Source organism: Pseudomonas sp. URIL14HWK12:I5 (assembly GCF_900176445.1).
In the GTDB taxonomy this organism is placed as follows: Bacteria; Pseudomonadota; Gammaproteobacteria; order Pseudomonadales; family Pseudomonadaceae; genus Aquipseudomonas; species Aquipseudomonas monteilii.
In genome coordinates, this window is sequence record NZ_FWXQ01000002.1 from 614,186 (window position 1) to 726,033 (window position 111,848).

Below are 111,848 nucleotides of genomic sequence, written 5' to 3' on the forward strand. Positions count from 1 at the left end.
ACAGGCCCAGCGTCTGAACCTGGTCAGCGCAGGCAGCCAGTTGCTCGACCAGCGCCGCAGGTAACCGGGTGGCCAGGGCATTGGCCAGTGTCACCTGATCCACGGCCAGGCATTCGGCCAGGTTGCGGGTTGGCAGTTGGCCAAGGTCGATCAGGGACTTGCGATCATCAGTCATTGCTGAGGCTCCATCACAGCAGGTTGGCAGTGGAGGGCTGGCGCCAACGGGCAATAACGCCCTGGCGCGAGCAGGTGCTCTGGGTCCAGCGCATCCTTGATGCGCTGCCCGAGTTGCCAGGCAGGCGCTTGTGTTTCGCTCAGCAAGCCCATGAAGGCCAGGGGAAGCCGATAGGGCAGTACGCCTTGCTGTTTGCCCGTGCGGAACAACTGCCGGTAGCAGTCTTCGGCGCGGCTGCTGGCGGGGGCATCGTTGCGGTCGAACAGTAACGGCACGGTGCAGTCGATTGCGCGGCCCGACAAGGTGGTGAGGGTAACCGGGCAGGGCATGCGATGGGTTTCGCAAGCCTGTTCCATGTGCGAGACGAAGGTGGCTACCTGCTGGCTGCGCAGGGGCAGGATAGGCGCGTACCAGATCAGGCCGCAGTTGTCCCGGGCCGGGTCGAGCAAGGCGCCTTGCTGCGGTTGCGCACCTGCGGCGTAAGCCAGCGGCAGTGCCACCTGGTTCGGCTGGCCTTCCATCAGTTCAACGCCCATGCGCAGTTTGCTCAAGGTCAGTTGCCAATGCCTGGACCAGGCCCCCGGCAGCAGACGCAAGGCACGCTCAGCCAGCGCCAGCTGGCGTTGGCTGCGGAACAGGTAACGGCTGCAGAACCGCCGCAGTTCGCTGCGGATGATGCCCTTGAGCGAAGCCAGCTGCGCCTGTTCGCAGTAGATCGAACCTACCCCCATCCAGGCGGGCAATGCCAGCGATTGCGCGGCGGCGTTGCGTTCGGCCTGATTCAGTTGGGTAAGGGGCCGGGTGTCGTAGGCCATGCTTAGCAGACGCGTGCTGTTCATCAGGTTGATGCCGCCCACCTGGCTGGCGCAACGTTCCAGAATGCGCTTGATGCCATCGAGGGCGGCCGGGAGCTGTGCTGCCGAGTCCACCCAGAAATAGAACGGTTGCACGACCTGTGGGCGCTTGACCAAGGCGATCGACATTTGTGTCACCACCCCCAGCCCGCTCTGGCTGAACAGGCCGTCCAGGTAGGGGCCGATGCCCCACTTGAAGCAGGCGGTGGTGCCCGTTGCCCACATCGGCGAGCGATAGCGTTGGCCATCGGGCAGAATGGCTTCAAGGCCCATGACGGCTTGCCAGTGGTCCGTTAACGGTGTGATGCCAAAGCCGCGCTCCAGCGCGTTGGCCAACACACTGCAGGTGGGCCCTGCGCCGGTGACTGGCGTAAGGAATGGCAGGTTGCGACTGGCCAGGTAATCGGCCAGCGCGGCCTGGGTAACGCCTGGTTCAAGGGTGACCACGCCCAGAGCCTCGTCGAAGGCAAGGATCTTGTCCATGCGCGACAGGTCAAGTTGCACGCAGTGCTCGTGAAGCGTTGCCACGCCGCCATAGCCCCAGTTGTGGCCTGTGCTTACCGGCTGCACCGCGACACCGTGCAGGTGTGCAATGGCCAGGCAGGCGGCTACCTGCTCGCTGTTGGCTGGCCTGAGCCTGGCACTGGCATGGGCGGGCGAGCGCATGGTGTCCTGCTTCAGCTGGCACAGCGTGCTGGCGTCATTCTGGACATGGGCGTCACCCAGCACCGCGCGCCAGGCTGCCAAGGCGGCTTGTAGCCCCTGCGGCTCAGAACGCACTAGCCAGGCCTCCCATGCCAAGGAACAGGCGCAGTTGGTCGACGTCGGCCCTGCGGCTGCGTGGCAAATCGCGGTAGCGTCGCCGAAATTCGCCCTTCATCGCTGCCACACAGCGCCGCTTGGGGGTGCGGATCACCATCATCAGCGGGCTGACCGCTGTGCTGTATACCTTGGCGCATGGGCCGAGGTAACTGGCGGCAAGGGTCTGGAACTCTTCCAGAGAGAAAGCAGCCAGCAGCGAGTTGCGGTAGTCGAGCAGTGTGGCCTGGTCGGCTCCATCACTGGCGCGGCTGACAAAATAGTCCACCGACTCTACCGACTTGAGCCGGCCAAAGTCGTTCAGGTAGATGGCCCGGTCATTGCGGAGCACGCGTGCGATGTTGCGAAACGTAGCTTCCAGTTGAGTGAGGTCGGCCAAGTGATGCAGCGCCATCGAAGAGATCACCACGTCAACGCTGCGGTCGGCGATACCGGCCAGGCGAGTCATGTCTTCCTCGCGCAGTTCGACGTTGTCGATGCCTTGCTGGCGAATCGAGGCCTGCCCCACCTCGAGCATGGTGGCCGAAAGGTCGGTGCCGATGAATTCGGCCCTCGGGTTCAGGCGGGCCAGTTGCAGCAGCAGGCTGGCCGGGCCACAGCCGATGTCCAGCACGACATCGCCCGGTTTGATCAACGCGCACATCTGGGCGCAGTGGTACAGGTACGTACCGGACAGCGCCTGGCCTTGGCCTGCACTGTCGGCGTAAGCCGAGACACAGGCGTCGTCAGCCATTACCAGATCAGGCTCAGGCGTGCGCACCAGGGGGTGCCTGAGGGTAATTTCCCTGTAGATCGCGCGCAGCAATCCCATGTCCATGAACGTATCCTCCATGAAAGTCGTGTGGTGTGGAGCGCGGGGCGGGCTGCTCAATCCAGTTGCAGAACCCGCCGTACCCGCGGCGTCAGATGGCGCGGCGAGGTGCCGCAACGTGCCATGTGGGTGAGCACTTCGTCAGTGCTCCAGTGGGTTTGAGGCGGCGCGACGGGCAACTGGATGTGCGGGAAATGCCGTGCGCAGAAAAAGTCGAAAAGGTCGGTGTGCTGCTGCTCGACGGTAAAGCCCAGCCCAGGGTGCTGGTAGACCTTGGCGAACACCTGGCGTGCCTGGTTCAGGTTCAAGGCCAGGGGTAGCGACAGGGCATTGTTGAGCTTGGTGTAGGTCTGCACGGGGCCAATGGGCGAGAAGAACAGCACGTTGCGGTAGAAGCCGGCGGCGCGAGGGTGCACGGCGATCAGCAGGCTATTTACCCGGCGATGGTCCATGGCCCAACGGAACATGGCGTTGTACAGCATGAGGGGCACGCCTTTGCCTTTGTAGTGGCTACAGACCGCCAGGGTGCCGACTTCGGCCAGGCGGCCACCGCCCAGGCGTTGCAACACCGCTTCGTTGACATGCACGTCTTCGAGCGGCAAACCGAGCGGCGAGTCTTCGATCAGTGACACGGTCCCCACCACCTGGTCGCCTTTCAGTGCCACGAACGTGGTGGTGCCAGGTAGCAGGTGAAAGGGTGAGAAGCGCATGCCGGCGCGGCACACAGTAGCAATGCCGCGACGGGCATAGCTGTCGTTGACCAGGCGCAGGGCCTGCTCGAGTTCATACAGATTCTGCACCGGTCGAAAGCTGAAGCCTTCAATGGCTAGCGGCTGGCTGCAGAGGCGGCGAATGAACAGCCGCCGGTAGAGTGCTGCTGGCAGGCAGGCTTCAAGCCAGGCCTGGCGCCGCCTTACCTGGTCGCGCTCGCTGTGCACGCGCGGCTTCCTGCCGATTCGTGCCAGTACGCTCTGATTCTGCAACATCATCCACCTCCATGTGGTTTGACGGGTGTATTGGCTTCAGTGCTTGTCGGGTGGCAATGCCAAGGCAGGGCTCGCCGAAAGTGCCTGCAGCGCGGTGGAAAGGGCTTCGCGCTGTGTGTTGTCCAGCGTGTGCATGATCGTGCCGATCCAGTCGGTGTGTTCGGCGAATACCGCGTCCAGGACAGCAACACCTGCCGGGGTAAGGCTGATGCTCAGTTTGCGACGGTCGTGGGCATCCTTGCGGCGCTTGATGAAGCCGTCGCCTTGCAGGCCGTCGAGCAGACCGGTGACGGTGCCTGAAGTAATCGCCAGACGCGTCGCCAGTTCCAGTGGCGACAAGCGTCCGCCAGCCGCTTGCAACGTCAGCAAGATGGCGAAACGCCCCTCCGACAAGTTATGGCGAGCCAGGCGAACCGCGCACACGCGGTTGATTGCCGCAGCCGCGGACAGCAGTTCGAAACACAGGCGCACGCTTTGCCTGGCGTCGGCAGGGGCCTCTGCCAGTGCGTCGAGCATGATGTGATGCTTGTTCTCAAGAATATTCATAAGGCGCAGTTTATCTTGGTGCCTTAGTAAGTCAACAGTGCTTGTGTTACAGGGCTGCGACAGCTGTTGAATTAGTGCGTTGCATGTCTGTTTTTCATACATGTTACGAATAGTTCATGTGCATGATTTTGATTTCCATCAGCTTGGTGCATTGCACGATGATGGCGGTCATCAACACGTTGAAAAGGCACGTCCATGTTCAGTAAATCCATGCTTCTGTTGGTTCTGCCGCTTGCCCTGGCGTTGTTTGCCGGTGCCGTACTGCCCTTTCAGGCCACCGCTAACGCTGCCGTAGGTCGGGCATTGGGGCACTGGTTATGGGGGGCGTTCACCTCGTTGACGGTGAGTTCGCTGGTGGTGATTGTTGCCCTGCTGGTTCTGAGGGTGCCTGCACCGGACATGGGCAAGGCGCTGCAGGGGCCCTGGTGGTTGTGGGTAGGGGGTGTTCTGGGGGCACTGTATGTGGCCGGTGCTGCTGCACTTACCCCAAGGTTGGGGGCTGCGGGCTTCCTGGTACTGGTCGTGGCAGGGCAGATCATCACGGCAGTGCTGGCCGACCATTTTGGGGTAATGGGGTTGACTGGCAAGCCACTCAACCTGGCCAGGCTGGCGGGCGTGGTGCTGATTTTATGTGGCGTGCTGCTGGTGCAGGGCACCTGGGCGACGGCGACACCGGCCAGTGCCGCAGCGGTGGTGAAGCAGCCAGAAGGTTGATCAGCACCCCGGTTGGCTGCAGGCCCACACGGTTTCGCGTAGCCAGCGATGCCCGGGGTCGTTGTCCTTGCGGCTGTGCCAGGCTTGCTGGTAGTCGAACGAGGGGATTGCCAGCGGCGGTTCGAACTGGCGTAACGCCGTGTGCGGGTGCAGCGAGCCTACGGCGCGGCTGGCCACGGTAAGGATTAGGTCGGTACCGGCCAATACCTCCACCGCTGCGCTCCAGTGCGGCAAGGCCAGGGCAATTCGACGGCGCAAGCCTTGGGCTGCCAGCGCACGTTCAATCTCATCGAAGGCGTCCGGGCGCATGGCCATCAGTACATGCGGGCGCGCCAGCCAGTCTTCCAGCGCCAAGCCGCCGCTGGCTGGCAGGACCTGGCGGTCGGCGACGCTGATGAAGCTGTCGGCAAACAGCGGCTGGGTAGTGATGCCTTGGGGCCGGTCCGGGAAGATGCCCAAGGCCAGGTCCAGTTCGCCATCGAGCAGTTGGGCCAGCATGGTTTCGCGGCTGGCCTGGCTGATGGCCAGGTCTACCCCGGGTGCGACCTGGCGCAGATGGCGCATCAGGGGTGGCAGGATAATGCGCGACGAGTAGTCGGACAGCGACAGCCTGAAACGGCGCTGGGCCTTGGCCGGGTCGAACTGGGGGGTGGCGAGCAGGCCGTTGAGGCTGCCCAGCGCATCCTGCAGCGGGCTGGCCAGCGACTGGGCGAGTGTGGTGAGCGCCATGCGGCCGTTCTGGCGAACCAGCAAGGGGTCGTCGAAGTGTTTGCGCAACTGCGCCAGGGCGTGGCTTACCGCCGGCTGGCTGCGGTGCAGGCGCAGGGCGGCGCGGGTCACGTGTTTCTCGCTGAGCAGCGCGTGAAGGGCCAGCAGCAGGTTGAGGTCGATCTTGCGCAGTTCATCCATGGGGTGAATGGCTTTATCACTATTCAAATGTCTTTATCAGATTAACAAATGCAAGCACCGCCTGGTGCGGGTGTTGCCGCAGTGGCAGCGGGCATTTACCTGGTGCGGCCGACCGCGCGCCTGAATACAGCGGCACTGGGGGCATTCAAGGCCTGGCTGGAAGACCGCTTCTAGGCCGGAGCCCCTTGGCGGCCTTGAAGTGGCCTGTCGTTATTCAAGACTGACTCTAAAGTTTATTGCATAAATATTTGATAAATAACAAATCATCTTCTTGCTACAGCGTGCTGAACGCACTGCTCGTAGTAAGTCTGCCTGATTGCGGACGGTTTTAGCCGCGAGCGGCTGTTGTAGGTCTGCTCGGTAATACCGAAGGCGGTCATGCGCATCCACGGTTTGGGGAATTTGCGTACCTGCAGCTTCTTTCGCGTGGCATACAGCGTGACCCCGGAAAGCTTGGCCTGTTGGGCTTCGGCGGCTATCTGCGCCCCCCAGGTGCAGGTGTGGCGATCGTTCTGGCTTGGCGCCCGGGCTTGGGCGCCGAAAGCGAGCGTGGCCAGCAGGCAACCGGCCAACGTTGCTAGAAATACTCGCATGTTGCTGTCCTAAGCATATGAAGAGGAAGGAAGTTTGCCTTCGCTTTTCAAGACCGGGGGCCAGCAATTTGCCGTCAGATCACCGCCATGCGCAGCGGGTTGGTGGCAGGCTTGCGCAGGCTGGCCCAGGCCAGGCCGGCGACCCAGATCACCGACACGCCATAGTTCAGCCGTTGGTACAGGCCGAACAACTGGCCGTTTTCTAGCGCCTGGCCCATCAGGGCGACGGTAACGATCGCCAGGACCACACAGGCCAGGGAGAACAATGACAGAGCGGGTGAACCCGCAATGCGATTGCCCAGCCAGGCCCACAAGGCGCTGGCCAAGGTCAGTGAGAGAAACATCAGCAGGCCGGACAGGTTATGCAGTTGCTGAGAGGTAGACGGCTGCGCCGGAGCGCACCCCTGGTCGCAGGGGAACCAGCCGGTGCCCAGGCTGCCGACACCGTGTAGCAGCACCAGGCCCGCACTCAGCAGTGCAAGTCTGGAGTGACGCCAGCGCCGCGCCAGGCCCCAGGCTAACAGTGCGAACAGTACGGCCAAGGGGAAGTTGTTAACCTGTGGCGACCAGCTATGGGTTGGCGAGCCAACGGCGCCGAGTTGGCTCATGGCCTGTTGCAGGTGGTCGTAGCCGGGGTAGGCTTGGGCAGTGAGCCATACACCGGCCAGCAGCCAGAGGGGGATCAGCAGGCCGCTGGCGAGCAGCAGGCGGTCGTGGGGTTTCATGCCGGGTCTTCCTTCCATGGATGAGTGAGCGCAAAGGCGCACAGTACAGGCTTGCGCTGGCTTTGGGCCAGCTTTTCCCGAGGTGGCGCTACAGGGATGTGCAATAAATACCGCACCGGGTGTATGTGATCGTACAACTGCATGCGCTATGATGAGCGCTGTCTTTCAAGGTGAAACACAGGGCAATGACAGAGCAGCAGGTACAGGCAAGGACCCGGCGCAAGCCGCGTAGTCTGGCCCAGGAACTGGTCACGGTGCTGACCGAGCGCATTCGCAGTGGCCAGCTCAAGCGTGGCGACAAGCTTCCGACCGAATCGCAGATCATGGCTGAGGAGGGCGTCAGCCGCACCGTGGTGCGTGAGGCGATCTCGCGGCTGCAGGCCGCCGGGCAGGTCGAGACCCGTCACGGCATCGGCACCTTCGTGCTGGACGCGCCGGCCACCGGGGGCTTTCGCATTGACCCAGCCACCGTGGTTACGTTGCGCGAGGTTTTGGCTGTTCTGGAATTGCGCATTGCCCTGGAGATCGAGTCGGCAGGCCTGGCGGCGCAGCGGCGCAGCGATGAAGAGCTGGCAGGCATGCGTGCGGCGCTGGATGAGCTCAACGAAGGGGCGGCCCATGCCAACGATGCGGTGTCGGCGGACTTCCAGTTTCACCTGCGCATTGCACAGGCCAGTGGCAACCATTACTTCGCCGATATCATCAACCACCTGGGCACCAGCATCATCCCTCGCACCCGGGTGAATTCGGCGCGGCTGGCCCATGATGACCAGGCGCATTACATGAGCCGGTTGATGCATGAGCACGAGGCGATTTATGAAGCAATCGCCCGGCGTGACAGCGAGGGGGCGAAGATGGCCATGCGCATGCACCTGAGCAATAGCCGGGAGCGCTTGCGTCAGGTACATGAAGAGGCTGAGGCGCAAGGGGCCTGAAGTTTCTCTTGCCAGCGGACACTGCCAAAAGAAAAGCCCCGCCATGCGCGGGGCTTTCTTGTTTCAGGCAATCACTCAGATCGCCGCGTCACTCCACTGACCATTGACCAAACGGCGCAGACCCAATGGGTTGCCGTCGCGCAAGGCTTCAGGCAGCAACGCCTGCGGGTAGTTCTGGTAGCACACCGGGCGCAGGAAGCGGTCGATAGCCAAGGTGCCAACCGAGGTGCCACGGGCGTCGGAGGTGGCCGGGTAGGGCCCGCCGTGGACCATCGCATCACACACTTCGACACCGGTCGGGTAACCGTTGACCAGAATGCGCCCGACCTTCTCCTCCAGCAGCGGCACCAGCCAGGCAAAGGCCTCGAAGTCCTCCTGCTCACCGATCAGCGTCGCGGTCAGCTGGCCACGCAGGCCGAGCAGGGCGGCGCGCAGTTGGTCGTTGTCCTGCACTTCGACCGCTACGGTGGTTGGGCCGAACACTTCTTCCTGCAGCAGCGGGTCGGCATTCACCAGCAGGCTGGCGTCGGCCTTGAACAGCTGGGCGCGGGCCTGGCTGCCTTCCTGTGGCTGGCCAGCCAGGTGCTGGATACCCGCGTGGGCGTGCAGGTGCTCCAGACCGCCGACGTAGCTGCGCAGGCCACCCGCGTTGAGCATGGTCTGGCCGGCCTGGGCGTTCAGGTGCAGGCCAAGGTCGGCCAGCAGTTGGCTGAACTGAGGCGATTGCAAGCCGATGACCATGCCAGGGTTGGTGCAGAACTGGCCGGCGCCCATGCACACGGAGCCGGCCAGCTCGCGGGCGATGGCCTCGCCACGTTTGGCCAGGGCGCCCGGAAGGACGATCACCGGGTTGATGCTGGACATCTCGGCGAACACAGGGATGGGTTGCGGGCGCTCGGCAGCCATGCGGCACAGGGCGTCGCCACCTTTGAGCGAACCGGTGAAGCCGACAGCCTGGATGGCCGGGTGCTTGACCAGCCACTCGCCCACGCCGCCACCGAATACCATGTTGAACACACCCTTGGGCATGCCGGTACGTTCGGCGGCGCGCACGATGGCGCAGCCGACCAGGTCGGCGGTGGCCATGTGGCCGCTGTGCGCCTTGAACACCACCGGGCAACCGGCAGCCAGAGCGGCCGCGGTGTCGCCACCGGCGGTGGAGAAGGCCAGCGGGAAGTTGCTGGCGCCGAACACGGCGACCGGGCCAACGCCGATGCGCATCTGGCGCAGGTCTACACGCGGCAGCGGCTGGCGCTCGGGCAGGGCCAGGTCGATACGGGCACCGAGGAAGTCACCCCGGCGCAGCACCTGGGCGAACAGGCGCATCTGGCCGCTGGTGCGGCCACGCTCGCCTTGAATACGGGCGGCGGGCAGGGCGGTTTCGCGGCAGACGATGGCGACGAAGGCGTCGTCCAGTTCGTCCAGCTCGGCGGCGATCGCATCGAGGAAGTCGGCGCGGCGGGCTGGGCTCAATTGGCGGAATTCGGCGAAAGCGGCCTTGGCAGCGGTGGCGGCCTGGTCCACTTCGGCTTCGGTAGCTTGGGCGAAGCTGTAGGGCAGGGCCTCGCCAGTGCTGGCGTCCAGGCTCTGCAGGCGCTGTTGGCCGGCGGCGCTGCGCTGGCCGGCGATGAAGTTGTGGCCGAGGATTTCAGGCATGGGGTGCTCCTGTAGGTTAAGAGAATGTCTGATAGGTTGCTGCCTTGGGCATCAAGTAATCGGTGCCGGGTTGAACAGGGTGATGTCGTTGTGCAACCGGTGCTGTTCGGCCCAGGTCTGCTTGCGGCCGCTGGCCACGTCCAGGTAGTAGTGGAACAGTTCCCAACCCAGCTCTTCGATGGTCGAGCGGCCTGTGGCGATGCGCCCGGCGTCGATGTCGATCAGGTCGGGCCAACGCTGGGCCAGTTCGCTGCGGGTGCACACCTTGACCACTGGTGCCATGGCGAGGCCGTATGGGGTGCCACGGCCGGTAGTGAATACATGCAGGTTCATGCCGGCAGCCAGTTGCAGGGTGCCGCAGACGAAGTCGCTGGCCGGGGTGGCGCAGAAAATCAGGCCCTTGCGCGTAACTCGCTCGCCTGGGCCAAGCACGCCCTGAATGGCGCCGCTGCCGGACTTGACGATCGAACCCAGCGACTTCTCGACGATATTGGACAGGCCGCCTTTCTTGTTGCCCGGCGTGGTGTTGGCGCTGCGGTCGGCCGCACCTTGCTCCAGATAACGGTCGTACCAGTCCATTTCGCGTATCAGGGCACCGGCAACATCCTGGTTTTCGGCGCGAGAGGTCAGCATGTAAATGGCGTCGCGTACTTCGGTCACCTCCGAGAACAGCACGGTGGCGCCGGCGCGTACCAGCAGGTCGGACGCGTAGCCCAGTGCCGGGTTGGCGGTAATGCCCGAGAAGGCGTCGCTGCCGCCGCACTGCATGCCAAGGATCAGCTCGCTGGCAGGTACGGTTTCGCGTCGGCGCTGGTCGAGTTTCTTCAGTCGGGTTTCGGCCAGTGCCATGATCTGTTCGATCATTTCCACAAAGCCCAGGCTGGCGTCCTGCAGGCGGTACAGCCACGGGTCGCTGAGGTCCACCGACGGGTCGTTGTCGTGCATCACCTGGCCGGCCTGCAGTTTTTCGCAGCCCAGGCTGATGACCAGCGCCTCGCCGCCCAGGTTGGGGTTGCGCGCCAGGTTGCGCACGGTGCGGATCGGGATGTAGGCGTCGCGTGCGTTGATCGCCACGCCGCAGCCGTAGCTGTGGGTGATGGCCACCACGTCATCGACGTTGGGGTATTTGGGCAGTAGTTCGCTGCGGATGCGCTTCACTGCGTGTTCGAGCACGCCGGTCACGCATTGCACGGTGGTGGTAATGCCGAGGATGTTGCGGGTACCGACGGTACCGTCTGCGTTGCGGTAGCCTTCGAATGTGAAGCCTTCCAGCGGCGGCAAGGGCTGCGGGACAGCGTCGCAGCGCGGCAGGCTGTCCAGCTCCGGGGCGGACGGCATGGCCAGTTGGCTTTCCTGCACCCAGCTGCCTTGGCGCAGGTCTTCCAGCGCATAGCCGATGATTTGCCCGTAGCGGCGCACGGGTTCGCCCTTGGCGATGGTCACGGTGGCCACCTTGTGGCTTTGTGGCACGCCTTCGACCAAGGTCAGGCCATCGGCGAAACGGGCGCCTTCGCCCAGGCCGCCGTCGTTTACAACCACGACGACGTTATCGTCGTCATGCAGGCGGACGTAGCGGGGCGAGTCGGAATGTTCGATCAACTGCATGTTTGGGCCCTACTTGTCAGGTTCTCAGGCTTTTTGTACATCCGCCCGCACCGGTTAACCGGCGCGGGCGTGTTCACTCAGTGGCGCGAGCTGGCCAGTTCGCTGTTGGCGGCAGGCTCAGCCTGTGGCTTTGGGGCATCGTCGCGCAGCTCGATGCGTTTGATCGGGCCAACGATCACCAGGTAGCTGAACACCGCCACCAAGGCGTTGGCACCTACATACACCAGCGCCCACTTGAACGAGCCGGTGGCGCTGATGATGTAGCCGATCACGATCGGGGTGGTGATCGAGGCGATGTTGCCGAAGGTGTTGAACAGGCCACCTGACAGTCCGGCGATCTGCTTGGGCGAGGTGTCCGCCACCACCGCCCAGCCCAGCGCGCCAATGCCTTTGCCGAAGAACGCCAGGGTCATGAAGCCGACCACCATCCATTCGGCGTCTACATAGTTGCAGAACACCATGGTGGTCGACAGCAACAGGCCGCAGACGATCGGCAGTTTGCGCGAGAAGGTCAGCGAGTTGCCACGGCGCAGCAGCCAGTCCGAGATCACGCCACCCAGCACGCCACCAATGAAGCCGCAGACCGCCGGCAGCGAGGCGATGAAGCCCGCCTTGAGGATGGTCATGCCGCGCTCCTGCACCAGGTACACCGGGAACCAGGTGAGGAAGAAATAGGTGATGGCGTTGATGCAGTATTGGCCCAGGTACACGCCCAGCAGCATGCGGCTGGTCAGTAGCTGCTTGATGTAGCCCCATTTCGGGCCGTCGTTGCCGCGCTTCTGGTCCATGTCCACCAGGCCGCCGTTCTGCTCGATGTGTTCAAGCTCGCTTTGGCTGATGCGGGGGTGTTGGCGCGGGTTGTGGATGGTCTTCAGCCATACCATGGAGAACACGATGCCCAGTGCGCCCATGACCACGAACACATGCTCCCAGCCGAAGCTGAACACGATCCAGCCCATGATCGGCGCGAACAGTGCAGTGGCGAAGTACTGTGCCGAGTTGAAGATGGCCGAGGCCGTGCCACGCTCCTGTGTGGGGAACCAGGCGGCGACGATGCGCGCGTTGCCCGGGAACGACGGGGCTTCGGCGAAACCAACCAGGAAGCGCAGGGTGAAGAGGGTCACTACGGCCCAGGCAACCGGAAGGCCACCGACAAAACCCTGCAACAGGGTGAACAGCGACCAGGTGAAGATGCTGAAGGCGTAGACGTTCTTGGAACCGAAACGATCGAGCAGCCAGCCACCAGGAATCTGGCCAGCTACGTAAGCCCATCCGAAGGCGGAGAAGATATAACCGAGGGTTACGGCGTCAATGCCGAGGTCTTTCTGCAGGCTGGAACCTGCGATTGCAATGGTAGCGCGGTCGGCATAGTTGATCGTGGTCACCAGAAACAGCATGAACAGGATCAGGTAGCGCACATGCGTCTTCTTAGTCGCTTGCATGCTGGTAATACTCCCACTAGTTATTTTTGTGCGGGCTCACGAATTGTAACCGGAGTGGGGCTTCCCACTCCGGGTGCGGCAAGGGCAGGCCGCAGGGGTGCGCTTATTGCGGACCCATCTTGTCCATCAGGGCTGCGAGCATTTCGTACTCTTCGGCAGTCAGGTCGGTCAGCGGCGTGCGCACCGGGCCTGCGTCGTAACCGGCAATTTTGGCGCCGGCCTTGACGATGCTGACGGCGTAGCCGGCTTTGCGGTTACGGATGTCCAGGTACGGCAGGAAGAAATCGTCGATCAGCTTGGCCACGGCGGCGTGGTCGTCACGGGCGATGGCGTTGTAGAAGTCCATGGCGGTCTTCGGCACGAAGTTGAACACGGCGGAGGAGTACACCGGTACGCCCAGGGCCTTGTAGGCAGCAGCATACACTTCGGCGGTCGGCAGCCCACCCAGGTAGCTGAAGCGGTCGCCCAGGCGGCGACGGATCGACACCATCAGCTCGATATCACCCAGGCCGTCTTTGTAACCGATCAGGTTCGGGCAGCGCTCGGCCAGTTTTTCCAGCAGGTCGGCGTTCAGGCGGCAGACGTTGCGGTTGTACACCACCACGCCGATTTTTACCGATTTGCACACCGCTTCTACGTGGGCGGCAACGCCATCCTGGCTGGCTTCGGTGAGGTAGTGCGGCAGCAGCAGCAGGCCTTTGGCACCCAGGCGCTCGGCTTCCTGGGCGTATTCAATGGCCTGGCGGGTGGAGCCACCCACGCCGGCGAGAATCGGTACCGAAGTAGCACAGGTGTCGACGGCGGTCTTGATCACCTGGCTGTATTCGCTGGCAGCCAGGGAGAAGAACTCACCGGTGCCGCCAGCGGCGAACAGGGCACTGGCGCCATACGGGGCCAGCCATTCCAGGCGTTTGATGTAGCCAGCCTGGTTGAAATCGCCCTGGGCGTTGAAGTCGGTGACCGGGAAAGACAGCAGGCCGTGGGAGAGGATGGATTTCAGTTCTTGTGGAGTCATTGTTGTAGGCATCCTGTGGCGCTTGGGTGAAGGGTGTTGTTCTGCGTTGGAGGTAAGTTATCGTACAACTTGTACGATGACTAGTCCCTTTGCGAGATTTTTTTGCGGCGGTGCAGGAGGGAAGGGTTAATTCTGTACTGGCGTCTTCGCGGGTTACAGAAGAAGGAGCCGAAGACACCGATGGCAGACCAATCACAATCAGTCATCGTATCTCTTGAGAGGGGAGGGAAAAACGATCGCGGAGACAGGCACAAGCCCGCCGCCCGCATCCACGGGAAGTGTTCTGGGACCAGCAGAGGGTGACCGGGGAAACGGGGGCGGCCTTGCGCCACCCCGCGATCAAAGCAGAGGAAACGGTAGGTCAGGCAGCGTGCTGGCGCTTGATCTGCGCCTTGCGTACCTGGGCGCGGCAAGCATCGCCGAATGCCTGGAAGATCTTGATCGAATCAGGGTTTTTCGCCGCTTGCCATTCCGGGTGCCACTGCACGGCGAACAGGAACGGCGAAATGCTCGGGGCGTGAATGGCCTCGACCAGGCCGTCTTCGGCGTGGGCGATGGCTTCGATGCCAGCGCCGAGCTTGCGCAGGCCTTGGCCATGCAACGAGTTGACGCGAATCTCGTCGGTACCCAGGGTGTCCTGCAGCCAGCTGCCTGGCTGGATTTTTACGCCATGAACCTGAGCGTATTGCACTTCAACCGGGTCTTCCGGGTTTTCCCGGTGGTCGTTGAAGCCCGGCTCGGCGTACACCTTCTGGTAGATGTCGCCGCCCAGGGCGACGTTGATTTCCTGCATGCCACGGCAGATGCCGAAGATTGGCAGGCCACGCTTGATCGCCGCCTTGACCAGCGGGATGTCGAACAGGTCGCGGTTCTGGTCCTGGCCCTTGCCTGGGGTCTGGTTTTCCTGGCCATACAGGGCCGGGTCGATGTTGCTGCCAGCGCCGGTCAGGTACACGCCGTCGGCCATGTCCAGGTAGGTCTCGAGGTCTTCAGTGCCGCAGCAGGTGGGCACCAGTACCGGAACGCAATCGGAGAACTCGACCAGCGGCGTGATGTATTTGTGGGTCATGACTTGATAGTCATGGCCTTTGCGCTCTTGGCTGCCCATGGTCATCAGGACGACGGGTTTGCGCAGGGAAGGTTGCTTGTTGCCAATGTTGCTGTTGGACATATGTCACCTTGGGACAGGTTCGGCCTGTCGTTGTTGTGCAGGTGCACGGCGCGGAGCCTTGGGTGCAGCCTGTAGCCCCGAGCACTGCCGGCTCGTCAGAGGCGACGATTCCGGTCGGGGCATGTAGATAGCTTGCCAGAGCCGTTCGATATGTCAAACGACTGAAGAGGGCTTTAACGCGGGGAATGCACCGGTTTTTGGGGGCTGAAACCGATGCGGGCCTGTTGTGGCGTGGGTTTGGCGGGGATGCCGGTCAATAATATTTAACGATGCAGTTGGGTCTTTGCAGCGGTGCAATAAAGTGTTGCTTGTGCCGGCCTCTTCGCGGGCAAGCCCGCGAAGAGGCCAGAGCAGGCTTCAGTGCAGTATCTGCGCCAGAAACGCCTTGGCCCGGTCGGTACGCGGCTGGTTGAAGAACACCTGCGGCGGGCTGTCCTCGATGATTTGCCCACCCTCAAGGAACAGCACCCGCTCGGCCACTTGCCGGGCAAAGCCCATTTCGTGGGTCACGCACAGCATGGTCATGCCCGTGCCGGCCAGCTGCACCAGCACATCCAGCACCTCGGCAACCATTTCTGGGTCCAGCGCCGAGGTTGGCTCGTCAAACAGCATGATCCTCGGCTTCATGCATAGCGCCCGGGCGATCGCCACGCGCTGCTGCTGGCCACCGGATAGCTGGCTGGGGTACTTGTGCGCCTGGCTTTCGATACCCACCTTCTTCAGGTACATGCGCGCCCGTTCCTCGGCGTCCTTGCGCGACAGCCCGCGCACGCTGGTAGGGGCGAGCAGGCAGTTGTCCAGTACGCTCATGTGCGGGAACAGGTTGAAATGCTGGAACACCATGCCGATATCGCTGCGCACCTGCGCCGCTTCCCGGGTGGTGGCGGCCAGGTCGATGCCGTCGACCTTTATGCTGCCCTGCTGGGCCACCTCCAGGCGGTTGATGCAGCGGATCAGCGTCGATTTTCCCGAGCCGGACGGCCCGCACAGCACGATGCGTTCGCCTTCGCGCACCTGCAGGTCGATGTCGTGCAGCACGTGGTACGCGCCGTAGTGCTTGTTCAGGCCTTCGATGCGTATCAGCACCTGGCGTGGGTCGGGCTCGGGGGCAAGGCTGGCAAGGCTCAGTGGTGCGGTCATGTTGTTTTTCTCCCGCGTGGGTTCAGTCGAAACGGGTCGCGCTGTAGGGCGCGGGGTCGGTGAAGGGGTGTTCGCCGGTGATCAGCTCGGCCACCAGCCGACCGCTGACCGGGCCCAGGGTGAGGCCGTGGTGGGCGTGGCCGAAGTTGAACCACAGCCCCGGGTGGCGCGGTGCAGGGCCGATCACCGGGCGCATGTCGGGCAGGCACGGGCGACGGCCCAGCCACGGCGTGTCATCCAGGCGTTCGCCCAAGGCCGGGAACAGCTTGCGCGCCAGGGCCTCGCAGCGGCCCAGCTGGATCTGGTTGCCGGGCGCGCTGGCTGCGTCGAACTCGATGCCGGTCGTCAGTCGCACGCCGCGCGCCATCGGTGCCAGCACGTAGCCGCCCTGGGTATCGCAAATGGAGTGCTCCAGTTGCGCACCGTCACGAGTGCTGTAGTGCATGTGGTAGCCGCGCTTGATCGCCAGCGGGATCTGGTAGCCCAGGCCGCTGAACAGTTCGGCCGACTGTGGGCCTAGGCAGGCCACCACCTCGTCGGCGGTAATCGGGCCGCGGCGGCTCTCGACCCGCCATTGGCCGTTGGCTTGGCGCAGGCTGCGCGCATCACCATGCAGGAACTGCCCGCCGCGCTGCTGAAACAGCGCCGCGTAGCCACGGGTGAGGGCGCCGGGGTTGTTCACGGTCTTCGGGTCGAGCCAGTGGATGCCGCCGACCACGGTGGCGTCCAGCTGGTGCTCGCGGGCCTGCAGTTGCCCGCATTCAAGGATTTCAAATTGCAAGCCATAGCGGCTCAGGCCTTTGGCATCGGCCTTGGCCTGCTCGAACAGGGCCGGGTCGCGGAACACTTCGATCCAGCCTTTGGCCTGCACCAGCCCTTCAAGGCCGGCAGCAGCGATCAGCGCGTCGTGTTCTTCGACGCAGCGCTGCACCAGCGGCAGCATGTCAGCGGCGGCGCCGGCCAGCCGGCCAGGGGCTGAATGACGCCAGTAGCGCCACAGCCACGGCGCGGCCTTGGGCAGGTGCGCCAGGCTGTAGCGCACATCGGGCTGGCGGTTCAGGCCGTAGCGCAGTAATGCGCCCAGTTGCCGGGGAAAGGCATAGGGGATGACGCTGGAGCGTTCGATCAACCCGGCGTTGCCGTGGCTGGTACCGCTGCCCGGTTCGTCGCGGTCGATCAGGATCACCTGGCGCCCGCGGGCCTGCAGGTGCAGCGCGGTGCTGACGCCGACGATGCCGGCGCCGAGGACAAGGGTCTGGCAATGCATGGAACGTATCCTTCGGTCAGTTCAGGTGGCGGCCCAGGCGGGCTTCCAGGTGTTTCAGCAGGCGCCGCACCAGTTCCACGATCACCAGGTAGAGCACAGCGGCCCACAGGTAGATCTGGAAGTCGAAACTGCGCGAGAAGGCCAGTTTGGTCACGCCCATGAGGTCGTAGATGGTCACCAGCGAGGCAATCGCGCTGGCCTTGATCATCAGGATCAGTTCGTTGCCCAGTGGGCCTATGGCCACCAGCAGCGACTGCGGCAGGATCACCTTGAAGAAGGTGGTCGAGCGTTTCAGGTTCAGCGCCCGGGCTGCCTCATGCTGGCCGGGTGCCACGGCCATCAGGCTGCCGCGGAAGATCTCGGCCTGGTAGGCGGCGGTGTTCAGGGTGAATGCCAGCAAGGTGCAGTACCACGCCTCGCGGAAGAACCACCACAGGCCGACGTCCTGCCAGAAGCCCTTGAGCGAGCCCAGGCCGTAATACAGCAGAAACAGTTGGGCCAGCAGCGGCGAGCCACGGAAGAAGTACACATAACCGGCGGCCATACGCTGCAGCACCAGGCTGCGCGACATGCGAGCCAGGGCCAGCAACAGGCCGAGCACGGCGCCCAGGCTGAAGGAAATGGCCACCAGCTTGGCGGTTACCAGCAGGCCATCGAGAAAGCGTGGGCCGTAACGTTCCAGCAGGTCGGGGTCGAGCACCAGTGCCAGCAGTTGTTCGAAGCTCATGCGCGTGCTCCTTGCAGGTGGCGGTTGCTGCGCCGTTCGATGTAGGCGAACACGCGCCCGGAAAGTGCCGCGAACAGCAGGTAACCCAGGCAGGCGACGCCGTAGAAAAACATCGGCTCCTTGGTCACGCTGACCGCCAGGTTGGTCTGGCGCATCAGGTCGACCAGCGAAATGGTCGACACCAGCGAGGTGTCCTTGAGCAGCGACAGCCAGTTGTTTGACAAGCCGGGCAGGGCGATGCGGGTCAGTTGCGGCAACAGCACCTTGAAGAAGCCGGTGCGCTTGCTCAGGCCCAGTGCCGAGCAGGCTTCCAGCTGGCCTTTGGGCAGGGTCTTGAAGGCTGCCAGCCAGATCTCGCTGGAAAACGCGGCGAACACCAGGCTGAAGGCAATCATCGCGGCAAGGAAGGTGTTGATCAGGAACTCACCCTCGTAGCCCATGGCAGCCAGAATTTTCTGCGCGGCAATCTGGCAGCCATAATAAATGATGAGCAACGTCAGCAGCTCTGGCAGGCCGCGGAACACGGTAGAGAACGTGGTGGCCCAGGCCCGTGGCAGGCGTTTGCGCGAGCGTGCGGCCAGGGCGACTACCAGGCCCAGCGGCAGGCCGATGGGCAGGCAGGCCAGGGCGAGGGAAACCGTAACCAGCGCGCCGGCCAGCAGCGCCTGGCCCCAGCCTCCGCTGGCGAAGGACAGCAAGGACAATTGATCGAGCATGACAAACCCCTTGGACGGGTAGTGCGGTCTCTGTGGGAGCGACGCAACGCCGTTCCCATAGAGATTTCGCAAGACTTCCTGAAGATCAGTTGTAGATATCGAAGGCGAAGTACTTGCTGGCGATCTTCTGGTAGGTGCCGTTGGCCACGATCTGTTGCAGTGCAACGTTCAGGCGCTGGCGCAGGGCCTCGTCTTCCTTGCGCACGGCAATGGCAGCATCGGCTTTGGTGTTTGCCACGTCGCCGAGGATCTTGCAGCAATCCCCACCGTTCTTGGTCATCCACTCGTGCAGCGGGAATTTGTCGGCAATCACCCCGTCCAGGCGCCCGGCGGCCAGGTCGGCGTTGGCTTCGTCCATGGTCGGGTACAGCTTCACGTCGGCGCCGGCTTTGCCATACACGTCTTCGGCGTAGATGGCCTGGGTGGACGACGACTGGGCGCCAACGGTGTAGCCGACAAAGTCGGTCTGGGCGCTGTCGATCTTGCTGTCCTTGGCGACGGCAACGGTCAGCGGGGTGCGGTAGTAATGGTCGGTGAAGGCGATTTTCTTGCGACGTTCTTCGGTGTCGATCATCGAGGCGACAATAGCGTCGTACTTGCGTGCCATCAGGGCCGGGATGATGCCCTCCCAGTCCTGGGCCACCAGCGTGCACTCGACTTTCATCTGTTCGCACAGGGCGTGGGTGATGTCGATGTCGAAGCCGTGCAGTTTGTTATCGGCATCGACATAGTTGAAGGGCGGGTAGGCGCCCTCGGTGGCAAAACGCAGGGTTTCGGCACTGGCGGCACCCGTCAGCAGCAGGGCACACGCACCCACCAAGGCCATGGTCTTGTTCATCTCGCACCTCATTGCACTCTTGCTATTGTTGTTTGCCCGCCGACCACGAGGTGTAGCCGACGAACTCGTTATGTAGAGCGGCAGTCGCTTCCAAGCGTTTTTCAACATCAGGCCCGAGTTTCTTGCAGACCTCGTTGACCATCAGGTGAACCCACGACAGCATCGTCGAGGTGGATTCCCAGAACAGGTTGAACTCGGTGGGGATGCGGAACACCTCGTCGGCGTTGGCATCGGCCCAGTCACAGAAGGTGTCGGTCACCAGGGTGACCGCGATGCCCGCCTCGCGCGCCTTCTGGCACAGCATCAAGGCATGGCGGGAATAACGGCGCGCTTCGAACACCACCAGGGCGCTGTCTTCGGCGCGGCCAAGCAGCACTTCGCCGAAGTGCCCGGCGCTGATATCGACCAGTTGTACGCCATCGCGCAGGTATTGCAGCAAGTGGCTCATGCACATGGCCACGCCGCGCTCGGTCTGGAAGCCGGCGATGAACACCCGTGGCTTGCTGGCCAGGCGCTGCGCCACGCTGTGCCAGGCCGGGCTCTGGCGGTACTCGTGCACGCGCACCAGGGCGGCGATTTCCAGTTCCAGGCTGCCGGCGTTGTCGCTGGCGTCCTGGTTCTGGCGGTAATCTTGCAGGCGGTCGCCGACCAGCCACGGGCCATCGCCCAAGTCGTTCTGCAGGTCTTGTTTTAATGCCTTGAGGTGGGCATAACCCAATGAACGGCAGAAGCGCCCGACGCTGGATTCACTGACGCCCAGCTTGGCCGCGATGCTGGCTGAAGTCTGGAACGGCAGTTCGTGCAGGTTGGCAAGCATGTAGGTGGCGATCTTGCGGCCCGAGGCAGCGGCTCCTTCGAGGCTGTTTTCCAGGCGTTGCTTGATCGGTTGGCTCATGCTGTGGCTCCAGGGGTAAGGCTTGGGGAAGAAAATGAATGTTTTCTGTCATCAAGTCAACATTTGACAGATTGCTGTCACATGCAGGAAAGTTTTTGTCGTTGCAACGCTGTAGCCATTCCAATACCAACAAGGAGCTTCAGATGTCCGCACCTTCTACCGGCACTGTCGTGCGTGTGCCTTTTACCGAACTGCAGGGCCTGTTGCAGGCCATCTTCCGGCGCCATGGCTGCAGCGAGCGTGTGGCTGGGGTGCTGGCTTACAACTGTGCCAGTGCCCAGCGTGATGGCGCGCACAGCCATGGGGTATTCCGCATGCCCGGGTATGTTTCGACCCTGGCCAGTGGCTGGGTTGACGGCCAGGCCATACCTAAGGTCAGTGATGTAGCTGCCGGCTATGTCAGTGTCGATGCAGCCGGCGGCTTCGCCCAGCCGGCGCTGGCTGCGGCCCGCGAGTTGTTGGTTGCCAAGGCGCGCAATGCCGGCATTGCCGTATTGGCAATCCACAACTCGCACCACTTCGCGGCACTGTGGCCGGATGTAGAGCCGTTTGCCGAAGAGGGCCTGGTGGCCCTGAGCGTGGTCAACAGCATGACCTGTGTGGTGCCGCATGGCGCCCGCAAGCCACTGTTCGGCACCAACCCCATCGCGTTTGCTGCGCCATGCGCCGAACACGACCCGATCGTCTTCGACATGGCCACCAGCGCCATGGCCCACGGTGACGTGCAGATTGCTGCGCGTGCCGGCCAGCAACTACCAGAAGGCATGGGTGTGGATGCCAATGGCGAGCCGACCACCGACCCGCTGGCGATTCTGGAGGGTGGCGCCTTGCTACCGTTTGGCGGGCACAAGGGCTCGGCGCTGTCGATGATGGTCGAGTTGCTGGCGGCGGCGCTGACCGGTGGGCATTTCTCCTGGGAGTTCGACTGGTCGGGGCACCCAGGGGCGAAAACGCCATGGACCGGGCAACTGATCATCGTCATCGACCCGCACAAGGCCGAGGGCGAGCGCTTTGCCCAGCGCAGCCGCGAGTTGGTGGAACAGATGCAGGCGGTGGGGTTGACGCGCATGCCGGGTGAGCGGCGATACCGCGAGCGTGAGGTGGCTGAGGAGGAGGGGGTGGCGGTGACCGAGCAGGAGTTGCAGGGCCTGAAAGACTTGCTTGGCTGACCCGGCCCTTTCGCGGGCACGCGCGCTCCCACAGGTACGCGCTGAACCTGTGGGAGCGGGCGTGCCGCTAAGAATCCAGCACAAATTCCCAGCCATGCAATGTTGCATAGACAACCTTGCACAATAGTGGATGTTCCTGAACCCGCACTCCGGGTATGCTCAACGCTGACTTTTCGTACTGTCCTGATCCAAGGAGCTGCACGCTGTGTTCAAACATGTCGATGCCTATGCCGGCGACCCGATCCTCTCGTTGATGGAAACCTTCAAGGCCGATCCGCGCGCCGACAAGGTCAACCTGAGTATCGGCCTGTACTACGATGAGGCTGGCGTGGTGCCGCAACTGGCGGCTGTGGATGCGGTGGAAAAACGCATCGCCGGCCAGGACCACGAAGCTTCCCTGTACCTGCCGATGGAAGGCCTGGCCAGCTACCGCCAGGCGATCCAGGCACTGCTGTTCGGTGCCGATCACCCGGCTGTGACCGGCGGCCGCGTGGCCACCGTGCAGACCGTGGGTGGCTCCGGCGCCCTGAAAGTCGGTGCCGACTTCCTCAAGCGCTATTTCCCGCAGTCCGAAGTCTGGGTCAGCAACCCAACCTGGGACAACCACCGCGCCATCTTCGAAGGCGCCGGCTTCAAGGTGCACACCTACCCGTACTTCGACCAGGCCACCCGTGGCGTGGACTTCGACGGCATGCTGGACACCCTGCAGACCCTGCCGGCCAACAGCGTGGTACTGCTGCACCCCTGCTGCCACAACCCGACCGGCGCCGACCTGGAACAACACCAGTGGCAACAAGTGGTCGAAGTGGTCAAGGCACGCCAGCTGATCCCGTTCCTCGACATCGCCTACCAAGGCTTCGCCGAAGGCCTGGTGGAAGACGCCTACGCCATCCGCGAAATGGCCCGTGCCGGTGTGCCGTGCCTGGTCAGCAACTCGTTCTCGAAAATCTTCTCGCTGTATGGCGAGCGGGTAGGCGGCCTGTCGGTGGTCTGCGACGATGACGCCACCGCCCAGAGCGTGCTTGGCCAGCTCAAGGCCACCGTACGCCGCAACTACTCCAGCCCGCCCAACTTCGGCGCCCAACTGGTCGCTGGCGTGCTGAGCGATGCCGGCCTCAATGCCCAATGGGCCGAAGAAGTGGAAGTAATGCGCAAGCGTATCCTCGACATGCGCCAGGCGCTGGTCGATGCCCTGGCGGTGCTGTTGCCAGGCCAGGACTTCCAGTTCTTCCTGCGCCAGCGTGGCATGTTCAGCTACACCGGCTTCAGCGTCGAGCAGGTGCGCCGCCTGCGGGACGAATTCGGGGTGTACCTGATCGACAGTGGCCGCGTGTGCATGTCCGGCCTGCGCCCGGCCAACCTGCAACGGGTTGCCGAAGCGTTCGCTGCCGTCCAGAAGTAACACCGCCAAGGGGCCTGCGCGGCCCCTTGCATTTCCTGTCGGCACAACCCGCTTGTAAAGACAAGTGCAACCGCCCCTCGGAAAGGGGCTTCGCAAGTGCAACCTTTCCGTGCACAATCGCGCCCCTCTTTTCCGGTTGAGTTGGGCGAAGGCACTATTTCGCCATTCTCAGCCTGTTGCAGTCTTGCGAGTGGAGCTTCACCCGGAATGAATGAGCAGGCCCCAAGCGTTGAACAACGCTTTGCAGAATCGACCCCCGCCACCCTTGGCAGCTGGGCGCGTCACGACACTACCTGGATGCTGGGCCTGTTCGGCACAGCCATCGGCGCCGGAACCCTGTTCCTGCCGATCAACGCTGGCCTTGGCGGTTTCTGGCCGCTGCTGATCCTGGCCATCCTGGCCTTCCCGATGACGTACTTTGCCCACCGTGGTCTGACCCGGTTCGTCCTGTCGGGGCGCAACGGTGGCGACATCACCGAGGTGGTCAAGGAGCACTTCGGCAGCACCGCCGGTGCCTCGATCACCGTGCTGTATTTCTTCGCAATCTTCCCCATCCTGCTTATCTATAGCGTGGCGCTGACCAACACCGTGTCCAGCTTCATGGAGCACCAGCTGCACATGGCGCCGCCACCGCGGGCCATCCTGTCGTTCGTGCTGATCCTCGGCCTGCTGGCCATCGTGCGTTGCGGCGAGCAGGCCACGGTCAAGGTCATGAGCCTGCTGGTGTACCCGTTCATCGTCGCCCTGGCGCTGCTTGGCCTGTACCTGGTGCCGCACTGGACCGGTGGCATCCTCGACAGCGCCACCCAGGTGCCGCCGGCTTCGGCGTTCCTGCACACCCTGTGGCTGGCCATTCCGGTGATGGTGTTCTCGTTCAACCATTCGCCGATCATCTCGGCCTTCGCGGTGGACCAGAAGCGCCGTTACGGCGAGCACGCCGATGAGCGCAGTGGCCAGATCCTGCGCCGTGCTCACTTGCTGATGGTGGTGATGGTGCTGTTCTTCGTGTTCAGTTGCGTGCTCACCCTCAGCAGCGCCCAGCTGGCCGAAGCCAAGGCACAGAACCTGTCGATCCTGTCGTACCTGGCCAACCACTTCAGCAACCCGACTATCGCGTTCGCTGCACCGCTGATCGCCTTCGTGGCTATCGCCAAGTCGTTCCTGGGCCACTACATCGGTGCCAGCGAAGGCCTGAAGGGCATCATCACCAAGGCTGGCGCGCGCCCGGGTGCCAAAACCCTGGACCGCGTGGTTGCTGCACTGATGCTGGTGGTGTGCTGGATCGTTGCCACCCTCAACCCGAGCATCCTCGGCATGATCGAGTCGCTCGGCGGCCCGATCCTGGCGGTGCTGCTGTTCCTGATGCCGATGTATGCCATTCGCCGCGTACCGTCGATGCGCAAGTACAGCGGTGCGGCCTCCAACGTGTTCGTCGTGGTGGTCGGCCTGGTTGCGTTGACTTCGGTGGTTTACGGCCTGCTGGGCTGATTCGCCCCCTGCAATGAGGAATGCCCGGGTTGCTTGTCGCAACCTGGGCATTTTTTTGTCCACAAAAAGTGTCGGGAAATAGAACAATTTCACCTGACCCATAGGCACCCGGCCGGCTTCATGCTTAACTCAGTGTCCTTTTCAAACCCAGCATAAGGATTTCGTCATGGCTCAAGTGACTCTCAAAGGCGGCCCGGTTCAGGTTAACGGCAACCTGCCACAGGTCGGCGCCCAGGCTCCGGCTTTCTCCCTGGTCGGTGAAGGCCTGGCTGACAAGTCGCTGAAAGACTTCGCCGGCAAGCGCAAAGTGCTGAACATTTTCCCGAGCGTCGACACCCCAACCTGCGCTACCTCCGTGCGCAAGTTCAACGCCCAGGCCAACGATGTCGCCAACACTGTCGTGCTGTGCATCTCCGCCGACCTGCCGTTCGCCCAGGCACGCTTCTGCGGTGCTGAAGGCCTGGAAAACGTGAAGAACCTGTCGACCCTGCGTGGCCGCGAGTTCCTCGAAAACTACGGCGTCGCCATCGCCGACGGCCCGCTGGCCGGCCTGGCTGCCCGCGCTGTGGTAGTGCTGGACGAGAACGACAAGGTGCTGCACAGCGAGCTGGTTGGCGAAATCGCTGACGAACCGAACTACGATGCAGCCCTTGCTGTACTGAAGTAAGGATTGCGTGGGGCAGGGCGGTGGAGTCCTGTGCCGGCCATAGGGCCAGCACAGGCAGCGGACCCCTTGAGCCCGCCACCGCTCCAGGCAACACCCTGTAACGGCCCGGAACGCTCTCCGGGCCGTTTTCATTTAAAATTCCGCGTCTTGGCAACGTCAGCCTAAGGTAAACCTCTGGTAAAGGCCCTTTGCTTAAACGATGCCATTGCTTATCGTCCACCCTCCCCAAGTCGCCATTCCGAACAAGGTTCGTTCAACCCATGCAAGCGTCCAATTCCCGTTCCCCCCGTCGCTGGCTCGTTGGCCTGCTGATCCTGCTGCTGGTGGCTGCACTGGCCTGGTGGCTGTGGCCTGCAGCAACGCCTGCGCATAAAGAAGCCAGTGGCGGCGGCGGGCGCGGCGGCAAGGGCATGGGCATGATGGGCGGTCGCCCGGGCTTTGGCGGCTCCAGCGAAGCGGTACCCGTGCGCGTCGAGCCGGTGCGAGTGGGTGATTTCCCGCTGTACTACAAGGCCCTTGGCACGGTCACCGCGACCAACACCGTCAACGTACGCAGCCGCGTGGCTGGCGAACTGGTGAAAATCCACTTCAAGGAAGGCCAGCAGGTCAAGGCCGGCGACTTGCTCGCCGAAATCGACCCGCGCTCGTACCGCATCGCCTTGCAGCAAGCCGAAGGCACCTTGGCGCAGAACCAGGCGCAGTTGAAGAACGCCCAGGTCGACCTGGCCCGTTACAAAGGCCTGTACGCCGAAGACAGCATCGCCAAGCAAACCCTCGACACCGCCGAAGCACAGGTGGCGCAATTCCAGGGGCTGGTCAAGACCAACCAGGCCCAGGTCAACGATGCCCGCCTGAACCTCGACTTCACCCAGATCCGTGCGCCGATCAGCGGCCGTGTCGGCCTGCGTCAGCTTGACCTGGGCAACCTGGTGGCGGCCAACGACACCACCGCACTGGTGGTCATCACCCAGACCGAGCCGATCAACGTCGCCTTCACCCTGCCGGAAACCCAGCTGAGCACCGTGCTGGAGCGTTATCGCAGTGGCGCCAGCCTGCCGGTCGAGGCCTGGGACCGCAGTGACAGCAAATTGCAATCTACCGGCGTGCTGGGCAGCATCGACAACCAGATCGACACCACCACTGGCACCCTCAAATTCAAAGGCCGCTTCGAGAATAAGGACCTGGCCCTGTTCCCCAACCAGTTCGTCAACGTGCGTTTGCTGGCCGATACCCTCAAGCAGGTGGTCATGGCCCCGGCGGCGGCCATCCAGTTCGGCAATGACGGTAGCTTCGCCTACGTGGTCAATGCCGAGAACACCGTTAACGTGCGCAAGGTCAAGGTGGGCGCCAGTGATGGCGAGAACAGCGTCATTCTCGACGGCCTGAAGGCCGGTGACCGGCTGGTGCTGGAAGGTACCGACCGCCTGCGCGAAGGCACCAAGGTTGAAGTGGTCGAAGACAGCTCGCAAGTGCCGACCACCCCGGGCCAGCACCTGCAAGGGCAAGAGGCCAAAGGTTCGGCGCAAACCGGTGAAGCACAACCTGGCAAAGCAGCAGGCAAGGCGGGCGCATGAACCTCTCGCGTCTGTTCATTCTGCGGCCGGTCGCCACCACGCTGAGCATGCTGGCCATCGTCCTGGCCGGCCTGATCGCCTACAAGCTGCTGCCGGTTTCTGCCTTGCCGCAGGTGGATTACCCGACCATCCGCGTCATGACCCTGTACCCCGGCGCCAGCCCGCAGGTCATGACCAGTGCAGTCACCGCACCGCTAGAGCGCCAGTTCGGCCAGATGCCTGGCCTTGAGCAAATGGCCTCGACCAGCTCCGGCGGCGCGTCGGTGCTGACCTTGCGCTTCAACCTCGACATGAACATGGACGTTGCCGAGCAACAGGTGCAGGCCGCGATCAACGCCGCCAGCAACCTGCTGCCCAGCGACCTGCCAGCGCCACCGGTGTACAACAAGGTCAACCCGGCCGACACCCCGGTGCTGACCTTGGCCATCTCCAGCAAGACCATGCCGCTGCCCAAGCTCAACGACCTGGTCGACACCCGCGTGGCGCAAAAGCTCGCGCAGATCAGTGGCGTGGGCATGGTCAGCATTGCCGGCGGCCAGCGCCAGGCAGTGCGCATCAAGGTCAACGTCGATGCCTTGGCCGCCAACGGCCTGAGCCTGGATGACGTGCGCACGCTGATTGGCGCGTCCAACGTCAACCAGCCCAAGGGCAACTTCGACGGCCCGACCCGGGTGTCGATGCTCGATGCCAACGACCAGCTGCGTTCCCCCGAGGAATACGCCAACCTGATCCTGGCCTACAACAACGGTGCGCCGCTGCGCTTGAAAGACGTGGCCGAAATTGTCGACGGCGCGGAGAACGAGCGCCTGGCCGCCTGGGCCAACGAAAATCATGCAGTGCTGTTGAATATCCAGCGTCAGCCGGGCGCCAACGTGATCGAAGTGGTCGACCGCATCAAGGACTTGTTGCCTTCGATCACCGACAACCTGCCGGCTGGGCTGGATGTGTCGGTGTTGACCGACCGTACCCAGACCATTCGCGCAGCCGTGAAGGACGTACAGCACGAACTGCTGATCGCCATCGCCCTGGTGGTGATGGTCACCTTCCTCTTTCTGCGCCGCTTCAGTGCCACCATTATCCCTTCGATTGCCGTGCCTTTGTCGCTGATCGGCACCTTCGGCGTCATGTACCTGGCCGGTTTTTCGGTCAACAACCTGACGCTGATGGCCCTGACCATCGCCACCGGCTTCGTGGTCGATGATGCCATCGTGATGCTGGAAAACATCTCGCGGCATATCGAAGAGGGTGAGACGCCCATGCAGGCGGCGCTCAAGGGCGCCCGGCAAATCGGCTTCACCTTGATTTCCCTGACCTTCTCGCTGATCGCGGTACTGATCCCGCTGCTGTTCATGGCTGACGTGGTTGGCCGGCTGTTCCGCGAGTTCGCCATTACCCTGGCGGTGGCCATCCTGATTTCCCTGGTGGTGTCGCTGACCCTGACGCCGATGATGTGCGCCCGGCTGCTCAAACGCGAGCCCAAGGAAGAAGAGCAGGGGCGCTTCTACCGTGCCAGTGGTGCCTGGATCGACTGGCTGATCAAGCACTACGGCAGTGCCCTGCAATGGGTGCTGAAGCACCAGCCGCTGACCCTGCTGGTCGCCGTGGCCAGCCTGGCGCTGACGGTGTTCTTGTACATGGTGGTGCCCAAGGGCTTCTTCCCGGTGCAGGACACCGGGGTAATCCAGGGCATTTCCGAAGCGCCGCAGTCCACCTCGTTTGCCGCCATGAGCGAGCGCCAGCAGGCCCTGAGCAAGGTCATCCTGCAGGACCCGGCGGTTCAAAGTCTGTCGTCCTATATCGGTGTAGACGGCGACAACGCCACGCTCAACAGTGGCCGCCTGCTGATCAACCTCAAGCCCCATGGCGAACGGGATGTCACCGCCAGCGAGGTCATCAGCCGCCTGCAGCCGCAACTCGACCGGCTGGTGGGTATCCGCCTGTTCATGCAGCCGGTGCAAGACCTGAGTATCGAAGACCGTGTCAGCCGCACCCAGTACCAGTTCAGCCTGTCGTCGCCCGACGCCGACCTGTTGGCCCAATGGAGCAGCAAGCTGGTACAGGCGCTGCAGCAGCGCCCGGAACTGGCCGACGTGGCCAGCGACCTGCAGGACAAAGGCTTGCAGGTCTACCTGGTGATTGACCGTGACATGGCCAGCCGCCTGGGCATCACGGTGTCGCAGATCACCAACGCCCTGTATGACGCCTTTGGCCAACGGCAGATCTCCACCATCTACACCCAGGCCAGCCAGTACCGTGTGGTACTGCAGTCGCAGGACGCGGCACTTATCGGCCCGCGAGCGCTGGAGTCGATTCACGTCAAGGCCACCGATGGCGGCCAGGTGCGCCTGTCGGCGCTGGCGCGTATTGAGCAGCGCCAGGCCCAGTTGGCCATTTCCCACATCGGCCAGTTCCCGGCAGTCACCCTGTCGTTCAACCTGGCCCACGGTGCATCGCTGGGCGAAGCCGTTCAGGTGATCGAGCAGGTACAGAAGGACATCGGCATGCCGCTGGGCGTGCAAACCCGCTTCCAGGGTGCGGCGCAGGCCTTCCAGGCATCGCTGTCGAGCACCTTGCTGCTGATCCTGGCGGCGGTGGTGACCATGTACATCGTGCTGGGGGTGCTGTACGAAAGCTACATTCACCCGGTGACCATCCTCTCGACCTTGCCGTCGGCAGCAGTGGGCGCTTTGCTGGCGCTGCTCATTAGCGGCAACGACCTGGGCATGATCGCCATCATCGGTATCATCCTGCTGATCGGTATCGTCAAGAAGAATGCCATCATGATGATCGACTTCGCCCTGGAGGCCGAGCGTAACCAAGGCATGAGCCCGCGCGATGCCATCTACCAGGCCGCGCTGCTGCGCTTCCGGCCGATCCTGATGACCACCCTGGCCGCGCTGTTCGGTGCCGTGCCGCTGATGCTCGCCACCGGTTCCGGCGCCGAGCTGCGTCAGCCACTGGGCCTGGTGATGGTGGGCGGTTTGCTGGTCAGCCAGGTGCTGACGCTGTTCACCACCCCGGTCATCTACCTCTACTTCGACCGCCTGGCTCGCCGCTGGCGCCCGGCCACTGATGTGAAGCAGGCCGAGGCATGAACCTGTCCGGTCCTTTCATCCGTCGCCCGGTGGCGACCATGCTGTTGAGCCTGGCGATCATGCTGCTGGGTGGGGTCAGCTTCGGCTTGCTGCCGGTGGCGCCGCTGCCGCAGATGGACTTCCCGGTGATCGTGGTGTCGGCCAACCTGTCCGGCGCCAGCCCGGAAGTGATGGCCTCCACTGTGGCCACGCCGCTGGAGCGCAAGCTGGGCAGCATTGCTGGCGTGACCACCCTGACCAGCAGCTCCAACCAAGGCTCCACACGGGTGATCATCGGCTTCGAGATGGGCCGCGACATCGACGGTGCGGCGCGCGAGGTGCAGGCGGCGATCAACGGCACCCGTAACCTGCTGCCCAGCGGCATGCGCAGCATGCCCACCTACAAAAAGATCAACCCGTCCCAGGCGCCGATCATGGTGCTGTCGCTGACCTCGGATGTGCTGCAGAAAGGCCAGCTGTACGACCTGGCCGACACCATCCTGTCGCAGAGCCTGGCCCAGGTGTCGGGGGTAGGGGAGGTGCAGATCGGCGGCAGCTCGCTGCCGGCGGTGCGCATCGCCGTCGAGCCGCAACTGCTCAACCAGTACAACCTGTCGCTGGACGAAGTGCGCACGGCGGTGTCCAACGCCAACCAGCGTAGGCCCATGGGCTTTGTCGAGGACGCCGAGCGCAACTGGCAGGTGCGCGCCAACGACCAGCTGGAAAGCGCCAAGGACTACGAGCCGGTGGTGATCCGCCAGCAAAACGGTACCATCCTGCGCCTGTCCGACGTGGCGACCATCACCGATGGCGTCGAGAACCGGTACAACAGCGGCTTCTTCAATGACCAGGCGGCCGTGCTGCTGGTGGTCAACCGCCAGACCGGCGCCAACATCATCGAAACGGTTGACCAGATCAAGGCACAGCTGCCGGCCCTGCAGTCGTTGCTGCCAGCCAGCGTGCAGCTGAACGTGGCCATGGACCGCTCGCCCGTGATCAAGGCCACCCTGAAAGAGGCCGAGCACACCCTGCTGATTGCCGTGGTGCTGGTGATCCTGGTGGTGTACCTGTTCCTCGGCAGCCTGCGCGCCTCGCTGATCCCCAGCCTGGCCGTGCCGGTGTCGCTGGTGGGCACCTTCGCGGTCATGTACCTGTGCGGGTTCTCGCTGAACAACCTGTCGCTGATGGCGCTGATTCTGGCTACCGGCCTGGTGGTGGACGACGCCATCGTGGTGCTGGAAAACATCTCGCGGCACATCGAGGACGGCCAGCCGCCGATGAAGGCGGCCTTCCTCGGCGCCAAGGAAGTAGGCTTCACCTTGCTGTCGATGAACGTGTCGCTGGTGGCGGTATTCGTCTCCATCCTGTTCATGGGTGGCATCGTGCGCAACCTGTTCCAGGAGTTCTCCATCACCTTGGCGGCGGCGATCATCGTGTCGCTGGTGGTGTCGCTGACCCTGACGCCCATGCTCTGCGCCCGCTGGCTCAAACCGCATCAGGCCGAGCAGACACGCCTGCAACGCTGGAGCGACAAACTGCACCAGCGCATGGTCAACGCCTACGACCGCAGCCTGGGCTGGGCCCTGCGCCACAATCGCCTGACGCTGCTCAGCCTGTTGGCCACCATCGGCATCAACATCGCGCTGTACGTAGTGGTGCCCAAGACGTTGATCCCGCAGCAGGACACCGGGCAGCTGATGGGCTTTATCCGCGGCGACGACGGGCTGTCGTTCACCGTGATGCAGCCGAAGATGGAAATCTACCGCCGTGCATTGCTCGCCGACCCGGCAGTGCAGAGCGTTGCAGGTTTCATCGGTGGCAACAGCGGTACCAACAACGCCATGGTGCTGGTGCGGCTGAAACCGATCAGCGAGCGCAAGATCGATGCGCAGAAGGTGATCGAGCGCCTGCGCAAGGAAATGCCCAAAGTGCCTGGCGGGCGCCTGTTCCTGATGGCCGACCAGGACCTGCAACTGGGCGGCGGTGGCCGTGACCAGACGTCGTCGCAGTACCTGTATACCCTGCAGAGTGGCGACCTGGCAGCGCTGCGTGAGTGGTTCCCGAAAGTGGTCGCTGCTGTACGTGCACTGCCGGAACTCACTGCTATCGATGCGCGTGACGGTGCCGGCACCCAGCAGGTGACCCTGGTGGTCGACCGCGACCAGGCCAAGCGCCTGGGCATCGACATGGACATGGTTACCACGGTGTTGAACAACGCCTACAGCCAGCGGCAGATTTCTACCATCTACGACAGCCTCAACCAGTACCAGGTGGTGCTGGAGATCAACCCGAAATACGCCTGGGACCCAAGCACCCTGGAGCAAGTGCAGGTGATCACCGCCGAGGGCGCCCGCGTGCCGCTGTCCACCATCGCCCACTACGAAAACAGCCTGGCCAACGACCGCGTCAGCCACGAAGGCCAGTTCGCCTCGGAAGACATTGCCTTCGACGTCGCGGAAGGCTACAGCCCCGACCAGGCCATGGCAGCGCTGGAGCGCGCAGTGGCCAAGTTGGGCTTGCCTGAGGAAGTGATCGCCAAGCTGGGTGGCACTGCCGACGCCTTTGCCAAGACGCAGGAGGGCCAACCGTTCATGATCCTCGGTGCGCTGGTGCTGGTGTACCTGGTGCTGGGCATCTTGTACGAAAGCTACATTCACCCGCTGACCATTCTTTCGACACTGCCTTCAGCCGGTGTCGGGGCCTTGCTCGCGTTGTACGTCACGGGGGGCGAGTTCAGCCTGATCTCGCTGCTGGGGCTGTTCCTGCTGATTGGCGTGGTGAAGAAAAACGCCATCCTGATGATCGACCTGGCCTTGCAACTGGAGCGTCACCAAGGGCTGTCGCCGGAGGAGTCGATTCGCCGGGCGTGCCTGCTGCGCCTGCGGCCGATCCTGATGACCACCCTGGCGGCCATTCTTGGCGCCTTGCCGCTGCTGTTGAGCCATGCAGAAGGTGCAGAAATGCGCCAGCCGCTGGGCCTGACCATCATTGGTGGCCTGGTGTTCAGCCAGATCCTCACCCTTTACACGACGCCGGTGGTCTACCTGTACCTGGACCGCCTGCGCCACCGTTTCAACCGTTGGCGCGGCGTGCGCACCGACGCCGCCCTGGAAAACCCGCTATGACTTTTGCCCAGACCCCACTTCATCGTGCCCTGCAAACGCTGACCCGTGGGCGTGGCTCGCGCCTGCTCGGCGCCGGGTTGTGCGTGGCCCTGCTCAGTGCCTGTACCTTGAGCCCGGACTACCATCGCCCCGAACTTAACAGCTCGGCGGCGCAGTTCAAGCACGCCGAAGGCTGGACCCAGGCCGCCCCATCCGACGCCATCGCCCGCGGCGCCTGGTGGGAAATCTACGGCGATGCCGGGCTCAATGCGCTGGTTGAGGAACTGAACCGTAGCAACCAGACCGTAGCGCAATCAGAAGCCCAGTACCGCCAGGCCCAGGCGCTGGTGCGCAGCAGCCGCGCGGCGTTGTTCCCGAGCCTGGACCTGAGCACCAGCAAGAACCGCTCGGCCCAGGGCACCGGCAGTTCCAGTTCGAGCCTGTCCAACAACAGCAGCGGTATTCGCAACACCTACAACGCGCAGTTGGGTGTGAGCTGGGAAATCGACCTGTGGGGCAAGCTGCGCGAAACCATGAATGCCAACGAGGCCAGTGCCGAAGCCAGCTTCGCCGACCTCGCGTCGATCCGCTTGAGCCAGCAATCCGAGCTGGTGCAGAACTACCTGCAACTGCGGGTAATAGACGAGCAAAAGCGTCTGCTGGAAGCCACTGTGGCGGCCTACGAGCGCTCGTTGCGGATGAACGAAAACCAGTATCGCGCCGGCGTTGCGGGGCCGGATGCGGTGGCCCAGGCGCGCACCCAGCTCAAGAGCACCCAGGCTGACCTGATCGACCTGATCTGGCAGCGTGCGCAGTTCGAAAACGCCATTGCCGTGCTGTTGGGCAAAACCCCGGCCGACTTTGCTCTGGCCGACAGCAAGGACATTCCTGCGCTGCCGCAAATCCCGGTATCCCTGCCTTCGCAGCTGCTGGAGCGGCGCCCGGATATTGCTGCTGCCGAGCGTAACGTGATGGCCGCCAATGCCAACATCGGCGTGTCACGGGCGGCGTATTTCCCCGATCTGAGCCTGAGCATGAGCGGCGGCTATTCCAGCAGCAGCTTCAGCAACTGGATCGAGCTGCCCAACCGCTACTGGTCGGTAGGCCCGCAACTGGCGCTGACCCTGTTCGACGCTGGCAAGCGCAGCGCCGAGGTGGACCGCACGGTGGCCGCGTATGACCAGACCGTGGCGCAATACCGCCAGACCGTGCTCGACGGCTTCAAGGAAGTGGAGAACCTGCTGGTGCAGTTGAAGGTGTACGGCGATGAAGCGGTGGTGCGCCAGGAAGCGCTGGATGCCGCCCGCGAGTCGCTGCGCCTGACCGAGAACCAGTACCGCGCAGGGTTGATCGGCTACCTGGATGTGGTGAACGTGCAGACCACGGCATTGAGCAACGAGCGCAGTGTGTTGAACCTGTTGCAAGGTCGCTTGGTGGCCAGTGTGCAGCTGGTGGCTGCGCTGGGTGGCGGCTGGGATGCAGAACAGGCATTTGCCGAGCAGGATTGACCTGCTCTCTGCGTTCCAAAGGGGCTGGACATTCTCCCGCAGAGAGTGCATTGGATCCATTCCCATTCGCAGAAACCCCGTGCGTTTCGCCTAAGCTTGAGTACAATCGTCAGCTTTTGCCGGGCCCCCTGTCCCGTCGCTGGAACTCCAATGCTGACCGGTAGCTACTCCTCTTCGCTGGTGCTGATTTCGCTGTGCGTGGCGATTCTGGCGTCTTATACCGCCCTTGACCTGACCGGCCGCATCGCCACGGCCAAGGGCCGGGCTGCCTACTTGTGGATGGGGGGCGGCGCGTTGGCCATGGGCATCGGCGTGTGGTCGATGCACTTTATCGGCATGCTCGCGTTCAGCCTGCCTATCGACCTGGGTTATGACCTGGCGCTTACCGCGTTCTCGCTGCTGATCGCCGTGCTGTCCTCGGGCTTTGCCCTGTGGCTGGTTAGCCAGCCGAGCCTGCCGTGCCTGCAACTGGGCTTCGGCGCGCTGATCATGGGCGCCGGCATCGCCTGCATGCACTACACCGGCATGGCCGCGCTGCGCATGCTGCCGGGCATCGACTATGACCCGACGCTGTTTGGCGCTTCGCTGCTGATTGCCGTGGGTGCGTCTGCGGCGGCGTTATGGATCGCCTTCCGTCTGCGCAAACACACCCCCTACGTGCGGCAGATCCGCGGGCTGGCGGCAGTGGTCATGGGGTTTGCCATCGTCGGCATGCATTACACCGGCATGGCGGCGGCGAACTTCCCCGAAGGCAGTTTCTGCGGTGCGCTGGCAGGTGGGTTGCAGGGCGACAGCCTGGTTTACCTGGTGTTGATCACTACCTTGGCGGTGTTGGCCGTGGCCTTGCTCACCTCGGTGCTGGACGCGCGCCTGGAGGCGCGCACCGCCGAACTGGCCCGTTCGCTGACCCTGGCCAACCAGGAGCTCACCCAGCTGGCCCTGCACGATACCCTGACCGATCTGCCCAACCGCACGTTGCTGGCCGACCGCATCGAGCAGGCCATTGCCAGGGTGGCGGAGCAGGGCGGCTGTTTTGCCCTGATGTTCATTGATCTGGACGGTTTCAAACCGGTCAACGATGCCTTCGGTCACCACATTGGCGACCTGCTGCTCAAGGCCGTGGCGGGGCGGCTGCGCGGCCACTTGCACAGCCAGGACACGTTGGCGCGCATCGGCGGTGACGAGTTCGTGCTGCTGGTGGAATTGCAGGAGCCGAACGATGCCATGGACGTGGCGGTCAAGCAGGTCAACCTGGTGTCGCGACCATTCCGCGTGGCCGAACACGACCTGCAACTGTCGGCGAGCCTGGGCATTGTCCTGTATCCGGGCAACGGCCAGGACCAGCACGAGCTGTTGCGCAATGCCGACGCTGCCATGTACCACGCCAAGAGCGCCGGCAAGAACGGCTACAGCTTCTTCGACGTGTCGATGAACAGCAACGCCCGCCAGCAACTGCAACTGCTGCAGGACCTGCGCCAGGCGCTGGAGCAGCGCCAGTTCCGGTTGCACTACCAGCCCAAGTTCGACGCCCAGGCTTGTCAGCCGATCGGTGCCGAGGCCTTGCTGCGCTGGGAACACCCGCAGCAAGGGCTACTGCTGCCTGACCGCTTCATTGGCCTGGCAGAGAAAACCGGCCTGATCATTCCTATCGGTGAATGGGTGCTGGACGAAGCCTGCCGGCAGATGCGCCAGTGGCTGGACCAAGGGCATCAAGGCTGGCGCATGGCCGTGAACCTGTCGGCCATCCAGTTCTGCCATGCCGGGCTGGTCGAGAGCGTGGCCCGGGCCCTGCAACAGAACGGCCTGCCGGCCAACTGCCTGACACTGGAAATTACCGAAACCACCGCCATGCACGATGCCGATGCCAGCCTGACCGTGCTGCAACGCCTGTCCGACATGGGTGTGGACCTGTCCATCGATGATTTTGGCACCGGCTACTCCAGCCTGATGTACCTCAAACGCCTGCCGGCCAACGAGCTGAAGATCGACCGTGGCTTCGTGCGTGACCTGGAACAGGACAGCGACGATGCAGCGATTGTCTCGGCCATCGTCGCACTGGGCCAGGCGCTGGGCCTGCGCATCGTTGCCGAAGGGGTGGAGACCGACAAGCAGCAAGACTTCCTGACCCGACTTGGGTGTGATTCGCTGCAAGGCTACCTGCTGGGCCAGCCCGTGCCCGCCGAACAGTTCATGAGCAAGTTGCAAGCATTGCGGCCGCAAGATACCGCAGCGGGCTAGACGGCATCGCGCAAGGTGAAGCTGGGGATGAACGCGTCCATCTCCGCTTCGACGGCCTCGATGATGCGTTCAACGTCGGCGGCAGCCATGACTGCCGTGCAGGGGATACCGGCTATGGCCAGTAGCGTTTCGCCGGTAGCGCGGTCGAAGAGTCGCGCCACCATGCTGCGTGGCGCATCCATGATGGCCTCGAAGCCCAGCGGGTGAAAATGCCAGCGCATCACCTGGCAGGCGTTGGGGAACGTCATCTTGTTCATGCCTGCCTCCTTGTCCGTGCCTGGACGTGGTGAGCGGATGGCCACATCGATGCGGCTGCCGGGAATGTAAACATAGCAGCTGCCACGCGTGATTCTCGGTTGCAAATACGACAAATGTGCCAATGCATGACAGCGGTCACATACGCGTCACGAAATCCTTGGCGCTGCAGTCGGCAGGGCAAACGTTTTCCAGGCGTGATAGGAACGGTTTTCCGCTCTGTTAAGTCCGGTTTCAGAGCTGTTTGGCACACAGTTTTTCAGACGAGTGGTGCGCTCAGCCCAGCAACCCGGCGGCAATGTTGATGGTGAACCCCAGAATTGCGGTATTGAACACGAAACCTACGATGGAATGCGCCAGCACGATCCGCCGCAGCCGCCTGCCGGCAACCCCCACATCTGACGTTTGCACGGCCACGCTGATGGTGAACGAGAAGTAGTGAAAGTCCCAATAGTCCGGGTTGCGCTCGCCATCGGCGAAGCGCAGCGGTGGCTCGTGATTCTGCCCGGTATAGAACAGCCGGGCGTAATGCAGGCTGAAGATGCAGCCAATCAGCAGCCAGGAACCGGCCACGGTCAGGCCGGTGTAGAGGTAGTGCAGGGCCAGGTCTGCGCCTTGCAGCCCACGGCTGGACACCAGTTGCAGGGTGACTGCGGCGAGGCTGGCGATGGCGGCAATGCACACGGTGAGCAGGACCAGGCCTGCGTTTTCGTCTTCGACGCGGGCAACCTTGCGGACCTTTTCCGGGCCGGCGCCCCAGCTCAGGTACAGCACCAGCAACAGGTAAAGCCAGACGCCCAGGTTCCAGCCAGCGAGGATGTGTTGCACGGCGTCATCGGCAGGGATCAGCCAGGCGCCAATCAGGCCTGCCGCTGCGGCGAAGCTCAGGCGGGGGTGGGTACGGGTCAGGCGGTGGAAAGCCATGGGGCCTCATTCACGGTGGGTGTGGTCTCTACTCTAGCTTGTTCTTTGCCGGCACCCATCGCACACCCTTGCAACTCTCAGTACACTGCACGTTCCAACACCAACATCTGTTGAACTCGAGGTTTTTGCATGACGCTCAGTCCTTTGGCAGGCAAGCCGGCTCCGGCCAGCGTGCTGGTCGATATTCCCCGACTGCTCACCGCCTATTACACCGGCCGCCCAGACGCTGCCGTGGCGGCCCAGCGGGTGGCCTTCGGCACCTCGGGGCACCGGGGCACTTCGCTTGAATTGAGTTTCAACGAATACCACGTGCTGGCCATCACCCAGGCCATCTGCCTGTACCGCCAGGAAAAGGGCATCGATGGCCCGCTGTTCATCGGCGCCGACACTCACGCCCTGTCGGCCCCGGCCACGGCCAGCGCGCTGGAAGTGCTGGCGGCCAACGGCGTGCAAGTCAGGTTGTCGAAGGACGACGAATACACGCCCACGCCGGCTGTGTCCCACGCCATCCTCTGCCACAACCGTGGCCGCCAGCAGGGCCTGGCCGACGGCATCGTCATCACCCCGTCGCACAACCCGCCGCAAAGCGGTGGCTTCAAGTACAACCCGCCCAATGGCGGCCCGGCCGACAGCGATGTGACCAAGTGGGTCGAGGCCAAGGCCAACGAACTGCTGGCGGCGAACCTGGCAGGCGTCAAGCGCATGGACCATGCCCAGGCGCTGCAGGCCCCGACCACCCAGCGCCACGATTACGTGAGCAGCTATGTGGCGGACCTGGAAAACGTCATCGACTTCGATGTCATCCGTGGCGCCAAACTGCGCCTGGGCGTCGACCCGCTGGGCGGGGCAGGGGTGCGCTACTGGTCGGCCATTGCCGAACACTACAAGCTGGACCTGGAAGTGGTGAACACCGAGGTAGACCCCACCTTCCGCTTCATGACCGTCGACTGGGACGGCCAGATCCGCATGGACCCGTCCTCGCCATACGCCATGCAGGGCCTGATCGGCCTTCGCGAGCGCTTCGATGTGGCCTTCGCCTGCGATCCGGACCACGACCGCCACGGCATCGTTACCCCGGAAGGCCTGCTGCAACCGAACAACTACCTGGCTGTGGCCATCGACTACCTGTACCGCCACCGCCCGCAATGGCGTAGCGATGCTGCCGTTGGCAAAACCGTGGTGTCCAGCGGCCTGATCGACCGCGTCACCCAGCGTCTGGGCCGTGAGCTGTACGAAGTGCCGGTGGGCTTCAAGTTCTTTGCCCAAGGGTTGTTCGACGGCTCGCTGGGCTTTGGCGGCGAAGAGAGTGCCGGTGCGTCGTTCCTGCGCCGCGATGGCTCCGTGTGGGCGACCGACAAAGACGGGCTGATCCCGGCCTTGCTGGCTGCCGAGATGACCGCCCGCACCGGTCGTAACCCGAGCCAGGCCTACGCGGACCTGACCGAAGCCTTGGGCAAACCGTACGCTACCCGGGTCGAAGCCAAGGCCGATGCGCGGCAGAAAGCGCTGCTGAGCAAGCTGGCGCCGGAGCAGGTCAAGTCGACCGAACTGGCCGGTGAGCCTATCGTGCAGATCCTCAGCCACGCGCCGGGCAATGGCCAGGCGATTGGCGGGCTGAAGGTGATGACCGCCAACGGATGGTTCGCCGCACGGCCGTCGGGCACCGAGGACATCTACAAGATCTACGCCGAAAGCTTCATCGACGAGGCGCACCTGCAGCGCCTGGTGCAGGAAGCGCAGGTGCTGGTGGATGCAGCGATTGCCTGACCGGTAACAAACCGCTTGGCCCTGCGCCGCAACGTAAATTAGAATTAATCCTATTTACGCCGCCGCAGGGCCATCCTCATGATCGACGCCGCGCCGCCAACGGAACCTAGCCTGCCTGCCCTGTACCGGGAGCACCGCAGCTGGCTCGAAACCTGGCTACGCCGGCGCCTGGGCAATGCCTGGGATGCCGCCGATCTCAGCCAGGATACTTTTCTGCGGGTACTGACCAGTGCCCAACCATTGGCAGACATACGTGAGCCAAGGGCCTACCTGCTGACAGTCGGCAAGCGCCTGCTGAGCAACTTCCACCAGCGACGTAGCCTGGAACAGGCTTATCTCGATGCTTTGGCCACCTTGCCCGAGCAGCATGTGCCCTCGCCAGAAAAACGCTGGATATTGCTGGAAACCCTGCAAGCACTCGACGAATTGCTCGATGGCCTGAAGGCACCAGTGCGCAAGGCCTTTCTCTGGAGCCAGCTCGAAGGTGTGGGTTACGCCGAAATCGGCAAGCGCCTGGGCGTTTGCGAGCGCTCGGTGAAACGCTACATGGCGCAGGCTTACGAACATTGCCTGCTGGCCGAATTGCAATGACCCCCCATTCCCCCGAAATCCGCGAAGCTGTGCGTGCTGCCGCCCGCTGGCTGGCGCTGCTGGATTCTGGCGACGCCAGTGAGGGCGACTTGCTGCGCCTGGCGCAATGGCGGGCCAGCAGCAGCTTGCATGAAGACGCCTGGCAAAAGGCATCATTGTTGCGTCAGCGCTTTACCGCTTTACCCGGCGCTTTGGCCATGGCAACTCTGGACCGCCCGGACGCCGGCCGACGCGCACTGCTCAAGCAAGCCTTGGCTATTGCCGCGCTGTTGCCGACAGCCTGGCTGGTCAGCCGTGAGCTGCCTCTGGATGCCTGGACTGCCGACATGCACACCTCGGTAGGCGAACGTCGGCAGGTGCTGTTGAGCGATGGCACATTCGTGCAGATGAACACCGACAGTGCGGTGGATATCGACATGAATGCACGCCGCCTGACGTTGCTTCGCGGCGAAGTGGCAGTGAAGGTGCCCGCCAACCTGAACCTGACGTTGCAGGTGCCTTATGGCCAGGTGGTGCTCGGCGGTGGTGAAGTTTGCCTGCGGCTGGTCGATGAGGCCTGCCGGGTATTGGTGGCCGATGGCGTAGCCAGCCTGCAGCCACTGCGCGGCCCGGCACACGTACTGCACGCCGGGCAGCAGGCCAGCTTGCAGGTGGCAGGTGTCGGTCCGGTGACAGGCCTGGATGAATGGCGGCTGGGCTGGCGTGAGGGCGTACTGCGGCTGGATGACCGCCCCTTGGGCGACTTGTTGCACGAGCTGCGCAGGTACCGCCCCGGCGTGCTGCGTTGGGCGCCGGAACTGGAGCGCCTGCGGGTAACTGGCACTTTCCGCCTTGATGATACCGACCGGGTTCTTGCCTTGCTCGCCGCCAGCCTGCCGTTGCAGGTACAAGCACGCACGCGCTACTGGGTCAGCCTTGCTGCACGAGAAAATCGTGCTTGAGGCTGTCCCCTTTTTTTCACTCGCCGGTCATTACCGGTAGAAGAAAATAAAGGGGAGCCATTTTCAATGTCAGCAGTAATGTCTTGCCGCCTGCGCCCACTGGTGCGCGCAGTGCGCCCGTTGTTCGCCATGAGCCTGTTGTTGTCCGCACCCGCCTGGGCTGATGAGCCGGCGCGCCGTGCCTATCAGGTGCCGGCCGCCAGCCTGGGCGCCGTGCTCACCCGGTTTGCCGACCAGGCCGGCGTCAGCCTTTCGCTGGACCCGGCACTGGTCCAGGGCCGGCAGAGTAATGGCCTGTCTGGTAGCTACAGTGTCGAAGAAGGTTTCATGCAGCTGCTGCGCGGCAGCGGCTTGCAGTTGCTGCCGGTGGGTGAGGGGGCCTTCACCCTGATGCCGGCACCCGAGGCCGGTGGCGCTTTGGAAATCGCCCCGACCAGCATCGTCGGCGGGCTGGTCGCAAGCAACGAAACGCAGCCCTATGCTGGCGGCCAAGTGGCCCGGCGGGGCGCGCAAGGCCTGCTGGGGTCGCGTGATTTCATGGAAACCCCATTCAGCATCACCAGCTACACCAGCGAACTGGTGAAGAACCAGCAGGCGCGAACCTTGGGCGAACTGATCGCCACCGACCCTTCAGTCCGGGCCACCAATCCGGCAGGCGGGCGTTTCGAGCAGTTCACCATTCGCGGCTTCAGCCTGTTCAACAGCGATGTGGCCTACAACGGCCTGTACGGTATCTTGCCGACTTACTCGATCGACATGGAAATGGCCGACCGGGTCGATATCATCAAAGGCCCCAGCCAGTTGATTAATGGCATTTCGCCGCGTGGTAGCGTGGGCGGCGGTATCAACGTGCAGCCCAAGCGGGCCACAGACAAGCCGATCACCGAGTTTACCGGCAGCTATGCGTCGGCGGGCCAGGCAGGTGGCGCGGTGGATGTTGGCCGGCGTTTTGGCGAAGGCCAGCAGTTCGGCGTGCGTTTGAATGCTGTGAAGCAGGCCGGCGATACCGAATGGGACCACCAGCGTGTCGAGCGTGAAATGGCGGTACTGGGCCTGGATTTTCGCGGCGAGCGCCTGCGCCTGTCGGCAGACCTCGGCCACACCGAGCGTGACACCGATGCACCGCAGGAGCGTGTGCTGATCGGCGCCAACGCCAAGGTGCCGGATGCCAATGATGTTCGCCACAACTATGCCCAGGCCTGGAGCAAGGCGCGCACCAACGACACCTTTGGTGCGTTGCATGCCGAATACGACGTCAGTGAGTCGCTGCTGGCCTATGGCGCGGTCGGTGCGCGTGAAAGCAACCATGATTTCCTGCGGCACAACGTGTCCATCACCAACGATGCCGGCGACTTCACCGTGCAGCCGCGGGACTTCACCCGCGACGAGTCGGTGCGTACCGCCATGGCAGGCCTTCGCAACTGGTTTCACACCGGGCCGGTCAGCCACGAGTTGAACCTGGCCGCCACCTACTTCTACATGGACTTCACCAACGGCGGCGCCCGCTATGCTTCGGCGCCCAGCAACCTCTACAACCCGGTAGCGACCCCGACCCCGGGCACACCCACCCGCATCGATCCCGAGGTCTACACAGAAAACCGCTTCTCCGGTGTGGCCCTGGCCGACACCCTCGGGTTTTTCGACGACCGCCTGCTGCTGACCTTGGGCGCGCGCTGGCAGCGGGTGCAGGTGGATGACTGGAGCGACGGCGTCAAAGGCGAGACCGCCTACGACGAAGAAAAGGTCTCGCCCTCGGGCGGCGTGCTGCTCAAGGTCACTGACCAGCTGTCGTTGTACGCCAACTACATGGAAGGCCTGAGCCAGGGCAAGATCGCGCCGTCGACGTCGATCAACGAAGACCAGATTTTCCCGCCGTTCACCAGCCGCCAGGTTGAGGTAGGGGCCAAGTACGACCTGGGCCAGGTAGCGTTCACGGCCAGCGCATTTCGCATTCGCCAGCCGGCCTACGAGACGAACGCCACCTCGCGGGTGTTCGGGCCCAATGGCAAGCGTGACAACCGTGGTATCGAGTTGAGCGTATTCGGCGAACCCGTGCAAGGCGTGCGGGTGCTGGGTGGGGTCATGTACATCGACAGCGAGCTGACCGACACCGTGGGTGGCGCCTACGATGGCAATCGCGCGCCGGCCACGCCCGAGTACAACGTCAACCTCGGCGCCGAATGGGACGTGCCGGGTGTGAACGGGCTGACTCTGACAGCGCGAGGCATTCATTCCAGCTCGCAGTACCTGGACCAGAACAACAGCAAGCAGATCGATGGCTGGGAGCGTTACGATCTGGGCGCGCGCTATGCCTTCAAGGTAGATGCTACCGAGGTTACCTTGCGGGCCAGTGTCGAGAATGTGCTGGATGATCGTTACTGGAGCTCGGCGGGGGCTTCGGATGACAGTGAGCCGGGGTTGACCCTTTCCACGCCGCGTACTTACTTGTTGTCGGCAACCATAGGCTTCTAACCCGTGCGCTCCTACACGGGATTGCGCCGGCCTGTTGAATCATGCTGGCGCAATCGCCCGGCCCAGTTTCTGCGCCTGCCCCTGCAACACCCGCATCAAATGCATCGCCGCATGCGACGGCGGCTCGAACCGCGAATAGACAAAGCTGATATCAAAGTGAATTTCATCGGCCAGCGGCACCGCCGCCAACCCACTGTCCTGCGCCACGAATTCGTCGATCACACTGATGCCCATGCCTTGCTTCACCAGGGCCACTGCTTCGTTGGCGTTGGTGAACGACAACAGTGATTTCAATTGCAGCCCGCGCCGCTCGATGTGCCCGGCCAGCAGTTTGCCAAACGGCATGTCGGGCCTGAACAGCAACAGCGCATGGCCTTCCAGCTGCTGCAAGGTCAGCGAGCCATGCCCGGCCAAGGCGTGGTCGGGTGGCATCACCACCACCATGCGCCCGCGCATGAAGGCCTGCGAATGCAGGTGATCGTGCACCACGGGCAGGGCGGCAATCGACAGGTCGACCTTTTTCGACAGGATCTGGTTGGGCATTTCGCCCATCAGCGAGGTTTGCCACTCGATGTCCAGCGAAGGCGCCTCGCGCTTGAGCTGCGCCAGGGCAATCGGGATGACCACCGTCGACAGCGAGGCGCTGCAAGAGATACGCAGCTTGCGGTGGCCGCCGGCACCCAATGACAGCGCACATTCATTCACCTCCAGCGCCGCCTGGTACACCCGCTCGACTTCACGGAACAGCACCTGCGCCTCGGCGGTGGGCACCAGGCGGTTGTTGATGCGCTCGAACAAGCGATAGGCCAGGCGCCCCTCGATGTACTGGATCAGCTTGCTCACGGCCGGCTGCGACACGTACAGCAGCTTGGCCGCCGCGCTGATCGAGCCGGTCAGCATCACCGCACGGAACACTTCCATGTGCCGCAGTTTGAACACCATGGGGCTTGCGTCTGCGCCTTCGTTGCCAAGCAGCATGTGTATTACCTTCGGTTATGGTTTTCGCCATCTGGGTATGAGCGTCAAACCCGCCCACGCAGTATCTTGAACACAGCCAAATCGCCCTTGTGGCGCACAATAACAAGATCTGCAGGCAAGCGCAGCGGTGCTTGCCGGGAGTGCTGCGTGAACATCTTTGACGAACCGAAGATCGATTGCCATAACCATTTGTTTGATCCCGCCCGTTTCCCTTACCACCCCGACGCACCCTATGCGCCCTCTGGCCAGGAGGTGGCGACCCAGGAGCAGTTCACCCGGGTGATGGACGCCTACGGCGTACAGCATGCCTTGCTCGTCGGCCCCAACAGCGGCTACCACACCGACAACCGCTGCTTGCTGCACGCCTTGGCCACCGGGCAGGGGCGGTTCAAGGGCGTGGCGGTGGTCGAGGCGAATATCGCGCTCGACCAGTTGGCGGCGCTGCGGGCGCAAGGGGTGGTCGGTATCGCCTTCAACCCCGCGTTGTACGGGGTGGCCAGCCTCAAGGATGTTAACGGGCTGTTCGGCAAGGTTGCCGAGCTTGACCTGTTCGCCCAGGTGCAGGTGTGCGAAGACCAGTTGCTGGACCTGCATGGCCTGCTGCAAGGCTCCCGAGCGCGTCTGTTGATCGATCACTGTGGCCGCCCGGATGTCGCCGCCGGGGTGCAACAAGCTGGCTTCCAGGCCTTGCTGCGGCTGGCCGACAGTGGCCGGACCAGCGTGAAACTGTCGGGCATGCAGAAATTCGCCGCCGCCGATGCCTTGCTGGAGCAGAGCAGTGCCTACGTCCATGCCCTGCTCGAAGCCTTTGGCCCCGAGGCCTGCGTATGGGGTTCGGACTGGCCGTTCATTCGCCAGCGCTCGCGGGTGGACTACGGCCCGTTGCTGAAACTGGCCGAATGCCTGATGCCGGATGCCCGCATGCGCCGTGCTGTGATGTGGGACACACCCCGCCGTCTGTTCGGGTTCGCCTAGAACCCGGGTTTTGCCATTCCAATAACAAGAGAGCAACCGTCATGAACACTGAACAGAACGCCAGCCTCGGGGTGTTCGACACCCCGGCGCGCGCGCAGCAACGCACCCGCACCCGCTTCACGATCCTGGCGCTGATCTCCGGCGGCACCATGATCAACTACCTCGACCGTAGTGTGATGGGCATTGCGGCGCCCAGCATCAGTGCCGACCTGGGCTTGAACGCAGCGATGATGGGGGTGATCTTTTCCGCCTTTTCGTGGACTTACGCCGCCGCGCAGATCCCGGGTGGCATCCTCATCGACCGGTTGGGCACCAAACTCACCTACTGGCTGGCGCTGACGCTGTGGTCGCTGTTCACCGGCCTGCAAGGGCTGGCGCAGGGATTTCTGTCTTTGCTGGGCATGCGCTTTCTGGTGGGAGTAACCGAAGCACCGTGCTTCCCTACCAACAGCCGGGTAGTGGCCACTTGGTTCCCGCAGAGCGAGCGGGCCAGGGCAACGGGTATCTACACCTTTGCCGAGTACACCGGTCTGGCGTTCCTGACGCCGTTGCTGTTCTGGGTGCTGCATGCCTATGGCTGGCGCTTTCTGCTGATGGCCGTGGGCCTGATGGGCATCCTCTATGGCCTGGTGTGGTGGCGCAAATACCATGAGCCGCACCAGTCCACCACGGCCAACCAGGCCGAGCTGGACTACATCGCCGCGGGTGGCGGGGTAGTCGATGGCGGGCAGAAAGCCACAGTGTTCCGCTGGTCGCAGATTCCGGCGCTGCTCAAGCACCGCAACATGCTGGGCATCTGCCTGGGGCAGTTCGCCTGCAACTCCACCAACGTGTTTTTTCTCACCTGGTTCCCCACTTACCTGGTGACCGAGCGGCACATGCCCTGGCTCAAGGTCGGCTGGGTAGCGGTGCTGCCGTTCATTGCCGCCTCGCTGGGCACGCTGGTCGGCGGCTTTCTGTCCGACGCCTTGCTGCGCCGTGGCTATTCGCTGAATGTGGCGCGCAAGCTGCCGGTGATCGCCGGGCTGCTCACCGCGTCGGTGATCGTGTTGGCCAACTACGTCGAGTCGGATGCACTGGTGATCACCATTCTGTGCATCGCCTACTTCGCCCAAGGGATGTCTGCGCTGGCCTGGATGATCGTTTCCGATATCGCCCCGAAAGGCCTGCTGGGCCTCAGTGGTGGCTTGTTCAACTTGTTCGCCAACGCGGCGGGCATCGTTACGCCCCTGACCATCGGCATCATCGTTTCGCTCACCGGCTCGTTCGTCTGGGCTTTGGCGTTCGTGTCGTCGATCACCGTGCTGGGGGCGCTGTGCTACCTGTTCATGGTCAGCGACCTGCGTCGCTTGCCGGATATTCCAACTGTCGAAAATGGAGCAAAACAATGAGCCAGTACCTGCAAGGCCAGACCGCAATCGTCACCGGCGGCATGCGTGGCATCGGCCTGGCGATCGCCCAGCGCTTGCATGCAGCGGGCGCCCAGGTGGTGATCTGGGACCTCGCTGTCGATGGCTGGAACAGCCTTGAAAAGGGCTTTGAGCCGGTGCTGCGCCAGGCGGTGGATGTGTCATCGCTGGCCTCGGTAGAGGCAGCGTTCGCCGAGACGCTGGCACGCTTGGGGCAGGTGCAGATTCTGGTCAACAATGCCGGCATCAACGGCCCGGTGGTGGCGTCATGGGAGTACCCGCCAGAGGCCTGGGACAAAGTCATCGCCATCGACCTGAACGGCGTGTTCTATTGCTGCCGCACCGCTATCGCGCACATGCGTGAAAACCGCTACGGACGCATCGTCAACATTGCCTCCATGGCCGGGAAGGATGGCGTGCAGTACATCTCGGCCTATTCGGCAGCCAAGGCCGGGGTCATCGCCTTCACCAAGGCGGCGGCCAAGGAGCTGGCGCAGGACGGCGTACTGCTCAACTGTGTGGCACCGGCCATGGTCGAGACACCACTGATGGCCGAAATGACAGCGGAGCACATTGCCGCGAGCAAGGCCAAAATCCCCATGGGGCGCTTCCTCAAGGCGGAGGAGATTGCCAACATGGTCAGCTGGATCGCCGGCCCCGAATGCAGCTTTACCACCGGCTTCGTGTTCGACCTCAGTGGTGGGAGGGCGACCTATTGAATGGCCTGGGCGTGGCGCACCTGACGGCGCTGGAGCTGGCGCCAGTGAGTTTGGTGCGCGAGGCGCGGCGCGCTGGCTTCAGTGCCGTGGGCCTGCGCCTGCACCCGGTGATGCCGGGGGCGCAGGCTTATCCGGTTGCGGCCGGTAGCCAGGCCATGCGTGAACTGCGGGCAGTGATGGCAGGGGAAGGCGTGCGTGTGATGGACATCGAGTTCGTCTCGCTGACGGCGCAAACCCGGGTTGCCGATTACCAGGCGCTGTTGGCCGCCGGTGCCGAACTGGGGGCGACGAGCCTGACGGTGTCGGGGGACGACCGGGATGTTGCACGCCTGACCGGCAACTTTGCAGCGCTGTGCCAATTGGCACGTGACCACGGCCTGCGGGTGGACCTGGAGTTCATGCGCTGGCGGCCGGTGGCGACCTTGCAACAGGCGTGCGCGGTGGTGATGGGGGCGGGGCAGGACAACGGAGGCGTGCTGGTCGATGCCTTGCACCTGTTCCGCTCGGGTGGCCAGGTGGCTGACATCATGCGGGTCAACCCACACCTGCTGCGGGCGCTGCAATTGTGCGATGCACCGCTGCTGGCGCCTGCAGACGATCTGATCATTCAGGAAGCGCGTGAGGGCCGCCTGTTGCCGGGGGAGGGGCAACTGCCGCTGGCGCAGTTGCTCGCGGCGTTGCCCGGCGACCTGTGTATCAGCGTGGAGGTGCCGTCCGCCGGCTTGCCCGCAACACAGCGGCTGCAAACGGCGGCACAGGTAACCCACGCCTGGTTGCATGACAGGCGTGGGTTACCTGCCGTGCAGGTTGCCGGTCACGCCTGATCCGGCACCACGGCGATCACATCGATTTCCATCAGCCACTCGGCCTGGGCCAACCCGGCCACCACCAGCCCGGTGGAAATCGGGAACACCCCCTTGAGCCACTTGCCCACTTCCTTGTACACCGGCTCGCGGAAGCGCGGGTCGGTGATGTAAGTGGTGGTCTTGACGATATGCGACAGGTCCGAGCCGGCTTCTTCAAGCAGTTGCTTGACGTTTTTCATCGCCTGCTCGGTCTGCGCCCGAGGGTCGCCCAGGCCCACCAGCTTGCCTTCGAAGTCGGTACCGACCTGGCCGCGCACATAAATGGTGTTACCGGCCCGCACGGCCTGGCACAGGTCGTTGTCCAGGGTCTGGTTGGGGTAGGTTTCCTTGGTGTTGAACATGCGGATGCGGGTATGAGTAGGCATCAGTGGGCTCCGAGGGTGCTGACGTTGCTGACGTTGCTGATGGTGTTGTCTTGCTGCTCATCCGCGTCGCGCTGTTCGCGGTCGCGGTAGGCCAGGTAGGTGCGTTGCGTGGCGATGTGGCCGGCGACGTGCTTGGCGTCGTGCCACACGCCCCAGATGAACGACGAGCCACGGCGCGACAGCCACGGCAGGCCCAGGAAGTACACGCCGGGCTCACGGGCTACGCCGCGCTGGTGCTGGGGTTTTCCGTTGGCGTCGAAGGTGTCTACCTGCAGCCAGCTGAAATCCACACCGTAACCGGTGGCCCAGATGATGCTGCTGACACCGGCCTTGGCCAGGTCCAGCTGCTGCAGCGGGTTGACCATGCATTCCGGGTCGGCCAGGCGCTGGCGGGCTTCGGGCTCTTGCGGCAGGTCGAGGCCGTTGCGTTCGATGTAGGCATCGGCGGCATCCAGCAGGGCCAGGTAGTTTTCGTCGCCACGGTTGATGTTCTCGACCAGGTTGTCCTGGAAGCGTGCCACGCCGTTTTCGAACGACTGGGTCAGGCCGACCAGGGTCATGCCTTGATGGGCGAGGGCGCGGAAGTCTACGGTGTGGCCGCCACGGGCGCCGCTGACGGCAATGGTCACGTGCTCGCGGCCGGGCTTGGCGATTTCTGCGTCCCACTCACCCAGCACGCCCAGCCACCAGCAGAAGTCGCGGTTGCGGTAGGCACGCGGTGGGCGGTCGTGGGCACCGACCGACAGGTACACCTGACGGCCCGCACGCATCAGCTCTTCGGCGATTTGCACGCCAGAGGAGCCGGCCCCTACCACCAGCACTGCGCCTTCTGGCAGTTGCTGAGGGTTGTAGTAGGCGGCGGAATGGATCTGGTGCAGGTTGCTGTCCTTTGGCGCAATGGCGGGGATCACCGGCTTCTGGAACGGGCCGGTTGCAGCAACCACACGGTTGGCGCGAATCACGCCTTCATTGGTTTCGATGGTAAAGCCAGGGCGGTCGCTGTTGCGCACCACGCGCTTCACTTCAATACCGGTGCGCACAGGCAGGTTGTACTTGCGTACGTACTGCTCGAAGTAGTCAGCCACCTGGTCCTTGCCGGCGAAGGCGTCAGCGTCGAGGTTGAATTCAAGGCCCGGGAAGCGGTCGTGCCAGACCGGGCCGTTGGCGACCAGCGAGTCCCAGCGGCCAGTGCGCCACGCTTCGGCGATGCGGTTACGCTCCAGCACCAGGTGCGGCACGCCAAGCTTGTTCAGGTGTTCGCTCATGGCCACGCCGGCCTGGCCGGCGCCGACGACGAGGGTGTCGATTTCGAGGTTGTTCAGTGTCATGTCCGAGCCCTTGTTCAGGCGGTTTTTGTCAGGTCGGTTTGGAGGACCGCCGTTGCCTGGGGCCAGACTAGGGATGCGATGCAAATGGCGAAAATAGTATTTAGCTGGTGCTTGCCGATAAAACGGCGAAGGCCCCGAGTTCTGTGGCCTCGCACAGGAGAAACTGGCCCGAAACAAACGTAGGAGCGAGCGCAGCTCGCGATGCGCCGCGCGGGCGGCGCTCGATCTCTGCCTCAGCCAAGTTTTTTCCTGCCTAACCCCTCGGAAAAAGTTGGTTTCGCCTACCGGAAGGTTCCACCCAGAATGCCCTGCATCGCACAGGACAACAGGAGCATCACCATGACCTTCTCCATCATTGGCCGCTGCCAGGAAACCGGCCAGGTCGGCATCGCCATCAGTTCGTCGAGCATTGCCGTGGGTGCCCGTTGCCCTTGGGTGCGTGCCGGTGTTGGCGCCGTTTCCACCCAGAACATCACCTTGCCGGCACTGGGCCCGCAGATTCTCGATGCCCTTGAACAGGGCCAGTTGCCACCCGCCGCCGCGCTGGACCGGGTGCTCAGCGCCAATGGCTGGAGCGAGTACCGCCAGGTCACCGTGATCGACAGCCAAGGGCAGGTGGCGCTGTTTACCGGGCGAGAGGCATTGGGCACGCACAACGCCGTGGCCGGTGAACAGTGCGCGGCGGCGGGTAACCTGCTGTCCTCGACCCAGGTGATCGAAGCAATGGTCGTGGCGTTCGAGCAGGCTGGCGGCCACCTGGCAGACCGCTTGCTGGCAGCCATGCACGCGGCGATGGCTGCGGGTGGTGAAGCCGGGCCGGTGCACTCGGCGGCGTTGAAAATTGCCGGCGAGTTGACCTGGCCATTGGTGGACCTGCGCGTGGACTGGGCTGATACCGACCCGATCGGCGTGCTCGACGGCCTTTGGCAGGCCTATCGCCCACAGATGCAGGATTACGTCACCCGTGCCCTTAACCCGACCGCTGCACCCAGCTATGGGGTGCCGGGCGATGAGTGAATTTGCCAGCCGCGCGCTACTGGCCCGGCTGATCGGCTTTGCTACGGTCAGCCGGGACTCCAACCTTGAGTTGATCGGCTTCATCCGCGATTACCTGGCCGAGCTGGGGGTGGAGTGCGAGCTGTTTCACAACCCGGAGGGCACCAAGGCCAACCTGTTCGCCACCATCGGCCCCCAAAACGTTGGCGGCGTGGTGTTGTCGGGGCACACCGATGTGGTACCGGTGGATGGGCAGGCCTGGACCGTCGAGCCGTTTGCCCTGAGCGAACGTGACGGGCGCCTGTATGGCCGTGGCACGGCCGACATGAAAGGCTTCATCGCTTCGGTGCTGGCCGCCGTGCCCGCGTTCCTCGCCCAGCCTCTGCGCATGCCGGTGCACCTGGCATTCTCCTATGACGAGGAAGTGGGCTGCCTGGGGGTGCGCTCGATGCTGGCCGCGTTGGCGCAGCGCCCGCACACCCCACGGCTGTGCCTGATTGGCGAACCCACCGAGCTCAAGCCGGTACTGGGGCACAAGGGCAAGTTGGCGATGCGCTGCCAAGTCCATGGCGCGGCCTGCCACTCGGCCTATGCGCCCTATGGCGTGAATGCCATCGAGTATGCGGCGAAGCTGATTGGCAAACTGGCTGACATCGGTGACGCCCTGGCCTTGCCGCAGCATCGCGACGAGCGCTTCGACCCGCCTTTCTCGACGGTGCAGACCGGGGTGATCAAAGGGGGCAGGGCACTGAACATCGTGCCGGCGGAGTGCGAGTTCGACTTCGAAGTGCGGGCCTTGCCGGGGTTCGAGGCGCAGGCAGTGGCCGACCAGTTGCAGTCTTATGCAGAAGCCGAGTTGCTGCCACGTATGCGCAAGGTCAATGCGGCCAGTGATATTCGCCTGGCGCCGCTGAGCGCCTATCCGGGGCTGGCGACACCTGCCGACAGTGAGGCGGCGCAGCTGGTGGCGTTGCTCAGTGGTACCGATGAATTCGGTACGGTGGCGTTTGGTACCGAAGGCGGGTTGTTCAACCAGGCAGGTATCCCGACCGTGGTGTGCGGGCCTGGCAGCATGGACCAGGGGCACAAACCGGATGAGTTTGTCAGTGTCGAGCAGTTGCAGGGCTGTGATGCCATGCTGCTGAGGTTGGTGGATTACCTCAGGCAGCATTGACCGAAAATGGGCCGCAATGCGGCCCTTTTCAAGTTAGAAACTGGCCTTGACCTGCAGGCCAACCACCAACGCGTTGTCGATGTCCTTCCCGGAAAACGCCCCAGGCTCGATGATGTATTGCACATCCGGGCGCAGGTTCAGCCAAGGTGTGGCCTGGTAGCCGTAGCTCAGTTCGATCAGTTGCTCGGCGCTGTCGATGTCGGGGAACTGCTGGCCGGCATTGAAGGCGGCATCCTCCAGCACATCGCGGCTGCGCGGGTTGGGCACGGCACGGCCATAACCCAGCGCCAGGGTGTCTTTCGGGCGGCCTTCGAACGGCTTGTACAGCACCACGCCGGCGCCATACCACTTGGTGAACGGCGAGGCAGCCTTGCTCGACGCCGAGTACTGGCCGAAGGCATGCAGGCTGCGCCCTGGCGAGCCTTGGTCGTTCCACACCGCCTGGTCAACCAGCAGGTAATGGCCGCCACGGCCGGACACTTCATCATCGCTGCCGATGCGTTTCACGTCGGAGCTGTCGTAGTAGTAGCCCAGCTTGTACTCGCCCGGCAGTTCACCCTGCAGCTTGTACACCAGCTCCACCGGCACCACGGTGCCCGTGGTGTGCTTGGGGCCAAGGTGCCAGGCACGGCTGGAGTTGCCATTGCTCTCGGGGTCGACGTTGAACGCTGCCACGCGCAGTTGCCAGCCAGGCGAGAGGTCATACTTCACCCGCACGCCCAGGTGGGCATTGGGGTAGTTGGTCCAGCCACTGCCACCCGACATGTTCAGCGGGTGGCCGCAGAAGCCGGCGTTCATGAAGTTGCACAGGATACCGCTGTCCAGGCCGCCCAGGTCGTTACCCATGGCCATGTAGCCCAGTTTGACGTTGAGTGCCGGGGTGAACAGGGTGCGCTCGTAACTCAGCTCGGTCAGGCGGGTATACAGGCCACCGAAGTTTTCCTGGATTGGCAGGCGGTTGCCGACCAGGTCTTCCGAGGCGCTGTTGCCGCGACGGTCGTTGATGGTCAGCTGGACCTTGCCACCGTTGCCCAGGCCATACAATTTGGACAGGTCAAACTGCACACCCAGCTTCAGGTTCTGCGAGTAACGCGCCGAGCGGTGCAGGCCACCGTGAGCGTTGTAGGCGGTTTCGCCGCTGTAGTCGCCGGTGAACTTGACGCCGTCGTCTTCCAGCTGATGGCGCAGGCCACCCCAGTCACCGGTCAGGGTGCTGCGGGTCATGAGGTCGCCGTCGGCCAGGGCGGTGGTGCTGGCCAGGGCCAGCAGCAGGGTGGGGGTGATGCGGATTGCGGATGGCATTGCTAAATCTCGGTTGTTATTCAGGGCCTCATCGCCGGCAAGCCAGCTCCCACAGGTCCCCACCCTATTTGCAGGTGGCGCGATCCTGTGGGAGCTGGCTTGCCGGCGATGCAGGCGACGCGGTCTTACGGCAGTGCGTAAGAAATCACGTAGTCGCCACGGTCAGTCGACTGGCGCGCACCGCCAGCAGTGATCACCACGTACTGCTTGCCGGTCTTCGGCGAGACGTAGGTCATCGGGCCGCCCTGGCTGCCCACTGGCAGGCGGGCCTTCCAGATTTCGTTACCGTTGCTGCTGTCGTAGGCGCGCAGGTAGAAGTCCTGGGTACCGGCGATGAACACCAGGCCGCCTTGGGTCGACAGGGTGCCGCCCAGGGTTGGCAGGCCGATCTTGATCGGCAGGTGCATGCGGATGCCGAGCGGGCCGGTGTCTTCAACAGTGCCCACCGGAACCTGCCAGGCCACCTGACGGGTCTTCATGTCGATAGCGGTCAGGGTGCCGAACGGCGGGGCCTGGCACGGAATGCCGGCGACCGACAGGAAGCGGTTCTTGTTCACCGCATACGGGGTGCCCTTGAGCGGTACAGCGCCCATGCCAGTGTTCAGTGCTTCGCCACCGGACGCCGCGCCACCCTTGTTCTGCGACGGGATCATCTGGATCCACAGGCCCAGGCGCATGTCGTTGACGAAGATGAAGCCATGCACCGGGTCGGTGGAGATGCTGCCCCAGTTCATGCCACCCAGCGAACCCGGGAAACTCAGCGACAGGTCGGTGCCTGGCGCGGTGTACAGGCCGTCGTAGCGCATTTTCTTGAAGTCGATGCGGCACAGCAGCTGGTCATACGGGGTGGCGCCCCACATGTCCGACTCGGTCAGGGTTTGTGCGCCGATCTGCGGCATACCCACCGATTTTGGCTGGGTCGGGGAGTACGGCTCGTTCGGAATGTTGCTTGGCTTGACCGGTACTTCGTCGACCTGGGTCAGCGGCTTGCCGGTGGCGCGGTCGAGCACGTAGATCTGCCCGGCCTTGGTGCCGATCACCACCGCAGGTACCGACTGGCCGTCGTCCTTGGTGAAGTCGATCAAGCTCGGCTGCATGGGCAGGTCGAAGTCCCACAGGTCGTTGTGAACGGTCTGGAATACCCACTTCTGGTTGCCGGTGGTGGCGTCCAGGGCCAGCACCGAAGCGCCGTAGGTGTGGTCCAGTTTGCTGCGTTCAACGCCATAGATGTCGGTGGACGACGAGCCCATCGGCAGGAACACGGTGTTCATCGCCGGGTCGTAGGACATCGGTGCCCAGCTGTTCGGGGTGCTGCGCACGTAGGTGCTGTCGCCCTGGGGGGCCTGGCGATCTTCCGGGTTGCCCGGGTCGAAGGCCCAGCGCATTTCACCGGTGATTACGTCGAAACCACGGATCACGCCGCCTGGCATGTCCGTCTGGACGTTGTCGGCTACACGGCCGCCGACCACCACGGTAGTGCCGGCCATCAGCGGTGCCGAGGACAGCTGGTAGTAAGAGTCCGGTACGTTGCCCAGGCCCGCTTTCAGGTCCACCTGGCCGTTGTTGCCGAAGCCTTGGCAGAACTCGCCGTTGTCGGCGTCCACAGCAATCAGTCGGCCGTCGATGGTGTTGGTCAGCAGGCGACGCTGGCAGTTGGCACCGGCCGGCACGCTTGCCACCGTGATCGGCGAGCTGTTCGGCTGGGTCGGCTGGGCGATGGCGACCGTGGCATCGAAGTATGCCATGCCACGGCAACGCTGCCAGACCTTGGACTGGGCGTTGATTGCGTTCTTCCACAGCTCTTTGCCGGTGTCGGCATCCAGGGCGATCAGGTTGTTGTGCGGGGTGCAGATGAACACCTTGTTGCCGATCTGCAGCGGGGTCAGCTGGTCTTCGGCACCGTTGCCGTCACTGATGGCCACGTCACCGGTGCGGTAGGTCCAGGCCACTTTCAGCTTGTTGACGTTGTCGCGGTTGATCTGGTCCAGCGCGGCGAAGCGGCTGCCACCTTCGGTGTTGCCGTAGTGGGCCCAGTCTTTCTGCTGCTTGCCATCTTCGACCGGGGTCATGCCCGGGCCGTTGCCAGTGGGGGCAACGCTTGGGTGGGCAACGAACATGTTGCCGGCGGCGATCACCAGCACCACGGCCATCACCCCGGCAACGCCGTAGGCACCACGGCCGGCGCTGGCGCCGTTGGCACGCGCCAGCAGCGGGTAGACCAACGCTACGACCATGCCGATTGCGCCGAACATGAACAGGCGTGAGAACAGCGGCCAGAACACCAGGCCGGCGTCGATCAGCGCCCAGGCGGCGGTACCCACCAGGAATGCCGCGTACAGCCAGGCACCGGCCTGCTTGCGCCGGGCAATCAGCACCCCGGCGATGGCCATGGCCAGGCCGCCGATCAGGAAGTACCAGGAACCGCCCAGGCCGGCCAGCTTGACGCCGCCAGCAGCAAGGAGGAGGCCGAGCAGGGCGATGATCACGCCCAGGCCAACCAGGAGGATGTTTGTGGCGCCAGAGGCGCGCGGTGTTTCTTTCATGCCAGGGATCTCAGCAGGTGGAATGTGCGCAGTCTAAGCCCTTAGCTTGCTAATTAACAAGTTGGTACATAATTTTGTGAGGCTGATTGTCGCAGGGCTGAGTTTGCGAAGATGTGGCTAAAATTCTAGAACATGTGCTTAAAAATGCATTAAACGATATGTTCAGGTTGGCTAATAATTTTGTATTCATACGTTGGTCGAGTTGGCGTTTGGCCATAGTCACACCGGCCAAGGCACGCTGCTGCTGTAAAAAACGGCGAGCCAGACAGTCGCCATTCCGGGTGCAGTCCACTCCACGCGGTGGCGGTAGTGCGGCGGGATGTCCAGGCAATCGCCCGGCTTCAGCAGGCGGGTGTGCTGCTCATGTTCGAAACGCAGGCCGGCAGCACCACTGAGCAGCACGATCCACTCGCCTTCGGCCTGGTCGTACCAGAACCCGGGCGGGCTGGCCTGGCCGCTGGAGACGATACGCTCCACGCGCAGGCCTGGGCGGCTGAGCAGTTCATCGATACATTCGGCGCTGGTAGGGTCGCACGGTGGCAGGGCAGTCAGCAGGTTACCGGGTGTCATGGGAAGCCTCGCTTGAATGGGAGTTGTTCCACTATGGACGCTATCGCCGCGTAGCGCGTTTCTTGACCCGCCCTGCGGTTTGTAAGAACTTTCTGAGTTTTGGAAGACGTGCAGCAGATGGACAAACTCCTGGCGATGAAAATGTTCGTAGCTACCGTCGATGCTCAGGGCTTTTCTGCGGCTGCACGCAGGCTTGGGTTGGCGACGTCGTCGGTAACCCGCCTGGTTGATGCCTTGGAAACGGCCGTGGGTGCTTCGTTGCTCAATCGCTCGACGCGCCAGGTCAGCCTGACCGAGGCCGGAGCCCGGTACTATGAGCGGGCCCGCAGCATTTTCGAGGCGCTGGACGAGGCCGATGCCAGTGTTGCCGACCGTGGCGAGGAGCCTGTCGGTGTCTTGAGGCTGTGCCTGCCGGTGGAGTTCGGCAGGCGGGTCATCGCCCCGCACCTGGGGCCGTTTCTTGCGCGGCACCCGGCGTTGGAGCTGGATATCGACCTCAGCGACCGGCTGGATGACCTGCTGGACGGCCGTTATGACCTGTCGATTCGCCTGGGCGACCCCTCGCCCAATGACGAACTGGTGTGTCGCCAACTTGGCCGCTTCGAGCGGTGGCTGGTGGCCAGCCCGGCATACCTGGCCGGGCGTGACCCACTGCATCACCCCCGGCAACTGTTGGAGCACGCCTGCCTGCGCTTCCGTTATGGGCAAAAGGCACGGCCCTGGCGCCTGGCGCGCGGGCAGGACAGCCTGGAGCTGAACGTAACCGGGCCGTTGCGCAGCGCCAATGCCGACATGTTGCGTGAAACCGCGCTGGCGGGCAGCGGCATCGCACTGCTGGCCGATTGGCTGGTACACGAGGATGTGCAGGCCGGGCGTTTGCAGCGGGTGTTGCCCGACTGGCAGGTCAGCCCAGGCATGGCCAACAACAGCATCAACGCCCTGTACCTGCCCAACCACCGTGGCTCGCGGCGGGTGAATGCGTTCATCGACTTTTGCGCAGCGTTGATGGATCGGTAGGCGCGGCATTGCGCGGTGTGCAAAGCCGCGTTGCGCCAGCAGCGGATTCTCTGCACTGAGACGTCTGGGTAAGGTAGTCGGCATACTCCACTCCTTGCCGAGGAACCTCGCATGAATCCCTCCCTTGCCGCCGCGCAGCCCGCAGCCACCGGCCTGAGCCGGGCCCTGGTCGTGCTGCTGGCGTTCTGCTGTGGCGCAATCGTTGCCAACATCTATTACGCCCAGCCCATTGTCGGCTTGATCGCACCGGACCTTGGGCTGTCCACCGAACATGCCAGCCTGATCGTGTCTCTCACCCAGTTGGGTTACGCCCTGGGCCTGCTGTTGCTGGTGCCGCTGGCCGACCTCTTGGAAAACCGCCGGTTGATGGTCGGCACCGCTGTGCTGGCTTGCGTCAGCCTGCTGTTGGCGGGCACCAGCAGCAGCGGCCAGGGCCAGCTGTTCCTGGGCTATGCGCTGTTGATCGGGTTCAGCTCAGTGGCGGTGCAGATGCTCATTCCACTGGCAGCGCACTTGGCGCCAGAGGCGCAGCGTGGCCGGGTAGTGGGCAACATCATGGGCGGCCTGTTGCTGGGTATCCTGCTGGCGCGGCCGTTGTCCAGCCTGGTGGCCGACCACTTCGGCTGGCGCGCCGTGTTCATTGGCGCCGCCGGGGTGATGCTGGCGATCATCCTGCTGCTGGCGCTGACCCTGCCGCAGCGTCGGCCTGCGCACAAGGCCAGCTATGCCGGGCTGATGCTGTCGCTGCTTACCCTGCTGCGCCGTTATCCGCTGCTGCGCCAACGCTCGTTGTACCAGGCACTGATGTTTGCAGCGTTCAGCCTGTACTGGACAGCCGTGCCGATGGCGTTGGCGGGTGAGCATGGCCTGTCGCAGAGCCAGATTGCCGTGTTTGCCCTGGTGGGGGCGGTGGGGGCCGTTGCCGCGCCCTTGGCTGGCCGCCTGGCCGATGCCGGGCACGCTCGGGCCGGCTCGCTGCTGGCCCTGCTGCTGGCACCGGCGGCCTTGTTGCTGGGGCTGACGGCGCCGGGTTACAGCGTGATTGGCCTGGGGCTTACCGGTGTGCTGCTGGATTTTGCGGTGCAGATGAACATGGTCATTGGCCAGCGCGAAGTGTATGCCCTGGACCCGGCCAGCCGGGGGCGGTTGAACGCGGTGTACATGACCAGCATCTTCCTGGGCGGGGCACTGGGTTCGGCGGTAGCCAGTGCGCTGTTCAGCCAGCTCGGCTGGCAGGGGGTGGCACTGGTGGGCGCAGGCTTGCCCTGCCTCGCATTGCTGGTGTTCCTGTTCAAGGCCCGGGGCAACTGACAAGGGGCGTCATCGGCCAAGCGGCAGCGCCACACCGATCAGGGCAAACAGGCTGCCGCAGCAACGGTTGAAACCCTTCCCCCCCTTGGCCAGCCAAGGCCGAATACGAAATGCCAACCGCGCCAGCAGGTACTCGACCAGGAACTCGACGCTGGCGAAGGTCGTTGCCATCACCACGAACTGCAGCATCAAGCCGCGTTGCGGGTCGATGAACTGCGGCAGAAAGGCCCCATAGAACAGCAGCACCTTGGGGTTGGCCATGGCCGACAACAGGCCTTGGCGGAACAGGCCGGCATTGCCAAGCCGAGCGCTGCGCTCGTTCAGTTCCAGGTGCAGCCCCGGGCTGCGCCACAGCTGGATACCCAACCAGACCAGATAAGCACCCCCCACCCATTTCAACACACTCAGCACCGAGGCCGAGGTTTGCAGCAAGGCACTGAGGCCGAACATCGCCAGGGCGATGAGGGCGCTGAAGCCGAACACCCCGCCAACGATCGTGAACAACGTTCGCCGGGCGCCGTAGAGGGCACCATGGGTCAGGGCCAGCAAGCTGTTGGGGCCTGGGGTCAGTGACAGGCCAATGCTGGCCAGCAGGTAAATGAGCCAGGTGTCGAGTGCCATTTGCGCAAGTGCCTTGTTGGTGTGGAGGGGGCCAGTTTATGGCGCGAACTGCGCCCATGAAGGGTAGTATCTAGACATTGAACAGTCGTTTCTGGACGCAACACCATGCTGCCTGATATCCGTTTGCTGATCCTGCCGTTACCGGATTTTGCCCTGTTGCCGTTCGGCGCCTTTCTCGACAAGTTGCGCTTCAGCGCCGATGACGAAGACTACAGTCAGCAGCGCTACTGCAGCTGGACCGTGGCAGGGCTCAGCCTCGACCCGGTGCCATCGAGCAGTGGCGCGGTGGTGCAGGTCGAGGCCGATGCCGGCCAGGTCGATCTGACCCGTTTCGACTATCTGGTCGTGTTCGGCGGGCGCAATGCCATGGCCACTGCCGCGTTGGCGCCGCGCTACCAGGCCTTGCTCAGGCGGGCCGGCAAAGCCGGGGTCAAGCTGGTAGGGGTCGACAACGGCGCCTTCCTGCTGGCTGCCTGCGGGCTGTTGCAAGGGCACAAGGTGGTGGTGCACTGGCGCCACGAAGCCGAGTTTCGTGCAGCATTCCCGCAGTTGCAGGTGTTGCGTGAGCAGCTGTATTGCATCGACGGCAGCCGTATCACCTGCGCAGGTGGTACGGCGGCTATCGACCTGGCGGTGGCGTTGTTGTCACAGGCCTGCGGGCGAACCCGGGCGCTCAAAGGGCTGGCCGACATGCTGGTGGACGAAACCCGCGACAGCCGCCATGCGCTACGCTCGCTTGAGCTGGCCGCCGGGCAGGGGCGGCAGGTGCAGCGGGCACAAGCGTTGATGCGCCATCACCTGGCTACGCCGCTGGCATTGGAGCAACTGGCGGCTGAACTGGGCATCAGCCGGCGTCAGCTCGACCGCCAGTTTCAGGCCAGCCATGGCATGAGCGCCAAGGCCTGGTGGCTGGAGATGCGCTTGCAGCAGGCGCGCTGGCGCTTGCTCAATTCCAGCCACAGCCTGGCGCAGATTGCCGATGAAGTAGGGCTGGGCGATGCCAGTTACCTGGGTAAATGCGTGCGGCGGCGATTTGGGTGTACGGCCTTGGCGTTGCGAGCAGGCAATCATCCAGGATGAAACTCGGTGCACATCCTTGTGGAAGCGCTTACTGCGGTGTCCCGAACAAACCCGTCCAGTAGATCCCTGCATCACTCTTAGGGTCCACCGCATAAGCCGCACCCAATTCACGGAAGTCCGGGTTCATCAGCGTGGCGCAATGCCCAGGGCTCTGCAGCCAGCCTTCGACTACCTTGTGCGCGGTATCACGCCCGGCCGCAATGTTCTCTCCAATCTGCTGATACAGGTAACCCGCCAGTTCCGCCCGGTCACCCGGGGTACGGCCTTCCTTGTCGATGTGGTCGAAGAAGTTCTGGTTGGCCATGGCCCGTGTGTGGCTGGCGGCGACGCCGGCCAGTGCCGTGCTCCAGCTCAGGGCGGGGGCGGCGGCGAAGGGGTGGCCACCGCATTGGCGCGGCACCTTGCGCGCGGCGTTGATTTCCTGCAGCACCTTCTGCCCTTCGGCCTGCCAGTCACCCAGGCGGCCGCTGAGCAGTGGGCGGGCCAGTACGATGCGCCAGTCGCGGCCCTCCTGGCTGACGCCGATATCGACGAACTGCGGGTCGAGCACCACCTGGCAAAAGCTTTCTTCGATGGCGTGCATGGCAGCGCGCGCATCGCGTGGCCCCGACAGGCTGATGGCCTGAACGTTGACCATGGGGTAGGCGGCGCGGGTCATGGCCTGCTGCAGGTCACGGGTGCCTTCTGGCGACAGCGCCAGGCGGGTGTCGCTGTTGAGCGGCGGCAGCTCCAGCGACGCCTCGCCACCGCAGGGCTGGGCCTGGCTGCGGTAGACATTGATCGAATCGATCAGTTGCGCCTCTTCGCCGGTGACAGCCAGTGCCCCGGTCGATACGACAAGGCCCAGCGACAAGGCGGCAACGGATGACAGGACGCGCATGTGGATCTCCCTATGACTGGCAGCGTCGTGGTATGCGCTGCTCATCCTACACAAGCCCGGGGCTTTTGGCCCCTGGCGGGTGCAAAGCAATGAAACGCCGGCAATCGTTGCGGGCGGCAAAAGAGGGAGTAGACCACTGGTCGGCACAAAAGTGCGATTACTTGGTAATCATTCGTAACATTGGCTAGAAACAATCCTCAAACGCCAACTGTTCCCAACCTCCCAGGTAGCCCAGGGTGACCCACGGCTGGTCAAGTTTTCAGGTAGCATCGGTTTCTGATTGCTCGGTACCGCATCAACGGGCCAACGCCTGATTCGGCTTATAGAACAGGAAATGCGTGGTCTGCGCCGTCTTGCGGTAGGTCTTGGCCCAGTCGGGATGCACGGTGCGGTCGTGGAAGTACAGGGCGCCGCCGGTGGGGTCTTTCAACTGTTGGTTAAGCGCCTTGCGCGCGATTTCCTTGGCCACACCGTAGCGTTGCGCTTCCTCGACCTGGTCCGGGCGCCCGTCGCACCACCAGGAAAACTGGCACGCCTTGGTTTCCACGCCCTGTTTGACCACGCCGCAGATGGTATCGGGGAAGCCATCGTGGCCCAGGCGGTTGAGCACCACACTGGCCACAGCCGACATGTCTTCGGCGTCGGCGCCCTTGGCTTCCCAGTAGATGGTGCGGGCCAGGCAGGTGATGCTGTCGTCCAGCGGTGCCTGGCCGGCGGGATCGACCGCCTGGGCTTCACCTGGGGTCAGTTTTTCTGCTTTCTTGGGAGGAGGGGCGTCTTCCACCACCTTTTCTTCAAGCACTTCGGCCTTGTCTTCAGCCACTGCGGCCATGGCGGTGTCGGCTGCGTGCAAGGGGCCTGCGAGCAGGGCCGAGGTCAAGCCGATCAGGATCCAGGCAAGGCGCATGGGCAAGCTTCCGAAAGAGGGGCTGATACCAGTCTAGCCAAGCGTAAGCATTAGTACCAAAGGCAGGGTGGCTGCGGCGGCCACTGTCTGCAGGGCAATGATGGTGGCCATCAGCGGGGCGTTGCCACCCATTTGCCGGGCCATCACGTAGGACGAAGAGGCGGTAGGCAGGGCCTGGAACAGCACCGCCACGACCGCTGCCTGGCCACTCAGGCCAACCAGGCGGCACAAGCCCCAGGTGGTCAGCGGCATGACCAGGAACTTGAACGCCGAGGCGGCCATCAACGGTCGCACCTGCTGGCCCAGGCTGGCGCCACCCAGTGCCGCGCCAACGCACAGCAGGCCCATCGGCAGGGCGGCCTGGCCCAGCGCCTTGACCGTGGGTTCGATGCCGGGCGGCAGGCCCAGCCCCGTCACCCGCAGCAGTAAGCCGCCCGCGCAACCGACGATCAACGGGTTGGCGAAAATCGCCCTCAGCACCGTGGCCGGTGAACTGTGGCGGGCGCTGAAGCGGGCAAACACCAGCACGCACAGCAGGTTGACCAAGGGCACGATGGCGGCATTGGCCACTGCGGCCAGGGCGATGCCGGCGCTGCCGTAGATGCCGGCGGCCAGTGTGGCGCCAATGTAGTTGTTGAAGCGGATACCGCCCTGGAAGACCGACGTGAAATCGGCGCCATCGTGGCTCACAGCGCCTTGGTACAGCACCAGTAGCAGCGCCCCGGCCAGGGTCGACAGCATCAGCACACCGACCATCCCCAGCACTGGCACGCCGTCGAGGTTGGCCGTGGCCAGGCCGTGCAGGAACAATGAGGGAAGCAATACGTAGTAGCTCAGGCGTTCGGCACCCGGCCAGAAGCTTTCGGCCAAAAAGCCGCGAAGGCGCAGGAAGGTGCCCAGGGCAATCAGCAGGATGATCGGTAGCAGGGTGGTCAGCAGCAACGGGAGCATGTTCGACGTTCCGTGGTCGGGTACGCGCACAGACTACGGGTGAGAAAGGGTTTGTAAAAACGTTGTTTTCTGCACTGACTGTTGAGAAAAAATGCATTGTTGAGGCGACGGCGCCCGTTGGCGCTCACGCTTCCAAGGCCGTCTTCAACACCGCACTTAAATGCCGCCGCTGGCTTTTCTCATGCTCCAGCAACACCACCCGCCGGGTCAGTTGCGGTTCGCCAAACGGCAGGCAGGTGGCGGGTGGCAGGCGTTGCAGGTCGTCATCCGCCATGGGGATGATCGCCACGCCCAGGCCCATCACGGCCATGCGCGCCAGGGCCTCCTGGCTGTCCAGCTCCATTTGCTCGCTCACCTGCAGATGCTGGCGGCGCAGTTCCTGCTCGATCTGCCGCCCGGCCCAGGCGCGTTTGTCGAAGCGCAGGAACGGTTGGCTGGCCAGCAACTCGGCTACACCGTGCCCGGCCAGTTCCGGGCTGGCGATGGCCCAGAAGCGGTCCTCGAACAACGGTGTGAAGTCCAGGCTTTGCGGGTAGGGGCTGACCGGCTCGGTGGTGATCGCTGCATCGAGTTCGCCGTCCTCCACGCGCCGCGCCAGTTCCGCCGACATCCCCGACGCCACGCTGATATGCAATTGCGGATGGTGGGTCTTGATCCAGACCAGCGCCTTGGGCAGGCGCCGCGCCAGCACCGTGTGGATGGCCCCCAGGCGCAGGCGGCCACGCAGGCCAGGGCCACTGGCCAGGGCGTCGGCCAGTTCGTCATAGGCGCCCAGGATGGTTTCGGCACGCGCCACGGCCAACTGGCCGGCCTCGGTCAGTACCACCTGCCGACGGCTGCGGTCGAACAAGGTCACCTGCAATTCGTCTTCAAGGGTTTTGATGTGCAGGCTCACTGCCGAAGGTGTGAGGCTGAGCAGGTCGGCGGCGCGGGCAAAGGTGCCATGGCGGGCGATGGTTACCAGGGTGCGCAGGGCTTTGAGGGACATGCGGATGAGGTCCGGTTTCAAGCTGACAGAGCTGCATTGTCAGGCCCGGCCCTATCGCCGGCAACACTGTTCAGTGCCCGTTGCGCCCGTACGCCTGGCTGATCCGGTCAATCACCATGGCCAACGCGACAATTGCCAGTCCGGCCTCCACACCTTGCCCCACATTCAGCGTCTGGATCCCCATCAGTACATCCTCACCCAACCCGCGGGCGCCGATCATCGAAGCCATCACCACCATTGACAGGGCCATCATTACCGACTGGTTCAGCCCGGCCATGATGCTCGGCAGCGCCAGCGGAAGGGCAATGCGCCGCAAGCGTTGCCAGCGGCTGGCCCCCAGACCGTGCGCGGCCTGTAGCAGCGAGGGGTCGATCTGGCTCAGGCCCAGTTCGGTCAATCGCACCAACGGCGGCAGGGCGTAGATCAGTGTGGCAAACACGGCGGGCACCTTGCCCAGGCCGAACAGCATCAGCACCGGGATCAGGTAAACGAAAGCAGGCAGCGTCTGCATCACATCCAGCACCGGCAACAACAGCCGCTTCGCCAGTGGCCGGGCAGCCAGCAGAATGCCCAGCGGCACGCCCACCAGCACGCACAGGCCGGTACTCACCAGCACCAAGGCCAAGGTTTGCAGCAGTTTGTCCCACAGCCCGAGCATGCCGATCAGGGCCAGCAGCGACACCAGTACCGCACTGCGCAGCAGGCTTCGGCTGGCGTGCCAGGCCAGCACGCCTACCAGCAGCAACAACAGCCACCACGGCAACAGGCGCAGCAGGTTTTCCAGGCCTACCAGCAGTTGCAGCAACTGGTCGGAAACACTACGCAAATGATCGCCGTAGTTCAGCACCAGCCAATCGACCAACCGGTTGACGCTGTCGGCAAAGGAAAACTGCAAGGCTTGCGGGAAGCCGTTGCTCACAGGCTGCCCTCGACCCTGGCGGCGACTTCACTGGGTAGCCAGGCCTTCCAGACGTCACGGTTGTCACGCAGGAAGGCGAGGGCGGCATCGCGCGGCGGCGTGCGTTTTTCGCTCATGTCGGCCAGCGCCTTGTTGAGCCGGTCGATCGGCAAGTCGACCTGTTCGAACACCGTCACCAGGTCCGGGTAGCCTTCACGGAAGGCTTTGGACACACCAATCGACAACTTTGCCGGCAGCGAACGGCTGCCCTGCGGGTTGGGGTTGCTGGCATCGGTGAGGGTGGCCCAGGCCTGGGCATCGAACGGTGGTTCTTCAAGCCGTATGAGCTTGTAGCGCCCCATCAATGGGGTCGGGTTCCAGTAGTAGAACAACACCGGCTGGCCACGGCGGATGGCTGAGCCGATTTCGGCATCCATCGCAGCACCGGAGCCACTGCGGAAGTTGGTGTACAGGTTGTCCAGGCCGTATGCCTTGAGCTTCTGGCTGTTGACCGTTTCCGATGTCCAGCCAGTGGGGCTGTTCAGGAAGCGACCTTTGTCGGGCGACTCGGGGTCACGAAATACCTGCGGGTAACGCTTGAGGTCGTCGACATGGCGCAATTCGGGCGCCATGGGCTTCAGTTTGCGAGCGGCGTCGCCCTCGATCACATACGCAGGCACCCACCAGCCTTCTTCGGCGTTCTTCACCGTATCACCCAGTGCGAATACCTGGCCTGCCTGCTCGGCTTTGACCCACGCCGGGCTGCGTCCGGCCCACTCTTCGGCGATCACTTGCAGGTCGTTGCGGGCCAGGGCCACCTCCATGCTGACCGTGCTGCCGGGCAGGGTGTCTGTAGGGTAGCCATAACCGCGTTCCACGATCAGCCGCAGGATTTCGGTAGTGAGGGCGCCGCTTTCCCAGCCGATGGCACCAAAATGGATGGGTGGGCGTTGTTCTGCCGAAGCGGCACTGTCAGTACTTGCCAGGCCTACGGCCAGCAGCAGGCCGGCCAGCAGTGTTGAAAGCTTCTTCATCCAGACCTCGTCGTTTGCCGCGCCTTGGGTGCAGGCAAGTGTAGACGACGAGGTTTGAGCGGTATTCAGGGCCGCACGAGGCGGCCCTATCTGCCTCAGACGCGGAACTGGTCCATCAGCGCCTGCTGCTGGTTGGCCAGGCTGTTCAGCGACTGGCTGACCCGCGCCGACTCGTTGGCCTGGCCCGACAGCGACTCCGTGACGTCGCGGATCGTCGCCACATTGCTGTTGATTTCTTCAGCCACCGCGCTTTGCTCTTCGGCGGCCGAGGCGATCTGCAGGTTCATGTCGGTAATCACGGTCACCGCCTGGCCGATACGCTGCAATGCCGTCACGGCCTGGCCAACCTGCTCGACGCCGCCCTGGGCCTGGCGATGGCTGTTGTCCATGGCGTCGACCACTTCGCGGGTGCCTGCCTGCAAGGCTTCGATCACCTGGCGGGTTTCTTCCACCGACTCCTGGGTACGCCGGGCCAGGTTGCGCACTTCATCGGCCACCACGGCAAAGCCACGGCCGGCTTCACCGGCGCGGGCAGCCTCGATGGCCGCGTTGAGGGCCAGCAGGTTGGTCTGCTCGGCAATCGAGCGGATCACCTCCAGCACCGAGCCGATCTTCTCGCTGTTTTGCGCCAGGCCCTGGACCTCGGCCATGGCGTCGCTCATGTTGGCGGCCAGGGCATCGATGCTGGTGGTGGTGTGGTCGATCACCGCCAGGCCTTCACGGGTGGCCTGGTCGGCATCACGGGCAGCCTGCGCGGCCTGGGCCGCGCTGCGGGCCACGTCCTGGGCGGTGGCGCTCATTTCGTGCGAGGCGGTGGCCACCTGGTCGACCTGGCGGTACTGCTGTTCCATGCCGGCGCTGGTTTCACTGGCAATGGCCGAGGACTGGTCGGCGGTACCTCGGGCGGCCTGCACCGAGCGTTTGACCTCGGCGATGGTCGGCTGCAGCTTGTCGAGGAAGCGGTTGAACCAGCCGGCCAGTTCGCCCAGTTCGTCCTGTTTCTGGTAGGCCAGGCGCCGGGTCAGGTCGCCCTCACCACTGGCAATGTCCTTGAGCATGGCGGCCACGCCAAGGATGGGCCGGGTAACGCCACGGGCCATCAGCCACACCATCAGCAGGCCGGCAATGGCTGCAGCCAAACCCAGGCCCAGCTCAAGCAAGGTGCCGCTGGTATTCAGCGTGTCCAGTTCCTGCTTCAGTTTTTCGGCTGGCCCTGTCAGGGCGTTTTCCGGTACATCCAGCAGCACGCCCCAAGGTTGGGCGTCGGGGATCGGTCGGAACGCGGCCAGCACTTTCAGGCGCTGTTGGTCGTGCAGGATGGTCATCTTGCCATCGGCCAGCTTGCGCACCAGTTCGGCGCCGTTGGTCGGGTCCACCTGATCGAAGCGCTGGGCCAGCTTGCTGGCATCGGCGCTGTAGCCGGCCAGCAGGCCGACCGGGCTGAGGATGCCGACCGTGGTGCGGCCTTCGTACAGGCTGCGGCTGGCGTCCTGGCTGAGGGCCTGGAGGCTGTTGAGGTTGATGTCGATGGACAGGGTGGCAATGATCTTGCCGTTGACCGCCAGCGGGAAGACGATGCTGGTCATCAGCACCTGCTGGCCATTGATGTCGTAAAAGTAAGGCTCCACGACGCACACCTTGCCGGTGGTGCGCGGGCACACCCACCAGGTGTTGGCCGGCTGGCCGCTGGGGCCGATCTCGGTGTTGGCCATGTCATGCTCGGGCAGCGCCATGGCGGTCAGCTGGCCGGCGCGCGGTTGCGACCAGTACAGGGCAAAACGCCCGGTTTCGTTGCTGCCCAGCTCCGCCTTGCCGGCAAACAGGCTGTCCTTGTTGTCCAGTGCGTTGGGTTCGAACACCAGCGAGAGGCCAAGCAGGTCGGGGTTGGCCTGCAGCGCGGCGCGCACTTGGCGGGTCATGTCCTCGCGCAGGTCGAAGGCATCTAGATAGCGTTTTTCCGCCTGCTCACGCAGGAACAGCACCTGGCGGGCGAAGCCGGCACCGTACTGGTAGGCGTCCATGAACTGGCGGCGGATATTCAGGGCTTGCACCTCACCCTGCGACTCGATGCGCGATTGCGCCGCCTCGGTCAGCATCTGCATGCTGCTGGCCTTGACCAGGTCCGAGCTGTGGTCCATGCGGTACAGCGACAGGCCAACGAGCAAGGTGACGATGCCGGCCAGGCAGAGACCGGCGAGCAGGGTGATTTTCCACTGGATGGAAAGTTGTCGCAAAGGCATGGGGTCGGATCCCTTGTAATAAGAGTGTGGCTAGCGACTGTGTCGGCGGGCGCCGTTTTTTCTTTATTCAAACGTTCAATTTAATTGTTGAGGTCGCTTGCGACCCCCTGTGGGAGCGTGATCCTTTAGGAGTTGCTAATGCGCCGCAACATGGCGCTTTTGACATCTGCCGCCCACTGCTTCAGAGTTCGCGCTTTTTTCTGTCGTAATGAGGTAAGCCAACCATGAATGCAGTGATCGCCGCGGTCGGCATCATGCTGATACTCAGCCTGTCCCGCGTGCACGTGGTCATCGCCCTGATCATTGGCGCCCTGGTCGGTGGGCTGGTGGGCGGCCTGGGCGTCGAAGGCACGCTCAAGGCCTTCAACGGCGGCCTGGGCGGGGGTGCCACGGTGGCCTTGTCCTATGCACTGTTGGGCGCTTTTGCCGTGGCCATCGCCAAGTCCGGCCTGGCCCATGCCTTGGCTGACCGTGCACTGGCCATGATCGATCGCCAGGGCCACGCCAATGGCGGCAAGGTCAAATGGCTGATGATTGGCCTGATGCTGGTGGTGGCGGTGTCGTCGCAGAATATCCTGCCCATCCACATTGCCTTCATCCCGCTGCTGGTGCCGCCGCTTTTGTATGTGCTGACCCGTTTGCGCATCGACCGTCGGCTGATCGCCTGCGTCATCACCTTCGGTCTGATTACCCCGTACATGTTCCTGCCGGTGGGGTTTGGCAACATCTTCCTCAACGAAATCCTGCTGGCCAACGTTGCCCGTGCCGGTGTCGATGTGAGTGGCGTCAATGTGACCCAGGCCATGGCCATCCCGGCGGCAGGCATGCTCGCAGGCCTGTTGCTGGCGGTCTTCATCAGCTACCGAAAGAAGCGTGACTACGACCTGGCCCGCATCGAGCAGGTGGAACAGGTGAGCGTGCAGTACAACCCGCTGACACTGCTGGTGGCCGGGCTGGCAATTACCGCAGCGTTCATCGTCCAGTTGTTGCTGGATTCGATGATCATCGGGGCCATGGTCGGCTTCCTGATTTTCTCGCTGTCGGGCATCGTCAAATGGAAGGACACCGATGACCTGTTCACCGAGGGTATGAAGATGATGGCCATGATCGGCTTCATCATGATTGCCGCCTCGGGGTTTGCCGATGTGATGAAGGCTACCGGTGAGGTTAAAAGCCTGGTGGAAACCTCGGCCCAGTGGATCGACCACAGCAAAGGCATCGGCGCCTTGCTGATGCTGCTGGTGGGCCTGCTGGTGACCATGGGTATCGGCTCGTCGTTCTCCACTGTGCCGATCCTGGCCGCGATCTTCGTGCCGCTGTGCGTGCAACTGGGCTTCGACCCGGTAGCCACGGTGTGCATCGTTGGTACTGCCGGTGCCTTGGGAGATGCGGGCTCGCCGGCTTCGGACTCGACCCTGGGCCCAACCTCGGGCCTGAACGTCGACGGCCAGCATCACCATATCTGGGACACCGTGGTGCCGACCTTCATCCACTACAACCTGCCGCTGCTGGCGTTCGGCTGGTTGGCTGCGATGACCTTGTAAGGCGGGGAGGGCGTCAGCCCTTGTCGGGCGGCGGCGAGATGCGGTTGAGCACGGTGCTGCCGTCCTTGCTGCGGGTCAGGTAGACCGGCAGCACCTTGGGCAGGTTGTTGACCAGGCGGCCCACTTCACGGGTGTTGTAAATGCCGCTGATGCGGATGCGACCGGTGCTGGCATCGGCCAGCAGCAGGGGCGCGTCGAGGTAGCGGTTGATCACCGGCAGCGCCTGTTCCAGGCTCAGGTTGTCGAGCACCAGCTTGCCGCTGCGCCAGGCCAGGCTGTTGCCGTAGTCGTCGCTCTGCTCCAGTTGGGGCTCGAAATCGCCCTGGTGGTAGCTGGCCTGCATGCCAGGCCCAAGGCGATAGCCGCCGGTGCTGCCATCGCTGGACACCAGTACCGAGCCTTCCACCAGCGTGACCTTGACCTGGTCCTGGTACTTCCACACGTTGAACTGGGTGCCGGTGACCCGTGTCTGGCCGCGACCGGCGTGCACGATGAACGGGTGGTTGCTGTCGTGCTGAACCTTGAAGAATGCCTCGCCGCGCTTGAGCGTGACCTGGCGCTGGTCCTTGTAGTTGAGGTAGGTGAGCTCGGTATTGAGGTTGAGCTGCACCGTGCTGCCGTCGCTCAGCTCCACGGTCTGCATGCGGTCACTGGCTTCGAAGTGCTGGTAGTGGTTGGGCAGCCAACCTTGTTCCCAGCCCACCCAACCGGCCAGCGGCAGTACCGCCAGGGCGATGGCTGCGGCAGACGCCAGCGGGCGCCAGCTGCGTGAACGCGCGGCATGTGGGGCTGGCGGGTTGAACTCGACGACAGTGGCGGTGCGTGGCAACAGGTCGGCGGTTTGCCAGATTTCCAGCATTGCCTCGTATTCCTCGGCATGCCGCGGATCTGCCGCCAGCCAGCGGGCAAAAGCCTCGCGCTCGCCAGCCGTGCAGTCTTCGGCGTGCAGGCGCATGCACCAATGCGCGGCAGCGTCGGTGATGGCATCGTCTGGGCTGGGATTGAGGCGGTCGTGGTTCATTGCGGCTCCGGGTTTTGCGCATTCTACCCTTGCCAGAGGGCTCCCGAGAACCGATGTAATGGCGAATGACTATCAGTTGTGCCGTTTTTTCGTCGGATTTGCAACGGTTTTTCAGCGTTTGAGAACCCTTCGCGCAAGTAAATGCAGGCTGAGATCCTTGGGGCTGCTGCGCAGCCCATCGCGACACAAGGGGCGCAAAGCGCCCCCAACGTCCTATCAGAATTGCGCCGCCTCCAGCCCATAAAGGCTGTCACTACCGGCCCGAATACTGGCCTCAAGCCCCAACCCGCGCGGCAAAATACGTTGGAAGAAGAACGCCGCACACGCCAGCTTGGCACCGTAAAAGTCAGCGTCCTCGTCCTGCCTGGCCAACGCCGCCGCGGCCATCCGCGCCCACATGTAGGCATATGCCGTCAGCCCGAACAGCTGCAGGTACTCTACCGCCACCGAGCTGACCAGATTGGCATCCTCGCCGACACGTGCCCGCAGCCACCCACTGGTCGCCTCCAACCGCGCCAGGCTTGCCTGCAGGGCTTCGCGGTGCAACGGGGCATCCACGCTGAAACTCCGCACTTCGGCGGCAAAGCTGGCCAGCGCCTGGCCGCCGTCGGCCAGTACCTTGCGGCCGAGCAGGTCCAGGGCCTGAATACCGTTGGTACCTTCATAAATCTGCGCAATGCGTACGTCACGCACCCGCTGCTCTTGCCCCCACTCGCGGATATAACCATGGCCGCCATACACCTGCTGGCCAAGCACGCAGCTTTCCAGACCGTTGTCGGTGAAGAACGCCTTGGCCACTGGCGTCAACAGTGCCACCAGGCGCTGGGCATGTTCGCGTTCGCCGGTGTCTTCAGCGTAACGGGCCAGGTCCAGCTGCTGGCCCACGTAGGCGGCAAACGCCCGGCCACCTTCGGTGAGGGTGCGCATGGTCAGCAGCATGCGCCGTACATCGCCGTGGTGGATGATGGGGTCGGCCGCCTTGTCCTGCGCCTGCGGGCCGCTGGCGGCGCGGCTTTGCAGGCGCTCGTTGGCGTAACGGGCGGCGCTTTGGTAAGAGGCTTCGGCGCAGCCGATGCCCTGGATACCGATGGACAGGCGCTCGTAGTTCATCATGGTGAACATGGCTGCCAGGCCCTTGTTCGGCTCGCCCACCAGGTAACCGATGGCGCCATCGAAGTTCATCACACAGGTGGCCGATGCCTTGATGCCCATCTTGTGCTCGATCGAGCCGCAATGGGCGGCGTTGCGTGCGCCCAGGCTGCCGTCGGCCTCGACCAGGTACTTGGGCACCAGAAACAGCGAGATGCCTTTGGCGCCAGCAGGTGCATCCGGCAGCTTGGCCAGGACCAGGTGGACGATGTTCTCGGTCAGGTCCTGCTCGCCACCGGTAATGAAAATCTTGCTGCCACTGATGTGATAGCTGCCATCGGCCTGGGGTTCGGCACGCGTGCGGATCAGCCCCAGATCGGTGCCGGCATGGGGTTCGGTGAGGCACATGGTGCCCGCCCAGCGGCCTTCGTACAGGGGCGGCAAGTAAGTGGCCTTGAGCGTTTCGCTGGCGTGGGCATCGATGGCCAGGCAGCTGCCAGCACTCAAGGCCGAATACAGGCTGAAGCTGCAATCGGCGGCGTAGAGCATTTCTTCGAACAGCACGCCCAGCATTTTCGGCATGCCCATGCCGCCATACGCCGGGTTGCCGCCCAAGCCGACCCAGCCGCCTTCGCGGTAGGTGTGCCAGGCTTCGCGGAAACCGTCTGGTGTGGTGACCTGGCCTGCTTCGAAGTGCACGCCTTGTTCGTCGCCGTTGCGGCTGAGCGGAGCGATCAGCTGGCCGGTGACTTTGGCGGCTTCTTCGAGGATGGCGTCGGCGGTGTCGGCGTCGATGCGCTCGGCCAGGGCGGGCAGGCGGGCCCACAGGGCCGGGGCGTTGAATACGTCATGCAGGACGAAGCGCATGTCGCGCAGTGGGGCTGAATAGGTAGTCATCGTTGGCTCTTGAAGGGGAGAAATCAGGTGCGGCCTCTTCGCGGGCATGCCCGCGAATAGGCCGCTACGGGATCAGAGGGCTTTGGCCCGGTCGCGCAGCACGTACTTCTGGATCTTGCCGGTGGAGGTTTTGGGCAGCTCGCCAAACACCACGGTCTTGGGCACCTTGAACCCGGCCAGGTGCTCGCGGCACCAGCTGGTGATGTCGGCTTCGCGGGTGTCTTCCCTGCCAGGCTTCAGGGCTACGAAGGCGCATGGGGTTTCTCCCCATTTTTCATCCGGGCGCGCCACCACGGCGGCCTCGAGCACCGCCGGGTGTTTGTACAGGGCGTCCTCGACCTCGATGGTGGAAATGTTCTCGCCACCGGAAATGATGATGTCCTTGAGCCGGTCCTTGATCTCCACATAACCGTCCGCATGCCACACGGCCAGGTCGCCGGTGTGGAACCAGCCGCCACGGAAGGCTTCGGCGGTGGCCTCGGGGTTTTTCAGGTAGCCCTTCATCACCGTGTTGCCGCGCATGAAAATCTCGCCCAGCGTGTTGCCATCGCGCGGCACCGGCTCGAGGGTTTGCGGGTCGGCGACCATCAGGCCGTCGAGGGTCGGGTAACGCACACCTTGGCGTGACTTGATGCGCGCGCGTTCTTCCAGCGTCAGTTCGTCCCACGCGTCATGCCAGGCACACACGGTCACCGGGCCGTAGACTTCGGTCAGGCCGTAGGTGTGGGTGACCTGGATACCCATTTCTTCCACGGCACCGATCACCTTGGCCGGTGGTGCGGCGCCGGCCACCATGGCCTGTACCGGGTGCTCGATGGCGGCCTTGGCGGCTTCCGGCATGTTGACCAAGGCGTTGAGCACGATCGGTGCGCCGCACAGGTGGCTGACCCGGTGTTCGCGGATAAGGTTAAGAATCTTCTGCGGGTCGACCCGGCGCAGGAAAACATGCGTGCCGGCCAGGGCGGTGATGGTCCAGGGGTAGCACCAGCCGTTGCAGTGGAACATCGGCAAGGTCCACAGGTACACCGGGCGATGCCCCATGGCCCAGGTCATCTGGTTACCCAAGGCGTTCAGGTAGGCGCCGCGGTGATGGTAGACCACGCCCTTTGGGTTGCCGGTGGTGCCGGAGGTGTAGTTGAGCGAAATGGCCTGCCACTCGTCATCCGGCCACTCCCAGGCATATTCCGGGTCGCCCTCGGCGAGCAGGGCCTCGTAGTCCAGTTCGCTGACCGCACGGCCTTCACCATACTCGGGGTCATCCACGTCCACTACCAATGGCGGATGTTCGAGCAGCGCCAGGGCGGCTTCAATCACCGCATGGAACTCGCGGTCGGTAATCAGCACCTTGGCCTCGCCGTGTTGCAGCATGAAGGCGATGGCCTCGGCGTCCAGGCGTACGTTCAGGGTATTGAGCACGGCACCGGTCATGGGCACGCCAAAGTGGGCTTCGAGCATGGCCGGGGTGTTGGGCAGCATTACTGCCACGGTGTCGCCACGGCCGATGCCGCGGCCCACCAGGGCACTGGCCAGGCGGCGGCAGCGTTGGTAGGTGTCTTGCCAGTTACGGCGGATGGCGCCGTGAATCACGGCTGGATACTGGCCGTATACCGCAGCGGTGCGTTCGATGAAACTCAGCGGGGTGAGGGCGACATGGTTGACGGCAGCGGGCATCAGGCCCTGGGCATAGATCGACATGCGGTAATCCTGTAAGGGAGGCATGCGCAGCCTGTGCGCTTGGCCCCCGGTGGCTGATTGTTAGCTCTGTTCAGGGTGCGGGGAGGCGTACGGTAGGCCGCCTTCCTCTGTCGCAGTTTTACGCGAACCGCTATGGTAGTAGGAATATCGACTATAGCAATATAGTAAAACTACTATAACAACGAGCCGCCTACCGTGGACAAGACCGCTTATCCCTTGCTCGCCAAGGACCCTCAACCCAGCCTGCTGCTGGCCGGTGACGCCAGGCCGCTGGCGCTCAACCCCGCGCTGCAAGCCTGGGTAGATGCAGGCCCGGGGTTGGCCAGCTGGCTGCCGGCCAACTGCGCCGCGCTGGTACGTGCCTGCCTGCGCCAGCATCGGGCGATTGCCGATGTCGAGGTGCAGGTGGGTGAGCGCATCGTGCTGTGGACGTTCATTCCTGATGACCAGGGGCAGCAGGTGCTAGGGCGCTGCCGTGACGCCAGCGAAGAGCGCCAGGGGGCGCGAGAGGCCAGCCGCGCACGGCGCTTGTATCGGCTGATCATCGAGAACACCACCGACCTGATCTCCCGGCACAGCCCCGATGGCCGCTTTCTCGATGCTTCTCCGGCCGCATTCCGCCTGCTCGGGTTGTGGCCCGAGCAACTACGCGGCATGCCCGTGCACAGCCTGCTGCACCCACGCGAGCGGCGCCAGGTGCTGCGCCAGGCGGCAGCGGCGCTGGACCAGGATGGCTACCACACCATGACCTGCCGGGTACGCCAGGCTGCGGGCGGTTACCGTTGGTTCGAAATCGCCAGCCGGGCCATCCGCGAAACCTACACCGGCACGGTGGTGGAGGTGGTCAGCGTGTCCCGCGACATCACCTTGCGCATCGAAGCCCAGGAAAGCCTGGCGCACAGTGCCCGGCTGGCCACCCTCGGCGAACTGGCCTCGGGCATTGCCCACGAGATCAATCAGCCGTTGGCTGCGGTGGTCAATTACGCCAACGCCAGCTTGCGCTACCTGTCGAGCATCGAGCGCGACCCGCAGGCCCGTGAGCGTGTAGGGCAGGGGTTGCAACGCATCAGCGAACAGGCCACCCACGCCGCTGAAGTGATCCGCCGCTTGCGCGCTTTCCTGCGCAAGGGGCCACGAAACCTGCAGGCGCTGGACGTGACCGAGGTCGCCGAGGAGGCCATGCGCTTGTGCGCTTGGGAGGCCGCGCGCGACCAAGTGACGGTGGAGCTGCGCATGAGTACGCAACTGCCCTTGGTGTACGCCGACCGGGTGTTGCTGGAACAGGTCCTGCTCAACCTGTTGCGCAATGCCATCGATGCCAACCGCGAGCAGCAGGGCGAGCGGCCGTCACGTATCCTGCTCGGCGCTGTGCGTGATGGCGACGGCGTGCTGGTGGAGGTGGCTGACCAGGGCCCGGGTGTGGACCCCGAGCGCCTGGACGAAATATTCACGCCGTTCACCACCAGCAAGGCCGACGGCCTGGGACTGGGTTTGAGCATGAGCCGCAGCCTGATCGAAGGCTTTGGTGGCAGCCTGTGGGCGCGGGCGGGTGACAACGGCGGTCTGGTATTGTGCTGCCGCCTGGCGGTCAGCAGGGGATAAGGGGGAGTTGAGGGTGCAAGCGACGGTGTATGTGGTCGATGACGACCAAGGGATGCGCGACTCGACGGTGTGGCTGCTGGAGTCGGTGGGTTTGCAGGCGTTGCCGTTTGCCAGTGGGCAGGCATTTCTCGATGCCTGCGTCGACGATGGGCCTGCCTGTGTGCTGCTGGATGTGCGCATGCCGGGGCTGGGCGGGCTTGCGGTACAGCAGGCGATGCGCGAGCGCGGCCTGGCGCTGCCGGTGATCTTCGTCAGTGGCCATGCCGATGTGCCGATCGTGGTGCGCGCGTTCAAGGCTGGCGCCTGCGACTTCATCGAAAAGCCTTACAACGACCAGTTGCTGCTCGACAGCGTGCAGGCCGCGCTGGAGCATGCCACGCGTGCGCGGCAGGGCGATCAGGCATTGGCTCAGGTGCAGGTGCGTATCGACGGCCTGACGCCGCGTGAGCGTGATGTGTTCGTGCCGCTGGCCCAGGGGTTGAACAACCGAGAGATTGCCGAGCAACTGGGCATCAGCGTAAAGACCGTGGACCTGTACCGGGGGCGGGTGATGAAGCGTTTGCAGGCGGGCAGCCTGGCAGAACTGGTGGGCATGGCGATTGCCTGCGGGGCTGTGGAGGCATTGGGCTTGCGAGCGCGCTAGCCGCCTTGGCGCCCCCCAACAGAAGCGGCATTTCAGCCAGAAATATGAAATTTTGCATAGCTACCTAATCAAGGCTTTGACATTCACTGCCTAGGCAGTAATATTTTCACACAATTACCCGAGCAATCCCCCGATGGCCCATTTTTCCCCCGAAAACTTCCAGACCTGCGCCATCGGCATGTTGCTCGGCCGCGCAGCGATCCTGAAGGATCGCATTCTCGACTGGCACCTTGAATCAGAGGGCGTCACCGCCGCGCAGTTCAAGGTGCTGATCATCGTCACCCAGTACCAGGTAGACACCCCGGCCGAGCTTTGCCGCTACCTGGGCCTGGACAGCGGTTCGATGACCCGCATGCTCGACCGCCTCGAACAGAAGGACCTGATCGTGCGCAACCGCTGCGCCGACGACCGCCGCCAGGTGCGCCTGGCGCTCACCGCCGACGGCCAGCGCCTGGCCGACCGCCTGCCGGAAATTGGCGCCGCCGCCATGAACGAGTTGTGCGGCGTGCTGGCACCTGACGAGCTCAAGGCCCTGGAAGGCCTGCTGGCCAAGGTGCTGCTCAGTGCTGGCGACCCGTTGACGATCCGCCGTTTTGGCGACCGTTGAACCCTGTCACGAATTATTCAAGGTATTGTCATGGCCACTCCCGCAGACACCCCGACTCCCTCCGCCGCGCCCGAACCGTCGCGCAAGCGCAAGGCCTGGCTGCTTGGCCTGGTGTTGTTGCTGATCCTTACCGGTATCGGCACCTGGGCCTGGTACAGCCTGGTCGGGCGCTGGCACGAAAGCACCGACGATGCCTACGTCAACGGCAACGTGGTGGAGATCACCCCGCTGGTCACCGGCACCGTCACCAGCATTGGTGCCGATGACGGCGACCTGGTCCACGCCGGCCAGGTGTTGCTGCAATTCGACCCGGCCGACAGCGAGGTGGCCTTGCAGTCCGCCGAGGCCAAGCTGGCGCGCAGTGTGCGGCAGGTACGCGGGCTGTACAGCAACGTCGACTCGCTCAAGGCTCAGCTGGAAACCCGCCAGGCCGAATTGCGCAAGGCACAGCAGGACTTCAACCGGCGCAAGGTGCTCGCCGACAGCGGTGCCATTGCCGCAGAAGAGCTGTCTCATGCCCGCGACGACCTGAGTGTGGCACAGGCTGCTGTCAACAGTGCCCGCCAGCAACTCAGCACCAGCAGCGCGCTGGTCGATGACACCGTGGTGTCTTCGCATCCCGAGGTGATGGCTGCTGCTGCCGACCTGCGTCAGGCCTACCTCGATCATGCCCGTACCACCTTGGTGGCACCGGTAACCGGCTACGTTGCCAAGCGCACCGTGCAATTGGGCCAGCGCCTGCAACCGGGCACTGCGACCATGGCGGTGATCCCGCTGGACCAGGTGTGGATCGATGCCAACTTCAAGGAAACCCAGCTGCGTGACATGCGCATCGGCCAGCCGGTGCAGATCAGCGCCGACCTGTACGGCAGCGAGGTCAAGTACAGCGGCACGGTGGACAGCCTGGGGGCCGGTACCGGTAGCGCATTCGCGCTGTTGCCTGCACAAAACGCCACTGGCAACTGGATCAAGATCGTGCAGCGGGTGCCGGTGCGTATTCACCTCAGCCCTGACCAGCTCAAGGACCACCCGTTGCGCATCGGCCTGTCCACGGTGGTGGAAGTCGACCTGCACGACCAGAGTGGCCCGGCCCTGGCCCAGCAGCCGCCGCAGCAGGCCAGCTACACCACCCAGGTGTACGACCGCCAACTGGTCGAGGCAGACGACCTGATTGCCCGGCTGATTCACGAAAACAGCGCAACCGGCAAGACGGCCCAGCGATGAGCAACAACGCCGCTGCCCAGTTCACGCCGCCGAGCCTGCTGCTGACCACCATCGGCCTGTCGCTGGCGACGTTCATGCAGGTGCTCGACACCACCATCGCCAACGTGGCGTTGCCGACCATTTCCGGCAACCTGGGGGTGAGTTACGAGCAGGGCACCTGGGTCATCACGTCGTTCGCGGTGAGCAACGCCATCGCCTTGCCGCTGACCGGCTGGCTGAGCCGGCGGTTTGGTGAAGTGAAACTGTTCATCTGGGCCACGCTGCTGTTCGTGCTGGCCTCGTTCCTGTGCGGTATCGCCCAGTCGATGCCGGAGCTGGTCGGCTTTCGCGTGTTGCAAGGGGTGGTTGCCGGGCCGTTGTACCCGATGACCCAGACTTTGCTGATTGCCGTGTACCCCCCGGCCAAGCGGGGGATGGCGTTGGCGCTGCTGGCGATGGTCACGGTGGTGGCGCCGATTGCCGGGCCGATTCTGGGGGGCTGGATTACCGACAGCTACAGTTGGCCATGGATCTTCTTCATCAACGTGCCCATCGGCCTGTTCGCCGCCGCCGTCGTGCGTCAGCAGATGCGTTCGCGGCCTGTGGTCACCAGCCGCCAGCCGATGGATTACATCGGTTTGCTCACGTTGATAATCGGTGTCGGTGCGTTGCAGGTGGTGTTGGACAAAGGCAATGACCTGGATTGGTTCGAGTCTTCGTTCATCATCGTCGGCAGCCTGATTTCGGTGGTGTTTCTGGCCGTGTTCGTGATCTGGGAACTGACCGACCGCCACCCTGTGGTGAACTTGCGCCTGTTCGTGCACCGCAACTTCCGGGTTGGCACCCTTGTGCTGGTCGGGGGGTATGCGGGGTTCTTCGGCATCAACCTGATCCTGCCGCAATGGTTGCAGACGCAGATGGGCTACACCGCGACTTGGGCGGGCCTGGCGGTGGCGCCAATCGGCTTGCTGCCGGTGATCATGTCGCCGTTCGTGGGCAAGTATGCGCACCGGTTCGACCTGCGGGTGCTGGCGGGGCTGGCGTTCCTGGCGATCGGTACCAGCTGCTATATGCGTGCGGGCTTCACCAGTGAGGTGGACTTCCAGCATGTGGCCCTGGTGCAGTTGTTCATGGGTATTGGTGTGGCGCTGTTCTTCATGCCGACCTTGAGCATCCTGCTGTCTGATCTGCCGCCGCACCAGATCGCCGACGGGTCGGGGCTGGCGACCTTCCTGCGTACGCTGGGGGGGAGTTTTGCCGCGTCGTTGACGACCTGGATCTGGATTCGTCGGGCGGATCAGCACCATGCTTACCTGAGCGAGAATATCAGCCAGTTCGACCCGGCAACGCGTCATACGCTTGAGCAGTTGGGCGGGGCCAACCCGCAAAGCTATGCGCAGCTGGAGCAGATACTCAACGGGCAGGCGTACATGATGTCGACGGTGGATTACTTCACCTTGATGACCTGGGTGTTTGCCGGGTTGATTTTGCTGGTGTGGTTTGCCAAGCCACCGTTCATCGCCAAGGCGGGACCGGCTTCGGCAGGGCATTGAAGCCGCAGTATCACGGCCACAACCCTGGGTTACCCCCAGTGCTGTGGCCGTGTCAGGCCTACTTTTAAAGCCAAGCCTTGATTTGAGCGCTGACGGCTTGCGTTGAGATGCCATAGCGGTCGTGCAAAGTCGGCAAGGCGCCGGCATCCAGGAAGGCATCTGGCAGCGCGATCTGGCGGAATGTCGGCGTTACGCTATTGCGCATCAACAACCCGGCCACAGCTTCACCCAAGCCGCCAATGATCGAAGCGTTTTCTGCCGTGACCACCAGGCGTCCGGGCTTGCGCGCTTCAGCCAGAATCGTTTGCTCGTCCAGCGGCTTGACGGTCGGTACGTGCAGCACCGCAACGTCGACACCATCCGCCTTCAGTTTCTCGGCAGCTTCGAGGGCGCGCATGGTCATCAGGCCTGTGGAAATGATCAGTACATCGTTGCCCGTGCGCAGGTTCTTGGCTTTGCCGATTTCAAACTTGTAGCCGTATTCGTCAAGCACTACTGGCACATTGCCCCGGAGCAGGCGCATGTACACTGGCCCTTGGTGCGCTGCAATCGCTGGAACGGCTTGTTCGATTTCCAGCGCATCGCAGGGGTCTACGATCATCAGATTTGGCATGGCGCGGAAGATCGCAAGGTCGTCCGTCGCCTGGTGGCTCGGGCCGTAGCCGGTAGTCAGCCCTGGCAGGCCGCATACGATCTTGACGTTGAGGTTTTCCTCTGCAATCGCCATGCAGATGAAGTCGTACGCGCGGCGTGAGGCGAATACCGCATAGGTGGTCGCGAACGGCGTGAAGCCTTCCCGGGCCATACCGGCAGCTGCGCTCATCAGCAACTGTTCGGCCATGCCCATCTGATAGAAACGATCCGGGTGGGCCTTGGCGAAGATGTGCAGGTCTGTGTACTTCGAGAGGTCTGCAGACAGCCCGACGATGTCCTGACGTTGCTCGGCCAGTGTCGCCAGTGCATGCCCAAACGGCGCAGGGCGTGTCGTCTGACCTTCAGAAGCGATCGAGGCAATCATCGCCGAAGTGGTCAAACGTTTTTTGCCCGTTGCCGGGTTATTTACACTACTCATTTGCTGCTCCCGAGCTGAAGGTTTTCAAGCGCCAGATCCCATTCGTTTTCATCAACGCGGATGAAGTGAGTTTTCTCGCGACCCTCCAGGAAGTCCACGCCCTTGCCCATCTTGGTGTCGCAGATGATCACTCTTGGTTGCTCCCCTTGGTGTTGTCGGGCAGCGTCGAATGCGGTGACCAGCGCTTGCAGATCATTGCCGTCTACACGCTGCGTGAACCAGCCGAAGGCCTGCCAGCGATCCACGATGGGTTCAAAAGCCAGTACTTCGCTTGAGTGGCCGTCAGCCTGTTGGTTGTTGACGTCGATGATTGCGATCAGGTTGTCGAGCTTCCAGTGCGAGGCCGACATCGCTGCCTCCCAGGTCGAACCCTCGTTCAACTCTCCGTCGGACAACAGGTTGTAGACGAATGAATCCGACTTCTTGCGCTTGAGGCCCAGGCAAGCGCCGACCGCGATGCCCAGCCCGTGGCCCAAAGAGCCGCCGGTGATTTCCATTCCCGGTGTGTAGGCCGCCATGCCCGACATCGGCAAGCGGCTGTCGTCGGAGCCGTAGGTTTCCAGCTCTTCGAGCGGGATAACTTCGGCTTCGATCAACGCCGCGTACAAGGCTATCGCGTAGTGACCAATGGACAGATAGAAGCGATCACGCTGTTCCCATTCCGGGTTATGAGGCTGGTAGCGCAGTGCGTGAAAGTAAGACACCGCAAGCAGATCGGCCGCGCCTAGCGCCTGGCCGACATAGCCCTGGCCCTGAACCTGGCCCATGCGCAGGGCATGGTGACGAATGTTGTAGGCGCGCTCTGTCAGCGCCGCCAGTGTGGTGGGTGAGGGTTGAGCAGTCATTCGGGAAACTCCAATTAACTCAGCGATTGACCGAAGCGGCAGGGATGCGCAACACCAGGCAGGCACCTACCAGCAGTACGGCGGTGATGAGGTACATGCCGATGGCACTGGACCCGGTTGTGGTCGTAATCCAGCCGATCAGGTAAGGCGAGCAGAACCCGGCGAGGTTGGCGAAGCTGTTGATTCCGGCAATACCGGCCGCCGCCGACACGCCGCCCAGCAGCGTGGTGGGCAGCATCCAGAACAGCGAGGAAGCCGACAGCACGCCTGAAGCCGCCAGGCACAGGCTCAGTATCGAAAGCAACAGGTTGCCGCCCATCAGTGTTGCCAGCGTCAGGCCGATTGCACCGGCGATCATCGGTACGACGAGGTGCCAGCGGCGCTCGCGGTGTTTGTCGCCACTGCGGCCCATGAGCAACATGGCAGCAATTGCACAGATGTACGGCAGGCTGGTCAGAAGGCCGATGTGCAAGGGGTCGGATACGCCTGCGTTGCGCACCAGTGTCGGCAGCCAGAAGGTGATAGCGTACTGGCCCATCACGACACAGAAGTAGATGCACGCCAGCAGCCACAAGCGGCGATCCCGGATGAACTCACGAGGTGAGGCGTGGGTGACCTTGCAGCTGTTGTCTTCGGCCAACTCTTTGTTGACCAGCGCCTTTTCATCATCCGTGAGCCAGGTTGCCTGATGCACGCCGTCCTTCAGATAGGCCAGCACCAACAGGCCAACGATGACAGTCGGAATGGCTTCGAGAACGAACATCCACTGCCAGCCGGCCCAGCCATGGAAGCCTGCAAAGCTGTTCATGATCCAGCCGGAGATCGGCCCCCCAACCATGCCCGACAGGGGGATCGCCACGAACCACAGCACCGTCATTCTTGCGCGGCGGTAGGAGGGAAACCAGTAGGTCAGGTACAGCAACAGCCCTGGTGCCAAGCCCGCTTCGGCAATGCCGAGCAAAAAGCGCAACGCATAGAACTGCCAGGCCGTTTCGACGAAGGCGAACAGGGCAGAGATGATGCCCCAGGAAATCATGATACGAGCGATCCAACGCCGAGCGCCAACCCGATGCAGGATCAGGTTGCTGGGCACCTCGCAGAGAAAATAACCCAGGAAGAACATGCCCGCACCAAGGCCGTAGACGGCCTCGCTCAATGACAGGTCGTTCATCATTTGCAGCTTGGCGAAGCCAACGTTGACGCGGTCCAGATAAGCACACAGGTAGCACAGCATCAGGAACGGCATCAATCGCCAGGCAGTTTTGCGATACGCGTTGGCGCGGACGCTGACGACCGCCTCCAGAGACAGGGTTGTCATGATGGTCTGATCTCTTGTTTTTATTGACAGCTAACGGCTGTAACGTCGATTCAGAACAGCGCCAGCCGACAGGCCAGCGCAACTACATCCGGCCGGTCATCAGTGGATCAACATGCCGCCGTTCACATCCAGGGTAATGCCTGTCAGGTAGGAGGACAGGTCGCTGGCCAGAAACAGCGCAGCGTTGGCAACGTCCTGTGCTTCACCCAGGCGACCCAGCGGGATGCCATCGATGATCGCGTGGCGGCGCTCGTCCTGCATCAGGCCGCCTGTGATGTCGGTGTGGATCAGGCCGGGTGCAATCGAGTTTACCCGCACGTTGTCAGGGCCCAGCTCACGGGCCATGGCTTTACCCAGCCCCAGCACGCCGGCTTTCGCTGCGCTGTAGTGTGGGCCACCGAAGATGCCACCGCCGCGCTGCGCCGATACCGACGACATGCAAATGATGCTGCCGGATTGCTGTTGGCGCATGTGCGGGATCACTGCCTGCGACATCAGCAATGTGCCGCGCAGGCTTACGTCCAGCACTTTGTCATAGTCGCTGTGCTTGATGTCCAGAATCTTCAACGGTTGAGTGATGCCTGCGTTGTTGACCAGCACGTCGATACGGCCGAAGTGCTCAACGATTTGCGCTACGGCATGCTGCACTTGAGCTTCGTCGGCGACGTTGGCAGCGAGCCCCAGATGCCCTTCGCCAAGCGCGGCGGCAGCGTCGCGAGCGGCGGATTCATCCAGGTCCAGGATAACCACGCGGGCACCCTGTTGTGCGAACGTGGTGGCAGTGGCTCGTCCGATACCACGTGCCGATGCTGCGCCTGTGATGATGGCGACTTTTCCTTGAAGAAGCATGAGTGAAACCTCTGATTATTTTTATGGGTTCGATTCACCTGAATCGATAGGCGCAGCTTGTCCTTCAGGTGCAGGCCGAGCAATAAGGTAAAAATCACTCGTTGCTGAAGAAAATTCATGGCTCGCATTGCGCGATGGCCAATGATTGAATGCGTCTTCCAAGCAAGGTCAATATCTACAGCGGAAGCCGATGCATGAAAGTCACTGCCGATGCGATACCCGTCATTCCACCGTTGAGGGCAATTCAGTGCTTTGAACAGACCGCACGTTTCGGCAATGTAGCGCGCGCTGCCGAGACACTCGACTTGACGCCTTCAGCTGTCAGCCATCAACTCGCCAATCTAGAGGGAATGATCGGTCGCCAGTTGTTCATTCGAGAGGCTCGCGGTGTGAGGCTTACACCGGTAGGCGAGCAGTACTTGAAAGAAATTTCGGGTGTGCTCCATAGCCTGGCAATTGCCACCGAGCGTGCAGCGAGCGACGTCAGCCTTGATTGCCTGCGGCTGCACTCGTCACCCAGTTTTGGTCTTTTGTGGATCATGCCGAGGCTGGAGGCGTTTCGACTGGCGCATCCTGATATCCAGATCAACCTCTCCTGTTCGTACGAGTCCTTGCACTTCAGCCGGGACAAGATTGATGTTGATATCCGCCACGGCACACCGAACTGGCCAAGTTATGAAGTCCGCACGATACGCGATGAGACGTTCACTGTTCTGGCGTCACCGGGCCTGCTTGCCAAGCGTGCTGTCTCACATCCACGCGACCTGCTGAGCCAAGACCTTATTCTGTCTGAGGCCACCCTGCTCAAATGGCCGCAATGGTTCGCTCAACATGGGTTGGAGCGCCCTGAGAAACCTTATGCATTGAGTTTTGACCGCTCTTACATGACCTTGGAGGCCGCGAGCCACGGCCTTGGTTTCGCGCTCGAAAGTTCAATTCTCGCTCACAAGTATCTTCTCTCTGGTGCGCTGGTCGAAGTCGCACCCGATGCGTTGCGAGTCCCTGTGGCAGCGCACCATCTCGTTTTCCCAAGGGCTCATTCCAGCTTCCCGCGAGTGCGGCGGTTTCTGGAGTGGATGGAGAGCGAGTTGGGGCAGGGCTTCGCTTTCTAGTGCTTGGTGCCGAAGACGGCTGCGAACATAGGAGTGGGTTGACCTGACCTTGGTCATTCCCACGCACAGCTATTTCGCCTATTGTCGGCTCTCCCTCCCCGGAACGAATGGCAGATCCATGGAAAAAGTCATCGTCATCACCGGCGGCAGCCGTGGCATCGGCGCCGCCACGGCGTTGCTGGCCGCCCGTCAGGGCTACCGCATCTGCATCAACTACCACACCGACGAGCAGGCCGCCGAAGATATCCTGGGCCAGGTCCGCGCCTTGGGCGCCGAGGCCATTGCCGTGCGCGCCGACGTCAGCGTCGAGGATGAAATCATCCAGCTGTTCCAGCGCGTTGATGATGAACTCGGCCCGGTCACCGCATTGGTCAACAACGCCGGCACCATCGGCCAGCAAAGCCGGGTGGAAAATATGTCCGAGTTTCGCCTGCTCAAGGTCATGAAAACCAATGTCGTCGGCCCCATGCTCTGCGCCAAGCACGCCCTGCTGCGCATGGCACGTCGGCATGGCGGGCAGGGCGGGGCCATCGTCAACGTGTCATCGGTGGCTGCACGCCTGGGTTCGCCCAACGAATATGTCGACTATGCCGCCTCCAAGGGCGCACTCGATACCTTCACCATTGGTCTGTCCAAAGAGGTGGCTGGCGAGGGCGTGCGGGTCAATGGCGTTCGCCCGGGCTACATTCACACCGGCTTCCATGCGCTGTCCGGTGATCCGGACCGCGTCAGCAAGCTGGAACCCGGCTTGCCCATGGGCCGGGGCGGGCGCCCTGAAGAAGTGGCCGAAGCCATTCTCTGGTTGCTGTCTGACAAGGCATCCTACTCCACGGGCAGCTTCATCGACCTGGGTGGCGGGCGCTGAGCGCGCCCGTCAATCCTGAAGCAGGGTGCGGACCCGCTCGGCCAGCACCTCCAGTTCAAACGGCTTGGTCAGCACCAGCGTGCCTTGTAGCAACTGGCCGTCACTGAGCGCCGCGCTTTCATCGTAGCCGGTGATGAACAGCACCTTGAGGTCCGGGTAGCGCTCGCGGCAGCGCTCAGCCACCTGGCGGCCATTCAGGCCGCCGGGCAAGCCGATATCGCTCAGTAACAGGTCTGGCCGTTCGCCGTTTTGCAGGTAGGCCAAGGCAGTTGGGCCGTCCTCGAATGCATCAACCCGGTAACCCAGCTCTTCCAGCACTTCGCAAACCACCAGGCGCAAGGCCGTCTGATCTTCGATCAACAGGATACGCCGCGCCACTGCACTCTCTTTTTCCAGTACCTTGCGCTGCGGTTTGGGGGCAGGCGGCTTGGGGTGCTCATAGTGGCGGGGCAAAAGCAGCTCGATGCGCGTGCCTTCACCCAGCGTCGAAAGTACGCGCAGTTGCCCACCCGATTGGCGCACGAACCCGTAAGTCATCGACAAACCCAGGCCAGTGCCCTGGCCCATGGGCTTGGTGGTGAAGAAGGGGTCTACGGCACGCTTGGCCACCTCCGCCGACATGCCCTTGCCGTTGTCGATGATGCTCAGTCGCACGTATTCGCCGGCGGGCAGTTCCAGCGCCTGGGCCTGTACCGCGTCAAGCAGCAGGTTGTCGCCGACGATATCGATAACGCCGCCCCCTGGCATGGCGTCGCGCGCGTTGATGCACACGTTGAGCAGGGCGCTTTCCAGTTGGGGTGGGTCGATGAACGTTGGCCATAGCTCGCAGGCAAACCGGCTGCTCAGGGTGATGGCCGGGCCAATGGTGCGGCGTAACAGCTCTTCCATGCCAGCCACCAATGTTGCCACTTGCGTTGAGCAGGGCTGCAGGGTCTGCTGGCGTGAGAACGCCAGCAAACGGTGCACCAGCGAAGAAGCCCGTTGAGCCGAGCCGCTGGAGAGCTCCAGCAATGGCTCGATGGCGTCGAAGCGTGACTGGTTCAGGCGTTGGCGCATCAGCTCTTGCGCGCCCAGAATACCGCCCAGCAGGTTGTTGAAATCGTGGGCGATGCCACCACTGAGCTGGCCCACGGCTTCCATCTTCTGCGCCTGGCGCAGGGCTTCCTCGGCTTTGGCCAGGCGCTTCTGCTCCTGTACGCGCTCGCTGATGTCATAGGCGAACAGAAAAGCGCCTTGTATTTCGCCATCATGGTCGCGCAAGGCATTGAAACGCAGTTCGTAATGGTATTGCTCGGGCGCCTTGCCGAATGTCCCGATCTCGACGAATTGCTCGCCTGCCAAGGCACGCTGCCACATGGACAAGCTCAATGTCCGAACGTTTGGCTCATCGTCGATCAGGTCTGGCAAGTAATCGCCAATTTCAGGCGTACGCCCGAACAACCGTTGAAAGTCATGTTTCGCCTGGCGATTGATGGCCAGCCAACGCATGTCTTTGTCGACCACATGCACATTGACCACGCTGTGGTCGACCAGCTCGGCGAACAGTCGTCGCTCTGCCAGTGCAGCGCTTACCCGTTGCTCCAGTTCTTCGTTCAGGCGTTGCAGGGCCTGCTCTGCCCGACGGCGTTCGGTAACGTCCTTGAACAACACCGCTACCTGGCGTTTCTCGGCAGGCTCCACGCGGAAGGTGGTAACAGACAGCACATGGCCGGTAGCGACCAGTTCCTGCTCGAAATGCAGGGGCTCGCCAGTGCGCAGCACTGCGCCATAGCGGGCTACCCAGTCATCGGCTTCATCGGGCACCATCTCGCGCAGCTTTTGCCCGACCACGTTGGGGATGCCGGCGTGCTTGGCGTAGGCCGCGTTGGCCAGTACATGCACGTAATCACTGAGCGGGCCGTGCGGGCCGTCGAAGAACTCGATGATGCAGAAGCCTTCGTCCATGGTGTCGAACAACGAACGGTAGAAGTTCTGATCGTGGTCCTGGAGGCTGGCAAGCTGGGATTCCAGTTGCGCGTTCTGCCGCTGAAGGGCTTCGACGTGTTGGCGCAGTGAGCGCAGGTCGCGGGAGGGCATGCCGACGTCCGACAAAAGGGGAGGCTCTGACTTTAGCGTGTTCATCTGCATGCGAATAGCGGGTCAGTACAGTTGGCGGGCGATGCCCGGCAGCCGTCGTTCGGCCGCCGGGTGTTCGATGGTCAGAAGGAGCGGATGATCCGCCCGAGGGTTTCCATGGCCCGTTCGGCGCCGTCATGCCAAGGGCTTCCGTAGTTCAGGCGGATGCAATTGCCGAAGCGCCGGGTGGGCGAGAAGATCGGCCCGGGGGCGATGCTGATGCCTTGCGCCAAGGCCATGTGGAACAGCTTGAGGGCGTCCATTTGTTCGGGCAGTTCCAGCCACAGGAAGTAGCCACCGGAAGGCTGGCTGACCCGCGTCTGCGCCGGAAAGTGGCGAGCGATGGCCGCCAGCATGTTGGCCTGCTGGCCTTCCAGCGCGTAACGCAGCTTGCGCAGGTGGCGGTCGTAGCCGCCGTGCTGCAGGTAGTCGGCAATTGCCGCCTGGGCCGGCATTGAGGCACACAGCGAGGTCATCAGTTTCAGCCGTTCGATCTTCTGCGCAAAGCGCCCGGCGGCGACCCAGCCGATGCGGTAGCCCGGTGCCAGGCTTTTGGCGAACGAGCCGCAGTGCATCACCAGGCCCTGGGTGTCGAAGGCCTTGGCCGGTTTGGGCGCCTGTTGCGAGTAGTACAGCTCGGCGTACACGTCGTCTTCGATCAACGGCACCTCATGGCGCGCCAGCAACTCCACCAGGGCCTGTTTTTTGGCTTCCGGCATGCTGGCGCCCACCGGGTTCTGGAAGTTGGTCATGCACCACACGGCCTTGACCGGGTGCTTCTCCAGGGTTTGTGCCAGCACGCCCAGGTCCATGCCTTCGCGCGGGTGCACCGGGATTTCCACCGCCTTGAGCTTGAGCCGCTCCAGTACCTGCAGGCAGGCATAGAAGGCCGGGGCCTCGATGGCTACCAGGTCGCCGGGCTGAGTCACTGCCTGCAGGCACAGGTTCAGGGCCTCCAGTGCGCCGTTGGTGATCAGCAGTTCTTCCATGGGCAGCATCAGCCCGCCAACCATGTAGCGCAGGGCAATCTGCCGGCGTAGTTGCGGGTTGCCGGGCGACAGGTCGGTGACCACCATGCGCGGGTCCATGCTGCGGCTGGCGCTGGCCAGCGAGCGCGACAGGCGTTGCAGCGGGAACAGTTCGGGGCTGGGGAAGGCCGAACCGAACGGTATGGTGTTGGGGTCCTTGATCGAGTCGAGGATCGAAAACACCAAGGCGCTGACGTCGACATCGGTAGACTCGCTGACCGGCTGCAGCGCTTGAGGTTCGCTGAACTGGCGTGGGGCGTGGGCGTTGACAAAATATCCCGAGCGCGGCCGGGCGCGGATCAGCCCGCGCCGCTCCAGCAGGTAATAGGCCTGGAAAACGGTAGAAGGGCTGACCCCGTGGGTCTGGCTGGCGTAGCGCACCGAGGGCACGCGCTGGCCGGGGCCCAGTACCCCGGAGCGGATCAGTTCGGCAATGTCGTCGGCAAAGCGTTCGTAGCGTTTCATTCTGGCCTTCTGTCGAAGCCTGGCAGGCAAGGTGGCGTCAGTGTAAGGGATCAACGGTTCATGGGGGCGACGAAGCGGCTGTGGGCCACGCTGCGGATGGCGGGGTCGTCACGCTCGCTGATTTCGAAGCTGAGTGTTTGCGAGCTGCTGGTCGGGCGCTCGGCGAGCATCGCCACCGACACCGGCAGTTCACTCATTTCGCCCGCCGGGATGACCAACGCGGTGTTGCCCTGCAAGGTGAAGCCGTCGGCGTCCAGCAGGCGCAACGCATAGTGCTGGGTGCGCTCGGTCTTGTTGATGACCTTGAGCAGGTAGATGTTCTCGATCTGGCCCAAGGCATTTTCACGGAACAGGCCACGGTCCTTGATCACATCCAGCGACACCATCGGGCGCAGTTGCAAGGCCACCACCAGCGCCGCGATCATCACCACCAGCGCAGCGGCATAGCCGAGCAGGCGTGGGCGCAGCCAGTGAGTAGTACCGCCCTGCAGGCTGTGTTCGGACTTGTAGCCAATCAGCCCGCGAGCGTAACCCATCTTGTCCATCACCCCGTCGCAGGCGTCGATGCACGCTGCGCAACCGATGCAGGCCATTTGCAAGCCATCGCGGATATCAATGCCGGTGGGGCACACCTGCACACACAGCGTGCAGTCGATGCAGTCGCCCAGGCCTTGGGCCTGGACGTCGCTGCCCTTCTTGCGCGGGCCACGGGCCTCACCGCGCCGTGGGTCATAGGCGACGGCCAGGGTGTCCTTGTCGAACATCACACTCTGGAAGCGCGCATACGGGCACATGTGCAGGCACACCGCTTCACGCAGCAGGCCGGCATTGATGTAAGTGGCGGCGGTGAAGAACAGCACCCAGAACAGCGCCACGCCGCCCAGTTGCAAGGTGAACAGTTCTGCGGCCAGAGGGCGAATCGGTGTGAAATAGCCGACGAAGGTCAGCCCAGTGAGGACACCGATGACCAGCCACAGGCTGTGTTTCAGGGTGCGGCGCCCCAGTTTGTTCAGGCTCCAGGGCGCGGCGGCCAGTTTGATGCGCTGGTTGCGGTCACCTTCGGTGACCTTTTCGCACCACATGAACAGCCACGTCCAGGTGCTCTGCGGGCAGCTGTAGCCACACCACACGCGGCCGGCGTACACGGTGATGGCGAACAGGCCGAAGGCGCAAATGATCAGCAGCGCTGACAACAGGATGAAGTCCTGTGGCCAGAAGGTCGCGCCAAAGATGTGGAATTTGCTGTTGGCCAGGTCCCACAACACGGCCTGGCGTCCGTTCCAGTTCAGCCAGGCGGTGCCGAAGAACAGCACGAACAGGGCACCGGCAAAGCCGATGCGCAGGTTGCGGTACAGCCCGCTGAAGCTGCGGGTGTGAATGCCGCTGTCGGTGTGTCGCGGTCGGGGGCTGGCTGGGGTGGGGGCGATCTCTGTGAAAGGGATTCTATTGTTCATGGCTCGGTGCTCATCAGGCCTCGATCAGGCATGAGCACTATGGCCCTGAGGCTGTTATCAGCACAGGCTCAGATTTTGCGATAAAAACCATATCAGATTACCCGGCTTCGACCGCCAGGCCTTAAATTACCGAGCCTGGCACGCTGGCCTTCAGATGCCTGCGGCTATCCACCGCACCCGCTACGGTCAACGCATCGGCCTCGGCTTCGGTAATGGGGACGCGCTGGCCTGCCAGCAGGGCCACTGACATGCGCAGGTGTTCGTCGGTGACGATTTCGATAGCAGGGCCATCGCCTTCGATGCGCAGGTTCTCGCCGATCAGGGTGCAGCGGCGGGTGGTTTCGTCGATTTCAACGGGCATGGCGTTGTCCTCCTTGTAGGGTTACAGGGTGGACCACAATGCAAGGCGGGTTGCTGCATCAGGGGGCTGAAAGGAGAAGAAAGGAGGAGGGCGGGAAGCACTGAGGGGAGCCGAAGCTCCCCTCAAAGCGTTGTTGCTTGCTCTTTTTTTATTATTGGGACCGGCCTTTTGTTGTTTTTGTCAGCCTGTCCTGGTGTTGCGGGCGACCCCCATGCGGGGTCAAGAGCAAACGTATTTTTTTGAGCGCTGACCTGCTTTCATCATGGCTGATCCGAACCTGGCTGCCGCTACCTTGAGGTAGTTTTATTGTTCTGTGCCAGACCGCGGGGCGTACCCCTGAAAAGCGTGTCTACTCCAAAAAAATCTGCTTGCTACGCCTCTGCCGTGTTGTTCTTGTTATGTCAGAGCCGTTACCTGTTGTTTTTATTGGGTGTCACATTTTTTTTGTTCTTGTACCAAAGATATAGCAGGGTGCGTGCCAACTTTTGAAAGTCTTTTAAAATCAGTGGCTTAGCGGTTTTCGTCAAAAGTGCTTGGCCTGAGATTCTGCCGATTTGTTTCCCTGTTACCCGATTTTTTGCTGTGAAATGTGGGGTCGGTAACACTTCACCCACACCTGTGTGACACCCGTATGACTTACTGCGCGCTGCGCGCCCGCGCTACCCGCGACCCATTGCCGCGGCCCAGCACGCTACTGATGCGTTGGCCGGCGGCGATCAGCCGGTCGAGGTCGATGCCGGTTTCAATGCCCAGCCCTTGCAGCAGGTACACCACATCTTCGCTGGCGATGTTGCCGGTAGCCCCTTTGGCGTAAGGGCAGCCGCCCAGCCCGGCCACCGAGCTGTCGAATACGCTGATGCCTTCGAGCAGGCTGGCATAGACGTTGGCCAGGGCCTGGCCATAGGTGTCGTGGAAGTGCCCGGCCAGTTGCTCGCGCGGCACCTGGGCAGAGACCACCTCGAACAGGCGCCGGGTATCGCCGGCAGTGCCGGTGCCGATGGTGTCACCCAGCGATACTTCGTAGCAGCCCATGTCGTGCAGTGCGCGGGCCACCGGGGCCACCTGTTCAGCGCTGACCTTGCCTTCATAAGGGCAGCCGAGTACGCATGACACATAGCCACGCACGCGTACACCGTGGTTGCGCGCAGCTTCCATGATCGGCTCGAAGCGCTTGAGGCTGTCGCTGATAGAGCAGTTGATGTTGCGCTGCGAAAACGCTTCGGAGGCGGCCGCGAACACTGCCACTTCCTTCACCCCGGCAGCCAGCGCGTCCTCGAAACCGCGCAGGTTGGGTGCCAGCGCTGCATAAGTAACACCGGGGCGCTGGTCGATACCGGCGAACACCTCGGCAGAGCCGGCCATTTGCGGCACCCACTTGGGCGAGACGAAGCTGCCCACTTCTATATAGGCAAGGCCCGCTTCGGTAAGGTCGTTGACCAGGCGCACCTTGTCGGCAACGCTGATGGGCTGGGCTTCGTTCTGCAGGCCGTCGCGGGGGCCGACTTCGACCAGGCGGACGTGTTGGGGCAAGGACATGGCGGGTTTCCTGTGGGGTTCAGCGGTTGTCTTTGTTGTTCAGGGTGGCGGCCAGGGCTTGTTCGCAACGCTCCTGGGCGGTGTCCAGTTCCAGTTGCATCTGGTGGATATCGAGCATCTGCTGCTCCAGCTGGGCGCGGCGCTCGGCGATTTTTGCCAGCATGCTGTTGAGCTGCTTGAGGTTGCCGCTGGTGGGGTCGTACAGCTCGATCAGCTCGCGGCACTCGGCCAGTGAAAAGCCGATGCGCTTGCCGCGCAGGATGAGCTTGAGGCTGACCTTGTCGCGGGCCGAATAGATTCTCTCCAGGCCACGGCGTTCGGGGCTCAACAGGCCCTGCTCTTCATAGAAGCGGATGGCCCGGGTGGTGATGTCCAGCTCGCGGGACAGGTCGGAGATGCTGTAGGTCTGGGTGCTCATGCTGGGGCTCGGCGTGGGGTATGCGGGTATCCTGAGGGCAGGTTGACGTATACGTCAAGCAGCCTGCCGCAATCAGTCTGGCTGCGCCGCGCGTCGGTACCCGTTAGGGGTCTCCCCGGTCAACCGCTTGAACCACCGGGCAAAGTACGTCGGGTCGGTGAATCCCAGGCTATCCGACAACTGCCCGATACTCATCCGCGTATAAATCAGGTTACGCCGCGCCTCCAGCAGCAACCGTTGGTGCACCACCTGCAACGCAGTCTGCCCGCTCAAAGCTCTGCACAGCTGGTTCAGTTGCAGGCTTGGAACGTTCAACCGTGCGGCAAAGGCCTCTACTGACAGATGCTCGCGGTAATGCGCCTCGACCAGCCGCAGGTACTGCCCCAGTAACTGCCGGTCGCGTTCGTCGCGGTTACGCGGTGCCTGCCCCAGTTGCTGGCGGCGGTTGATCCACACCATCAGCGCGGTCACCAGCGCTTCAAGCATGGCCGCACGCGCCGGGGCATTGCCCTGGTACTCCTGCTGCAAGGTGTCGATCAGGCTGCGCAGGTGCACACGGTCATGCCCAAGCGGGTAGCACGCAGGTTGCGCCAGCACCGCCAGCGGCATGCCCAGGCGCTGTTCCAGGTTCGCCACCAGCGCGGTGCCGAAGGTGAGCACATAGCCCTGGATATCGGCGCTGAAGCGAAAGCCATGCACGGTCATCGGCGGCACCACCTGGATCGCCGCTTCGCCGATGGCGCTGCGCAACCCTTCGATCTCCACCTGGGCCTGGCCGCGCTGTACATACAGCAACTGGAACAGCTCGGCATGCTGGTGTGGCTTGATCTCCCAGTGGTGCAGGCGGCTGCGCGCAGGGATCGATTCGCAGTGCAGCAGGTCGGTGCCGGGCCAGGCCTGGTTTTCGCCATACAGCTTGAACAACGGAACGCCGGGGAGGGTGGATTTCATCAGGGGTAGCCTGTCCGTTAATCGAACGTTTTTTATAAAAGTGCAGGTTTTAGATGGAATAGCACACTTCGGTAGCATTTTTGCCAGTAAAAATGCAGGGGCAAACCCTAACAGCAGATGCCGCCCCACTGCCAGTCCAGGGCCGGCATCGTCCGAACAGAGACAACAACAATGAAAACTCAGGTTGCAATTATTGGTGCAGGTCCGTCTGGCCTGCTGCTGGGCCAACTGCTGCACAAGGCCGGCATCGATAACGTCATCGTCGAGCGCCAGACGCCTGAATACGTACTTGGCCGCATCCGTGCCGGGGTGCTGGAGCAAGGCACTGTCGACCTGCTGCGCGAAGCCGGTGTGGCCGAGCGCATGGACCGTGAGGGCCTGGTGCACGAAGGGGTCGAGTTGCTGGTCGGCGGGCGCCGCCAACGCCTGGACCTGAAAGCCCTGACCGGCGGCAAGACCGTCATGGTATACGGCCAGACCGAAGTCACCCGTGACTTGATGCAGGCCCGTGAAGCCAGTGGCGCGCCGATCATCTATTCCGCCAGCAATGTCCAGCCACATGAGCTGAAGGGCGAAAAGCCCTACCTCACGTTTGAGAAGGACGGCCAGTTGCACCGGGTGGATTGCGACTACATCTCCGGGTGTGACGGCTTCCACGGTGTATCGCGCCAGAGCATTCCCGAAGGTGTGTTGAAGCAGTACGAGCGGGTCTATCCGTTTGGCTGGCTGGGCCTGCTTTCGGACACGCCGCCGGTCAATCACGAGTTGATCTATGCCCACCACGAGCGTGGTTTCGCGTTGTGTAGCCAGCGCTCGCAAACACGCAGCCGCTACTACCTGCAGGTACCTTTGCAGGACCGGGTCGAAGCGTGGTCGGACGAGCGTTTCTGGAACGAGCTGAAAGCCCGTTTGCCCGCCGACGTAGCGGCTGACCTGGTCACAGGCCCGGCTTTGGAAAAAAGCATCGCCCCGCTGCGCAGCCTGGTGGTAGAACCGATGCAGTATGGTCACCTGTTCCTGGTGGGTGACGCGGCGCACATCGTCCCGCCTACCGGTGCCAAGGGCCTGAACCTGGCAGCGTCGGACGTGAATTACCTGTATCGCATTCTGGTCAAGGTTTACCGCGAAGGGCGCACCGACCTGCTGCAGCAATACTCCCCGCTGGCCCTGCGCCGGGTGTGGAAAGGCGAGCGCTTCAGCTGGTTCATGACCCAGTTGTTGCACGACTTCGGCAGCCACAAAGACGCCTGGGACCAGAAGATGCAAGAGGCCGACCGCGAGTACTTCCTGACGTCGCCAGCCGGGCTGGTGAACATTGCCGAGAACTACGTGGGCTTGCCGTTCGAGGAAGTGGCTTAGTTTTTTTCAGGGGTACGACAGGGTATCTTCGGGGCTTTTGAAGTTCGCAGGAAGCATGCCGATGTACTTCTTTCCACCCCTGATCAGCGCCCTTTGCCTGGTAGCCGCCAGTGGCCTGGCCTGTGCCGACCAGGTGCTGCCCGCACCTCCCGAGCTGGCCTCTGGCTACCGCACAGGCTTGCAGCCCGTGCAGGCCAGCCGCCATATGGTTGCTGCAGCCAACCCGTTGGCCAGCGAAGCGGGGCGGGCAATGTTGCGTGCCGGTGGCAGCGCCATCGATGCGGCCATTGCGATGCAGATGGTGCTGACCTTGGTCGAGCCGCAATCCAGCGGTATTGGCGGCGGGGCATTCATCCTCTATTGGGACGGGAAGCGCGTGCAGGCGTTCGATGGCCGCGAGGCCGCACCGGCGGCTGTGACGCAAACGCTGTTCCTGCAAGCCGACGGCACACCGATGCCATTCAGGGCGGCGCAGATTGGCGGGCGCTCGGTGGGCGTGCCGGGTGTTCTGCGTGCTTTGAAACTGGCACACGATCAGCACGGCAAGCTGCCCTGGCGCGATCTGTTCGCGCCGGCCATCGCGCTGGCACGCAACGGTTTCCCGGTGTCCGAGCGCCTTCACACCTTGTTGTCCGCTGACCCGTTCATTGCCCGGTCACCGTCCATGGCCCGCTACTTCCTGGATGAGCAGGGCAGGCCGCTGGCGGTGGGGGCGATCCTGCGCAACCCCGAGCTTGCGCAGGCCTTCGATCAGATTGCCGCGCAAGGCCCTGACGCGTTCTATACCGGCGAGATTGCCGAAGCCATCGTGGCCACGGTGCGCAGCCATGCCAATGCCGGTTACCTCTCGTTGCAGGACTTGCAGCAGTACCAGGCCAAAGAGCGCGAGCCCGTGTGCGGCCCCTATAAGGTCTGGCGCATCTGCGGCATGCCGCCGCCGTCCTCGGGCGGGGTGACGGTGTTGCAGACCCTGGGCATTCTCGAAGCCGTACAACGCGCCACGCCGCAGCGCGATCTGGCAGTGTTGCGCCCGCTTGCGAATGCATCCCCGGCTGGCCTGGAGGCATCACCGCTGGCCGTGCACCTGATCGCCGAGGCTGAGCGTTTGGCCTATGCCGACCGCGCACAGTACCTGGCCGACAGCGATTACGTGCCGGTCCCGGTCAAGGCGCTTACCGACGCCAACTACCTGGCCAGCCGTGCAGCGCAGATTGGCGAACACAGCATGAAGCGGGCTCGCCCGGGCCAACCCCAGGGCGTCGACTTGGCCCTGGCCCCGGATCGCTCGGCATTGCGCATTTCCACCTCGCACCTCAGCGCGGTGGATGACAGCGGCCAGGCCCTGGCCATGACCACCTCGGTGGAGGCGGCGTTCGGCTCGCACCTGATGGTCAAGGGCTTCCTGCTCAACAACCACCTCACTGACTTCTCGTTCATTGCGCAGGAGCACGGCAAACCCGTGGCCAACCGGGTACAGCCGGGCAAGCGGCCGCTGTCGGCCATGGCACCAACGCTGGTGTTCTCGCGAGCATCGGGCGATCTGGTGGCCAGCCTGGGGTCGCCGGGCGGCTCGCAGATCATCGGCTATGTGAACAAGGCGTTGGTTGGCTTGCTGGATTGGCAGCTCGACCCGCAACAGGCCGCAGGCTTGCCCAACTTTGGCAGTCGCAATGCTGGCACCGAGGTGGAAGCGGGGCTGAGCAGCCCGGCGCTGATCCGGCAGTTGGCAGCCTGGGGGCACGAGGTAACGCCCATGACCATGACCAGCGGTATGCAGATCATCCAGCGCAGTGGCGAGGGTTGGTCGGGCGGGGCTGACCCGCGGCGTGAAGGTGTGGCCCTTGGCGACTAGCCGTGATAGAACGCAGTCTTGCCATTCAGTAGTTGAATACCCAGATGTCCATTAGCGTGAAATCGAATAGGGCGCTGTTCGACCTCGACCTGCTACGCGCCATTGTGGTGGTGGCCGATTGCGGCAGCTTCACCACCGCTGCCGCTCGCCTGCACTCGACACAGTCGACCATCAGCCAGAAGGTACGCCGCCTGGAAGACATGGTCGGCCACCGTTTGCTGGTGCGGGGCAACCGCGATGTGCTGCCCACCGATGCCGGGCAAACCTTGCTCGGCTACGCCCGGCACATGCTGGCCTTGAACGACCAGATGCTCGAAGCCCTGGCCGGGGCGATGGTGGGCACCACCGTGCGCCTTGGTGTGCCCGAGGACTTCGTTGGCGGGCGCACCACCAATGCGCTGTCGGCCTTCAGCCGCCTGCACCCGCAGGTGAAGCTGGAAGTGACCAGTGGTCTGTGCCGCGACCTCAGCCAGGCCTACGACAACGGTGAGCTCGACCTGGTGTTGCTCAAGCAGCGGCGCAACACCCGCGAGGGCGTGGCCTGCTGGCCCGAGCGCCTGCAATGGATCGACAGTGCGCGCACCCCCGCCTTCGAGCTGGACCCGATCCCTTTGGTGACCTTCCCGCCGCGTGGGCTGTACCGCGAGGACATGATCAACGCCATCGAAGGCATGGGGCGGCGCTGGCGCATCAGTTTCACCAGTTCCAGTCTCAGTGGTATCCAGGCGGCAGTGGCCGATGGCATGGGCGTCAGCCTGCTACCGCCAAGGGCGGCCACTGGCGAGCATCGGGTGCTGGGGTTGGGGCAGGGGCTGCCGGAGGTCGACAGTTATGAAATCGTCATCGTGCATCGGCCGACGGCGGATGTGATGGTCAAGGCGTTGGCCGAGGTGATGACGCAACTGCTGGCGGGCGGTGGGATATAGCGTGTCTGACGACATGGCGCTCCTACACCGACCGCGTCAGTGGTCAGGCCGCAGCCATTCTCGGCGACAGGTCAATGCCCGCGATCATTCTGACGACGGCCTTGCGTGATAGCGCCGGAATACGCCCGTCACGCCCGGACAGCTCGATGGCGTTACCGGCAAACTGACAGATCTGCTGAGTAAATCACGATGTGCCCCCCGGGGTGGGTGGAGAACCCGTTGTTGGGGAATACCGAGTCTGGGTTAGGCAACGCGTCGGATGCGGTTTTTGCCGGCGCGGCCACGGGTGTGGCTGAACAGGTCTTTCGGGTCGTCTTCCACCCACGGCACCAGGTCGATCTTCGAGCCCATGCCGCGTTTTTCAGCTTGCTGTAGTACGTACCGTAGTACGGTGTAATCCTCCAGGGCGAAGCCCACCGAATCGAATACGGTGACCTGGCTGTCACTCTGGCGCCCCTCGGTTTCGCCGCGCAGTACACGCCACAGGTCGACGACAGGGAAGTCCGCCGGCAGTTGCTGGATGTCGCCTTCAACACGGGTTTGTGGTTCGTACTCGACGAACACGCGGGCCTTGCGCAGTACATCAGCGTGCAGCTCGGTCTTGCCCGGGCAGTCGCCACCCACGGCATTCAGGTGCATGCCGGGTTCGAGCATGTCGGGGGTGATAATGGTCGCGTAGGCCTTGTCGGCGGTAACAGTGGTGATGATATCCGCGCCTTTCACGGCTTCGGCTACCGAGCCGGCCCGGCGGATCGTGAGGCCGCTGTATTCCTTGAGGTTGGCAATCAGCTTGGCGGTGGCCAGCGGGTCGGTGTCGTACGCAACGATTTCTTCGATGCCCAGGTGCTTATGGAAGGCCAGCGCCTGGAATTCGCTTTGTGCGCCGTTGCCGATCAGCGCCATCTTGCGCGCGTTCGGCCGAGCCAGGGCCTGCGCGGCCATCAACGAGGTGGCGGCGGTGCGCAAGGCGGTGGCGATGGTCAGTTCGGACAGCAACACCGGGTAGCCGGTGTCGACATCGGCCAGCACGCCAAAGGCCATTACCGTATGCAGGTCACGGGCAGTATTGGCCGGGTGGCCGTTAACGTATTTGAAGGCATAGCGGCTGTTGTCGGCAACTGGCATCAATTCGATAACACCCACTTCCGAATGGCTGGCAACACGCGCAGACTTGTCAAACTCCTGCCAGCGTTTGAAGTCTTCGCGGATGGCCTCAGCCAGTTCGCCTATGAACGGCGCTACGCCAATGTCATGTACCAAGTCCGACATGGTTGGAACATCAATGAAATACGTCATGCTCTTGCACCTTGTTATTGCGCGGTCGCCCTGGTCACGGCAGGCGGCACGCTTAAGATTGTTGGAGTGGCATGAACATTTTGATGAAAGGTTGCGTCAATCGGAAGAATGCAGGTTGCCAGTTTCATCAGCTTTCTAGACAATCTGCCACCCCCAAGTAGCAATCTGATTATTGGCAGGCGTTATGGATACGATCGATCGGGAACTGATTGCGCTGTTGCGGGACAATTCACGTACCCCTGTGTTGACCCTGGCGAAGAAGCTCAAGGTGGCCAGGGCAACCGTGCAAAACCGCATTACCCGGCTCGAAGAGCAGGGCGTGATCATTGGCTACACAGTACGCCTGCGCTCCGACGCGCTGGAGCAGGGCGTGCGGGCAATCACCAGCATCGGCATCAGTGGCCACCACGCTGCAGAGGTCAAGCACGCGCTGCGCGGGCATCCCAACGTGGTGGCCATCCATACCACCAATGGCCGCTGGGACCTGATGGCAGAGCTGCGCGCCGACACCCTCGAAGCCTTCGACCGGGCGCTCAACACCATTCGGTCAATCCCGCACATCGAGAATACCGAGACCAGCATCCTGCTCTCGACCTACAAGATGTGACCGCTGGGTCAGGCCTTTTGACAGGCGCATTGCGCAAACTGTCACCCAAGCTTTTCACTCTGCAAAAAATCCCTTTGCCGGTGTGCATTCTGTAGCGTTCCGCTTGACCTGGGCCGCTGGCAGAATGAAATGGCTTTCGCGGGACGGTTTCAGGCGCACGTTCTGAAGGTGCGTTCAAACACTAAGAAAGTCCGCTGCGAAGTTGCATCGGGCGTTAGTTTGATTTTTTGTTACTGCCTGCGCTCTCATCATTTAAATGACATGAAACCTGCACCTTGGCACCCACTTGTTGGTGCGCTGTGGGGCGTGGAAGTTTTACAGAAAAAAAGAATAAGAGGTTGACGATGCATCAAACGTGCAACGCGTAAAGCACTGCGCCGGAAGAGGGCCGAGTGCTCAAGCGTTAACGCGCTCCTACAAGGGCTCGCTCAGGCTCGGTGACATCTCAGGGCTGGCGCTCGGCAACAGCCCGCAACGTACGCAACGTCACCAACGGCGCATCCACCACGAACCGATTGGCAAGCCAGCCCGGCACATCTCCGGCCGGGTCGGCTTGCAACTGGTACGTCACTTCGGTCAACCGATCACCCAACGGTTTCATTCGCCACTCACCACTCAGGCGCTGCACACGGATCAACCCGTCAACCTTGGGAATCCTGTCGGGCTCAGCGCTCAGGTGCCGCAACAGCGTACCGTCATCCAGGCGTTCGCTGCTCACCTTCAACACAATGTCCCGTGGCATGGTCGGCCAGGGCAGGTTGGTGGTCAGGTACACCCAGGTATTGGCACCGTCCACATCCAGCAGGCGCATCTGGTCACAGGCATACAGCCACTTGCAGGCCACCCGCAGGTTCTCCTGCAGGTCGGTGAGCGTGCGCACGCTGGCTTTCATGGTGCTCACACCACGAAACTGCTGGTAGGGCGAGTCGGGCACGCCACTGAGGTACACGCGGATGCCCTCGCGGTCGTAGGCGAGGGTCCAGGCATCGGCGGCCAGGGCAGGGGTGCAGAGCAACAGGAGGGTAAGCAGCAGGCAGCGGGGCATGGCCGGTACCGTGCGGGGGATGGGTGTTTCAGTATGCGCGGCAAACAGAAAGCCCGCCAGATTGGCGGGCTTAGAGCATCAGCCTGAGCTTAGCGCTTAGGGTTCAGCGTCAAATGCACATGACGGTTCACGTCCTTGTACAGCAGGTAGCTGAACTTGCCTGGGCCGCCGGCGTAGCAGGCTTGCGGGCAGAAGGCGCGCAGCCACATGAAGTCGCCGGCTTCCACTTCGACCCAGTCCTGGTTCAGGCGGTACACTGCCTTGCCTTCCAGCACGTACAGGCCGTGTTCCATCACGTGGGTTTCCGCGAACGGGATGACGCCGCCCGGCTGGAAGGTGACGATGTTCACGTGCATGTCGTGGCGCATGTCGGCCATGTCGACGAAGCGGGTGGTGACCCAGCGGCCTTCGGTGCCCGGCATTTCGATGATGGTGGCGTTGTCGCGGTGGGTAACGAACGACTCAGGTACGTCCAGGCCTTCAACCTTCTGGTAGTGCTTGCGCAGCCAGTGGAAGGTGACGTTGGACTTGCTGTTGTTGCGCAGGCTCCACTCGGCGCCCGGGGCCAGGAAGGCGTAGCCGCCCGGTACCAAGGTGTGATGCTTGCCTTCGACGGTGATGTCCAGCTCGCCTTCGACGATAAACACCACGGCTTCGGCGTTCGGGTCCAGCTCTGGGCGCTCGCTGCCGCCTTCCGGGGCCACTTCGACGATGTACTGGGAGAAGGTCTCGGCAAAACCGGTCAGTGGGCGGGCAATGACCCACATGCGCATCTTGTCCCAGAACGGCAGGTGGCTGGTGACGATGTCACGCATCACGCCTTTAGGGATAACGGCATAGGCTTCGGTGAACATGGCACGGTCAGTCAGCAGCTCGGTTTGAGCCGGGTGCCCACCGTGGGGGGCGAAGTACGAATGGTTCGACATGGACGGTCTCGACTTGTTGTTCTCTCCCCATGCCGTGAACCGCACCGGCCGGTGCGGCGCAGGGGATGTGGCGACAGAATAGGGTCGAGCGCGTGGCATCCACAAATTAAATGTTGGAATACCCGGTATTTGATCGCTGAATGTCAACCTGACGCCCAATGTGCTGTGCCGGCAACTGGTCGCCTTGGCCGAACAGCTTGTGGCGCAGGGTGCCCTCGGTGTAGCGCGAAGGGTAGCGGCCACGGCGTTGCAGTTCTGGCACCAGCAAATCGACGACATGGGTAAGGTCGTCCGGTTGCACGGCATAGGTCAGGTTGAAGCCGTCGATGCCGGTCTGGTCCAGCCAGTTTTCCAACTGGTCGGCGACCTCGCTGGCTGAGCCGACCAGCACCGGCCCGCGACCACCCAGGCCAACGAATTCGGCGGCCTCGCGCACGGTCCAGCGGCGCTTGGGGTCGGCGGCGGTGAACGCGGCCAGGGCGGCGCGACCGGCATCGTTTTCGACATACTCGATCGGCGCGTCGGGGTCGAGGCCGGCAAAGTCGATGCCGGTCCAGCCCGACAGCAGTGCCAGGGCAGCGTCCAGGTCGACGTAGCGACGGTATTCGGCGAAGCGGGCCTCGGCTTCTTCCCGGGTGGGGGCGACGATCAACAGCGCCTGGGCGTAGATCAGCACCTCATCACGCCCCCGCCCGGCGGCCTCGCTGGCCTGGCGGATGCCGTCGGCGTAGCGGCGCAATACCGTGGGCGTCGGGCCGCTGATGAACACGCATTCGGCATGCTGCGCGGCGAACTGCTGGCCACGTGCCGAAGCGCCGGCCTGGAACAGCACCGGCGTGCGTTGGGGCGAGGGCTGGCACAGGTGCATGCCGGGCACCTGGAAGTGCTCGCCCACATGGTTGATAGGGTGCACCCGCGAAGGTTCGATATAGCGCCCACTGTCACGTTCCAGCAGCACGGCGTCGTCGTCCCAGCTTTTTTCCCATAGTTTGTACAGCACCTGCAGGTACTCTTCGGCAAGGTCGTAGCGCTGGTCGTGGCCCAGCTGGCGCGCCAGGCCGAGGTTGCGTGCGGCGCTGTCGAGGTAGCCGGTGACGATGTTCCAGCCAACCCGGCCATTGCTCAGGTGGTCGAGCGTGGACATGCGCCGGGCGAAGGGGTAGGGGTGTTCGTAGGTCAGCGAAAAGGTAACGCCGAAACCGAGGTGCTCGGTGACCCCGGCCATGGCCGGTACCAGCAGCAGTGGGTCGTTGACCGGCACCTGCACACCGCCGCGCAAGGCGGCGTCGGGCCCGCCTTGGTAGACATCGTAGATGCCCAGGACATCGGCGATGAACACGGCGTCGAACAGGCCGCGCTCGAGCAGGCGAGCCAGGTCGGTCCAGTAGCTCAGGCGGTTGAATGCCACGCTGGTGTTGCGCGGGTGACGCCACAGGCCGGGGGACTGGTGGCTGGCGGCGTTCATGCTGAAGGCGTTGAAGCGGATCGGGCGGGGCATGGTGGCTGCGCTCCGCTCAAGGCAACACGGAAGCCGGGTAGACCGCGTCGGCCACCTGCAGCTTGCGTGGAATCAGGCCCAGGCCCTGGAAGGTATCGGCCAGTTTCTGTTGTTCGGCAATGATCTGCGGGGTGATGGCCACGGCATTGTAGTTACGCCGTTCGCTGGCCACTTCCAGCACGTTGGCGCTGATGCCCAGTTGCGGCGCCAGTAGCGCGGCAACCTCGGCAGGCTTGGCGTTGGCCCACTGGCTGACCTTGCGCAGTTCGCTGAAGAAGGTTTTCAGCAGTGCACGGTGCTGATCGGCATAGCTGGCGGTGGACAGGTAGAACGTCCGGTTGTTGGACAGGCCGCTGCCGTCACGCAGGTTCTTCAGGCCAGGCTGGCTTTCTGCTGCGGCGAGGAACGGGTCCCACAGGGTGACGGCCTGGACACTGCCGGACTGCAGGGCAGCCACGGCGTCGGCGGCGTTGTTGACGTAGGCGGGGGTGATGTCCTTGTAGGTAAGGCCAGCTTGCTCCAGCGCTACGGCCAGCAGGTACTGGGCGTTCCAGCCGCGGCCGGTGGCCACGCGCTTGCCTTTCAGGTCTTGCACGCTGGCCAGGTGGTCCTGCTCGCGCACTACCAGGCCGATGCCGCGCGGGTAGGGTTGTTCGGCGGCCAGGTACACCACCGGTTTACCGGCGGCCTGGGCGAACACGGACGGTGCATCGGCGGCATGACCCAGGTCGATGGCGCCCGTGCTCAACGCTTCGAGCAACTGCGGGCCGGCGGCAAATTCGTGCCAGCTTACGGTTACACCTTGGGGTGCCAGCGCTTTTTCCAGGGCGCCGCTGCCTTTGAGGATGTTGATGCTGTTGAACTTCTGGTAGCCGATGCGCAGGGTCTTGGCATCGTCGGCCAGAGCTTCGGACCAAGGCAGCAGGGCGCTGGCGACACTGGCCAGCAGGCCGCCGATCAGCAGCCGGCGCAGGGGAGAGAAAGCACGGGTTGGCATGGGTTTGCTCCTTGAAACCGAGTGGGAAACGATGTGCCCAGCCTAAGGAGGTGGCGTTTGGCTTTCAATTTTTATATTCCTGTTTGTTAGAATGTTTAGTTATTTTTATATCCTTTTGTTTCTTTGTAATGCTCTGCAACCTTCGACATTTTTTTCACATTCGCTTGTTAGCATCGCGGCAATCCCGAGGAGCCCCTACATGCCGCACATCCTGCGCAAGCGCAGCACCCGCATCGCCCTGACTGCCACCACCGGCCTGATTAGCGCCACCTTGGGCTTTTTCGCCTGGCAGAGCTTTTACCCGGTTCAGGCAGCCTCAGGCTGGGATGTCGAGGTACTGCACCGCGATGTGACCAAAGCCGCCTCGCTGCTGCCGCAAGCCGATGGCAGCCTGCTGGTCAGCCGCGAGCTGGATGATGGCCGTGGCAGCATCCTCAAGATCACCGCGACCGGCGACCGCGTCGTGGTGGTCGACAACCTGTCCAAGCCCGACGGCATGGTGGCGGCTCACGGGGGGTGGGTGTTCAGTCAGGAGGGCGGCCGGGCACCTGTCAGCCTGGCCCGCGATGGCCAGGTGACCCCCCTTTTCGACGGCGACAGCGTGCAAGGCTTGTGGAATGACGGCGACCACCTGTATGCCATCGAAGACCGCAAAGGCAATGGTCGCTTGATGCGTTACGACTGGAACAGCGGCCAGCTCGATGTGCTGCGTTCCGGCCTGATCGAAACCGAAGGGCTCACCCGCTGCGCAGGCCGTTTGCTGTACACCGAAAAGGCCAATGGCAAGGTCCGCGCCTTGTCCGACGATGGCAGCGACCCGGTGGTGGTCGAAGGCCTGCGCAACCCGACGTTCCTGTACTGTGACCAGCGCGGCCTGTGGATCAGCGAAGACAACACCCACCGTGCCCGGCTACTGCGTGTTGACGCCGATGGCGTTCAGCACACCGTGCTGACCTTCCTCAAGGCGCCACAGTCGATCGTGGCGGATGGCAAAGGCGGTTACTTGCTGGCCGAAGGCGGGCGCAATCGCGTGCTGCACCTGACCCCGCCGCTGGAGCGCGATACTGCCCAGCGCGAGTGATGCCAGCGGCTTGCCGTGAATGACTTCACGGCCAGCCACCCGTGAGGCTTTATGGCTACCCGACCAACAGCGCGCTTCCCTGCATGGCCGCGCTCACGGATAATCCCCTCATTCCAATAAATAGCCTGTGAGTGGGTATGAGTGATTCCGTAGTTGGCCTCGGCCAGCCTGAAACCGAAGGGGGGCGCAGAACGCGCAAGAACAACCCCGAGAAAACGCGCGAGGATATCCTCCAGGCGGCCATCAACGAGTTCGTCCAGCAAGGGCTGGCCGGCGCCCGCGTCGACGCCATCGCCGAACGCACTGCCACCTCCAAGCGCATGATCTACTACTACTTTGGCAGCAAGGAGCAGTTGTACTGCGAGTGCCTGATCAAGCTGTATGGCGACATCCGCAAGACCGAGCAAAGCCTGGACCTGGAGTCGCTGCCGGCTGAGCAGGCGATTCGTCGTCTGGTGGAGTTCACCTTCGATCACCACGATCGCAACGTCGATTTCGTGCGCATCATCTGCACTGAAAACATCCACTATGGCGAGTACGTCAAGCAGTCGCCGGCCATTCGTGAAATGAGCAGCCTGGTGCTCGAAGCGTTGGGCAACACCCTGCGCCGTGGTGTGCAGGAAGGGGTTTTCCGTGGCGGCATCGAAGTGATCGACCTGCACATGCTGATGAGCTCGTTCTGCTTCTACCGGGTGTCGAACCGCCACACCTTTGGCGAGATCTTCCAGATCGACCTGTTAGATGACGAGATCAAGCTGCGCCACAAAGCCATGATCTGTGACGCCGTGCTGCGTTACATACGCGCCTGAACGGCGCTCACTCGCCCAGCCGCTGTTCCCGCGAAGGTGGGTAGCCGAAGTAGGCTGCATAGCACTTGCTGAAATGCGACACCGAAACAAACCCGCAGGCCACTGCCACTTCCATCACCGACAGGTCGGAGTACTGCAGCAGGCGGCGGCTTTTGGTGATGCGCAGCTCCATGTAGTAACGCCGCGGTGATGTGCCCAGCTGGGCCTGGAACAGCCGGTCGATCTGCCGTCGCGAGCGCCCGCTGTAGGCGGCCAGCTGGTCGAGGCTGAGGGTTTCCTCCAGGTTGTTTTCCATCAGTTCGACGATGGTGCGCAGGTGCAGGCTCATGGACTTCTTCGCCCCCGGCCCAACCTGACGGTAACGCGCTCCGGAGAATGACAGGATTTCCTCCACGCCTTCGGCCAGGCCATCTCCATACAGCCGGCGCACCAGGCCCAGCATCAGCTCCATGGCGCCATTGGGGCTGGCGGCGCTGAGGCGGTCGCGGTCGAGGGTAAAACTGGCCGGGGTGATGCGCGTTTGCGGGCTGCGTTCGGACAGGCTGGCGCGCTGTTCGGGGTGGATGCTGCAACCGTAGTCGTCCAGCACCCCGGCGCGGCCAAGGAACCAGGCGCCGTTCCACAGGCCACCCAGGGCCATGCCGTGGGCCGCGCAGTCGTCCAGCAGGCGGTCGAGTTCCGGGTACTTCAGGGGCGTGCGCAGGCCGCCGCAGATCACCAGCAAGTCCAGCTCCTTCAGCGCCTCGGCGGACAGCTCGGTGGCCACCAGCTCCAGTCCCAGGTCGCTGAGCACCCGGTCGCCATCCATCGACAGCGGGGTGAACCGGAAACTGTCCGCGCGCAGCAGGTTGGCGGTGACCAGCACATCCATGGCAACGGTAAAGCTGGCCATCGAGAAATGTTCAAGCAGGACGAAGTCGACCCTGTACGGGGCCTGGGCATTGGCGCTGGTGGATTTCAGCCGCAGCATGTTGCTGGTACTGGTCTTCTTGCTGAACTGTCGTGGCGTGGGCACTCTGGTCTCCGCTTCCTGGCTGGCCCGCAGAGTGTGGCGGCTGGCTGGGGGAAAGACAATCTCCCGGGTGGGTGTGTCGTATTTCAGGTCGTGTTCAGGCAACCTGCCTGGCTTGGCCCTTCGCCGCCATGCCGCCCCCTGTTACCGAGGACATCCTTGATGAAGTACGCCATTGCCCTGTTGTGCAGCCTGTTACCGTTGCTGGCCAATGCCCTGGAGCCGGGCGACAAGCTGGCACCGTTCACGCTGCTTGACCAGTATGACCACGCCTACAGCCTTGATACTGGCACGCAGATCCTGCTGGTAGCGCGCGACATGGACGGCGCAAAGATGGTAAAGGCTGCGCTGGCCGAGCAGCCCAAGGGCTACCTCGAGGCGCGTCATGCCGTGTTCGTTGCCGACATCCAGCGCATGCCGGCGATCATCAGCCAGCTGTTCGCCATCCCCGCCATGCGCGCATACAACTACCGCGTGCTGCTTGACCGTGAAGGGCGCGTGGCCAGCCGCTATTCCGGGCAGGATGGCCTGGTACAGTGGTTGCAACTGGAGCAGGGAGTGCTGGTGGGCCAGCGGGCGTTTACCGATGCGGCGGCGCTGAAGTCGGCGCTGGAAAAAGCAGCGCGCTGAATGGGCTGCCCTGGCGCCAGACAAAACAATCTGAACCCTCGGCGCTTGCTGAAACCCAACCCATTACATGCCAAATGGGAGAGCGCTCATGGAAATCGGAACGATCTGGATCATCGTCGCGGCCTTCGTCATCCTGCTGGAGGTCTGGGCGATCTGGCACATCATCGGCAGTGATCGGCGCGCCGAACGCAAGATGCTGTGGGTCGTGTTCGTGGTGTACGCGCCATTCCCCGGGTTGCTGTTCTGGGCATGGCGCGGGCCCCGGGTGGTGAAGGGCAGGGCGGTATTGCAGGAAAAGTGACGGTGGCCGGCATCAGGCGCAGGGGCGCCTGATGCCGGCGAGGCTCACTTGGGCAGGATGTCGAAGCGTATGGCGGGGCCTAGCCCGTTCACCATCAGGCAGCCGTAGAACTTCACGGTCGACAGCACACGCAGCTGCTTGAGCGCTTTATGAATGTATTCGTGAATCAGTTTCTCAGCCTCGAGCTTGCGCTCTGCGAGGGTGGAACCCTTGAGTTCGACCGTTCCCAGCAAGGTGGTTTCAATGTGCTCAACGGTGCCCAGGCCGAGATTTTCCCTTATATGTACGCGTGCCAAGGCGGCGTCGCCATCATCGCGTGCGGTGTGCGGCTTGATGGTATAGGCCAGCTGGAAATCAAAATTACTCATGCGCTTTTCCTTGTTGGATACAGGCCTCCGTGCCGGGTCTGGGAATCTAGCGCGTGACGAGCGCCGCGCAAACAGACGCGTGGTTCACATAAGTTCGCCTTCTGTGCGAAACGTCCTACGCTGCGCTTGACCTAGAGTTTACTTGAGGTCCGATACTCCGCCACTCTTCCATCCGAGCGAGGGCATGTCGTGACCCATCCAGCCGTGTTCCAGTCGAGCAACCCTGAGGGCCTGTACGATCCCAGTGGCAATGCCTATTCCCACGTCGCCGAGGTACGCGCCGACAGCCGGCTGTTGTTCATCGCCGGCCAAGGCGGGGAGGGCAGCGATGGCCAGCTGTCGCCCCTGTTCGCCGAACAGGCCCGCCAGGCGCTGGCCAACCTGGAGCTGGCGTTGGCATCGAAAGGCGCTGGCCTGGCCCAGGTGTTCAAGCTGACCTTGCTGATTGTCGAACATTCCGAAGCGCGCCTGCGCCAATGGGTAGCGGAGGCTGACAGGGCATGGGGGCCGCATATGAAACCGACCTGCACCCTGATCCCGGTGCCACGACTGGCACTGGACGGCATGCTGGTGGAAATCGAGGCTGTGGCAGCACTGCAATGACGCGCCAGCGAACGTTGGGCTGCAACCTTGCGACTCGGTGTGCCCGTGATTGCCGCTCTGGGCGGTGTTGCTCTGATTGGTGAGACGTTGACGCTGCGCTTGCTGATTGCGTGCGTGGTGGTGGTGCTGGGCGGCATAGCCTTGGTGCTGGCGCCACAGCGCTAGAAGAAACTGCGCTGTGCCTTGAGCGTGACCACGCTGTCGCAATAGGTGTTCATGCCCGAATACGCATCGCAACCGCCGCCACTGAGGTTGGAGTTGCTGTAGACCAGGTTCAGGTCGATGCCAAGCCAGGGCCGCGACAGCTCCAGCGACCAATCGGAAAAGGCATTCACCTGGCTGCCGTCGCCAATGGTGAACGGCGTACCCAGTTGGTGGTGGGCAAGCTTTACGGTCAGGTCGACATCGAACAGCGGCAATTGGCCAAAATCGGCGAACAGCGTGCCGGTGCGGTTGTCGGGGTTATCGCGCAACGCGCCGCCGAAGCGGCTGCCGAACACCGAGATGCCACCGTACAGGGCATAACTGTCGGGCCCTGCGATATTCGGCTGACTATAATGAATCAACCCCATCTCGTAGCCCAAGGTGCTGTCGAAATGGTGCTTGTAGCCCAGGTAGCTGTCCAGGCGCAGGGTCGAGTTGGGGGCAACGCCCATGCTGGGCGCGTACTGGCCCAGGTACCAGCCATTGGGGTGGCTTAAGTCCAGCCCACCATGGAAGGCGCCGACGGCACTGGGTGAGATAAGGCCTTGGGCCATGGTGCGCGAGGGCGTGGTGCCGAGTGTGAAGTCGAAGCTGCCCAGTTCGCGTTTGATCTGCTGGGCCAGTAGAACAGGGCTAAACAGCAGTACAGCGCTCAGCAACAGAAGGGGCCTGGTCATGGTCTCCGTCCTGGAAGGCTTGCGGTTGAGCGGTAGAGCATACCTGCGCGTGTGGGCGCAGGGAACCGCAGCCTGCACTACTCAGCCTTTGGTCGAACGGTCTGCATCGGCGGCTTCGGTGACCACTGGCAGGTTGCCAGCACGCTGAATCACCCGCCGTTGCTGCTCGTAGTCGTCCAGGGAAAGGCCGCGGCGCTGCAACGATTCCAACTGCAGTTGGCGAGTTTCTTCGGCTGTATACGGGCGCAATTCAGGGTGGCTGGCACAGCCGCTGATGACAGCGATGGATAAAACGGCAAACGTGGCGGTCAGCAGGCGAGCCAAGGTGTTCATTGGGGTAGCTCCAGGGGCCAGGGTCGTGGGCGGCGAGTCGATGGAGCAAGGTTATTCGGCCACGGTGCCTGGTAGAAATTGCCATTCTCGATAGTGACTATCGACGGAGGGGAGGCGTGATGGGCCGAGATGAACAACCGCGTAAATGGGGCGTTCTGGAGCCGATCGACCGCATTACTGAAGTCATCTTCGGCTTGCTGATGGCCATGACTTTCA

Annotated in this window: 100 protein-coding genes and 3 pseudogenes (2 of these 103 running past the window's edge); 44 read left to right on the forward strand and 59 right to left on the reverse strand. The window is 63.2% G+C overall.

Annotated features, from left to right (window positions below):
* The 5 genes in view from B9A31_RS07495 to B9A31_RS07515 are tightly spaced (at most 50 nt apart) and all read right to left on the reverse strand, a layout consistent with a single transcriptional unit that may run on beyond the window.
* Positions 1-175 carry the beginning of a hypothetical protein gene (locus tag B9A31_RS07495; RefSeq protein ID WP_025752615.1) on the reverse strand. 590 nt of this gene lie to the left of the window's left edge, so only the first 175 of its 765 coding nucleotides appear in the window; the start codon lies at positions 173-175; its stop codon lies beyond the left edge, outside the window.
* Positions 172-1,809, reverse strand: coding sequence for an FAD-binding oxidoreductase (locus tag B9A31_RS07500; RefSeq protein ID WP_027614951.1), 1,638 nt, complete (start codon positions 1,807-1,809; stop codon positions 172-174). Before B9A31_RS07500 ends, B9A31_RS07495 begins: the two co-directional genes overlap by 4 nt.
* Positions 1,799-2,665, reverse strand: coding sequence for a class I SAM-dependent methyltransferase (locus B9A31_RS07505; protein ID WP_019099570.1), 867 nt, complete (start codon positions 2,663-2,665; stop codon positions 1,799-1,801). The genes B9A31_RS07500 and B9A31_RS07505 overlap by 11 nt, the downstream gene beginning before the upstream one ends.
* A gap of 50 nt (positions 2,666-2,715) precedes the next feature.
* Positions 2,716-3,645, reverse strand: coding sequence for a GNAT family N-acetyltransferase (locus B9A31_RS07510; protein WP_019099571.1), 930 nt, complete (start codon positions 3,643-3,645; stop codon positions 2,716-2,718).
* 36 nt (positions 3,646-3,681) lie between these two features.
* A complete protein-coding gene (locus B9A31_RS07515; RefSeq protein WP_084296844.1) occupies positions 3,682-4,191 on the reverse strand; it encodes a MarR family winged helix-turn-helix transcriptional regulator in 510 nt (169 codons plus the stop codon).
* Between the two features lie 195 nt (positions 4,192-4,386).
* Here B9A31_RS07515 and B9A31_RS07520 point away from each other — a divergent pair, with 195 nt between their 5' ends.
* Complete coding sequence (locus B9A31_RS07520; protein ID WP_027608904.1) at positions 4,387-4,905, forward strand: DMT family transporter; 519 nt, start codon at positions 4,387-4,389, stop codon at positions 4,903-4,905.
* Here B9A31_RS07520 and B9A31_RS07525 read toward each other — a convergent pair whose 3' ends face one another.
* Positions 4,906-5,814 (reverse strand): LysR family transcriptional regulator, encoded by a 909-nt coding sequence (locus tag B9A31_RS07525; protein ID WP_025752611.1) that lies wholly within the window; start codon positions 5,812-5,814, stop codon positions 4,906-4,908.
* A gap of 58 nt (positions 5,815-5,872) precedes the next feature.
* Between B9A31_RS07525 and B9A31_RS26975 the strand changes: the two are divergent.
* Positions 5,873-5,988 (forward strand): annotated as a pseudogene (locus B9A31_RS26975) (LysR family transcriptional regulator); the annotation flags it as partial.
* Between the two features lie 89 nt (positions 5,989-6,077).
* On the opposite strand, the gene B9A31_RS07530 reads toward B9A31_RS26975, so the two are convergent.
* Positions 6,078-6,407: a hypothetical protein gene (locus B9A31_RS07530; protein ID WP_025752610.1), complete on the reverse strand. Its 330-nt coding sequence runs from the start codon at positions 6,405-6,407 to the stop codon at positions 6,078-6,080.
* Between the two features lie 74 nt (positions 6,408-6,481).
* Positions 6,482-7,132, reverse strand: coding sequence for a DUF998 domain-containing protein (locus B9A31_RS07535; RefSeq protein ID WP_025752608.1), 651 nt, complete (start codon positions 7,130-7,132; stop codon positions 6,482-6,484).
* 185 nt (positions 7,133-7,317) lie between these two features.
* On the opposite strand from B9A31_RS07535, the gene B9A31_RS07540 reads away from it, so the two are divergent.
* A complete protein-coding gene (locus B9A31_RS07540) occupies positions 7,318-8,067 on the forward strand; it encodes a FadR/GntR family transcriptional regulator (protein WP_019099577.1) in 750 nt (249 codons plus the stop codon).
* Positions 8,068-8,142: 75 nt separating this feature from the next.
* Here B9A31_RS07540 and B9A31_RS07545 read toward each other — a convergent pair whose 3' ends face one another.
* The 11 genes from B9A31_RS07545 to B9A31_RS07595 form a co-directional block, all read right to left on the reverse strand.
* The gene (locus B9A31_RS07545) at positions 8,143-9,723 is read right to left on the reverse strand and encodes an aldehyde dehydrogenase (NADP(+)) (RefSeq protein WP_025752606.1); all 1,581 of its coding nucleotides are present in this window, start codon (positions 9,721-9,723) and stop codon (positions 8,143-8,145) included.
* 51 nt (positions 9,724-9,774) lie between these two features.
* Positions 9,775-11,328, reverse strand: coding sequence for a galactarate dehydratase (garD, locus tag B9A31_RS07550; RefSeq protein WP_025752604.1), 1,554 nt, complete (start codon positions 11,326-11,328; stop codon positions 9,775-9,777).
* Positions 11,329-11,405: 77 nt separating this feature from the next.
* The gene (locus B9A31_RS07555) at positions 11,406-12,770 is read right to left on the reverse strand and encodes an MFS transporter (protein WP_019098352.1); all 1,365 of its coding nucleotides are present in this window, start codon (positions 12,768-12,770) and stop codon (positions 11,406-11,408) included.
* 103 nt (positions 12,771-12,873) lie between these two features.
* Complete coding sequence (gene kdgD / locus B9A31_RS07560; protein WP_016713836.1) at positions 12,874-13,785, reverse strand: 5-dehydro-4-deoxyglucarate dehydratase; 912 nt, start codon at positions 13,783-13,785, stop codon at positions 12,874-12,876.
* Between the two features lie 361 nt (positions 13,786-14,146).
* Complete coding sequence (locus B9A31_RS07565) at positions 14,147-14,956, reverse strand: gamma-glutamyl-gamma-aminobutyrate hydrolase family protein (protein WP_016713837.1); 810 nt, start codon at positions 14,954-14,956, stop codon at positions 14,147-14,149.
* Positions 14,957-15,313: 357 nt separating this feature from the next.
* Positions 15,314-16,096 carry an amino acid ABC transporter ATP-binding protein gene (locus B9A31_RS07570; RefSeq protein ID WP_019098353.1) on the reverse strand — a complete coding sequence of 261 codons (783 nt, stop codon included), beginning with the start codon at positions 16,094-16,096 and terminating at the stop codon, positions 15,314-15,316.
* A gap of 22 nt (positions 16,097-16,118) precedes the next feature.
* A complete protein-coding gene (locus tag B9A31_RS07575) occupies positions 16,119-17,363 on the reverse strand; it encodes an NAD(P)/FAD-dependent oxidoreductase (RefSeq protein ID WP_016713839.1) in 1,245 nt (414 codons plus the stop codon).
* Positions 17,364-17,379: 16 nt separating this feature from the next.
* Positions 17,380-18,090 carry an ABC transporter permease gene (locus B9A31_RS07580; protein ID WP_019098354.1) on the reverse strand — a complete coding sequence of 237 codons (711 nt, stop codon included), beginning with the start codon at positions 18,088-18,090 and terminating at the stop codon, positions 17,380-17,382.
* Complete coding sequence (locus B9A31_RS07585; protein ID WP_016713841.1) at positions 18,087-18,806, reverse strand: ABC transporter permease; 720 nt, start codon at positions 18,804-18,806, stop codon at positions 18,087-18,089. The genes B9A31_RS07580 and B9A31_RS07585 overlap by 4 nt, the downstream gene beginning before the upstream one ends.
* Before the next feature lie 85 nt (positions 18,807-18,891).
* Positions 18,892-19,644 carry a transporter substrate-binding domain-containing protein gene (locus tag B9A31_RS07590; protein ID WP_019098355.1) on the reverse strand — a complete coding sequence of 251 codons (753 nt, stop codon included), beginning with the start codon at positions 19,642-19,644 and terminating at the stop codon, positions 18,892-18,894.
* A 22-nt stretch (positions 19,645-19,666) separates the two neighbouring features.
* Entirely contained in the window at positions 19,667-20,539 is an 873-nt protein-coding gene (locus tag B9A31_RS07595) for a MurR/RpiR family transcriptional regulator (protein ID WP_016713843.1), read from the reverse strand.
* Between the two features lie 143 nt (positions 20,540-20,682).
* On the opposite strand from B9A31_RS07595, the gene B9A31_RS07600 reads away from it, so the two are divergent.
* The 9 genes from B9A31_RS07600 (at position 20,683) to B9A31_RS07640 (ending at position 36,763) form a co-directional block, all read left to right on the forward strand.
* Positions 20,683-21,708 (forward strand): Ldh family oxidoreductase, encoded by a 1,026-nt coding sequence (locus B9A31_RS07600; protein ID WP_084296845.1) that lies wholly within the window; start codon positions 20,683-20,685, stop codon positions 21,706-21,708.
* Positions 21,709-21,913: 205 nt separating this feature from the next.
* Positions 21,914-23,110: an amino acid aminotransferase gene (locus B9A31_RS07605; RefSeq protein ID WP_019098357.1), complete on the forward strand. Its 1,197-nt coding sequence runs from the start codon at positions 21,914-21,916 to the stop codon at positions 23,108-23,110.
* 207 nt (positions 23,111-23,317) lie between these two features.
* A complete protein-coding gene (locus tag B9A31_RS07610) occupies positions 23,318-24,598 on the forward strand; it encodes a serine/threonine transporter (protein ID WP_025752601.1) in 1,281 nt (426 codons plus the stop codon).
* A gap of 166 nt (positions 24,599-24,764) precedes the next feature.
* On the forward strand, positions 24,765-25,265 hold the full coding sequence (gene tpx / locus B9A31_RS07615; RefSeq protein ID WP_019098358.1) for a thiol peroxidase: 501 nt from the start codon (positions 24,765-24,767) through the stop codon (positions 25,263-25,265).
* Positions 25,266-25,525: 260 nt separating this feature from the next.
* A complete protein-coding gene (locus tag B9A31_RS07620) occupies positions 25,526-26,839 on the forward strand; it encodes an MdtA/MuxA family multidrug efflux RND transporter periplasmic adaptor subunit (protein ID WP_027608910.1) in 1,314 nt (437 codons plus the stop codon).
* Entirely contained in the window at positions 26,836-29,934 is a 3,099-nt protein-coding gene (locus tag B9A31_RS07625; protein WP_084296846.1) for an MdtB/MuxB family multidrug efflux RND transporter permease subunit, read from the forward strand. The genes B9A31_RS07620 and B9A31_RS07625 overlap by 4 nt, the downstream gene beginning before the upstream one ends.
* Positions 29,931-33,038 (forward strand): efflux RND transporter permease subunit, encoded by a 3,108-nt coding sequence (locus B9A31_RS07630; RefSeq protein ID WP_084296847.1) that lies wholly within the window; start codon positions 29,931-29,933, stop codon positions 33,036-33,038. Before B9A31_RS07625 ends, B9A31_RS07630 begins: the two co-directional genes overlap by 4 nt.
* Positions 33,035-34,525 carry an efflux transporter outer membrane subunit gene (locus B9A31_RS07635; protein ID WP_016713852.1) on the forward strand — a complete coding sequence of 497 codons (1,491 nt, stop codon included), beginning with the start codon at positions 33,035-33,037 and terminating at the stop codon, positions 34,523-34,525. The genes B9A31_RS07630 and B9A31_RS07635 overlap by 4 nt, the downstream gene beginning before the upstream one ends.
* A gap of 150 nt (positions 34,526-34,675) precedes the next feature.
* Positions 34,676-36,763, forward strand: coding sequence for a putative bifunctional diguanylate cyclase/phosphodiesterase (locus B9A31_RS07640; RefSeq protein WP_019098362.1), 2,088 nt, complete (start codon positions 34,676-34,678; stop codon positions 36,761-36,763).
* Here B9A31_RS07640 and B9A31_RS07645 read toward each other — a convergent pair.
* Both B9A31_RS07645 and B9A31_RS07650 read right to left on the reverse strand, forming a co-directional pair.
* Positions 36,760-37,020 (reverse strand): DUF1652 domain-containing protein, encoded by a 261-nt coding sequence (locus B9A31_RS07645; RefSeq protein WP_019098363.1) that lies wholly within the window; start codon positions 37,018-37,020, stop codon positions 36,760-36,762. The genes B9A31_RS07640 and B9A31_RS07645 overlap by 4 nt on opposite strands.
* A gap of 274 nt (positions 37,021-37,294) precedes the next feature.
* Positions 37,295-37,942, reverse strand: coding sequence for a DUF1345 domain-containing protein (locus B9A31_RS07650; protein WP_019098364.1), 648 nt, complete (start codon positions 37,940-37,942; stop codon positions 37,295-37,297).
* A 129-nt stretch (positions 37,943-38,071) separates the two neighbouring features.
* Here B9A31_RS07650 and pgm point away from each other — a divergent pair, with 129 nt between their 5' ends.
* From pgm to B9A31_RS07670, 4 genes are all read left to right on the forward strand, one after another.
* The gene (gene pgm, locus B9A31_RS07655; RefSeq protein WP_019098365.1) at positions 38,072-39,709 is read left to right on the forward strand and encodes a phosphoglucomutase (alpha-D-glucose-1,6-bisphosphate-dependent); all 1,638 of its coding nucleotides are present in this window, start codon (positions 38,072-38,074) and stop codon (positions 39,707-39,709) included.
* Between the two features lie 78 nt (positions 39,710-39,787).
* Entirely contained in the window at positions 39,788-40,300 is a 513-nt protein-coding gene (locus B9A31_RS07660) for a sigma-70 family RNA polymerase sigma factor (RefSeq protein ID WP_016713856.1), read from the forward strand.
* Positions 40,297-41,241: a FecR domain-containing protein gene (locus tag B9A31_RS07665; RefSeq protein WP_019098367.1), complete on the forward strand. Its 945-nt coding sequence runs from the start codon at positions 40,297-40,299 to the stop codon at positions 41,239-41,241. Before B9A31_RS07660 ends, B9A31_RS07665 begins: the two co-directional genes overlap by 4 nt.
* A 66-nt stretch (positions 41,242-41,307) precedes the next feature.
* On the forward strand, positions 41,308-43,713 hold the full coding sequence (locus B9A31_RS07670) for a TonB-dependent receptor (RefSeq protein WP_027608911.1): 2,406 nt from the start codon (positions 41,308-41,310) through the stop codon (positions 43,711-43,713).
* A gap of 39 nt (positions 43,714-43,752) precedes the next feature.
* On the opposite strand, the gene B9A31_RS07675 is transcribed toward B9A31_RS07670, so the two are convergent.
* Positions 43,753-44,691, reverse strand: coding sequence for a LysR family transcriptional regulator (locus B9A31_RS07675; protein WP_016713859.1), 939 nt, complete (start codon positions 44,689-44,691; stop codon positions 43,753-43,755).
* A 147-nt stretch (positions 44,692-44,838) separates the two neighbouring features.
* On the opposite strand from B9A31_RS07675, the gene B9A31_RS07680 reads away from it, so the two are divergent.
* The 4 genes from B9A31_RS07680 to B9A31_RS07695 are packed head-to-tail and all read left to right on the forward strand — an operon-like array spanning position 44,839 to position 48,618.
* Complete coding sequence (locus B9A31_RS07680) at positions 44,839-45,666, forward strand: amidohydrolase family protein (RefSeq protein WP_025752591.1); 828 nt, start codon at positions 44,839-44,841, stop codon at positions 45,664-45,666.
* A gap of 41 nt (positions 45,667-45,707) precedes the next feature.
* Positions 45,708-47,057 carry an MFS transporter gene (locus B9A31_RS07685; protein WP_084296848.1) on the forward strand — a complete coding sequence of 450 codons (1,350 nt, stop codon included), beginning with the start codon at positions 45,708-45,710 and terminating at the stop codon, positions 47,055-47,057.
* Positions 47,054-47,794, forward strand: a complete 741-nt coding sequence (locus tag B9A31_RS07690) for an SDR family oxidoreductase (protein ID WP_016713862.1) — start codon at positions 47,054-47,056, stop codon at positions 47,792-47,794. The genes B9A31_RS07685 and B9A31_RS07690 overlap by 4 nt, the downstream gene beginning before the upstream one ends.
* Positions 47,791-48,618 carry a sugar phosphate isomerase/epimerase family protein gene (locus tag B9A31_RS07695; RefSeq protein WP_084296849.1) on the forward strand — a complete coding sequence of 276 codons (828 nt, stop codon included), beginning with the start codon at positions 47,791-47,793 and terminating at the stop codon, positions 48,616-48,618. Before B9A31_RS07690 ends, B9A31_RS07695 begins: the two co-directional genes overlap by 4 nt.
* On the opposite strand, the gene B9A31_RS07700 is transcribed toward B9A31_RS07695, so the two are convergent.
* Entirely contained in the window at positions 48,609-49,025 is a 417-nt protein-coding gene (locus B9A31_RS07700) for a RidA family protein (protein ID WP_016713864.1), read from the reverse strand. The genes B9A31_RS07695 and B9A31_RS07700 overlap by 10 nt on opposite strands.
* Positions 49,025-50,353, reverse strand: a complete 1,329-nt coding sequence (locus B9A31_RS07705; protein ID WP_019098372.1) for a flavin-containing monooxygenase — start codon at positions 50,351-50,353, stop codon at positions 49,025-49,027. Before B9A31_RS07705 ends, B9A31_RS07700 begins: the two co-directional genes overlap by 1 nt.
* Positions 50,354-50,692: 339 nt before the next feature.
* Between B9A31_RS07705 and B9A31_RS07710 the strand changes: the two genes are divergently transcribed.
* Together B9A31_RS07710 and argE are read left to right on the forward strand one after the other, a co-directional pair.
* On the forward strand, positions 50,693-51,370 hold the full coding sequence (locus B9A31_RS07710; RefSeq protein ID WP_019098373.1) for a DUF1028 domain-containing protein: 678 nt from the start codon (positions 50,693-50,695) through the stop codon (positions 51,368-51,370).
* Positions 51,363-52,523, forward strand: coding sequence for an acetylornithine deacetylase (argE, locus tag B9A31_RS07715; protein ID WP_016713867.1), 1,161 nt, complete (start codon positions 51,363-51,365; stop codon positions 52,521-52,523). The genes B9A31_RS07710 and argE overlap by 8 nt, the downstream gene beginning before the upstream one ends.
* Positions 52,524-52,556: 33 nt before the next feature.
* Here argE and B9A31_RS07720 read toward each other — a convergent pair whose 3' ends face one another.
* The 3 genes from B9A31_RS07720 to B9A31_RS07730 form a co-directional block, all read right to left on the reverse strand.
* The gene (locus B9A31_RS07720; protein WP_084296850.1) at positions 52,557-53,825 is read right to left on the reverse strand and encodes a carbohydrate porin; all 1,269 of its coding nucleotides are present in this window, start codon (positions 53,823-53,825) and stop codon (positions 52,557-52,559) included.
* Positions 53,826-53,950: 125 nt separating this feature from the next.
* Positions 53,951-56,368: a glucose/quinate/shikimate family membrane-bound PQQ-dependent dehydrogenase gene (locus B9A31_RS07725; RefSeq protein ID WP_027608914.1), complete on the reverse strand. Its 2,418-nt coding sequence runs from the start codon at positions 56,366-56,368 to the stop codon at positions 53,951-53,953.
* 219 nt (positions 56,369-56,587) lie between these two features.
* Positions 56,588-56,938, reverse strand: coding sequence for a cupin domain-containing protein (locus B9A31_RS07730; RefSeq protein WP_019098375.1), 351 nt, complete (start codon positions 56,936-56,938; stop codon positions 56,588-56,590).
* 117 nt (positions 56,939-57,055) lie between these two features.
* Between B9A31_RS07730 and B9A31_RS07735 the strand changes: the two genes are divergently transcribed.
* Together B9A31_RS07735 and B9A31_RS07740 are read left to right on the forward strand one after the other, a co-directional pair.
* On the forward strand, positions 57,056-57,955 hold the full coding sequence (locus tag B9A31_RS07735; protein WP_084296866.1) for a LysR family transcriptional regulator: 900 nt from the start codon (positions 57,056-57,058) through the stop codon (positions 57,953-57,955).
* Positions 57,956-58,066: 111 nt separating this feature from the next.
* Complete coding sequence (locus B9A31_RS07740) at positions 58,067-59,266, forward strand: MFS transporter (RefSeq protein ID WP_016713872.1); 1,200 nt, start codon at positions 58,067-58,069, stop codon at positions 59,264-59,266.
* A 9-nt stretch (positions 59,267-59,275) separates the two neighbouring features.
* Here the strand turns inward: B9A31_RS07740 and B9A31_RS07745 are convergent, their stop codons facing one another.
* The gene (locus tag B9A31_RS07745) at positions 59,276-59,887 is read right to left on the reverse strand and encodes a LysE family translocator (RefSeq protein ID WP_016713873.1); all 612 of its coding nucleotides are present in this window, start codon (positions 59,885-59,887) and stop codon (positions 59,276-59,278) included.
* Positions 59,888-59,992: 105 nt separating this feature from the next.
* Between B9A31_RS07745 and B9A31_RS07750 the strand changes: the two genes are divergently transcribed.
* Positions 59,993-60,967 carry a GlxA family transcriptional regulator gene (locus B9A31_RS07750; RefSeq protein ID WP_019098099.1) on the forward strand — a complete coding sequence of 325 codons (975 nt, stop codon included), beginning with the start codon at positions 59,993-59,995 and terminating at the stop codon, positions 60,965-60,967.
* A 28-nt stretch (positions 60,968-60,995) separates the two neighbouring features.
* On the opposite strand, the gene B9A31_RS07755 is transcribed toward B9A31_RS07750, so the two are convergent.
* The 8 genes and pseudogenes from B9A31_RS07755 to B9A31_RS27700 form a co-directional block, all read right to left on the reverse strand.
* The gene (locus B9A31_RS07755) at positions 60,996-61,847 is read right to left on the reverse strand and encodes a CAP domain-containing protein (protein WP_025752580.1); all 852 of its coding nucleotides are present in this window, start codon (positions 61,845-61,847) and stop codon (positions 60,996-60,998) included.
* A gap of 295 nt (positions 61,848-62,142) precedes the next feature.
* Positions 62,143-62,754 (reverse strand): cell wall hydrolase, encoded by a 612-nt coding sequence (locus tag B9A31_RS07760; RefSeq protein WP_019096670.1) that lies wholly within the window; start codon positions 62,752-62,754, stop codon positions 62,143-62,145.
* Between the two features lie 33 nt (positions 62,755-62,787).
* A complete protein-coding gene (locus tag B9A31_RS07765; protein WP_019096669.1) occupies positions 62,788-63,705 on the reverse strand; it encodes an AEC family transporter in 918 nt (305 codons plus the stop codon).
* A gap of 124 nt (positions 63,706-63,829) precedes the next feature.
* Positions 63,830-64,693, reverse strand: coding sequence for a LysR family transcriptional regulator (locus B9A31_RS07770; protein WP_016713877.1), 864 nt, complete (start codon positions 64,691-64,693; stop codon positions 63,830-63,832).
* Between the two features lie 70 nt (positions 64,694-64,763).
* Entirely contained in the window at positions 64,764-65,612 is an 849-nt protein-coding gene (locus B9A31_RS07775; RefSeq protein ID WP_019096668.1) for an ABC transporter permease, read from the reverse strand.
* Entirely contained in the window at positions 65,609-66,625 is a 1,017-nt protein-coding gene (locus tag B9A31_RS07780; RefSeq protein ID WP_019096667.1) for an ABC transporter substrate-binding protein, read from the reverse strand. The genes B9A31_RS07775 and B9A31_RS07780 overlap by 4 nt, the downstream gene beginning before the upstream one ends.
* Positions 66,626-66,720: 95 nt before the next feature.
* A complete protein-coding gene (locus B9A31_RS27695) occupies positions 66,721-67,476 on the reverse strand; it encodes a methyl-accepting chemotaxis protein (protein WP_371104846.1) in 756 nt (251 codons plus the stop codon).
* Positions 67,477-67,578: 102 nt separating this feature from the next.
* Positions 67,579-68,865, reverse strand: a pseudogene (locus tag B9A31_RS27700) (HAMP domain-containing protein); the annotation flags it as partial.
* A 224-nt stretch (positions 68,866-69,089) separates the two neighbouring features.
* On the opposite strand from B9A31_RS27700, the gene B9A31_RS07795 reads away from it, so the two are divergent.
* A complete protein-coding gene (locus B9A31_RS07795; RefSeq protein ID WP_084296851.1) occupies positions 69,090-70,409 on the forward strand; it encodes a Na+/H+ antiporter family protein in 1,320 nt (439 codons plus the stop codon).
* A 13-nt stretch (positions 70,410-70,422) separates the two neighbouring features.
* Here B9A31_RS07795 and B9A31_RS07800 read toward each other — a convergent pair whose 3' ends face one another.
* The 3 genes from B9A31_RS07800 to B9A31_RS07810 form a co-directional block, all read right to left on the reverse strand.
* Entirely contained in the window at positions 70,423-71,430 is a 1,008-nt protein-coding gene (locus B9A31_RS07800; protein WP_025752573.1) for a FecR family protein, read from the reverse strand.
* 216 nt (positions 71,431-71,646) lie between these two features.
* Positions 71,647-73,416, reverse strand: coding sequence for an acyl-CoA dehydrogenase C-terminal domain-containing protein (locus B9A31_RS07805; RefSeq protein WP_019096664.1), 1,770 nt, complete (start codon positions 73,414-73,416; stop codon positions 71,647-71,649).
* A gap of 72 nt (positions 73,417-73,488) precedes the next feature.
* A complete protein-coding gene (locus B9A31_RS07810; RefSeq protein ID WP_019096663.1) occupies positions 73,489-75,111 on the reverse strand; it encodes an acyl-CoA synthetase in 1,623 nt (540 codons plus the stop codon).
* 195 nt (positions 75,112-75,306) lie between these two features.
* Here B9A31_RS07810 and B9A31_RS07815 point away from each other — a divergent pair, with 195 nt between their 5' ends.
* The 5 genes from B9A31_RS07815 to B9A31_RS07835 all read left to right on the forward strand — a co-directional run bounded on the left by B9A31_RS07815 (position 75,307) and on the right by B9A31_RS07835 (position 80,719).
* Positions 75,307-76,713, forward strand: a complete 1,407-nt coding sequence (locus B9A31_RS07815; RefSeq protein ID WP_084296852.1) for a sensor histidine kinase — start codon at positions 75,307-75,309, stop codon at positions 76,711-76,713.
* Between the two features lie 13 nt (positions 76,714-76,726).
* Positions 76,727-77,356 (forward strand): response regulator transcription factor, encoded by a 630-nt coding sequence (locus B9A31_RS07820; protein WP_084296853.1) that lies wholly within the window; start codon positions 76,727-76,729, stop codon positions 77,354-77,356.
* A 133-nt stretch (positions 77,357-77,489) separates the two neighbouring features.
* Positions 77,490-77,963 (forward strand): MarR family winged helix-turn-helix transcriptional regulator, encoded by a 474-nt coding sequence (locus B9A31_RS07825; RefSeq protein WP_016713887.1) that lies wholly within the window; start codon positions 77,490-77,492, stop codon positions 77,961-77,963.
* 30 nt (positions 77,964-77,993) lie between these two features.
* Positions 77,994-79,187, forward strand: coding sequence for an HlyD family secretion protein (locus tag B9A31_RS07830; RefSeq protein ID WP_025752571.1), 1,194 nt, complete (start codon positions 77,994-77,996; stop codon positions 79,185-79,187).
* The gene (locus B9A31_RS07835) at positions 79,184-80,719 is read left to right on the forward strand and encodes a DHA2 family efflux MFS transporter permease subunit (RefSeq protein WP_016713889.1); all 1,536 of its coding nucleotides are present in this window, start codon (positions 79,184-79,186) and stop codon (positions 80,717-80,719) included. The genes B9A31_RS07830 and B9A31_RS07835 overlap by 4 nt, the downstream gene beginning before the upstream one ends.
* Positions 80,720-80,783: 64 nt before the next feature.
* On the opposite strand, the gene B9A31_RS07840 is transcribed toward B9A31_RS07835, so the two are convergent.
* From B9A31_RS07840 to B9A31_RS07855, 4 genes are all read right to left on the reverse strand, one after another.
* Positions 80,784-81,791 carry a transketolase family protein gene (locus tag B9A31_RS07840; RefSeq protein WP_016713890.1) on the reverse strand — a complete coding sequence of 336 codons (1,008 nt, stop codon included), beginning with the start codon at positions 81,789-81,791 and terminating at the stop codon, positions 80,784-80,786.
* Positions 81,788-82,636: a transketolase gene (locus B9A31_RS07845; RefSeq protein ID WP_084296854.1), complete on the reverse strand. Its 849-nt coding sequence runs from the start codon at positions 82,634-82,636 to the stop codon at positions 81,788-81,790. The genes B9A31_RS07840 and B9A31_RS07845 overlap by 4 nt, the downstream gene beginning before the upstream one ends.
* Before the next feature lie 19 nt (positions 82,637-82,655).
* Entirely contained in the window at positions 82,656-83,954 is a 1,299-nt protein-coding gene (locus tag B9A31_RS07850; RefSeq protein ID WP_016713892.1) for an MFS transporter, read from the reverse strand.
* Positions 83,955-84,053: 99 nt separating this feature from the next.
* Positions 84,054-84,803 (reverse strand): SDR family NAD(P)-dependent oxidoreductase, encoded by a 750-nt coding sequence (locus tag B9A31_RS07855; RefSeq protein ID WP_019099735.1) that lies wholly within the window; start codon positions 84,801-84,803, stop codon positions 84,054-84,056.
* 194 nt (positions 84,804-84,997) lie between these two features.
* On the opposite strand from B9A31_RS07855, the gene B9A31_RS07860 reads away from it, so the two are divergent.
* Both B9A31_RS07860 and B9A31_RS07865 read left to right on the forward strand, forming a co-directional pair.
* Positions 84,998-85,915 (forward strand): LysR substrate-binding domain-containing protein, encoded by a 918-nt coding sequence (locus B9A31_RS07860; protein ID WP_016713894.1) that lies wholly within the window; start codon positions 84,998-85,000, stop codon positions 85,913-85,915.
* Between the two features lie 118 nt (positions 85,916-86,033).
* Positions 86,034-86,780, forward strand: coding sequence for an SDR family oxidoreductase (locus tag B9A31_RS07865; RefSeq protein ID WP_019099734.1), 747 nt, complete (start codon positions 86,034-86,036; stop codon positions 86,778-86,780).
* Between the two features lie 9 nt (positions 86,781-86,789).
* Here the strand turns inward: B9A31_RS07865 and B9A31_RS07870 are convergent, their stop codons facing one another.
* From B9A31_RS07870 to B9A31_RS07900, 7 genes are all read right to left on the reverse strand, one after another.
* Positions 86,790-88,856, reverse strand: coding sequence for a hybrid sensor histidine kinase/response regulator (locus B9A31_RS07870; RefSeq protein ID WP_084296855.1), 2,067 nt, complete (start codon positions 88,854-88,856; stop codon positions 86,790-86,792).
* A 122-nt stretch (positions 88,857-88,978) separates the two neighbouring features.
* Positions 88,979-90,388 (reverse strand): GntR family transcriptional regulator MpaR, encoded by a 1,410-nt coding sequence (gene mapR / locus B9A31_RS07875; RefSeq protein ID WP_016713897.1) that lies wholly within the window; start codon positions 90,386-90,388, stop codon positions 88,979-88,981.
* 50 nt (positions 90,389-90,438) lie between these two features.
* Positions 90,439-91,842 (reverse strand): cytochrome c oxidase accessory protein CcoG, encoded by a 1,404-nt coding sequence (gene ccoG, locus B9A31_RS07880; RefSeq protein WP_084296856.1) that lies wholly within the window; start codon positions 91,840-91,842, stop codon positions 90,439-90,441.
* 121 nt (positions 91,843-91,963) lie between these two features.
* Positions 91,964-92,203 carry a DUF3203 family protein gene (locus B9A31_RS07885; protein ID WP_016713899.1) on the reverse strand — a complete coding sequence of 80 codons (240 nt, stop codon included), beginning with the start codon at positions 92,201-92,203 and terminating at the stop codon, positions 91,964-91,966.
* Positions 92,204-92,839: 636 nt separating this feature from the next.
* Positions 92,840-93,739 carry a hydroxymethylglutaryl-CoA lyase gene (locus B9A31_RS07890; RefSeq protein WP_025752559.1) on the reverse strand — a complete coding sequence of 300 codons (900 nt, stop codon included), beginning with the start codon at positions 93,737-93,739 and terminating at the stop codon, positions 92,840-92,842.
* A 19-nt stretch (positions 93,740-93,758) separates the two neighbouring features.
* The gene (locus B9A31_RS07895; RefSeq protein ID WP_019099730.1) at positions 93,759-94,157 is read right to left on the reverse strand and encodes a MerR family transcriptional regulator; all 399 of its coding nucleotides are present in this window, start codon (positions 94,155-94,157) and stop codon (positions 93,759-93,761) included.
* A 72-nt stretch (positions 94,158-94,229) separates the two neighbouring features.
* Entirely contained in the window at positions 94,230-95,108 is an 879-nt protein-coding gene (locus B9A31_RS07900; RefSeq protein ID WP_016713902.1) for a helix-turn-helix domain-containing protein, read from the reverse strand.
* Positions 95,109-95,279: 171 nt separating this feature from the next.
* On the opposite strand from B9A31_RS07900, the gene pobA reads away from it, so the two are divergent.
* The 3 genes from pobA (at position 95,280) to B9A31_RS07915 (ending at position 99,245) form a co-directional block, all read left to right on the forward strand.
* Complete coding sequence (gene pobA / locus B9A31_RS07905; RefSeq protein WP_084296857.1) at positions 95,280-96,467, forward strand: 4-hydroxybenzoate 3-monooxygenase; 1,188 nt, start codon at positions 95,280-95,282, stop codon at positions 96,465-96,467.
* 61 nt (positions 96,468-96,528) lie between these two features.
* Positions 96,529-98,319 (forward strand): gamma-glutamyltransferase, encoded by a 1,791-nt coding sequence (ggt, locus tag B9A31_RS07910; RefSeq protein ID WP_084296858.1) that lies wholly within the window; start codon positions 96,529-96,531, stop codon positions 98,317-98,319.
* 44 nt (positions 98,320-98,363) lie between these two features.
* Complete coding sequence (locus B9A31_RS07915) at positions 98,364-99,245, forward strand: LysR substrate-binding domain-containing protein (RefSeq protein ID WP_025752552.1); 882 nt, start codon at positions 98,364-98,366, stop codon at positions 99,243-99,245.
* 243 nt (positions 99,246-99,488) lie between these two features.
* Here B9A31_RS07915 and B9A31_RS07920 read toward each other — a convergent pair whose 3' ends face one another.
* Positions 99,489-100,541 (reverse strand): ornithine cyclodeaminase, encoded by a 1,053-nt coding sequence (locus tag B9A31_RS07920; protein ID WP_019096311.1) that lies wholly within the window; start codon positions 100,539-100,541, stop codon positions 99,489-99,491.
* A 184-nt stretch (positions 100,542-100,725) separates the two neighbouring features.
* Between B9A31_RS07920 and B9A31_RS07925 the strand changes: the two genes are divergently transcribed.
* Positions 100,726-101,148: an Lrp/AsnC family transcriptional regulator gene (locus B9A31_RS07925; protein WP_025752550.1), complete on the forward strand. Its 423-nt coding sequence runs from the start codon at positions 100,726-100,728 to the stop codon at positions 101,146-101,148.
* Between the two features lie 445 nt (positions 101,149-101,593).
* On the opposite strand, the gene B9A31_RS07930 is transcribed toward B9A31_RS07925, so the two are convergent.
* From B9A31_RS07930 to B9A31_RS07945, 4 genes are all read right to left on the reverse strand, one after another.
* The gene (locus tag B9A31_RS07930; protein ID WP_019096309.1) at positions 101,594-102,193 is read right to left on the reverse strand and encodes an START domain-containing protein; all 600 of its coding nucleotides are present in this window, start codon (positions 102,191-102,193) and stop codon (positions 101,594-101,596) included.
* 89 nt (positions 102,194-102,282) lie between these two features.
* Positions 102,283-103,119, reverse strand: a complete 837-nt coding sequence (locus tag B9A31_RS07935) for a bifunctional allantoicase/(S)-ureidoglycine aminohydrolase (protein ID WP_084296859.1) — start codon at positions 103,117-103,119, stop codon at positions 102,283-102,285.
* A 106-nt stretch (positions 103,120-103,225) separates the two neighbouring features.
* The gene (locus B9A31_RS07940; protein WP_025752544.1) at positions 103,226-104,617 is read right to left on the reverse strand and encodes an LLM class flavin-dependent oxidoreductase; all 1,392 of its coding nucleotides are present in this window, start codon (positions 104,615-104,617) and stop codon (positions 103,226-103,228) included.
* Between the two features lie 16 nt (positions 104,618-104,633).
* On the reverse strand, positions 104,634-105,614 hold the full coding sequence (locus B9A31_RS07945) for an aliphatic sulfonate ABC transporter substrate-binding protein (protein ID WP_019096308.1): 981 nt from the start codon (positions 105,612-105,614) through the stop codon (positions 104,634-104,636).
* 199 nt (positions 105,615-105,813) lie between these two features.
* Here B9A31_RS07945 and B9A31_RS07950 point away from each other — a divergent pair, with 199 nt between their 5' ends.
* Positions 105,814-106,695: an NHL repeat-containing protein gene (locus B9A31_RS07950; protein ID WP_019096307.1), complete on the forward strand. Its 882-nt coding sequence runs from the start codon at positions 105,814-105,816 to the stop codon at positions 106,693-106,695.
* A gap of 137 nt (positions 106,696-106,832) precedes the next feature.
* Positions 106,833-107,504 (forward strand): TetR/AcrR family transcriptional regulator, encoded by a 672-nt coding sequence (locus B9A31_RS07955; protein ID WP_019096306.1) that lies wholly within the window; start codon positions 106,833-106,835, stop codon positions 107,502-107,504.
* 7 nt (positions 107,505-107,511) lie between these two features.
* Here the strand turns inward: B9A31_RS07955 and B9A31_RS07960 are convergent, their stop codons facing one another.
* A complete protein-coding gene (locus tag B9A31_RS07960; protein WP_016713912.1) occupies positions 107,512-108,519 on the reverse strand; it encodes a GlxA family transcriptional regulator in 1,008 nt (335 codons plus the stop codon).
* A 159-nt stretch (positions 108,520-108,678) separates the two neighbouring features.
* Here B9A31_RS07960 and B9A31_RS07965 point away from each other — a divergent pair, with 159 nt between their 5' ends.
* A complete protein-coding gene (locus tag B9A31_RS07965) occupies positions 108,679-109,146 on the forward strand; it encodes a hypothetical protein (protein ID WP_025752539.1) in 468 nt (155 codons plus the stop codon).
* Between the two features lie 88 nt (positions 109,147-109,234).
* Complete coding sequence (locus B9A31_RS07970) at positions 109,235-109,447, forward strand: PLDc N-terminal domain-containing protein (RefSeq protein ID WP_019096304.1); 213 nt, start codon at positions 109,235-109,237, stop codon at positions 109,445-109,447.
* Positions 109,448-109,491: 44 nt separating this feature from the next.
* Here the strand turns inward: B9A31_RS07970 and B9A31_RS07975 are convergent, their stop codons facing one another.
* Complete coding sequence (locus B9A31_RS07975) at positions 109,492-109,815, reverse strand: hypothetical protein (protein WP_019096303.1); 324 nt, start codon at positions 109,813-109,815, stop codon at positions 109,492-109,494.
* Between the two features lie 189 nt (positions 109,816-110,004).
* Between B9A31_RS07975 and B9A31_RS07980 the strand changes: the two genes are divergently transcribed.
* Together B9A31_RS07980 and B9A31_RS27705 are read left to right on the forward strand one after the other, a co-directional pair.
* Positions 110,005-110,418: a RidA family protein gene (locus tag B9A31_RS07980; protein ID WP_025752538.1), complete on the forward strand. Its 414-nt coding sequence runs from the start codon at positions 110,005-110,007 to the stop codon at positions 110,416-110,418.
* Between the two features lie 6 nt (positions 110,419-110,424).
* A pseudogene (locus B9A31_RS27705) lies at positions 110,425-110,583 on the forward strand (EamA family transporter); the annotation flags it as partial.
* Here B9A31_RS27705 and B9A31_RS07985 read toward each other — a convergent pair.
* On the reverse strand, positions 110,580-111,299 hold the full coding sequence (locus B9A31_RS07985) for a TorF family putative porin (protein WP_019096300.1): 720 nt from the start codon (positions 111,297-111,299) through the stop codon (positions 110,580-110,582). The pseudogene B9A31_RS27705 and the gene B9A31_RS07985 sit on opposite strands and share 4 nt — an antisense overlap.
* Positions 111,300-111,380: 81 nt before the next feature.
* Positions 111,381-111,632 carry a hypothetical protein gene (locus B9A31_RS07990; protein ID WP_025752536.1) on the reverse strand — a complete coding sequence of 84 codons (252 nt, stop codon included), beginning with the start codon at positions 111,630-111,632 and terminating at the stop codon, positions 111,381-111,383.
* A gap of 119 nt (positions 111,633-111,751) precedes the next feature.
* On the opposite strand from B9A31_RS07990, the gene B9A31_RS07995 reads away from it, so the two are divergent.
* On the forward strand, positions 111,752-111,848 hold the 5' portion of the coding sequence (locus B9A31_RS07995; protein ID WP_027614938.1) for a hypothetical protein. It continues 563 nt past the right edge of the window; 97 of the gene's 660 nt are visible here — the first part of the coding sequence; it begins with the start codon at positions 111,752-111,754; its stop codon lies beyond the right edge, outside the window.

What these genes read in the sequence shown, in the direction of transcription:
- B9A31_RS07505 (WP_019099570.1), bottom strand. Translation starts at nt 2,665, where the DNA reads ATGGACATGGGATTGCTGCGCGCGATCTACAGGGAAATTACCCTCAGG.
- B9A31_RS07510 (WP_019099571.1), bottom strand. Translation starts at nt 3,645, where the DNA reads ATGTTGCAGAATCAGAGCGTACTGGCACGAATCGGCAGGAAGCCGCGC.
- B9A31_RS07515 (WP_084296844.1), bottom strand. Translation starts at nt 4,191, where the DNA reads ATGAATATTCTTGAGAACAAGCATCACATCATGCTCGACGCACTGGCA.
- B9A31_RS07520 (WP_027608904.1), top strand. Translation starts at nt 4,387, where the DNA reads ATGTTCAGTAAATCCATGCTTCTGTTGGTTCTGCCGCTTGCCCTGGCG.
- B9A31_RS07525 (WP_025752611.1), bottom strand. Translation starts at nt 5,814, where the DNA reads ATGGATGAACTGCGCAAGATCGACCTCAACCTGCTGCTGGCCCTTCAC.
- B9A31_RS07530 (WP_025752610.1), bottom strand. Translation starts at nt 6,407, where the DNA reads ATGCGAGTATTTCTAGCAACGTTGGCCGGTTGCCTGCTGGCCACGCTC.
- B9A31_RS07535 (WP_025752608.1), bottom strand. Translation starts at nt 7,132, where the DNA reads ATGAAACCCCACGACCGCCTGCTGCTCGCCAGCGGCCTGCTGATCCCC.
- B9A31_RS07540 (WP_019099577.1), top strand. Translation starts at nt 7,318, where the DNA reads ATGACAGAGCAGCAGGTACAGGCAAGGACCCGGCGCAAGCCGCGTAGT.
- B9A31_RS07545 (WP_025752606.1), bottom strand. Translation starts at nt 9,723, where the DNA reads ATGCCTGAAATCCTCGGCCACAACTTCATCGCCGGCCAGCGCAGCGCC.
- garD (WP_025752604.1), bottom strand. Translation starts at nt 11,328, where the DNA reads ATGCAGTTGATCGAACATTCCGACTCGCCCCGCTACGTCCGCCTGCAT.
- B9A31_RS07555 (WP_019098352.1), bottom strand. Translation starts at nt 12,770, where the DNA reads ATGCAAGCGACTAAGAAGACGCATGTGCGCTACCTGATCCTGTTCATG.
- kdgD (WP_016713836.1), bottom strand. Translation starts at nt 13,785, where the DNA reads ATGACTCCACAAGAACTGAAATCCATCCTCTCCCACGGCCTGCTGTCT.
- B9A31_RS07565 (WP_016713837.1), bottom strand. Translation starts at nt 14,956, where the DNA reads ATGTCCAACAGCAACATTGGCAACAAGCAACCTTCCCTGCGCAAACCC.
- B9A31_RS07570 (WP_019098353.1), bottom strand. Translation starts at nt 16,096, where the DNA reads ATGACCGCACCACTGAGCCTTGCCAGCCTTGCCCCCGAGCCCGACCCA.
- B9A31_RS07575 (WP_016713839.1), bottom strand. Translation starts at nt 17,363, where the DNA reads ATGCATTGCCAGACCCTTGTCCTCGGCGCCGGCATCGTCGGCGTCAGC.
- B9A31_RS07580 (WP_019098354.1), bottom strand. Translation starts at nt 18,090, where the DNA reads ATGAGCTTCGAACAACTGCTGGCACTGGTGCTCGACCCCGACCTGCTG.
- B9A31_RS07585 (WP_016713841.1), bottom strand. Translation starts at nt 18,806, where the DNA reads ATGCTCGATCAATTGTCCTTGCTGTCCTTCGCCAGCGGAGGCTGGGGC.
- B9A31_RS07590 (WP_019098355.1), bottom strand. Translation starts at nt 19,644, where the DNA reads ATGAACAAGACCATGGCCTTGGTGGGTGCGTGTGCCCTGCTGCTGACG.
- B9A31_RS07595 (WP_016713843.1), bottom strand. Translation starts at nt 20,539, where the DNA reads ATGAGCCAACCGATCAAGCAACGCCTGGAAAACAGCCTCGAAGGAGCC.
- B9A31_RS07600 (WP_084296845.1), top strand. Translation starts at nt 20,683, where the DNA reads ATGTCCGCACCTTCTACCGGCACTGTCGTGCGTGTGCCTTTTACCGAA.
- B9A31_RS07610 (WP_025752601.1), top strand. Translation starts at nt 23,318, where the DNA reads ATGAATGAGCAGGCCCCAAGCGTTGAACAACGCTTTGCAGAATCGACC.
- tpx (WP_019098358.1), top strand. Translation starts at nt 24,765, where the DNA reads ATGGCTCAAGTGACTCTCAAAGGCGGCCCGGTTCAGGTTAACGGCAAC.
- B9A31_RS07620 (WP_027608910.1), top strand. Translation starts at nt 25,526, where the DNA reads ATGCAAGCGTCCAATTCCCGTTCCCCCCGTCGCTGGCTCGTTGGCCTG.
- B9A31_RS07625 (WP_084296846.1), top strand. Translation starts at nt 26,836, where the DNA reads ATGAACCTCTCGCGTCTGTTCATTCTGCGGCCGGTCGCCACCACGCTG.
- B9A31_RS07630 (WP_084296847.1), top strand. Translation starts at nt 29,931, where the DNA reads ATGAACCTGTCCGGTCCTTTCATCCGTCGCCCGGTGGCGACCATGCTG.
- B9A31_RS07635 (WP_016713852.1), top strand. Translation starts at nt 33,035, where the DNA reads ATGACTTTTGCCCAGACCCCACTTCATCGTGCCCTGCAAACGCTGACC.
- B9A31_RS07640 (WP_019098362.1), top strand. Translation starts at nt 34,676, where the DNA reads ATGCTGACCGGTAGCTACTCCTCTTCGCTGGTGCTGATTTCGCTGTGC.
- B9A31_RS07645 (WP_019098363.1), bottom strand. Translation starts at nt 37,020, where the DNA reads ATGAACAAGATGACGTTCCCCAACGCCTGCCAGGTGATGCGCTGGCAT.
- B9A31_RS07650 (WP_019098364.1), bottom strand. Translation starts at nt 37,942, where the DNA reads ATGGCTTTCCACCGCCTGACCCGTACCCACCCCCGCCTGAGCTTCGCC.
- pgm (WP_019098365.1), top strand. Translation starts at nt 38,072, where the DNA reads ATGACGCTCAGTCCTTTGGCAGGCAAGCCGGCTCCGGCCAGCGTGCTG.
- B9A31_RS07660 (WP_016713856.1), top strand. Translation starts at nt 39,788, where the DNA reads ATGATCGACGCCGCGCCGCCAACGGAACCTAGCCTGCCTGCCCTGTAC.
- B9A31_RS07665 (WP_019098367.1), top strand. Translation starts at nt 40,297, where the DNA reads ATGACCCCCCATTCCCCCGAAATCCGCGAAGCTGTGCGTGCTGCCGCC.
- B9A31_RS07670 (WP_027608911.1), top strand. Translation starts at nt 41,308, where the DNA reads ATGTCAGCAGTAATGTCTTGCCGCCTGCGCCCACTGGTGCGCGCAGTG.
- B9A31_RS07675 (WP_016713859.1), bottom strand. Translation starts at nt 44,691, where the DNA reads ATGCTGCTTGGCAACGAAGGCGCAGACGCAAGCCCCATGGTGTTCAAA.
- B9A31_RS07685 (WP_084296848.1), top strand. Translation starts at nt 45,708, where the DNA reads ATGAACACTGAACAGAACGCCAGCCTCGGGGTGTTCGACACCCCGGCG.
- B9A31_RS07690 (WP_016713862.1), top strand. Translation starts at nt 47,054, where the DNA reads ATGAGCCAGTACCTGCAAGGCCAGACCGCAATCGTCACCGGCGGCATG.
- B9A31_RS07700 (WP_016713864.1), bottom strand. Translation starts at nt 49,025, where the DNA reads ATGCCTACTCATACCCGCATCCGCATGTTCAACACCAAGGAAACCTAC.
- B9A31_RS07705 (WP_019098372.1), bottom strand. Translation starts at nt 50,353, where the DNA reads ATGACACTGAACAACCTCGAAATCGACACCCTCGTCGTCGGCGCCGGC.
- B9A31_RS07710 (WP_019098373.1), top strand. Translation starts at nt 50,693, where the DNA reads ATGACCTTCTCCATCATTGGCCGCTGCCAGGAAACCGGCCAGGTCGGC.
- argE (WP_016713867.1), top strand. Translation starts at nt 51,363, where the DNA reads ATGAGTGAATTTGCCAGCCGCGCGCTACTGGCCCGGCTGATCGGCTTT.
- B9A31_RS07720 (WP_084296850.1), bottom strand. Translation starts at nt 53,825, where the DNA reads ATGCCATCCGCAATCCGCATCACCCCCACCCTGCTGCTGGCCCTGGCC.
- B9A31_RS07725 (WP_027608914.1), bottom strand. Translation starts at nt 56,368, where the DNA reads ATGAAAGAAACACCGCGCGCCTCTGGCGCCACAAACATCCTCCTGGTT.
- B9A31_RS07730 (WP_019098375.1), bottom strand. Translation starts at nt 56,938, where the DNA reads ATGACACCCGGTAACCTGCTGACTGCCCTGCCACCGTGCGACCCTACC.
- B9A31_RS07735 (WP_084296866.1), top strand. Translation starts at nt 57,056, where the DNA reads ATGGACAAACTCCTGGCGATGAAAATGTTCGTAGCTACCGTCGATGCT.
- B9A31_RS07740 (WP_016713872.1), top strand. Translation starts at nt 58,067, where the DNA reads ATGAATCCCTCCCTTGCCGCCGCGCAGCCCGCAGCCACCGGCCTGAGC.
- B9A31_RS07745 (WP_016713873.1), bottom strand. Translation starts at nt 59,887, where the DNA reads ATGGCACTCGACACCTGGCTCATTTACCTGCTGGCCAGCATTGGCCTG.
- B9A31_RS07750 (WP_019098099.1), top strand. Translation starts at nt 59,993, where the DNA reads ATGCTGCCTGATATCCGTTTGCTGATCCTGCCGTTACCGGATTTTGCC.
- B9A31_RS07755 (WP_025752580.1), bottom strand. Translation starts at nt 61,847, where the DNA reads ATGCGCGTCCTGTCATCCGTTGCCGCCTTGTCGCTGGGCCTTGTCGTA.
- B9A31_RS07760 (WP_019096670.1), bottom strand. Translation starts at nt 62,754, where the DNA reads ATGCGCCTTGCCTGGATCCTGATCGGCTTGACCTCGGCCCTGCTCGCA.
- B9A31_RS07765 (WP_019096669.1), bottom strand. Translation starts at nt 63,705, where the DNA reads ATGCTCCCGTTGCTGCTGACCACCCTGCTACCGATCATCCTGCTGATT.
- B9A31_RS07770 (WP_016713877.1), bottom strand. Translation starts at nt 64,693, where the DNA reads ATGTCCCTCAAAGCCCTGCGCACCCTGGTAACCATCGCCCGCCATGGC.
- B9A31_RS07780 (WP_019096667.1), bottom strand. Translation starts at nt 66,625, where the DNA reads ATGAAGAAGCTTTCAACACTGCTGGCCGGCCTGCTGCTGGCCGTAGGC.
- B9A31_RS27695 (WP_371104846.1), bottom strand. Translation starts at nt 67,476, where the DNA reads ATGGAACAGCAGTACCGCCAGGTCGACCAGGTGGCCACCGCCTCGCAC.
- B9A31_RS07795 (WP_084296851.1), top strand. Translation starts at nt 69,090, where the DNA reads ATGAATGCAGTGATCGCCGCGGTCGGCATCATGCTGATACTCAGCCTG.
- B9A31_RS07800 (WP_025752573.1), bottom strand. Translation starts at nt 71,430, where the DNA reads ATGAACCACGACCGCCTCAATCCCAGCCCAGACGATGCCATCACCGAC.
- B9A31_RS07805 (WP_019096664.1), bottom strand. Translation starts at nt 73,416, where the DNA reads ATGACTACCTATTCAGCCCCACTGCGCGACATGCGCTTCGTCCTGCAT.
- B9A31_RS07810 (WP_019096663.1), bottom strand. Translation starts at nt 75,111, where the DNA reads ATGTCGATCTATGCCCAGGGCCTGATGCCCGCTGCCGTCAACCATGTC.
- B9A31_RS07825 (WP_016713887.1), top strand. Translation starts at nt 77,490, where the DNA reads ATGGCCCATTTTTCCCCCGAAAACTTCCAGACCTGCGCCATCGGCATG.
- B9A31_RS07830 (WP_025752571.1), top strand. Translation starts at nt 77,994, where the DNA reads ATGGCCACTCCCGCAGACACCCCGACTCCCTCCGCCGCGCCCGAACCG.
- B9A31_RS07835 (WP_016713889.1), top strand. Translation starts at nt 79,184, where the DNA reads ATGAGCAACAACGCCGCTGCCCAGTTCACGCCGCCGAGCCTGCTGCTG.
- B9A31_RS07840 (WP_016713890.1), bottom strand. Translation starts at nt 81,791, where the DNA reads ATGAGTAGTGTAAATAACCCGGCAACGGGCAAAAAACGTTTGACCACT.
- B9A31_RS07845 (WP_084296854.1), bottom strand. Translation starts at nt 82,636, where the DNA reads ATGACTGCTCAACCCTCACCCACCACACTGGCGGCGCTGACAGAGCGC.
- B9A31_RS07850 (WP_016713892.1), bottom strand. Translation starts at nt 83,954, where the DNA reads ATGACAACCCTGTCTCTGGAGGCGGTCGTCAGCGTCCGCGCCAACGCG.
- B9A31_RS07855 (WP_019099735.1), bottom strand. Translation starts at nt 84,803, where the DNA reads ATGCTTCTTCAAGGAAAAGTCGCCATCATCACAGGCGCAGCATCGGCA.
- B9A31_RS07860 (WP_016713894.1), top strand. Translation starts at nt 84,998, where the DNA reads ATGAAAGTCACTGCCGATGCGATACCCGTCATTCCACCGTTGAGGGCA.
- B9A31_RS07865 (WP_019099734.1), top strand. Translation starts at nt 86,034, where the DNA reads ATGGAAAAAGTCATCGTCATCACCGGCGGCAGCCGTGGCATCGGCGCC.
- B9A31_RS07870 (WP_084296855.1), bottom strand. Translation starts at nt 88,856, where the DNA reads ATGCCCTCCCGCGACCTGCGCTCACTGCGCCAACACGTCGAAGCCCTT.
- mapR (WP_016713897.1), bottom strand. Translation starts at nt 90,388, where the DNA reads ATGAAACGCTACGAACGCTTTGCCGACGACATTGCCGAACTGATCCGC.
- ccoG (WP_084296856.1), bottom strand. Translation starts at nt 91,842, where the DNA reads ATGAACAATAGAATCCCTTTCACAGAGATCGCCCCCACCCCAGCCAGC.
- B9A31_RS07885 (WP_016713899.1), bottom strand. Translation starts at nt 92,203, where the DNA reads ATGCCCGTTGAAATCGACGAAACCACCCGCCGCTGCACCCTGATCGGC.
- B9A31_RS07890 (WP_025752559.1), bottom strand. Translation starts at nt 93,739, where the DNA reads ATGTCCTTGCCCCAACACGTCCGCCTGGTCGAAGTCGGCCCCCGCGAC.
- B9A31_RS07895 (WP_019099730.1), bottom strand. Translation starts at nt 94,157, where the DNA reads ATGAGCACCCAGACCTACAGCATCTCCGACCTGTCCCGCGAGCTGGAC.
- B9A31_RS07900 (WP_016713902.1), bottom strand. Translation starts at nt 95,108, where the DNA reads ATGAAATCCACCCTCCCCGGCGTTCCGTTGTTCAAGCTGTATGGCGAA.
- pobA (WP_084296857.1), top strand. Translation starts at nt 95,280, where the DNA reads ATGAAAACTCAGGTTGCAATTATTGGTGCAGGTCCGTCTGGCCTGCTG.
- ggt (WP_084296858.1), top strand. Translation starts at nt 96,529, where the DNA reads ATGTACTTCTTTCCACCCCTGATCAGCGCCCTTTGCCTGGTAGCCGCC.
- B9A31_RS07915 (WP_025752552.1), top strand. Translation starts at nt 98,364, where the DNA reads ATGTCCATTAGCGTGAAATCGAATAGGGCGCTGTTCGACCTCGACCTG.
- B9A31_RS07920 (WP_019096311.1), bottom strand. Translation starts at nt 100,541, where the DNA reads ATGACGTATTTCATTGATGTTCCAACCATGTCGGACTTGGTACATGAC.
- B9A31_RS07925 (WP_025752550.1), top strand. Translation starts at nt 100,726, where the DNA reads ATGGATACGATCGATCGGGAACTGATTGCGCTGTTGCGGGACAATTCA.
- B9A31_RS07930 (WP_019096309.1), bottom strand. Translation starts at nt 102,193, where the DNA reads ATGCCCCGCTGCCTGCTGCTTACCCTCCTGTTGCTCTGCACCCCTGCC.
- B9A31_RS07935 (WP_084296859.1), bottom strand. Translation starts at nt 103,119, where the DNA reads ATGTCGAACCATTCGTACTTCGCCCCCCACGGTGGGCACCCGGCTCAA.
- B9A31_RS07940 (WP_025752544.1), bottom strand. Translation starts at nt 104,617, where the DNA reads ATGCCCCGCCCGATCCGCTTCAACGCCTTCAGCATGAACGCCGCCAGC.
- B9A31_RS07945 (WP_019096308.1), bottom strand. Translation starts at nt 105,614, where the DNA reads ATGCCAACCCGTGCTTTCTCTCCCCTGCGCCGGCTGCTGATCGGCGGC.
- B9A31_RS07950 (WP_019096307.1), top strand. Translation starts at nt 105,814, where the DNA reads ATGCCGCACATCCTGCGCAAGCGCAGCACCCGCATCGCCCTGACTGCC.
- B9A31_RS07955 (WP_019096306.1), top strand. Translation starts at nt 106,833, where the DNA reads ATGAGTGATTCCGTAGTTGGCCTCGGCCAGCCTGAAACCGAAGGGGGG.
- B9A31_RS07965 (WP_025752539.1), top strand. Translation starts at nt 108,679, where the DNA reads ATGAAGTACGCCATTGCCCTGTTGTGCAGCCTGTTACCGTTGCTGGCC.
- B9A31_RS07970 (WP_019096304.1), top strand. Translation starts at nt 109,235, where the DNA reads ATGGAAATCGGAACGATCTGGATCATCGTCGCGGCCTTCGTCATCCTG.
- B9A31_RS07975 (WP_019096303.1), bottom strand. Translation starts at nt 109,815, where the DNA reads ATGAGTAATTTTGATTTCCAGCTGGCCTATACCATCAAGCCGCACACC.
- B9A31_RS07985 (WP_019096300.1), bottom strand. Translation starts at nt 111,299, where the DNA reads ATGACCAGGCCCCTTCTGTTGCTGAGCGCTGTACTGCTGTTTAGCCCT.
- B9A31_RS07990 (WP_025752536.1), bottom strand. Translation starts at nt 111,632, where the DNA reads ATGAACACCTTGGCTCGCCTGCTGACCGCCACGTTTGCCGTTTTATCC.